This is a genomic window from Methylobacterium sp. 13MFTsu3.1M2 (genome assembly GCF_900112625.1).
GTDB lineage: Bacteria > Pseudomonadota > Alphaproteobacteria > Rhizobiales > Beijerinckiaceae > Methylobacterium.
Genome location: NZ_FOMM01000008.1, coordinates 1 through 112,670 on the forward strand (window position 1 = coordinate 1; position 112,670 = coordinate 112,670).

Consider the following 112,670-nt stretch of genomic DNA (forward strand, 5'->3'; position numbering starts at 1 on the left):
CACCGCCGGCACGAAAGCCGGCAGCGCCGCGGTCTGGCGCGCCTCGCGCCGCCACGTGAACAGCTGCTGCGGGGTCAACCCGTGGCGGCGGGCCACCACCGACACCACCGCGCCCGGAACGAACGTCTCCTCCAGGATCCGCGCCCGGTCGTCGGCGCTCCAGCGCCTGCGGCCGACCGCGCCGTCGATCACCTCGAAACGCCGGACCGTCCCCTCCGGCTCAAGTCTGCGGTCAAGTCCAGACACAAAACGATCCTCTCGTGCGGATCGTCAAACTGCCCGGTCAGGTTGCTCCACAAAAGATGGGGCCGGAACATCGCTTACGGTCGACGGGGCGACCGAGTGTACCGCCCGAGCTTACGACGAAGATGGCTTGCTCGTGATGCGGGCGCGGGCCAGCATCGACCTCACGGATCACTAGGGCGCTCAGATCACACTCTGGTGAGATCAACTGCCGCTTCCCCTTTGCAAATTTGGTAGGGCCGAGCGTGCAAAACCACCGGCGGCACTGAGCGAAGGCGGCTTAGCCTTCAGGACTCCCATATGTCATCACGACAGGCTTCCCGCCGAACACGACGCTTATACGATCCGATTAATCTCTCGGCACAATACATCGAATTGCCCTAAGCCTCAGGCCGCCTTGTCAACGGGCGCAAGCTTTTGTTGCATCGATCATTTTGGCGTTGACTGCTCTCCGCACCAGTCTCTTTCGGCCATTTTTGACGCTGTAACCAATCGCGCTGCAGCGCATTGCACACGATGCACAGTCGCGCCGGTTCGGCCTCGCCTATGCTCAGGAGGCACAATGAGCCGGTATTTCTTCGATATCCACGCCGGCAGTCTGTCTGATTGGGATGGGGAGGGACGGGAGGCGCCGGATGTGAACGCGGCTATCGCGCACGCTCAGTACGTGCTTGAGGTCGTCATCGGCGAAATCACTCGCCGAGGCGGGAGCCAGCGCGCCATCATATCCATTCGCGACATTGGCGGTCTCTCGATCGCGACTGTGTTGGTTCCCAATGCGGATGCCCAACGGCGCGCCGAGCCTAAGGCGACCCAGTGAGAGAGTACCGCCGTGGTTCACTTGGTGGCGAGCTCGGACGCCTCCCCGCCCGGTGAGCAGCTTGGGGCGGGGCCGACTCTCACTGGATCAACCCCGCTCCGCACGCCAGCCGGCAGCCTTCGCCTCGTCCTCGCTGCAGAACATGCGCTCGCCAGAGCCCGTCGTGATGACGGTCCGGTCGTAGTCACGGCTTCCGGGCAGGTGGTAGATCTTGTCGCCCTTGCGAGAGATGTTGCCCTTGATCGCGCAAGCGGTCTGTGTGGGCGCCGGAGCAGGTTCCGGATGCTTCTCCATCTCCGGCCGGGTCTCGATGCCGCTGGCGCGCTTGGCGCGCCTCCAGTCCGACGGCGGATCGAAGGTGCCGGCCCAGAGCCCGCGCTTCAGCGCCCTCGCGGTGGTCTCGGCCCCGACGTAGTCGCGCGAGTAGCGCTGGTAGGCTGTGGCGTAGCCCTGGTTGACCATCCAGGCGTTCAGGTCCTCCTCGCCCTTTCGGCACACGGCGACGGTGCGGCCGTACCGGTCAGTGTCACGCGGTTCGCACGAGACGTTCGCCTCGCCGATCCGGTCAGCCAAAGCGAGCGCCGCGACCTGCCCGCAGCGATAGGACTTGCCGGCGGCGTCCTGGCAGAGCTGCGCGCTCTCCGGTGCGTCGATGCCGTGCAGGCGGATCCGGGTCCCACGGATCACGACCGTGTCGCCGTCCGTGACCGAGGCGCGGCCCACGATCGGCTCGGCGGCCAGGGCTCGGCCGGCGAGTAGCAGGAGGACGCCGAGGGCTGTGCGCATCTCGCCAGGATACAGGCGCTGCCGGCGCCGGCAACCAGAGGCTTCACCGACGCCGCGGAGCGCTCATATCGATCTCGGGCGTGTTGATGATCGTCACGCCGTCCTAGAAGCCCGAGCCGGTCGGAACGAACGTCACGTCGAAGGTGCAGGTCGGCTTGGCCAGCGCCGCGAGCCCGTTGCACGGGCCGATCAGCTTCTCGGCAATCGCTGCCGTTGTCCCGCCGAGCCCGGAAGCGTCCACTCACAGCTGCCGACCGCCCACCGCAGCCTCGCAGATGAACCCGCCAGGCCCTGGATCGACGCACCGGATCCCACGGACGATGACCGTTTCGCCGCGGTGCCCTTTCGGTTCAGCGAGCAGCTGGCTCACGGTCAGAGTCACCTCGCCTGCCGCTTGCGTAGCCGCACAACCGGCCCCTCGCCGCTCTCGTCGATAAAGATGACGCCAGCGGGCTCTAGACGCCGGCTGCTCCGAGATGGTGGGCCCGGCAGGCCTCGAACCTACAACCAAACCGTTATGAGCGGTCGGCTCTAACCGTTGAGCTACATGCCCCTGGGCTCGAATATCCCTAGCCGCTGTGTAGGAGCAACCTGCTGCACCAGCGCAGCGACGTCGGGTCAGGCGAGCTTACTCGGCTGCCTCAGCCTTTTCGCCACCATCCCGATCATCCTCGGCGGGAGCGTCCTCATCGTCAGAAGCGTCGTTCGGCTCACCAGGCGCCGGAGCGCCGGTACGGTATCTGTCGCCGTCCCGCTCCAACTCGCCGCTGTTGGCCATCACACTGAGGTACGTGTTCAGGGTGTTGGCGGCCACGTCCGTGAGGCGCTCGCTGAGCTCGGCGTGCGTCAAGCCTTCAGAGCCAGCCTCCTCAAGGAGCGCCTTCAGCCGCCCCTTGGCCGAGTTGGCGCGCGGTCCCCGGGGGCCACGGCTACCACGAGGCCGATCCTCGCCAGCCGGAGCGCGACGGTGTGTCGGCAAATCGTCGGCAGGCTCGTCCAGCGGCGTGCCCTCCACGATCGATGCGAGCGACCGCTCGGCAAGGCGGAGTTTCGTCAGCTCGGCGCCGACCCGTTCAAAATCAGCCTCAAGGGTCGCGCGCTGCTGCCTCACGTTGGCAAGCGCCTTCGCGAGAGTGTCGTCATTTGCCATCGGCGAATCGTCTTCCTTGTTCTCGGGGCCAGCGCCTTGGGGCGCAGTCGAAAAACGTATCATCGCCCCCCACTGGATCCGCGCGATACCGAACGCAGCCTTGGCAGGAGTGTTTCATGCCTCCTAGCGCGCGACCGCGTCGTCGCGGAAGCCGCGGGCATCGAAGATCCGCCGGACGACGCCGGTGCGCTTCGCCCCATCGAGCCACGCCGTGACGCGGGCGAGGGCGGCAGGTCGGCCCTTCGGAATGGCGACGGCGACTTGCGTCTGCTGGAAGCCGCCCGCGACGATCCGGGAGCCAGGGACCTGCGGGACCACCGGCCGCAGCGTGTCGCGCGAGAGGGCGAAGGCGTCCGCCTGACCGGCGCGCATGCGCGCGACCGCCTCGGCCACGGACGGGACGGCAACCGGCTGCGTGTGCGTCAGCGTGCGGGCGGAGGCGCGCAACGTCGTGGTGCCGTCGATCGCCAGGACCCGGAGGCCCGGCCTGTCCACCTGCGCCACGTTAGTGATGCCCGCCCCGGCGCTGACCAAATATGTGCTCTCCAGATCGTAGTAGCCGGGACCGAAATCGATTACCTGCCGGCGGGTCGCGTCGACCGGCATGAAGCTGACATCGATCGCCGCGGCCTAGAGGGCGGCCGCCGCGGCAACGGAATTCGGGAACAGTGCGACGGCCAGCGGCAGGCCGACCTGGCGGGCGAGATCCGCGCTCAGATCGGCAGTCACACCATTGAGCTCTCCATCGGCAGCACGGCAGACGAAGATCAGGCTAGCGAACGGCGCCTCGACGAGACCGACCCGGAGCGCCGGTCGGGGCGAGTTCGGCCGTCGTGGCCGCGTCCTGAGTGTGGCTGGAAAGCGTCATGCTGGCGGAAACGGCAGCCGCGGAGAGGAGGGGCTGAACGAGCATTTCGAGCCGTTCGCTTCTGCAGTGCTTCCGCAGCAATCTCTCAACTGCAGGGCTTAGCCCCCTGAGTCATTGAGAAGATTCGCGCGCCAGTCTGAACAAAAATACGAACACTTATGTCATTGAGGTGGCACGATAATTTTTGAGGCTCTGCTGCTGCCCGTCACGCTGCTATCAGCGGTGGACCCTCTCCAAGCCGCAACGCAACTTCACAAACCGGACGTTCCGCAAGGCGCCCAACGCAGTCACTCATGCACGGCTGCCCAGATCCCGAAAGCAGACACATGTTTCGATGCTACCAGAAGGGCGATGCGCCTTTGGTCACCGCCTAGCAGGGCCCGACGGTATTCCAGAGGCAGATGGCAAAGAAGACACCTTTGCGAAGGCGCAATGGCCGATTTGCAGCTCAAACGGTAGGCACGTTTCAAGGCTTGATGAGCTCGACTTGAGCCTTTGGGAGCGAGCGCCACCACGCGTCGGGTGCCTGAAAGGCTTCGTAGGCCAACCGCAGGACGGTCTCCGGCTGACGATGTGACGGGTCGACCCCGCCGCGGGCCTCGTTGCGGGCGAGGAGCGTCTCCCAGGAAAGGTCGAACACCTTCCACTCGACCGAGAGACCGTATCGCTCGACGACCTCAAGCTCGGCCTCGAAGACCTCGCGGGTCAGGTGGGTGTCGGCCATCACAACGCTGAACTCCGCCGCCAGGGCCGTATCCAGGGCAGCGACCTTCACGCCGTGGAGCAATTGACGCGCCCTCTCGTCCCAGTCCGTCCGGCGCACCTGCCAGTAGACCTGACGGTCCGGCGGCCAGAATGTCTGACGCAGGTCGTCCAGGGTGAGGTGCACCCAGCCCTGCAGCGGGTCGTACCGGCGCGCGTAGGTCGTCTTGCCCGCGCCGGGGCACCCGATCAGCCCCACCACCCTCTGTCGGCGCGGGGGTGCCTCAACGTCCATGGAGCGCTGGGTCAGGCATGGTTGGCGGCGTCCTCGTCCTCGTCGAGTTCGGGGTCGGCCTCGACGGTCTCGCCGCGCAGGTAGCGCGCCTGGACCTCGGAGACACGGCGGGCAGCCTGCGCGTGGCGGTTCGAGACGAGGCTGTCTGGGCCGAGGTCATCGCCGCGCTTGGCCGCGAGCAAGTCAGGATCACCCCACCGGTCGAGGAGGGTCTGGAAGGCGTCGTGCCGGGCGACATCGAAGGCGATGCGCTGACCCATCATGTCCTTGTAGGGGTGAGCCGGATGGATGCCGGCACAGGGGACCCAGCCCGCCGGGATCGGCGTGGTCGCCGCGTGCGTACGGCCTCCGCGCAGGAGCTTTGGCAGGACATGAGTGTGAGGGCCCTCCGGGCTGGTACCCCCGGGCCCCGGGATCGGGGCGTAGACCTCGATGCGGCCGATCCGGGCGAGGAACACCCTGTGGGGGCTCAGCGCGACGAGTTGGCGGCCGATGGGGCTCGCAGGGTCAAACAGGGGAAGCCCGACGCCGGACCGAAGGCAGGCGATGGCCTCCGGGTCGCTCGTGCGCACGCAGGCATCGACCGCCAGGAGGCCGAGGCCCAGATCGAACAGGATGGCGTCGCGGTCCCGTTCGCGGGCGGCGTCCCGGTCCGGGCCGAGCTCCGTCACCGCGCCGCGCCGGTTCATCGCGCAGCTCGCCTCAGGCAGGCACAGGGCGACGGCGTGGTTCCAGCCGGTCGCGACGGCGGTCTCGTAGGCCACCGGGCGCAGGTCGGGACCGGGAGCGAGCGCTATGGCGCCCCGCTCCGTCGCCAGGCCCATTCGCCCGTCCGGCAGCGGCGACGTAGCCTCCTCGGGATCGCGCATGAACTCGGCGATGGCCCCGAAGCTGCCGAGGCTCCAGGCGGTGCCGGGATCAGCCAGTGCTTCCCGCAGCAGGGTCGTGACCGCGTCAGCCCGTGGTGGTGACGTCATCGCGTTCCTCCGTCTGAGCCCCGGACCGCGCCCAGGGCAGAATGTATCGTGTTCCGTCCGAAGCCCAGCCCCGCTCGGCCGTGACGCCGAACGCCTCGGTCAGAAGGACGTCGGTAAGGGCCTCCTCCGGGGTTCCGTCCGCGACGAGGCGGCCACCGGCCAGCACGACGATGCGGTCGCAGAACCTAGCCGCGAGCGTCAGGTCATGCAGCACGGCGACGACGCCGGTGCCGTCCCGGGAGACGCTCCTCAGAAGCGCCATCGCGTCGAGTTGGTGCGCTGGGTCGAGGGCCGTGACCGGCTCGTCGACGAGAAGCCACGGCGCCTCGACCGCGAGCGCCCGGGCGAGCAGCGCCCGCATGCGCTCGCCCGAGGAAAGGGTCGGCTCGGCTCGGGCTGCGAGGTGGAGGATGTCGGTGCGCGCCATCGCCCGCGCGACCGCGGCATCGTCGACTTCGGTGGGAGATGCGAAGGCCCGGCGGTGCGGAAGCCGGCCGAGCGCCACGATCTCGCGAACCGTCATCGGCCAGCCGACCCCCGCACCCTGGAACAGGGCGGCGATGCGGCGGGCACGCTGCTCGCGGGCCAAGCCGGACAACGGACGGCCGTCGAGGGTGACCTGACCCTGCGTCGGGACAATGAGCCCCGCCAAGGCACGAAGGAGCGTGGTCTTGCCGGCTCCGTTCGGGCCGACCAGCCCGACGAAGCGGCCGGGCTCCAGGGTGAGACCGATGTCCGAGAGGATGGTCCGGCCACCCAGCGTCACCAGCGCGTCGTGAAGGTCAAGGCTCATGCCCGCCTCCCACGGCTGCGCAGGAGCAGCACGATCAGGAATGGCGCCCCGACCAGCGCCGTCACGACGCCGAGCTTGAGTTCCGGCCGGGTGGCGAGCAGGCGCACGCCGATATCCGCCGCAAGGACCAGGACCGCTCCCGCGAGGCCGCTCGGCAGCAGGCAGGCGCCGGGGCGAGACCCGACCAGCGGCCGCATCAGGTGCGGCACGACGAGGCCGACGAAACCGATGGCTCCGGACACCGCGACCCCGCTGCCGACGGCCAAGGCCGCACCGGTGACGAGACGCAGGCGCACGGAGACCAGGCCTACCCCGAGGCTCGTGGCGGTGTCCACGCCGAGCGTCAGGGCGTCGAGGGCGGAACTGGTCGACAGCATCAGGGCCCAGCCGACAGCCATCAGCGGCAGGCAGAGGAGCACGTGGTCGAGGCTGCGGTCGCTGAGCGAGCCCATCAGCCAGAACACGATTTCCAGCGCCGCGTAGGGGTTCGGCGACAGGTTCAACGCCAGGGCGGTCAAAGCCCCGGCCAGGCTCGACAGGCCAACCCCCGCGAGTATCAGCCCGAGGGTGCTGCTGCCGCGGGCGGCGAGAGCGTTCAGGAGGAGCGCGGCGACGCCGGCGCCCGCGATGCCGCCTAGCGGCAGGGCAAGGCTCATGGTGGCGGCGAAACCGCCGTAGAACACGATGACCGCGCCCAGCGCCGCCGCCGAAGAGATGCCGAGGATGCCCGGGTCCGCGAGCGGGTTGCGCAGGTAGCCCTGCATGGCCGCGCCGGTCAGGCCGAGGCTGAAGCCGACCAGGGCTCCCAGCAGAGCCCGCGGAATACGAAGCTCCCAGAGGACCAGGGCCGGCAGCGTCGTGCGCCCGGCGACGAGGTCTGCGAAGGCGGTGGGCACGTCGAAGGGCGCGTAGCCGATGGCGATTGAGGCGAGCGTCAGCGCGACGACGGCGATGCCGAGGATAGCGATGACGGCGCGCCGGCCCCGCGGCGTGCCGAGGCGCCGGGATGCCACGGGGCTGAGCGCGGTGATGGGGGCGTTCATGGTCCGGGCGCCCGTGCATTCGCAGCCTCGGCGAGCCGCGCAACGACCTCCGCGACCTGCGGCCCCGGACAGGTCCAGAAGCGATTCGGGATGTCGACCGTCCGATGCGCTCGTGCGAGGGCCTGGAACACGGGATGGTGCAGGAGGGTGTCGGCCAAAGAAGGCCAGCCCGGCTCGCCCCCGTCGACGACGATCAGGTCCGGGTTCGCCAGCGCCGCCGCTTCGAGGGGCACCTGCCCGAAGCGGTCACGCCCGATCTCGGCCCAGACGTTGACGAGGCCGGCGGCGCGGATCAGCGCGTCCCCGAGCCCGCCGGGCGCGACCGTGAAGGCGTTCGGACGCATTACCAGGGCGCGAAGAGGCTGCTTGGCCGGCACGATGGCGGCAAGACGCGCATCGAGCGCCGCCACCATCGCCTCGCCCCGTTCGGGATGACCGAGCGCCGCCGCGACCTGCCGGATCTGGGCGCGGACGCCGTCCAGGTCGGTCGGCACGCCGAGTTCGAGCACGGGGGCGCCGACGCGTTTGAGCATGCCCACCGTCGTGCGCGTCGTGAAGGCACCGGCGATGACCAGGTCGGGCTTCAACGCGACGACCTCCTCGGTGAGCCCCCGGGTCACCGGCAGCCCGACCGCCTCGCTCGCGACGGTCGACCCGCGCGGATCTCGGGCGAGGTAGGTGACCGCCAGCACTTGATCGCGGTCGGCCAGCAGCAGGACGAGTTCGTCGGCACAGAGGTTCATCGAGACCACACGCACGGGTGCCGCCGCCGCGACCAAAGGCACGGCGGACAGGATGGCCACGAGGGCGAGGCGCAACGGCATCGACGACCTCAAAACGACGTCACGCGGACACCGCCATAGACGGCGAGCCCCGGACCCTGGAAGCCGGTCGGGTTTTGGTAGCGCTGGTCGAACAGGTTATCGATCCGCCCGAACACCGTGAGCGTCTCGCTCCAGGCGTAGTTGACCGACAGGTTCACCAGCGTGAAGCCGGGAGCTCTCAGGCGCGGCACGGAGAAGTCCCGGTTGCCGTCCACGAACGACCCCAACACGATGAGCGTGCCGGTCATGGTCAGGCCCGGCATCAGGTTCCAGATCGCGGTCGCACTGACCTTATTGCGTGGCCGGCGCAGCAGTTCCTGGTGGGCGATCTCGTCCTTCGTCACCGTGGTGGTCCAGTCCAGGCGCCCGCTCCAGAACTCGTTGAAGCGCAGGGCGACGAAGCTCTCGGTGCCGTAGGCGGTCGCCCGGCCGACGTTCACGTTGGTGGAGAAGGTCGGGAGGAACGTCGTCTGGATGAGGTTCTTGAAGTCGGTCTCGTAGTAGGTCGCCCCCACCGTCATGAACCCGTCGAACAGCGGCTGTTCGAAGCCCCCGTCGAAGCCGAAGCTCTCCTCCGGCCGCAGGTTCGGGTTCCCGAAGAAGCGGAAGCCCGGGTAGTCCTGGTAGAGCTGGCTTAGGGTCGGCGGCTTGAAACCGGTGCCGACGCTGCCCTTCAGGCGGGTCCCGGTGCCGGGCACGATATAGCTCGGCGCCACCCGGTAGGTGCTCGCGCCGCCGAACTGATCGTTCGCGTCGTGGCGGATGTTGGCGACAAGCGAGGCACCCGCGAAGGGGGTGGTCTGAAACTCGGCGAAGCCGGCGGTGTTGCCGTTGGACCGGTCGATGCCGGTCGTCTCGAAGCGCTCGTCCTCGCGCTGGGCCCCGAAAAGGACGAGGTTGCCGGGAGAGACCTGCCAGTCACCGCGGTAGTCGAACCGGGTCCGCTCGCCGAGGTAGGTCGTCGGCGTCGGCGCCGCGAGGGGATCCAGCGGGCCGGCGAACAGGCGATCAAACTTCGAATAATTCGCCCCGAGGACGTTGTGGAAGCCCGGCACCGGCGTCCACTCGGCCTCGCCCCTCATGATCAGCTGCTGCTGGTCGTTGAGGTTTCGGTACGGCAGCGGCACGTACGGGAAGCCTCCGTCGGCCTGGTCGAGATAGGCGCTGTCGGAGAAGCGAAGGACGTAGTTGAGCCGGAACTCGTCGGTGAGTTGCGCCCCAAGCTTGGTCGAGACCGTCTTGATGTCGGTGAAAGCGGTCCGCAGCGGCACGCCGCGGGGCAGCAGCTCGAACGGGGTGACCTGGACGGCGGATTGCCGGATGTGGCCGACCGACACCGAGTAGTCGAAGATCCCCTCCGAACCCGAGATGTTGCCGAACTGGTTGAACGTGCCGAACGAGCCGCCCTCGACGGTCGCCGTCGCCCGGGCCGGACCCTCGCCGCGCTTGGTCACGACGGAGACCACGCCGCCGATGGCGTCGGCTCCGTAGAGGCCGCTCTGGGGCCCGCGGAGCACCTCGATCCGCGAGAGGTCGTAGGTCTGCAACTGGCTGAAGTCGAAGGCACGGTTCGGGGTAGAGGGGTCGTTGACGTCGATGCCGTCGATCTGGACCTTCACGTGGTTCGAGTTGGTGCCGCGGATGAACACCGAGGTCTGACCGCCCGCGCCGCCGGTCTGCACGACGTTGAGGCCGGGCACCTGCTGGAGGGCATCCGGCACCGTCCGGCGCTGCTGCTCCTGAAGCAGGCGGTCGGTGAGCACGGTGACACTCGATCCCGTGTTGGCAATCGGCGTCGGCACGCCGGTGGCCGAGACCGAGATCTCGGACAGGGAGACCGCGGCCTGTGCGCCTCCCTGGGCATCGGCGAACGGCGCAGCGACCTGCTGCGCGAAGGCGGGAACGGACACGAGCAGCGCGGACGCGGCGCAGGACAGCGCCAGCGTGCGCCGGAGCGCGGAGGAGACGGAACAGGACACGGGACGGCCTCGGGGGACGGCTGTGGCACGTCACCGCGAACGAGGCCTCGGCGGCCGCTTCCTCAAGGGAACCACGGCGCCGCGACACCTCCCAGGACACCCCGCCCGGCAAGCTCCGCGTGTGACCACGGCTGACGGCAGGTCTCCTGGCTCGCGGGTCGTCGCCCTCTCATCGTCTTCCCGGGCGAGGCCGCCCAGTGACGTCGTGATGAAGGACTCGCCGCTTACAGTTGCGGGGGCAGCCGCGGCATCGGCCGAGCCCTCACGGGCGTGGCCTCACCGCGTTCCCTTTTGATCCCCGAGGGGAACCGTCATGCTCAAGCTAGGATGCGATGTATCTATTCGTCAACGCGCGGAAACACGTTGTTCAGATGTGTGGCATCCTGGACGGGTCGGTCGTTGTCCTGACAGGTGCCCGTGGGTGGTCAGGGAGCATCTGCAGGTCTTACGTCGATACGGTCGAACCCACCGAGGCGGTAGACGAGGAACGACAGGAGCCAAGCCGCCGCGAACAGGCCGACGATGCCGAAGCCAAGCACACCGAAATGGTCGTTGATCGCGGCTACCCGTTGCCAGAACCAGCCCTGGAGGTTGAGCTTGTCCGCCAGGAGGTTCAGCGCCTCCAGCGTGCCGACCACCAGCGCGACAGCCACCGACACGAGGGTGATGGTGAGGTTGTAGAACAGCTTGCGCATGGGCTGGACATAGGCCCAGCTGTAGGCGCCGAGCATCAGCACGCCGTCGGTCGCGTCGACCAACGTCATCCCAGCGGTGAACAGCGCCGGGAAGACAAGGATCGTCCAGAGATCCATACCCTGGCTCGCCTGGGCGGCCGAGAGTCCGAACAGGCTCACCTCCGTGGCGGTGTCGAAGCCGAGCGCGAAGAGCAGGCCCAGCGGGTACATGTGCCAGGAGCGCGTCACGAGGCGGAAGAGCGGCCGCAGTATCCGGGCGAGCACGCCCTGGTTGGCGAGCAGCATGTCGAGGTCGGCCTCGACGTAGCGGCCGGTGCGCCGCACCTGCCGGAACGCGCGCCAGACCCCCGCGAGGACGACGAGATTGACGAGGCCGATGAGGATCAGGAAGGCGGCCGAAACGCCTGTGCCGATCAGGCCGCCTAGCTCCCGGTAGCCTTCCGAGGCCGTGATCAGGCTGGTGGCGGCCAGCGCCACCGCAGCCGCGGCCACCACCACGACGGTGGAATGGCCGAGGGCGAACCAGAAGCCGACCGAGACCGGCCGCTGGCCCGCCTGCATCAGCTTGCGCGTGACGTTGTCGATGGCGGCGATGTGGTCGGGATCGACCGCGTGGCGCAGCCCGAAGACGTAGGCCAGCAACGCGGTCGAGAGCAGGGCCGGCTGGCCTGCGAACAGGCTGTAGGCCCAGGACCAGGCGGCGACGTTGGCCGCGATCAGGACGAGGTAAAGCAGCGCGACCCTGCTTCTAATCGAGCGAGGCCTCGCTTCTCGATTGCGAATGGTACCGACCATCACTTCGCTTCAGATGACCGCATCATCGTCCCTCAGCCACAGGCGCGACTTGCCGACAATGGAAGGGGCCTTCAAAAGGTCGCCACCGAGGCTCCCCTTGCTCGCACCAGATGATGCCGACGAATTCTGCCTTGGACGCGGTCCGTCAACGATGGTCGAACGAGCGCCCTTTTGCCGGGCACACCAACGAAAGCCTGCAACGAAAAATGGCCTGCGGTGCGCTTCGCCCTGACATTCGGGAGCAAGTCGAACGCGAGTTGCACTGGCGTACGCGTCATGAACTCGGCTGATGCGCTCGCTCAAGATCTGGACGTTCGTGAAGGCGCCAGCGCCTTAGACTTTCGGCATCAGAACCGCCCGGCGATGGTGAGGCGCACCGCCGTGGGCTCGACGGGATGGAACACGCGGTCGATCAGCCCCTCGGCCGGCTCGCCGGGTAAGCGCGAGACGTATGCGTAGGTGATTTGGTCGGACTTGCTGTTCGTCAGGTTCAGCACGTCCAGGGAGACGCTGACGCCGTTCTCGAAGGCGTACCCGATCCGTCCGTTGAAGAGCGCGGTGGGGCGGGAGCGGATGGAGTTGTCCTCGATCAGCGGGCGCGGACCGAAGTAGCGGAAGCGGAGCGACCCGAACCAGCCGAGCGGCTCGCCGAACGTGATGCCCGCAGAGGCGATGGTGGTGGGAGCTTCCGGGACCCGGTTGCCCACCGGGTCGTAGTCCGAGAAGCGGGCATTGGTGATTGTGAGGTCGCCCTCCAGCGACAGCCAAGGGGTGACCGCGTAGCGGTTTGTCCACTCTACGCCGAACCGCCGGGTCGGGCGGCTGGGCTCCGTGGTGCCGGTGTCGCCCTGGAACAGGTTCTCCGACGCGAAATCGAGCCGGAACAAGGCGAGGCTCGTCGTGAGCCCTGCGATGGAGCGGTTGCGCAGGCCGATCTCGTAGCCGGTTGACGGGACGAGGAAGGGCGAGCGGGTTGTGTTGAACAGCGAGCTCGTTGGATCGACGGTGGCGGTCACGCCGCGCACGTCGTTCGAGTGGAAGCCGCCGCCGTAGTTCACGTAGAGTTCGGTGTCGAACCACGGGCCCAGGACGAGGCAGAGCTTCGGGTTGACGATGGCATCCCGCGCCTTCCCGGAATTGGCAGGCGTGTCCGAGACGACGCTCGCGTAGTAGCCATCGGCCCGGAAGCCGAGGCTGGTGCGCAGCCAGTCGGTCCAGCGCACCCGGTTGTCGAAGTAGAAGGCCCCGCTCGTCTCCAGCACCCGGTCGTCGAGCACGCCAGAGCGAAACTGCCGGTTCGTCGTGTTGAACAGGCCGACCCGGATCGAGTCCGTGCGGGTCTGAACGCCGATCTCGTTTTCCATGGGCAGGCCGAAGAGGTCGCCCTGGAAGATGTGCAGGGCCTCACCGCCGCCGATGATGCGCTGGTCGAGCTGGTGGAATTGGTCGCCGTTGACGGGGTCGTTCAGGAAATAGGTGAAGTCGTTGAACAGGTTGAGCTGGGAGCGAATGACGTAGGCCGAGGCCCGCGTCACGCCGGTGTCGTCCGTCGCGCTGAACCGTCCCGACAGGGAGAACCGTGAGGTGTCGCCACCATCGGTCGGGTTGATCGTGCCGTAGCGGCCGATCAGCCCCTCGGAAACCGCCCGCTCCGGGATCTGGTTGGTGGCCGTCCAGCGGGACGCGTAGGCCATGCCGGTGACGGAGAAGCCGTCGAGCGCGGTACCCTGGCTGTAGCGGGCGACTGTGCTGATCTTGCGGAGCTTGTCGGGCACGACCCACGGCCCGTCGTAGACCTGCGCGTCGGCGGCGACCAGGAGGTTGCCCTCGGCGAGCGGCACCGAGGCGATGGACAGGGCGCGCTTGTAGCCGAACGAGCCGATGGAGGTCAGCGCGAGGTTCTTCGGCATGCTGTCGAGGTAGTCGATGCGCACCGAGCCGGCGGAGGCGAAGTCGCCGTCGCGGACGAAGTACGGGCCCTTGTGGAACTCCACTGCGCCGACGAGTTCGGGTATGAGAAAGTTGATGTCGGCGTAGCCCTGCCCGTGGGCATGGGTGCGCATGTTGAGCGGCATGCCGTCCAGGAACAGGGCGATGTCGGTGCCGTGGTCGAGGTTGAAGCCGCGCAGGAAGAACTGGTTGGCTTTGCCCTCGCCCGAGTGCTGCGTGACGATGAGCCCCGGGACGGCCTCCAGCACCTCGCCGGGGCGTGTGACGGGCCGGTTGTTGACCTGCGCCCCGGTCAGGATCCCGGCGCTGGCCGAGTCTACGCTTAGTAACGAGCCACCGATGCCGGTGACACCGCCGACATATCCGGCGCTGGCGGCAGGTGCGGTTTGCGGCTTCGCGGCTACCGTTTCCGAGGTGACCGAGATCTCCTCCAATGTCGTCTCCGAGGTCGAAGCGGCCTGGGCAGGACGATCCTGGGCATGGGATGCGGTCGACAGCACGGCGAGGCTGCAACCTGAAAGCGCGAGCAGGGCGCGAAGAGAACGACGGGACACGGAAGCCTCGACGGCGGCAGTGGCACGTCACCGCGAATGACGTCGCCGCGCCTGACCGAAGTCCAGCGCTTTGACACCCGTCAGGACACCCCGCCCGACGCGTTTCGCGTGTGACCACGACTGACGGCAGGTCTCCTGGCTCGCGGGTCGTCGCCATCGCACCGTCTTCCCGGATGACACTCATCCAGTGACGCGGTGGTGCTGGGCTCGCCGCCTACAGTTGCGGGGGCAGCCGTGGCTTCGGGGTGAGCCCCCACCACGTTCCCTTTTGATCCCCAAGGGGAACCGTCGAGCGAAGCTTAGCATTCGGGCTCTGCCGACCGTCAAGGCTCAACCGCCGATTTACGTTTGAGTGACGACCTTCATCCCGAGTGTGTGTCGGAACGGCGACGCAGGCATGCCCTCTGCGGTCATCGGCCAGAGCCTGCATGATCGTCAAAGATGGGTGGAAAGCGGGCTGTCCGCTCAGGAGGTCAGCGACGCTCTTCCGGACATCGCGTCAATCTCTGCTTCGACCACGGCGACCGCCTCGTCCGGCGCGAGAAGCGCCGTATCCACCACCAGCCTGAGCGAGCTCCACGGCACGTAATCGCGTCCCATGACCGACGACCATGAGGGAAGCTTGAACCCGACTATGTCCGCGGTCCTGGTCTCGACGCGGCGTCGATGCTCCGCCTCGTCGCTACAGATGACCTCGATCTCGATGAGGCGCACGGCTTCCCTGTGCGCCACGTCCCGCCAACCCTCTCGGCTCTCCGGGACCGGGTTGACGCTGTCGGCGATCACGAGATTGCCGAGCCTGAGGTTCGACGCCGCGACGGCGAAGGCCACGATGTAGCCCGCCGCGCCGATGTCGGGGCCGAGCTTCGCGCGGCGGGTCAGCGCATGCTCGATCTCGTCCACGCGAACGTAGGCGGCGGAACGCTTGACCGCGAGGGCCTTCCCGAGGGTCGTCTTGCCCGCGCCGGGCAGTCCGCCGAGGACGACGAGCATGCGGCCTCCAGCGCTCTGCTGCGTCTGCTTATAGGGACGGCAGCATCGATCGTGAACGACCAACTGGGGTCGCCAGCAGACGGTCCCATAACCGGACGAATGGGTCTGACCCTAGAGGTACTTGAGCCAGGCGATGTCACGTCGCGACGCCTTGAGGCGAGAGAACCAGGCGGTCGGGTAGTAGAGGGGCGCGATCAGCCCAGCGTACCACACCAGAACCCATGCGTAGTCTGAAACAGCGAACACGGTACCCTGCGTCGGGCCCCAGAGCGCGAGAGCACCGTGGTAGAGCAGCCGCAGAACCGTCAGGTGAAGCAGGTAGAAGAAGAGCGGCGCGCCGCCGAACACCGCAACCGCTGCGACCACCGGGCGGTCGCCCATGCGTTCCAGGGCGACGAGCAATAGCGCCCCGATCCCGAGCGTGAGGAGCAGGAACAGCAGCGAGGACGGGTACTTCGTCAGCGCGAAGAAGCTCATCGCCTTTCGCAGGGCGCTGTCGTCGACGACGAACCAGGGTTTGTCCCCGTAGCCGTTCGCCAGACGCAGCACCGCGAAGGCGACCAGCATTGTGACGCCGACGGCGGCGAAACGGCGCTCGCGCGTCCGTGGGGCGACGCCGGGCAAGAACCACGGGCCGATGGCGTAGCCGAGCGCGATGACCCCGATCCAGGGGAGCACGGGGTAGGTCGTCTTGGCCACCAGACCGAATGGGAGCGCGATGACGTCGCGCTGGTGCAGCATGGCCCAGACGGCGAAGAAGGGGTCATCGGGCCGGAGTTGGATCGGATCGAGGAGATTGTGCCCGCAAACGAGCAGCATTCCGACAGCGATGAGAACCGACCGCGGCAGGCCGATCATCGCCGCCAGGACGATCATGCACACGCCGATGCACCAGATCACCTGAAGCCACAGCGTCGGGCTAGCGACGCCCCAGTAGAGCTCCGAGAGGTAGAAGACCTCCAACGCCATCAGGACGAGGCCGCGCTTCACGAGGTAGGCGCTGGTTTCCGCCAGGGTGTGCCGGGTGCTGAACAGGTACGCGGCCACCCCCGTCAGCACGACGAAGATGGGCGCGCACAGGCTGACCGCGAGGCGGGCGAGATACAGGGCCGGCATGGCGGTCCTGGCATCCATCGGGTCGGCGACGGGCACGTGCAGGAACCAGGTCTCGCGCAGGTGGTCGAGGAGCATCAGCACCATCACCAGCCCGCGCAGGGCGTCGATGGAGGCGATGCGTCCGGTCCTGGCCGATTCCTCTGCCGTCGCCTCCAGAATGCCCGGATGCACGCCCATCAGAACCGCGCCGTCATGCTCACGGTCACCCGCCGGGGCTCGCCGACGCCGACCCAGAAGGCGTTGTAGGAGCGCTCGTAGTAGGTCTCGTCGAAGATGTTATCGACGTTCAGCCCGAAGCGCAGGTTCTCGTAGCGGTAGTAGGCCAGGGCATCGGTGAGCACGTAGCCCGGGAGCCGGAACCGCTCGTTGCCGCTGTCCCCGAGACGCGAGCCGACGGCCCGGACGCCGCCCCCGAACCCAAAACCCTTCCAGTCGCCGGCCTGGACCTCGTAGACGCCGAGCAGGCTGCCCGAGTGGCGCGGGATGTTGAGGAGCGGCGAGCCAACCCGCAGGACCTCGTCGCGGGTCACGGCGGCGTCGATGAAGGCGTAGCCGCCGATCACCCGGAACTCGGGCGTCACCTGTCCGACGAAGCTCAGGTCGAAGCCTTGGCTGCGCACGGCCCCGGCGGCGATCTGGAAGAAGAAGTCCCGCGGGTCCGTCGTGAGGACGTTCTCCTTCTCGATGTGGAAGGCCGCGCCGGTCACGCTCAGGCCGGTGAAGAGGTCGAGCTTGACGCCCGCCTCGTAGCCGAAGCCGGTCTCCGGGGCGAAGGGACGGGTCGCGATGTCGAAGCCGGTGTTGGGGCGGAACGAGGCCGCCACGTTGCCGTAGAACGAGAGGAAGGACAGCGGCTGGTAGACGAGGCCCGCACGCGGCGAGAAGCCGGTCCGATCCTGCTCCGTGCGCTCGTTGCCGACCTTGTCGCGGAAGGTCTGGTTGTAGAAGTCGGTCCGGTTGCCGAGGAGGAGCTTCCACTCCGGGCTTAGCGCGATCTGATCCTGCGCGTAGACGGCGGTATTCCCGACGTTCTCGCTCGCGCTGTAGCGCCGCGTGAAGGGCGGCTTGGGCTGGCCGTAGACCGGGTTGAACAGGTCGATGGCGAAGGGGTCGATCCGCGGCGTCGAGCGCAGCAGGTTCTCGGTGCTGTTGTAGCGCTCGTGCTCAAGGCCAAGCAGCACGGTGTGGGCGAACGGCCCGGTGTCGAAGTGCCCGACGAGCTCGGCCTGCCCGATGGCCACGCCCCAGGTGAAGTCGTGCCGACGGAACTCGCGCAACAGGGTGCGGCCGTCGTCGAGGAGGCCGGTCGCGCCGGTCTGCAGGCCGGTCAGGCTGCCGGTATTGAAGTGTCCGGCGACCCGCAGCTGCCAATCGGCGTTGAAGGCATGATCGAGGCGGATCTGCAGGATCCCGGCCTCCGACACGGAATCGTCGCCCGGCTCGCCGAAGAAGCGGGAGCGCGGGACGAGGCCGAGGCGGTTGTTCACCGCGACGGTGCCACGGTCGAAGGTCTGGCGGTTGCGCAGGTACTGCGCCTCGACGGTGAGCTTGGTGTCCGGGCTGATCAGCCAGCTTACCACGGGCGCGGCCAGGACGCGGTCGCCGTCGACGAAATCGCGGAAGCTGTCCTGCCGAGCGAGGGCGCCGTTGAAGCGGTAGAGGACGGTGCCTTCCTCGTTCAGCGGCCCGCCGGCATCGACGGTGGTGCGCGCCGTGCCGAAGCTCCCGACGAGCGTACCCATCTCGACGAAGGGCAGCGCTACGGGCTGCTTGGTCAGGATGTTGACGGTGCCGCCCGGGTCGCTGCGTCCATAGAGTGCCCCGCTCGGACCTTTGAGCACCTCGATGGACTGCACGTTCTGTGTGTCCGGCGCGCCGTTGTAGCCGCGGGCGATGTTGAAGCCGTTGAAGAAGATGTCTTGGGTAGCGAAGCCGCGCACCGAGTAGAGCGCGAGGTTCTGGGCGCCGAAATCATTCTGCTTGTTGACGCCCGGGACGTAGTCGAGCGCTCGTTCGACCCGGGTGGCGGCGGTGTCCCGGAGGACCTCCTGGGGCACGACGTCAACCTGCTGGGGCAGCGAGAGCCGCGGCGTCACCGTCTTGGTGCCGCTGTAGAGGTCCTTGACCTGGTAGGTGGGGGCGGCGGTGTAGCTGCCCTCGACCGAGAGCGGGTCGAGTACGACCGAGGCCGGAGCCGGGTCAGCTCGTAGGCCCTGGGCGGTCGCTGGGGCCAACCCAAGGGAGACGAGCGCGAGCGATGCGACGGATGCGCGAAGCCGCCATTGCGGAGCGGGACGGGACACGGGCCTGGGACCTCGGGACGGCAGTGGCACGTCACCGCGAACGAGGCCTGGGCCACCGCCTCACGAGGCAGCGCTTCGACACCCGCCAGGACACCCCGCCCGACGCGTTTCGCGTGTGACCACGGCTGACGGCAGGTCTCCTGGCTCGCGGGTCATCGCCCTCGCACCGTCTTCCCGGGGTGACCCAGTGACATGGTGGTGAAGGGCTCGCCGCTTACAGTTGCGGGGGCAGCCACGGCATCGGGCTGTCACCCTCACCGCGTTCTCTTTTGATCCCCGAAGGGAACCGTCACGGCCCAGCTACAGCCTCACGAACCCGTGAGTCAACGACGGCGTCCAAATAGCTCTGCCGTCACGCCGGCTGTCTAGCTTGGCCATTTTAGCGAGTGTCGAACGTCCGCTATTCAAGTTTGACGCTCCAAAGCTGACTGGCCGGAAACCTGAAGAGTTTCGGTCGCCGCGAGGCGTACGAAAGTCTTGGATGAACGAACCCGCGGGATGGCGGGCGGGCCTATGGGGATTTGGGCTGGGCGTCGCCCCCAGCGGCGGAGCGACGGCGGGCAAACCTCGCCAGTGGCGTGCTTGGAAGTCCCCGGATTGGCAAGGCCTCAGCGCTTGGCGAAGCGAACCGGGGTTCGGCGATCGCGGGGGCACGGTTCATCCTGAGGTTCGGCACAGGGTGAGGCATGCCCCGAGGCGCGGTTCCTCGGGTGGTTGGCGGCGTCAGGTCATGCCGGGTCATGGCGAACCTGCCCGGTGCGACGTGGAGCGGAACGGCGGCCCACGGGGCTGATGCCAGCCCGCGAAGGACCCGACGATCGTCATGGGACCGCCGCAGCAGGGGCAAGGTGGCCGGGCCTGGCCGGGGCTGTCTTGCGGATCGGGTGCGTCGGCGCTGGGCCGCGGCGGGGCCGCGACGCCGAGGACCGCGCGGATGCGGTCCAGGCCTGCCGTCCGGTTCGAGCCCGTGAGAAAGCCGTAGTGCCGGATGCGGTGGAAGCCGCGCGGCAGGACATGGAGCAGGAAGCGTCGGATGAACTCCGCGGCCGACAGGGTCATGACCCGCGGCCGCCCGGCCTCGTCGCGCCGGTAGTCCTTGACGCGGAAGCTGACGCTCGCCCCGTCGAAGGCGAGGATGCGGCGGCTGGAGATGGCGACGCGGTGGGTGTAGCGCGCCAGATAGGCGAGCACGGCCTTCGGTCCGGCAAAGGGCGGCTTGGCGTAGACCACCCAGCGCTTCCGGCGCACCGGGGCGAGCGCGCGGGCGAAGGCCCTGGGATCCGAGAGTGGGGCCAGGGGGCCGAAGAAGGCGAGCGCCCCGGCCGCGTGGAGCGCGGCGAGCCGTTCGAGGAACAGGCGGCGGAACAGCAGGCCCAGCACCCGCACCGGCAGGAGGAAGCCGGCGCGCGCGGCGATCCAGCGGGTCCCGTCCGGGGAGAGGCCGCCGCCGGGGACGATCATGTGGACATGGGGATGGTGGGTCATGGCCGAGCCCCAGGTGTGGAGCACGGCGGTCAGCCCGACGCGGGCCCCGAGGTGCCTTGGGTCGGCGGCGATCCGCATCATGGTGGTGCTCGCCGCCCGGAACAGCAGGTCGTAGACGGCGGCCTTGTTGTGGAAGGCGATGGCGGCGATCTCGGCCGGCAGGGTGAAGACGACGTGGAAGTAGCCGACCGGCAGGAGGTCGGCCTCGCGCGCGGCGAGCCAGTCGCGGGCGGCCGCGCCCTGGCACCGGGGGCAATGCCGGTTGCGACAGGAGTTGTAGGCGACGCGCAGGTGGCCGCATGCGTCGCAGCCCTCGACATGGCCGCCGAGGCTGGCGGTGCGGCAGCGCTCGATCGCCGCCATCACCTTCAGCGTATCCAGGCTCAGATGCCCGGCCTGCTCGGCGCGATAGGCCGGACCGGCGGCGCGGAAGACGTCGGCCAACTCGATCGCGGCGGGCATCGTCTCAGTCCGGCGCTGCCCCCTGTCTATGGAACAGGGCGAGCCTGTCGAGGGGGCTGGTCACGGCCCGCACCGTCCGGGTTGCGACCTTGGCGTAGAGGGCGGTGGTGTCGAGCCGGCTGTGCCCGAGCAGGACCTGGATGACGCGGATGTCGACGCCGTCCTCCAGGAGATGGGTGGCGAAGGAGTGGCGCAGGGTATGGGGACCGACCCGCTTGGGGATCCCGGCCGCGCGCGCCGCCTCGACGACGACGCGGTGAAGCTGGCGTGTGCTGATCGGCCGTGCCCAGTCCTGGCCGGGGAACAGCCAGCCCTGGCGCTGCAGGACACCCTGCCGGTGGCCCTCGCTCCACCAGCGCCGCAGCAGGTCCAGGAGATCGGCCGACAGCATGGCATTGCGGTCGCGGCCGCCCTTGCCGCGTTCGATCCGCAGGATCATGCGGGTCGAGTCGATACCGCCGATCCTGAGCGCGGCGACCTCGGCCACGCGCAGGCCCGCGCCGTAGGCGAGCGACAGGGCGGCGAGATGCTTCAGGCAGACCGTGGCATCGAGCAGACGCCCGACCTCGTCGGCGCTCAGCACGTCGGGCAGGGTGCGGGGATGGTTGAGGCGGACCAGCCTGCGGGCGAGATCAGGGCGGCTGAGCGTGTGGACGAAGAAGAAGCGCAGGGCGGAGACGATGGCGTTCATCGTCGGCACGCCGAGGCCGAGTTCCTGCTGGGCGATCTGGAAGCGGCGCAGGTCGTCACCGGTCGCGGTATCGGGCGATCGCCGCAGGAAGGCGGCCAGCCGCCCGACGTCGCGGATGTAGTTGCGCTGCGTCGCCCGGGAGAACCGGCGCAGGGTCATGTCGTCGATCAGGCGCTGACGCAGCGAGCCGCCGGCAGCGGCGGGAACGGCAAGGACGGTCATGGGATGGCTCCGCTCGAAGGGAGCCGGGATCGTCCGCCCGGGCCGGGCGACGCTCAATCGGCGCAGGGCCTTCGGCTCAACCCGCCGACGTCGACGCTGCCACCCCTCCCGCGCGAGCGGGTTCGTTCAACCACCCAACCCAGTCGTTCGAGGGCGCCCGCTCACGCGGCTGGAACTGGCCGTAAGCGGAATGGCTGCTTTGGAAGAGGTTTGCCGGAAAAGCGGACGGCCTCCTAACGATCCAATCCAGTCATTGCTGTGAGGAAGCAGAGCTCCATAAAGCAGCCGTCCGGTGCGTGCATCAGCACCGAACGGCTGCTGGTCTGGAAAAGCGATGTTAGGTCGACCGGCTTTGAACGCCGGGGCTCGCCTATGCCGAAGCCGACGTGAGACGGCTTCAGGCGCTGCGGGCTTGGTCCGGATGACGCCCTTCCGCGAACTCCTCGACGATCTTGGCGCAGAACGCCGGCAGGTCCTTCGGGTTGCGGCTGGTGACGAGGCCCTTGTCGACCACCACCTCCGCGTCGACCCATTCCCCGCCCGCGTTGCGGATGTCGGTCTTCACGGTCGGGAACGACGTCAGCTTGCGCCCCTTCACGACGTCGGCCTCCACCAACGTCCAGGGCCCGTGGCAGATGACGCCGACCGGCTTGCCCTGCTGGAAGAAGTCCCGGACGAAGCCGACCACGGCCTCGCTGCCCCGGAGCTTGTCGGCCCCGACGCTGCCGCCGGGGATGACGAGACCGTCGAAGTCCGAGGCGGACACGCCGTCGATGACCTTGTCGACCGGATACTTTCCAGCCGGGTCGAGGTCGTTGTTGACCGTCTCGGCCTCGTCCGCCTCAAGCCCGACCACCGTTACCGTCGCGCCGGCCGCGAGCAGCGCGTCGCGGGGCTTTGTGAACTCCGGCTCCTCCGTTCCCCGGGGGGCGATCAGGATTGCGATGGTCTTGCCCTGAAGCGACATGGGTCGTTCCTCTCTGCGTGATGTGGGAAGGATTTGGCTCAAGCCGGGATGCTCTCGGGCGAGGCAGTGTTCTCGGCGGTCACGCCGTTCTCCCGGTGGCGGAAGTCGCTGAGCGCCCGGTAGACCTGAAGACGCGCCCGCATCACCGAACCCAGCGGCTGGTGCGCCGCGAGGCTGTGCGCGGGGCGGAAGGTCATCACCTCGTCGAAGTAGCGAACCCGCTCGGGGGAGTAGGCGTCCTGACGGGGCAGGCGGATCGTCGCCACCGTGCGGTACGGGCTGACCGCGACCGGCCAATCGACCGAGGCATCCTCAATGGGCTGGCGCTCGGCGTCGGCCCAGAGCTGCGCCTTTAGGTCGTAGACCACCTCGTTGTCGCGGAAGAAGGCTGCCGCCGCGTGGCGGAAACCATCCTCGTCCCCGTGCGGATCAAGCCGCCATTCGGCGAGGTCCCGTTGCGCAGGCGAAGCCGGGACCGCCCCGAGCTTGGCGACGTAGTCGCCAAACCGCATCGGGGCCTGACTGAAGTAGCTGTCAGCGAGCGGGTGGCTGTAGGGATGGCCGAGGAAATCGGCCATGGCGCTCTCGGTGCCGAACGCGTGCAGTACTCGGTTGAGGTTGCGCGCCGTAGCCGCGACGGCACTCTTCACGCCCTCCGGAAGGCCCGTCGATTTCCCGATGACCGTGCCGTCGCGCAGGAAGCCCGCCGCGGTGCCCGACGGGAAGGTCGTGCCCGTGGCGAGCACGAAGTCCTGAGTGTCGACGTCGTGCCCGGGGAGCTTCTCGCCCGGCACTCCGAAGACCTTGATCGACATGCCGCGGTGCGTGGACACCCGGTCACCGAGGGTCTCGCCGGGGCCCTGCGCGAAGCGCACGGCCATCTTGTACGTTCCAGGCTTGGCGAACAGGCCCTGCGCGAGTTCCGGGGGCAGGTTCTCCGGAACGACCAGATCCCCGACGACGCAGGCGGAGCTCTTGGCGTGGCTCGCGCGTACCGCGTGGTGCTCGCGCTTCTCCACCACCTGCGACTGCTGCGTCATCCCCTGGATGATGCCGTCGATGGACTTCTGCTCGTCCGGGGCGGGCGTCTCGACGTCGGGCGCGTAGCGAAGGAATGTCATTGGCGTATCCTCGACGTGTCGTCCGCCTGCAGGATGGTTTGACGAAGGCTGGGATCGGGACGCGGGGTCCGAAGGCCGCCGGATCGCGGCCGTGCCTGGGCGGAGAGAAAGACCGCACTGTCGACAAGCCGCGCCGGCCTCCTGCCGTTCCACACCTCGTTCATGGGCGATTGAATGTCGCACAACCCGGAACGTGGCCGGGGGAGCGGGTGTTCTGTCCTGGCCGCCAGCGGGAGACAGACCTTGCGATCACCGGTGCGATACGCTCCTGACGTCGAGGCGGTGACGCCGGACGAAGGGCAGACCATCAAGCAGTTCAACCAGACCTTCGATAAGATCCTGAACCGGGTCGCGGCGGATTCCGGGCACGCCGTGCGCTCGGTTCACGCCAAGTCCCACGGCATCCTCGAAGGGGTGCTCACCATCGATGCCGGCCTGTCCCCGGAACTGGCCCAGGGCCTGTTCGCCGAGCCAGGCCAGCACAAGGTCTATATGCGGTTGTCGACCAACGCCGGCGACATCCTCCCCGATGCGGTCTCCCTGCCCAGAGGCCTCGCCCTCAAGGTGCTGGACGTCGAGGGCGAGCGCCTGCCGGATGCGGAGGGGACGACCCAGAACTTCATCATGGTCAACGGCAAGGTGTTCCAAGCGCCGAACGCCGAAAAGTTCCTGGGCAGCCTCAAGCTGCTGGCCGGCACCACGGACCGCGCCGAGGGGCTGAAGGTCGCCGCCTCCACGGTCCTGCGCGGCGTCAACAAGGCCCTGCACGCGGTGGGCATCGACAGCCCCACCATCGGCTCTCTCGGCGGAGCGCCCAATGTCGATCCGCTCGGCGAGACCTACTACAGCCTGACCCCGTTCCGGTACGGCGATTACATCGCCAAGTTCTCGCTGGCCCCCGTCGCGCCAGCTCTGACCGCCCGCACCGGCGCTGAGATCGATGCCTCCGGCCACCCGAACGCAATCCGTGAGACGGTGCAGTCCGAGATGATCGGCATCGCCGGCGAGTGGGAATTCCGCGTGCAACTCTGCCGTGACCTCGAACGGCAGCCGGTCGAGGACCCGACGGTGGAGTGGAAGGAGGACGAGGCACCGTTCCAGCGGGTCGGGATTGTCCGGGTTCAGCCGCAGGACAGTTGGGATCCTGCACGGGTCCAGGCAGTGGACGAGGAGATGCGCTTCAGCGTGTGGACCGGCCTCGCAGCGCATCGACCTCTCGGCAACATCAACCGGGCCCGCCACGCCCCCTATCGGCATTCGGCCGAGTTCCGCGAGCGGTTCAACCGCTGCCCGATCCACGAGCCGGGTGCGGTGCGCTGAAGCGACATCCTGAAGTAGCAAATGCTGCAGGTCTCAGATCGAGCGCAACGGCGATGTCTGCTTCATCGCTAAACTGCTCGAAAGCGAACAGGCAGAAATTCACTCATCTGAGATATTCAGGCGGGCGCTTCGTGGTGGCAGTTGCTGGCTGAAAGCTGGTCCGCTCCAGAGGAGGCACGCCGCGAAAGCAGACCAGATCCATCCGGCCGTAAGCCGAATACCGAACGGCACCCCCATCGTGGCCATTAGGTTCACGGGCGCGCCCGCGCCCCGCGGGCCGGCGCGGCCGAAGAATTGGCTGCGGCGTTGGCCGCCGCGACCCATAGGCAGTCTGATCCGCCCGGCTGCCCACGCTAGCCCCTCTCCACCATGACGACGATGTACACACAGGGCACAGACCCCTCATTGCACAAACGGTAAGGGGTCTCGATCGCGAAGGAGAGGGTGTCTCCGGATGAGATTTTGTATTCTCGGCCATCAATCTGGGCGGTCAATTCACCGTTCTGCACCAGAATATGTTTCTCAATCGCGGTCGCGTAGACTGAGAGGAGCCCGGAAGATTGTCCAGGCGGAATGCAGTGCTTGACGATCTCGGCCTTCCCGCCCTCGCGCAGAGGCGACAGCACCGTTCGCTCGAAGCCGCTTTGCGGGTCTTGGAACGTGATTTGGTCGGCACTCCGATTCAAAGCCACCCCAGATGCTGCCGGCTCTACGCCGAGCAGGGCCGACATCGAAACGTTCAGCCCCCGTGCGATGCGCACGATGATCGGCAGCGTCGGCGACTTCTCGCTCCGCTCGATCGCGGACAGGAACGCACGGCTTACCTGAGAACGTCCCGACAAGGCGTTGAGCGTCAAGCCACGCCGCTTGCGCAGGTCGCGGATACGTCCACCGAGGTTTGCCGAAAGCGTCGCGCTTACACCCTCCTGCGACTCAGTGGCCCGATGTCGGTCAACTCTCTCGCCGCCGGGCGGCGGGGAGCCGATATTACCTACCGAAGCGCGGTCGGGGTCGGGCGAGGACTTCATCAGAGGCGGGTCACATGACGGGATGCCGACGGCATGGCCGCCATACAGGGCTTTGTCTCTGCGATCCAACGGACCCTAGACCGCCACGTCCGACTGTCCCAGCCGTACGCTCTATCAATCCGCGAAATTCTTCTATAGAAGAAAAGTGTGATCGCGAATCACGGCTTCCGGCTGCGGAAATGCGGGCGGGGTGAACAAGGCCGAGACGGCCGTTTGGGTAGGGAACGCTGAAAATGCCCCTGAGCTTGGGATCCTAGGATCCCGACTCTGTGTGCACTGCGTGGATCCGCGCCCCGATTGGTGTCTCACGCCTCTACACGCCCCCCGATCCTGCCCCGGAAACTGATCGCTCGAGGGCCGGACCTCTGTGTTCGACTGTCGAAATTCAGAACAGGACGGGCGGTCTCACCGTACGGTCCTCAGCGTCCGGGGGGATGTGGGATGGCGACAGCCGGTGTGTTGGGTCGTGCCGCGAGCATGACAGCCAAGGAGAAGCGCGTCATCGTGGCCGCGTCACTCGGCACGGTGTTCGAGTTCTACGATTTTTTCCTCATCGGGCTGCTGGCCTCCGAGATCGCCAAGGCCTTCTTCTCCGGGGTGAACCCGACGGCGGGTTTCATCTTCACGCTTCTGGGTTTCGCCGCGGGCTTCCTGCTGCGCCCGTTCGGCGCCGTCGTGTTCGGCCGCCTCGGCGACCTCGTCGGCCGGAAGTACACCTTCCTCGTCACCATCCTGCTGATGGGCCTCTCGACCTTCGTGGTCGGCCTCGTGCCGACCTACGCGACCATCGGTATCACGGCGCCGATCGCCTTCATCACCCTGCGCATGATCCAGGGGCTCGCCCTCGGCGGCGAGTTCGGCGGCGCCATCATCTATGTGGCCGAGCACGCCCCGGCCGACCGTCGTGCGGCCTGGAACGGCTACGTGGTCCTGACCGCGGCACTCGGCTTCCTGCTGGCCGTCGGGGTGATCATCCCGCTTCGCCTGGGCCTCGGGACAGGCCCGTTCACGGATTGGGGCTGGCGCATCCCGTTCCTGGTCTCGGTGATCCTGCTGGCCATCTCTGTCTGGATCCGGCTGATGCTCGACGAGAGCCCGGAGTTCCGGCGCATGAAGGCGGAGGGCAAGGGCTCGAAGGCCCCCGTGGCCGAGGCCTTCGGTCAGTGGCGCAACCTGCGCCTGATCCTCATCGCGGCCCTGTGCATCGTCCCCGGCCAAGCTGTGGTCTGGTACACGGGCCAGTTCTACTCGTTCTTCTTCCTGACCAAGGTCCTCAAGGTCGAGGGGCTGACGGCCAACCTGCTTCTGATCATCGCCACCACGCTCTCGGCGCCGCTCTACGTGGTGTTCGGCGCCCTGGCCGACCGGATCGGGCGCAAACCGGTCTTCCTGATGGGCTTCGTGCTGGCCGCCGTACTCACCCTGCCGATCTTCCACGCCCTGACCACCTACGCGAACCCGGCGCTGGCGCGGGCGCAGCAGACGTCGCCGATCACTGTGGTGGCCGATCCCGCCGAGTGCGCGGTGCAGTTCAACCCGGTCGGGACCGCCACGTTCACGTCATCCTGCGACGTGGTGACGGACGCGGTCGCCAAGCTCGGCCTCAGCTACGACCGGCGCAGCGGCACGGGACCGGCGACGGTGCAGGTCGGCTCGGCGAGCGTCGCCGGATACGCCGGCGACGTGGCCGACGCGGCCGCCCAGAAGGCGCGGTTCGAGCGCGAGCTGAAGGCCGCGCTGGCCGCTGCCGGCTACCCGCTCGGCGACGCGGACCCGAACGCCATCAACAAGCCGATGATTGTGCTGCTGCTGTTCGTCCTCCTGAGCTTCGGCACCATGACCTTTTCAGCCTCCACCACCGCGCTGCTGGAGATGTTCCCGTCGCGCATCCGCTACACGGCGATGTCGTTCCCCTACAATCTCAGCTCGGCGTGGTTCGGGGGGTTCCTGCCGGCCACCGCCTTCTCGATCGTGGCAGCCACCGGCAACGTCTACTCCGGCCTCTACTACCCGATCGGCGTCGCCGTGGCCGCGGCGATCCTCAGCCTCCTGTTCGCGCGCGAGACGCGCGGGACGGATATCTCCCGGGCCTGACCCGGTCCGCGTCCTGACGCTGGATGCCACAGCGGAGCGAGCCATGAGCCTGACCTATTTCATGCCGACCCGGATCGTCTGGGGTTCCGGTTCCCTCGACGGCGTCGGGCCGGCAACCCACGGCCTGGGCTGCCGCAGGGTTCTGGTCGTCACCGATCCGGTGATCGGCAGGCAGGCCTTCTTCGCCCGCGTCCTCGACAGCCTGAGAGCGGCGGGGCTCGAGACCGCGCTGTTCGACGCCTGCGGGATCGACGCGCGGCTCGCGCATATCGACGAGCAGGCGGCCCGCTGCCGCGCGGAGCGGATCGACGGCATCGTCTGCGTCGGCGGCGGCTCGGTGATGTGCACCGGCAAGGGTGTGGCGATCGTCGCGGCCAACGGCACCACCCTGCGCGATCACCTGGGCGCCGGAAATTTCGACCGGCCGGCGCTGCCGATGGTCATGGTGCCGACCACGGCGGGTTCGGGGTCGGAGGTCTCGCAGTTCACCATCGTCAAGGACGAGGAACGGCACCTGAAGCTCCTCGCCGGTGGGCCGCTGAGCTTCCCGGCGGTCGCCGTCCTCGATCCCGCGGTGCTGGCGACGCTGCCGCGGATCGCGGCGGTCCTGCCCGCGGTCGACGCGCTGACGCATGCGATCGAGGCCTACCTGTCGGATCTCGCTTCGCCGCTCACCGACGCGCTGGCGTTGGAATCGGCCCGGTTGCAGGCCGCCTCGATGCGCGCCTCGATCCTCGACGGCGACGAGGCCGCGCGGGCCGACAACCTGCTCGCCTCGGCCATGTCCAACATCGCCTGTGGCAACGCCCGGCTCAGCCACGCGCACGCCCTGTCGCTGCCCCTCGAAGGCCATCTCGACCTCGCGCACCCGCTCGGCGTCGGGACGCTCGTGCCATGGACCATGGCCCACAACGCCGCGGCGGCGCCCGCCAAGGGCCGACGGCTCGCCGAGGCCCTCGGGGCCGACATCGCAGGTCTCAGCGATGCGGAGGCCGTCGAGGCTGGCGTCGAGGCTTTGTTCCGCCTCTACGACGACATCGGCTTCGCCCGCCACCTGACGCCGGATCACTTGCCGCCGGAGCGCTGCGCCGAGATGGCCGGCCTCGCGGTGCCGGGCCTGTACGCGCCGCAGACGCCGCCGCGCATCGACGCGGACACCCTTATCGTCGCGCCGGCGGCCCGGCCGATGACGGTCGCGCAGGCGACGCGGATCTACGAGCGCTGCCTCGGCCGCTGAGGCCCGGGGGACGCGCGGGAACCAGAGACAGATCAGGAGATCAGGGATGGACGAGTCCTCGACCCAAGGCCGGGCGGAGTCGGGCGTCGCGCCGGAGTGCGGCCCGGACACCGGCGTGCGCGACCTCGAGATGTACGTCGATGGCGGCTGGCGTGCCTCGGCCACCGGGCGCTGGATCGAGACCAAGGATCCCTACACCAACCGTGTCTGGGCGCGGATCCCCGAGGCCAGCGCCGAGGATGTCGATGCGGCCGTCCGCGCGGCGCACGCCGCCTTCTCCGACGGTCCATGGGCGCGCATGACAGCCAGCGATCGCGGATTGTTGCTTCACCGCCTTGGCGACGTGATCGCCGCGAACGCGCAGGAGCTCGCCGATCTGGAGGTCCGCGACAACGGCAAGCTCATGGTCGAGATGCTCGGCCAGATGAAGTACCTGCCGCGCTGGTTCCAGTACTACGGCGGTCTCGCCGACAAGATCGAGGGATCGGTGCCGCCGACCGACAAGGTCGGCATGTTCAACTACGTCGTGCACGAGCCGATCGGCGTGGTTGGGGCGATCACGCCCTGGAACTCACCCCTGCTCTTGACAGTGTGGAAGCTCGCGCCGGCGCTGGCGGCGGGCAACACCGTGGTCGTCAAGCCGTCCGAGTTCGCGTCGGCTTCCATGCTCGGGCTGGCGCGGCTGTTCGAGGAAGCGGGCTTCCCGAAGGGCGTCCTCAACGTGGTCACTGGCTACGGGGCCGAAGCCGGCCGCGCGCTGGTCGAGCACCCGCTGGTGGAGCGCATCGCCTTCACGGGCTCCGACCTCGGCGGGGCCAAAATCTCGGAGGCAGCGGGCCGCCAGTTCAAGCGCGTGTCGCTGGAGCTCGGGGGCAAGTCCCCGCACATCGTGTTCGCGGACGCCGACATCGACGCGGCGGTCAAGGGCGTCATCTCCGGCATCTTCGCCGCCGCCGGCCAGACCTGCATGGCGGGATCGCGGCTGCTGCTGCACGCCTCGATCCACGACGCCTTCGTCGAGAAGCTCGTGGCGCGCATGCGGGAGGCCCGGCTCGGCGATCCCCGCGCGGCCGACACCGATGTCGGCCCGATCGCCACCGAGCCGCAGCTCGCCAAGGTCCTGGACTACATCGCGATCGCCAAGGCCGAGGGCGCCCGCTGCGTGCTCGGCGGCCAGCGGGCGAGCGATCCCCGGCTCGGCGAGGGCTGGTTCGTCGAGCCGACGATCTTCACGGGCGTGACCAACCAGATGCGGATCGCCCGCGAGGAGGTGTTCGGCCCGCTGCTGTCGATCATGACGTTCGAGACCGACGACGAAGCCGTGGCGATCGCCAACGACACGCCCTACGGCCTCGCCGCCGGGTTCTGGACGACGGATCTCGGGCGGGCCCTGAGCCTGCCCAGGCGCCTCCGTGCGGGCACCGTCTGGGTGAACGCCTACCGGGTGGTCAGCTACCTTGCGCCGTTCGGCGGGTTCAAGAACTCCGGCATCGGCCGGGAGAACGGACTCGCGGCGATCCACGAGTACCTTGAGACAAAGAGCGTCTTTATCAATCCAAAATCGTCCATCACGAACCCGTTCACTCTGCAATAAGGTAACTAGAGGTACGGCGAGCCGGTCCAGGCTAGGCAATACTATTGGACTTGGGCGCTCGGACACGACGGCAAGACGGGGAGCCTGGGTCCGCGCCCGGCGCCCCGCGACACGGATCACGAGGGAGGCCCCCGATGGCGTTGAACCTGACGCAGAAGCTCGTTCAGTCCCACCTCGCCGAGGGCGATCTCACGCCGGGCGGCGAGATCGCTCTCAGGATCGACCAGACCCTCCTGCAGGACGTGCTCGGCGGACTCGTCATGCTCGAGCTGGAGGCGATGGGCGTCGAGCGCGTCAAGGTCGGGCTCGCGGCGCAGTATATCGACCACAACCTCGTCCAGAACGATCAGCTCAACGCCGACGAGCACATGTTCCTGCGCTCGGCCTGCCGCCGCTTCGGCGTGTGGTACTCGCGACCCGGCAACGGCATCAGCCACCCCGTCCACATGCAGAGCTTCGGCAAGCCCGGCCAGACGCTGGTCGGCTCCGACAGCCACACCCCCGCGGCCGGCTCGCTCGGCATGCTGGCCTTCGGGGCCGGCGGCGTCGAGGTGGCGCTCGCCATGGCGGGCGAGCCGCTGCAGCTGCGCATGCCCCGGGTCTGGGGCGTGAAGCTGACCGGCGCGCTGCCCGACTGGGTCAGCGCCAAGGACGTGATCCTGACGCTGCTCGGCCGCCACGGGGTCGAGGGCGGGTTCGGCCGCATCATCGAGTATTACGGCCCGGGCCTGGATGGCCTGACCGCCATGGACCGGCACGTCATCGCCAACATGGGCGCCGAGATGGGCGCCACTACGAGCGTGTTCCCCTCTGACGCGTCGACGAAGGCCTTCCTCGACGGCGTCGGGCGCGGCGGCGACTGGATGCCGCTGGCGGCGGACGAAGGCTGCACCTACGACGATCACGAGGAGGTCGACCTGTCCTCCCTCGTGCCGATGATCGCCAAGCCGTCGAGCCCCGGCAACGTCGTGCCCGTCTCGGAGGTCGCCGGCACCGAGATCTACCAGGCTTACATCGGCTCCTCGGCCAACCCGGGGTTCCGTGACTTCGCCGTAGCGGCCGCGATCGTGAAGGGTCGCACCGCCCACGACCGGGTGTCCTTCGACATCAACCCCTCGACCCGGGTCGTGCTGGAGACGCTGATCCGGGACGGCCAGCTCTCCGACCTGATCCACGCCGGCGCCCGGGTCCATCAGGCCGGCTGCAACGGCTGCATCGGCATGGGCCAAGCCCCCGCCTCGGGGCGCAACTCCCTGCGGACGGTGCCGCGCAACTTCCCCGGCCGCTCCGGCACCCGGGAGGACAGCGTGTTCCTATGCTCCCCGGAGACGGCCGCGGCCTCGGCGCTCACCGGCGTGATCACCGATCCGCGCACGCTCGACATGCCCTATCCGCGGATCGTGCCGCCCGCGATGGTGCCGGGCAACACCACGATGCTGGTGGCGCCCCTGGCCGAGGCTGAGGCCCGCGCGGTGCGGCTGGAGAAGTCCGAGAACATCACGACGCTGCCCGAGCTCGGCAAGCTCGGCGCCGACATCCGCGTGCCGGTGATGCTCAAGACCGGCGACGACATCTCGACCGACGACATCATGCCGGCGGGCGCCCGGGTGATGCCCTACTGGTCGAACATCCCGAAGACCAGCGAGTTCACCTTCGAGCCGATCGACGACACCTATCCGAAACGGGCGAAGCAGGGCGGCAAGGAGCGCGCCGGCCACGCCATCGTCGGCGGCCTGAACTACGGCCAGGGCTCGAGCCGCGAGAACGCCGCGCTCGCCCCGCGCTACCTCGGGCTGGAGGTCGTGCTGGCCAAGAGCTTCGCCCGGATCCACTGGCAGAACCTCGTGAATTTCGGCGTCCTGCCGCTGACCTTCCAGGACCCGTCGGATTACGACCGGCTGGAACTCGGCGACACGGTGGAGATCGCCGGCGTCGCCGACGCGCTGGCGGCGGGCCGGGAGATCACCGCGACGGTCCGCGGCGGCCAGGCGACGATCCGGATGCGGCACGACCTGTCGCCGCGCCAGATCGAGGTCCTGCTCGCGGGCGGGGTGATCAACTGGCTGCGCGGGCGCATCCAGGCCGAGCCCGCCCGCACCGTCGCCTGAGATCCGTCGGCCAGGCCACAGACGTTGGCACCCGGCCGGGGTCTGGTTCCGCCGCCCGGTCGTCATCCCAGAACCCGAGATCGAATACGCCTGTCGATGACAGGCCTCACCGTCGCGGGACGATGGAGGATTCAGCATGATCGTCACACGCCGCAACCTGCTCGGATCGGCGGCGCTCGGCGCCGGTCTGATAACAAGCCCGACCGTGCTGCGGACACAGGCGCCGAAGGTGCTGCGCATCTCGCACCAGTTCCCCGGCGGCACCCTGGAGCAGGGTGACGCCCGCGACCGCATCTGCCGCCGCTTCGGACAGGAGCTGGAGAAGCGCACCGGCGGCAGCCTGACGGTGCAGGTCTATCCGGGTTCCTCACTGGTGAAGACGCTCGCGCAGTTCAGCGCGGTGCGCAAAGGGGCCGTCGACATGAGCCTCGTGCCGCTCTCCTACGCGGGCGGCGAGCTGCCGGAGGCCAACATCGCCCTCATGCCGGCCCTGGTGACGAACTACGATCAGGCCGCCCAGTGGCGCACCGCCCCGGTCGGAGAGCGGCTCGCCAAGACGCTCAACGACAAGGGCGTGATGATCGTGACCTGGGTCTGGCAGTCGGGCGCGGTCGCCTCGCGCGTCCACCCGATCCTCGTGCCCTCCGACGTGAAGGGCGTGAAGATCCGCGGCGGCGGCCGCGAGATGGATCTCGTGTTCCAGGCCTCCGGCGCCATCGTCTCGACCATGCCGTCGAGCGAGATGTATATCGGCATGCAGACCGGCGCGCTGGAAGCGGCGGTGAGCGCCTCCACCAGCCTGATCTCGTTCCGTCTCGACGAGCTGACCAAGAACCTCACCGCCGGCCGGGGGCGCTCGTTCTGGTTCATCCTGGAGCCGCTGATCATCTCCAAGGCAACGTTCGAGGCCCTGACGCCGGAGCAGCAGAGGGCTGTTCAGGAGATCGGCCAGGAGCTGGAGGCGTTCTCCTTCGCGGCCGCCAAGCGGGATGACGAGGAGATTACCAAGATCTACGCCGCGCGCGGCGCCAAGATCCACGATCTCACGGCCGATCACATCCAGACATGGCGGGTGGCGGCCCGCGACACGGCCTGGAAGGATTTCGCCGGCAAGAACGCCTCCTGCGCCGAGCTGCTCAGGCTCGCGGAGCAGGTGCAATGAGGTGCGCTCGGATGCCTCGCCGCTTCCTGCGGCGGAGCATGAGCGATGTCCGGCGCTCGCCCCTTCGTCGGCCGGGCTCTGAGAGCGCGGCAACGTCCCCCTGAATGCCGACGTGCGTCGAGACCGAAGGGATATCGCCGAAGCCCTCCGCGGCGGCCTGCAGCGCGGTCGTCAAGCCGCATGTCCGCTCAAGCCATAGGTCTGCTTTCGAGATGTCCGCGCTTCGACCCAGATGACCGGCCTGGGTCGATAGGAGGCCGTCTGCTTCTCCGGCAGGTCTGCTCCGAAGCGGACCGGCGGCTTTCGGCCAGGAGTTGCCAAAGCTGCCAACTGGAATGCCGAAAAGCGGACCTTGCGACCTTCTGCTTAGGGTCAACTGGAGCCACTGAGCCAGATCGAGTTGAACGTCCGCTTGCCCATTGCCAAGCCTCGAAGCGGACGAGCTGTTGTTGCTACCATAAGAACGGACAGGGTCTCCTAGGTTGATCCAGTGATGAACTTGAGCGGGGAGCGGTAGCAGACCCGAGCTTACCGCAGTGGCAGCGGCAGCACGGTGCCAGCCCAACTTGTGGACAAGAGCCGGCACCGGTATCGGCCGTTCTATTTATGTTCTACAAACAAGTGTCGCCTACGAAGTGGGCGATCTCCTAAAGCGATGCCTGCCGAGCGCCTCGACCCGTCGAGCCAGCCGCGTCGCCGCACCATTCCAGCATCAAAGCTGACGGTCGGCGCCGACCCACGCCCGACCGTGGGAGATCTCGTATGCAATTCCCAACAAATGCATCCGCAGGTTCGATCCTGCTCGCCGCGATGGACCAAGCCTCCGATCGCCTCGCGCGCGCCTTTCTGCAGCAACTCGTCCACGAAGAGCGTAAGCGGCTCAAGATTGGCCAACGCTCCAACTCGTATGCCTATGAGGACGAGGTCGCGCTCGACAACGATGCCGTCGAGCAGATCGTTGCGCAGGACGAAGCAGACCGACCCGAGACCGCTCATGTACCGATCCCGGCCGATTTGGCTGCCGTGGCCGTAATGCTCGCTCGCGCCGTCGCCGCCGAGACCGGCCTCGTCCGTCGGTTGCGTCGGGAAGCGCCCGTGGTTTCACTCGCGACGAACGTCTCGGATCTCGTCGAGCCGGTGCGGATCGTTGCCGAGAAGTGCCTGTTCCAACCCCAGGCCAAAATCGTCGATCTCGCCGTCGGGCGAGCGGGGCGTGAACTGACCCGCCGGCATGCCGCGCTGTTCGTCTGCGACGGGATCGGGAGCGAGGCGAGGCCGGATAAGGGCAACGAGGCGATCCGCGCGGCCCTTCATGTTCGGATTCCCATCGTCGGCATCGCGCCCGATCCGATGCGACAGTTGCCGCGTGACCTGACACGCTCCTCCGAGCACCGGATTGCTTTGACGAATCTGGACCAAGCCGGTCTCGCGCTCGTGATCGAGGCCGTCGTCGGCGGTACGCCATCGCGGAAGATCGATCCCGATCTGCTTCGCATGATCGACATCGCCGATCTGCCCGTCGCATTTCGAAGAACGGGAACGCCCGATGCCTGCATCGAGGCGCTCGAGCGAATCGTCGCCGCCAAAGCCGAATTTCTCGGGGACGGACCACCCCTGGAGGTGTTGGACGGCTATGGCGAAGCCAAGATCTGGGGATTGGCCGCCGCTGCGGACCTGCAGGCCTACAGGGCTGGACGGCTCGGATGGGAGGAAATCGACCACCGCGGGTTACTGCTGTCCGGGCCGCCCGGGGTCGGAAAGACGAGCTTTGCTAAAGCCTTGGCCAAAAGCGCCCGGGTACCGCTGGTGGTGACTTCTGTCGCCGAATGGAACGCATCCAGCTATCTTTCAGGAACACTGCAGGCCATTCGGAAGGTCTTTGCCCGGGCTCGATCTCAGGCACCCTGCATCCTATTCATCGACGAGCTCGACGGCATTTCCGATCGCGCCCAGATCCATGGCGATTACGTCCAGTATTGGACTCAGATCGTGAACCTTTTCCTCGAATTGCTGGCGGGGGTCGACGAGCGTCCAGGGGTTGTGGTCGTCGCCGCAACCAATCATCCGCAGAGGATCGACCCTGCTGTGAAGCGGGCGGGCCGTCTGGATCGCGAGATCGAAGTCGGGAAGCCGGATACGACCGCACTCGCCAGCATCTTCCGTCACCATCTCGGCGGCGAGATCCTGGCTAATATACCGACGCTCCCGTTGGCTCTGGCTGCGCGTGGCATGACCGGAGCAGACGTCGAGGCATTCGTCCGACGGGCCAAAGGGACGGCCCGCCGTGCCGGTCGAGAGGTCTCAATGGACGATCTTCTCGACGAAATCCGCCAGGGACGTCGTTCGCTCCCGTCGTCGGTCCGGCGTCGCGTGGCCATCCATGAGGCCGGCCACGCCATCGTGGCGCATGCACTGCAATTCGGCGAAGTCGCGCATCTCTCAATGTACGACGATGGCGGAGAGGCCTGCCTCGAGTTCGTCACCGACGGTGGAGCGACGTTGCCCCGGGTGGAGGCGGCATTGTCTTGCATTCTGGCGGGTCGAATTGCCGAAGAAATCGAATTCGGGGCCGGATCGATTGGTTCGGGGAATGGACCGACTTCCGACCTCGCCAAAGCGACGCAACTCGCACGAGACATCGAATTGCGTTTCGGCCTGGGGCATCTGGGCAATATCCACCTGGAGCCGACGGCCGGCGAATTGATCACGATCCCCGGCCTACTGCCGGCAATGAGAGATCGCTTGTATCGAGCCGGTGAACTGGCACGTCGCATCATAACGGATCATAGGCTGGCCCTGCAGGCGATCGCGCGGGAACTCGACGAAAACGGCTACCTGTCCCGTCAAGAGATCGAGGCGGCCTTATCCGGTATCACATCGGTTTCAGACGCCGGGATGGCCGAATGCAAGCTCCATTTGGTGGAGGAGCAGTAATGTTCATGTTGCCCCCTTCCGAACCAGACATCGGCGACCTGCAGACGCTCTCGGATGCAATCGATACGCTATGTAACGTCGTCGACTGTGATCGGGAAACCTTCATCGAAGGTTTGACCGAGATCGTGAGAAGACGTGCCGAATTCGAGGATCTCAAGATGGATCTGGATCGACGGCGACACAAATAAAACAGATCGCGGGCCATGGCGGCTATCAACTGAAAAGATATCCCGTCGCAGCGAGAACTTTTCTCTGTCGCGGCGGGATTAACGTGTGATCTCAGTCAATGAGGTCCTGCTCGCTCAACCGTCCGGTCGATTGCCAACATTCACTCCGAGGTTGGTTTGGTGTGGTACGGCTGCTTGACGGAAGACAATCGCGGAGATGGCGGTTGGATATGCTCGGCCGAATCTGTCGTGATCTGAATCGATCTGTTCCTCTGAACGACTTCCAGCGAGGTCTTCTTGAACGAGGTGGTCGGGGCAGCTGCCTCAGGCTTCCTGGCGCGCGATTTCCTGACCTCGACCTTGACCGTCCTGCGTCGGAGATGAGAAGGCAGGATCGCCGCCTCCTCTTCGGCCTGACGCTGCGCCTCGGCCTCATCGGCTGCGGGATCTCTCTTGAAGCCCATGTGTTCGCATCCGTTCGGATATCTCTGTGGATCCGGCGAACGCTTCTAAGTTGCCACAGCTATACGATGCGTTACCGTTCCTTCCGTCTTCGATGCCGTTCGAAGAAGCGACGAAGGAACGGCATGGACCATGGATCGCCGGCGCGGAGCCTGCGTCCGTACCGCGATGTTCGGCTTGAGAGATCGGCATGACGGGGGATGAATTCAAAGACGCCCTGCGCCGTCTTGGCCGAACTCAGATCGGATTCGCGCAGGAGATCGGGGTTTCCCGCCGAACCGTGCACCTATGGGCGGAGAGAGGGCCGCCCGCCTACGCCATCTACCTCATCGGCTTGCTGGAGCGGTGTGCCGTACCGACCGAACACGTAGCTACCATCGAGCAACCGCTTCCGGATCCGGCGGAGGCGCTGGCCTCCATGTACTCGGTTGCGGTGGCCGGCGGCGCGTGCCGAGAGTTCATAGGCGCAGTTCGGCGTTGGCTAGATAGTCAGCGGTGATACCGACATCGTCCACCGTTCGCGCACGGGGCCAATGCCCCTTTCGAATGGCAACACCACAGGCGCGGAACCTACATAGATGCGTCGATGGTGACCATAGCTAGCGGAACTCAGTGGCGGTCGCGGAAGAACATGCACCGTGTCGGCGGCGCGCTGCTCGGGAACATCTCATCAGTGACGCGCACCCGTCGCGTCCCTCTTGCCTGCCCCTGGGATCGTTGCTGAACGCAAGGAGGCCCGCGTTGAAGACAGGGCATACTGGCACCGCCGCAGATTGACCGCTGGCGTCACAGATACCTCTTGGAGCGATGGGCATGAGCGATGCGGATGCACGTAAGCGTGAGCCATCTACCCATCATTTCACGGCAATGCTTCGCCAGACGAAGCTACCGGCAGAATGGACCGGACGCCGGGGACGTCCTTCTCGCTGTAACGAAGCGGTTCTGCGGCGCAAGACAGCGGTGATTCTAGGCCTCCCTGCCGTACCGGAACGTGCCGACGCCGTCCCGAGAGGGCGATGATAGCTGTGGCGAGCGGGGCAGGTAGCGTGCATAGGGAGGTTATATGACCACCGGAGAACCGCATCCGTGCGCCATCAGTTCGAGCTGTTTGCTGTGGCGATGGCCCGTTTCCTGTTCCACGCATTCAGAACATACTTCGAGCTGCTTGAGGCAGCCGCAAGACTGCTCGTCCCTGGTTACAGACGTCCGCCAATCATCGAGAGGATTATATCCGGCGAGGCCGAAGGCTCGGTCGACGACCGCATACGGAAGATTGATGCCGCGCGGGACAACCTCTCCGACGCAATCGCGGCCATCGACGAGTTGCGCTCTCAAGCAGATGACAACAAGCGTGATCTACAGGATGCTCTCGATCGGATTGCGGAGGCCGAGAGGCGCAGGGAGAGCCTTGCAGTCGAGCTCGCTGCCCTTCGGCAGATTGCGCAGGCCGACACCCAAGCATTCCGCCGGGTCGTCGGCCTGCCGACCCAGGCGGACGTCTGGCGCGAGCGGCTGCTGGGATTCGGCAGCGGCATCTTGGCCTCGGTCATCGCGTCGGTGATCTACGCGGCGGCATCCGGCCTGCTGGCCATAACTAAGTAGCCGAATGCGCCCATGCCCGCGTGCGTTGAAGAACCGCCAGGCCCTTCGATGGTCCGCACAGTGGCCGAAGGCAAAGGTCTTCAGGCTACCGTCATCACGGAAACGGTGCGTTGCTGACGCGTTCAGTATGCCGAGAACATCCTTTGCACGGTCGCTGCGTCCTGGGTCTTCCTGAGTGCCAGCATCAGCAACACCTGGCCCTTCTGTGGGTTCAGGCTATCGGACGTCACCGTGCCAAGAGCGTCGTCGTCGTGTTCCCCGTCGCGCTCGACCAAGCCTCCGTTCACGCGCGAGGAGCGAACAACGATCACGCCCTTGCCTATCGCGGCGGTGACTGCCGGCTGCACGGACTTCGGGATGCTGCCGTTGCCCGTGCCCGCGTAAACCACGCCCTTAACCTCGTCCACGACGGCGGCGTTCAGGGCCCCGGGGCCGACGTCCACGTAGGGGTAGACGATGGACACCCGCGGCAGTTCCTTCACGTCCGAGATGTCGAACTCGGTGGCCGTTGTGTGCCGGCGCGTCGCGGTGCGATAGGAGTGCGGCTTGCGACCCTGCATGACGCCGAGCGCCCCAAAATCAGGGGACTTGAATGCGTCGAGGGCGGTCGCATTCGTCTCGGTCACGTGGCGGGCGGCAAAAATCTGGTCGTTCAGGGTGACCAGCACGCCGGCCCCCTTGGCCGCTGGATCGGCGGCGATGGCCACCGCGTTGGCAAGGTTGGCTGGCCCGTCCGCGCTGACGGCCCCAGAGCCGCGCATCGAGCCGACGACCACGACGGGCTTGTCGCTCTTCACCACCAGGTCGAGGAAATAGGCGGTCTCCCCCATGGTATCCGTGCCGTGGGTGACAACTACGCCGTCCGCGGCGCCGGAGGATAAGGACTCGTTCACCCGGCGCGCGAGGCGCAGCCAGATCTCGGAGGTGACGTCGGGGCTGGACACCTGCGCGACCTGCTCGGCGCTGACGTCGGCCGAGGCGTCGAGGCCCGGCACCGCCGCGACCAGTGCGGAGCCCGTCAGGACGGAGTCCTTGCCCGTCGTCTGGGCGATGGTGCCGCCCGTGGCCAGGACGAGCACCTTCGGTTTCCTGCCCGCCCCCGCGGCGGGGGCGGCGTTGCAACCGAGGGCGGGATAGGGGCCGCATCAAGGAGATGAACGGCGCGACGGTCTCCGTGACCGCGGCGGTCAAACAGCAAGGAGCCCTCACGCAGAAAATCGCATGCAATGTCTCCCAGGCCGCCCTCGGGACTGCACAAGACCCGCCGGCGGCCCGTCTGCCGATCGGAATGTGCTCCACTAGCCGCGAGTGGATCCGTTGTGGAAAAATTCGCTTTTCGGCGAAGTATCTGTAACCAACTGATGCTGAACGAAAAACGCCTCGCGATACTGCGACGTTTGCTCCTCGCCAAGCGACTTGTCCCCGTTGCCGATGCCCGGGCGAACGGGGCGAAACATTGAACAGGGGGCAGATTTAGCCCCTTATGATTTTATCCGGCGAATAGATCGCTTGGTTGTTCCCCTGGGTTCGCGAGTCGGGCCGAGCTGGAAGTCGCATATGGCGGTGCAGACGAGCGTGCCGACGATGGTGGCGTTAGGCTTCCATGTCCGCGCGACTTACCTTGCGGCAGAACTCAGATGTTGCAGATTGCTAAGGTAGTAGACCCTCATCGAGACGGGCGAAGGCCAGAGACGGCATATCCAGGATTCTACGGAGGTATATGCCGGCGCCCGATCCGCTATCGACATCGCTGGCATCGGGACTTGTTGATACAAGCGGCGCTTGATCCGACAATCGATCTGATAGAACGTTCGCAGATGGACGTTCCTGATTGCCTCGCTTTCGAGGTTGGAAAGGCCGGCTATCGCGTGCTGGTGCTAGGCGTTCATGACGCCGCCCCGCGACCGAAGATCGAGAGCAATCTCGATATCGTACTCGTGACGAGATCAACCGTCCTCAACGAGCCGGTCCTCAGCGCTGCACGTGCAATCTGGGCCACACGACATCATTCCATCGCAGCTGGCGACCGCATCAGGATCTTGACCGCGCTGGAGCAGGAAGAGACGCAAAGCTTGAACAACTTGGCGAGCGTGGTCCGAGAGCCTGCCGAAGCTGTCGAAACGATCCTGAGCATGATCTGTTCGGGGGAACTCGTGACTGCTATTCGCGCAGGCATACGCCCGGATATGACAATATGGCGACGCAGCTCGATCGCACTCGGCGCACCGCCGCTCGAGTTGCTGGCGCCACACCATTCCTTCGGTTGTCCACAGGAAGCTCGCAGGCCGTAAGGAATCGGCTCGCCGCTGCCTTGCCCCGGGAACGTATGCCTGGTTTGTTCGCCAGCGCGGTCGTTCGTGTTGCTCCCATACGTGGGAGCTGTCCTCAAAGGGCGCGGGCGATAGCCGGGGATTGCCAACCCTCGGCGCCATGCAGTCGCACTCGCCCTAGCGCGATGCGACTTGGGACTGCGGAACCTGCGTAGCTGTCTGGCTGCGCCGCGCATCCCTCGAAGGGCTCGAAAATCTCAATCGAAATTGGCCTGTCAGGCCGTCGTACCCGTTCGGATACGACGACCCGACGTCTATGGGCGACCGCCCGAAACGGAGAAGGACCATGAGCCGAACAAGAAACGGGCGCGACGTCGCAGTCGCGCCCGATTGAAAATGAGCTGCCGCCGCACGGCCTAGGAACCTAGCGGCAGCTTCACCTGCAGGATCCCTCGAGATCCGATGGCTACACCGACCCGATCCCACGCAGGATCCGGAAGGCGGAGTCGTGCCTAGCGGCACGATCAATAGGTGCCATCGTCCAAGGCGGCCTGCAAGCACTGCTTCAGACCCCTCGCGCAGCTGTCCACAGCTCGCGCGCGGATTTGCGACCTATTGCAGATCGGAACCGTCATGTACTGTATTTCCCCGAAGATCCGGATTGATCTTGATCAGCCCAACAAGCTGTTTGAACGCCTCTCGCTCGGCGAGGGCTCAGCCGATCGCTTCGAATGCGCTTCCAGCGCGGAAGGTTTGTCCGCTCGCGCGCTCGACCAGATTCCAAGCGACGGCGGTTTGATCTGCAGCCCGATCGTGGATGCAGTCTTTGATGAAGACGGCACGATCCGCGAGTTTCGGATCGGCAGTCCGAGGCCCATCCAATAGTCCGAGCATTGAACGAATATCGTTCACGCTCCGAATTGTCCCGTAGTAGCGACCGTCAGACCTAAGATTACAAGGTCGTCGTTCGCTTCGGATGACTCGGTGGCCGGAGCAGCTCCGCGAATACCGGCCAGTTGATCCGGACAAATGCAGCCGCATAGCTCGGCGAGGACGGCAGCGACCTTTGAGCTGCGACTTTGCCTGCAACGACAAGCAAGCGCCTCGCCAATCCAAGGCGGGGCTTTGGACGCGCCGCAGGGCGCCCGATCACGGAGAGCTGTGTTGCAGATCTTGCCTGCCTCTTCGCCGACGAACGACACCGCTCGCGTATCGGATTCGACATCCTCGCTCGACCGATACGAGCTGGAGCCTGATGCATGCGAAAGCGATCTCGATAGCTCGGCACACCGCTGGCGAGAGCCGATGCGCTCGAACGCGTCCCGCAAGCCGTCCGAGGCCCCTCGCAACGCCGCGCGACCGACCATCGTCGCAGCCAGGGATCGTAGAGTGATCCTGTGCGAAAGCGGTCTTGAAGGCAAGGCAGCGCTGGTTCTCATGGCTCGATCAGACTGCGCGACGATCTACGAGCAGCCACCAGCAGTGCGCTATGTCGACCACCTCGGCAAAGCGCGCAGGCACCATTTCGACTTTCTGATGCTCTTGAATTCGGGACGACGGATCGCGGTCGCTGTCAAACCGCACTCTATCGCAACGAAGCATAATTTGGAGTGCCTACTTAAACTGATCGCGCGGCAGATGGACACCTCCTTTGCCGACGGAGTCTGCCTTCTGACCGACGCCAAGATGCCGCCCTTCTTGGTAGCCAACGCGGAACTCATCCATGATGCACGCCGAATCTCTGATCATCGGACAGATGGCTGCATAAGAAAAGTAGCCGCGGCTCTCCACGGCGCAGCCACGCTCGATTGGATTATCGGGGCGGCCGGCATTGAAGGCGATGATCAAGCCTTCTATGCGGCGGCTCGCGCGATCGGCGACGGCATTCTGGTGCCGACCAGACGCGGTGTTATTGACCGTGGCATGACCGTCCGAAGCGCGAACGCGGCGGAGCGGACGCCGTGAATTCGATGGAGCGAAATGCCGATCGAATTGAGTACGGCGAAGATGATCTCATCCGCATCGACGAAATCGAATATAGGCATTTCGGGTCGAGCGACCAAGGTCACAGGCTTCAACGTGCCGACGATTACCGCCTGTTCGTCGAGTACTCGCATACCGAGATGGCGGAGCTGGAGGGTTCCGAGAGGTACCGTCGCCATCCGGCTTGGTTCAGCACTGGGAATGCTCGAGCCCGAGAGCGCAGTGCTGTGACGTGTCTGGCGGAAATCCCGACACGCGAGCACCCCAAGATCCTCTGGAAGAACGAGTACGTCGCCCGGTTTCTCGAATTGCAGAAGAGAGGTGAGGTCAGCAGTTCAAACAGAGGAATGGAGGCCGCCATTGCGAAGATCGCGGAGGAAGTCAACAAACTTCCATGTGCCGCGATTTCTCCCAATATAAAAGGAAAGCAGCGAAAACTCAGATCCGGGACAATGACGTCGACGCGCGAGCCGCCATCATATCGGACTTTACAGCGCTGGCTGAGAACTTTCAAGGAATGCGCGAAAACACCTTACGCGTTGCGTGATAATTACCGCAACTGCGGCAGCCATGTTGCTCCCCTCGAACCGGAAGCCGAGAAGCTGATGATCGAGGTAGCGGAGGAATACGCCACGCAAGGCAAACCGAGTCAGGACGGCCTCTACCTGAAACTGGCGGCCGAGATCGACGCGCTAAACAAAGATCGACCCTCGGACGCCGCACTCACGCTTCCGAGCAAGCGTCAGTTCATTATCCGCATCCGATCGCTCGACAAATTCTGGGTCTACGCACGCCGATATACATTGGAAGCCGCAGAACGAAAATTTGCCGCCGTCGAGTATGGCTTGGACGTCTCGCGCATCGGCCAGCGGATCGAGATCGATGAATGGACTGTCGATCTTCAGACTCTGCTCGTCCGTACCGGCGTATGGAACGTGCTGAGCAGCGAGTCCAGGAAGGACGTGCGGCGCGTGCGAATGTGCCTCTACGTCGCAATCGATTGTGCAAGCCGTTGCGTGCTGGCCATGCGGTTGGCGCCAAACGCGTGCGCCGCCGAAGCAGTCGCGACGATTCGTATGATCATCAGCGACAAGAGCCATCTCTCCGCAGGAGCCAACACCATCGGGCCGTGGTTCATGTCAACCGGCATCGGAAAACTCGTTACCGATTGGGGTAGTGGCTACCGCTCCGAGGAATGCCGCCGCGTCGTACGATCGATGGGGGCTACCTTCGAGCATCCACCGGCGGGCCGGCCTCATCTACGCGGTCGTGTCGAGAGGATGTTTTCGACCATAAAATCGCAGTTCCTCGGTTACTTCACAGGCCGGACATCTTCGAATGTGGTCGAGAAGGGACTTTACGATCCTGGCACGGGGGCGAGCATTCCCGTCGACGATCTGGCACGCAACCTCGTTCGCTATGTCGTGGACGACTATCACAACCGGCCGCATGACGGTTTGGGCGGGGAGACGCCCCGCAATGCATGGATCCGACTGAGAAGGGAAAATGGTCGCCTCCCGGTGCCGGATCGACATACCCAACGGGCAATCTTCGGCATCAAAACCGAATGCGTGCTCGACAACTCCGGGGTAGAGATACTCGGTCTCCGCTATCAAAGCCGCGAGCTCCACGATTGGTTCACGCGCAAAGGTATTCATGATGTCGCCATCCGGCTCGACCCGGAGGATGTTGGTCATGCGTCGGTTCTGCTTGGCGACGATTGGCTCACCGTACCTTGTCTCTCGAAGGAGGTCCGGGGTCTTCCGCTAAAGGTCTGGCAGGAGTCGTCTCTCGATCTTAGCAAAAGATATGCGGACGAAGCAAAATTGAGCCGTCCAATCCTATTGGCGACAGTCCGCGATCTCTCCGCCATAGGTCTTCAGAGGAAACTGGAAGCCGGCATAGCCGAGGAACTCGACACGCCGGAAACCCTGGAACAAGCTCGTAAGGCGCTTACCTTTGGATTCTCCTTGCCTAACTGGGATGAGGATGACCGGGAACAGCAGCCGACCGATCTTCTCGACAATATCATTCCGGTCCCTGCCTCCATACCGGGCGAGGCTGCCCAACCCGACCAGTCGCAGACCCCATCGACGGTACCCGCATGGCGGATGGGCGGGCTCAGCGAGGACGTTCCATGATCGAGGCAGTCCCCGTGGGTATCGAGGCTCTACAGGACCTTCTCTCCATCATGTCCCCGGAGGAGCGCGAGCGACTGGAGATCATGGAGCGCGTCAAGGGCCGCATCCTGCGGACCGCCGATCGAGATACAAAAATAGCCGAACTCTTCCGCAAGCTGTTGGCGGATCTCGTTACCCGGATAGATCCCGCTCGGCCGCTGGGACCCGGCAACAGAAGTCAGACGCGAGCTCTAGTCGTAACGGGCATGACTGGCGCGGGGAAGAGCTCGATCTTGGCTCGCGTCATTGGAAGCCATCCTGGCTTCCCGGGCTACGGCGTGCCACGCTCGGATTGTCGGGCCGTCTCTGTACTCACACCATCGCCGTGCAACCCAAAGGCACTCGGTCTCGAGATCCTGCGCGTCCTCAATTATCCGATGGCATCCGAACGTTCAGTCCAAGCTGTTTGGGCCAAAGTTCGAGAACGACTGGAGTTCCTTGGCAAGCTCGTATTGCATCTAGACGAAATCCACAACGTGCTGGAAACAGCCAACAAACGGGAACTCGTGCAAATTCGAACGCTCCTGAAGACGTTTCTCGTAACGCAGACATGGCCGGTTGTCCTGATCCTCTCCGGATTGCCTGAAGTGGTCTCGTTCTTCGAGGGGTTGAACGATCCCGATGATGACGGCGCCCCTACCGCGGACACCAAGAGTGAAGTGCGCCGCCGCGCCGTATTCATGCATCTCCGTTCATTGGATCTACCCGCAGACATTCCGATGGTGTCGGCAGCCATAGAGGACACTGCGCAGGCGGCATCAATGATCGTGGACAAGGAAAGTCTCGCGATCATTGCGCCGCGGCTCATCCACGCGAGCCTCCACGAGCTCGGAACGACGATGCAGTTGGTGCACGAGGCCATTGGCCAAGGCCTGGACGCAAGACCCCGTGCCACTCGGTTGGGCGTGGAGCAGTTCAAACTCGCTTATCGGGAGCGGACGGGTTGCGCGGACGCCGTCAATCCATTCTTCGCCGCAGATTGGCGCAAAATCGACTGCCGGCTCGTCTTGAAGCAAAGCCGCGACGCGGCTGAAGCAGGACGTCTAGGAAGGCCGTCGTAATGAGGCTGCATCCCACCATCACCCACTTGCCCGGCGAGGAGCTCATGAGCTTCGTAGCACGCTTGGCACATCGCAACGGAATCGCGACCGTTCGGGAGTTCTGCTTCGATCTTGGCCTATCGATGCGGCGACTAGCCGACGGTGATGTGGCTCAGGTCACTCGACTTGCCGAGATTGCCGGCACTGATGTCGAGGCTTTATTGCGCGAGAGCCGCAAAAGAGAGGGTACGATTTACCGCATTCGCGGCCAGATTCTGACAAATGCAAGCTTGATGCGACCGCATTTTCGAGCTTGCCCTGTGTGTATGGCAGAAGATATTCGAAAGTCCAGCGGTTTGCGCGGACACCCTTTGATACACTACCGGACGATATGGTCAATACTGCATATACGAACCTGTGTAGAACACGCTGCCGGTCTTATCAATATATACTCCGAAGGGCGTGAAAACGTTCACGATTTTCCGCAGAGCTTTATCAGATGCCTTGATAAAGACAGTCAGAAGCTATCTCGCCGCACAGATCGATTCGCGACCTCCTTTGAAAGATATCTTATTCGAAGACTCAACGCGCCCGAAGAAAATTTGTGGCTGGATCAGATGCCGTTCTATGCAGCGGCAAAAACTTGTGAGGTTCTAGGCATAGTCAAAGCATTCGGTCGAGATCAGAACTCCAGATATCTAACGAACACAGAATGGACGCACGCTGGAGAACAAGGATTTGAGATCGCAAGCGGTGGAGCAGACGGAATACACCAGTTTCTGATTGGATTGTGGCGAGATTTTCCCGGACCTAGAGGTACGCCAGCCGGACCGAAGGCTTGGTTTGGTCGGCTGTATCACTGGTTGGAGTATGAAACCAAAGACCCAGCCTACGATCCTGTTCGGGCCGTGATTGTCGAAGCCATCGCGAACGAGATACCGTTCCACCCAAACGAAATACTCTTTGGGAAAAATCTTCCATATCGAAAAATACATTCGGTCGGAACGGCGTCTCATGAAACGAGAATTTCCGAAGGTCGACTGCGGATTGCGCTGGAGCGCGCAGGGCATATTGGTCCAGAGCATGTCAAACATGTTGCACACGACATACATTTCGATGCTGTCGCTGCTGCTCCCCTTCTCGATCGATTGTCGTCTGCTTTATCAGCGAAGGCTACCTCAGATATCTTGGGTATCAAGGGCGATACGTTGCGACTGTTAGTCGGAGCAGGATTTCTGAGCCCGATCGACAAGTATCAGAGCGCGACTGTCGCGTCAGTCTTTAGTGCGGATGATGTTGCCGCTTTTATGGGCATGTTACGCGACCGAGCCGAGCCAATCCAGGAAATGCCAAAGACAGCCGCAGATATTGTATCCGCTGTCAGCAGAACACATAGTTCGCTCGTCGACATTGTGGGTCTTATACTCTCAGGCAAACTCAGCTGGATAGGATGCAGGTCGGATGTTCAAGGTATTCGGTCGATCATTGTCGATGTCGCTGAACTCCGAGAGCGCCTGCGACGCGGATTTTTCCGTGGCCTGACGCGCAGACAAGTTGCCTGCGAGCTCAAAATAAGCACGTCGTGTGCAAGGAAACTGGTTGAAAAGGAAATTCTACCTTCAATTAGACAGAGACATCCTACAACCCGTCATCACCTTGCTGTTGTGGACTCACGGCATTGCCGCGAATTCAATTTGATGTATATTAAAATATATGACGCTGCGAAATTACTTCGTACTTCTCTGGCAAAAACAAGGCATACGCTTGCAGTCGATGGAATCACACCAAAACTCGTCAAAGCCGAGTATGGAATGGACTTCTATCTCAGGGCAGAAGTGAGTGAATTTGCGGAAAAATGATTTAGTTGATGTTCTGCCAAGTCTGATATTATGGGCAGTCGATTATGTCCTGGAATCTGATTTTTTGGCAGCACCGACTTCTCGAATCATTGCGTCATTCGAGTCACTTATCGATAATATTGAGTCTTGAAGACTGATATTTAGGATCGCATGGGCACAAGCACTTCCGCTTGCAATCCTGCAGTCGAAGACTGATGCGTCGCATATTGCCCCTCACACTACGTTGATCGCTCGCGAAGGTCACTGACGGCAGCTAGCTGTCAGCCATTAATCTATGCGATTGTAAACTATTAAGTCTAACAATTTTCAATTTCGCAATAATATCAACGTCGAATTGGCCCACTATAAGGTCCGGCGAAATTGATATCGTTAACAGCAGATTTGTTTTTCATGACAAACTCACTATGATGCCCATCTCTTAAATGAGAGAGATATATTTTGGTTGCTGTTGTTGCCGACATACTCAGTGAACAGCATTTAAGATATATCTAGAAGTGATAGGTACTTAGCTTTGGCTGTTGCCGACAAACATCCTGCACCCGCACACAGGCTGAACCCGTCGCCGGCGGCGACCGGCCGGGGCGGCACCGTCCAGAGCTCGATCAGCGGCCCGAGCTGGAGGCGCACGTCCGCCGCGAGCCCGGCATTGGCGCCCGTCGTCCAGGTCAGGCGCCCGCCGGTGAACAGGCCGTCCGCGAAGGACCCGGCGAGCGCCGCCGCGAGCGTGGCCGGCTCCGGGACGCCGCTCACCCGGCCGGCCGTCGTCCACGCGGCGCGGTCCACCCGGCATCGGGCATCGCCGAGATCGGCGCCGCAGGTCGCCCGGTAGGTGCGGCCCCGCTCGGCGCCGAGCCGGTGCGCGAGGCCGCGCAGCTCCGCCACGAAGGCGTCGCCGTCCCGGCGCACCTCGCCGATCGTGGCGAGGTCGAGGAGGAGCCGGGTCTCGGGGCTGCTCCAGTCGACCAGCCAAGTCTCCACGGCGGCGCCGTCGTAGAGGCCGCCGGCGATGTCCGCCTCGGTGAGCCCGAGGCCGCTGAGCGCTCCCGCCACGTCGCCGCCCGAGACCGCGAAGCCGAGCTCGGCACTGGCCTCGGCCGCCTCCAGCCCGGTGCGGGCGGCGTGGACGAGGCCCGCGACGGTCAGGTCGCGGTCGTGGTCAGTGAAGCCGAGGGCGAGCCCGTCCCGCCGCCGCAGGGACCAGCAGCGGCACAGGGTGGTCACGCCCCCCGCGAGATGGGCCGCGAAGGCCTCCGGGATGTCGCGCATGGCGTCACGCCTCCTCAGGGCACGATCTCGACGAGCGGCACCTTCGGGATCTCCCCGGCCGTGAAGGCAGCGAGGTCGATGGTCAGCGCGTCGGTGTCGAACCGGACCGGCACGTCGAAGGCGAAGCCCGCCGTCACGGCGGCGCCGGGCGGCGGGACGCGGCCCGCCGCGAAGGTGACGAGGCCGGTCGTCGGGTCGCACGCGAAGGCGCCGGGCTCGACCTCCCGGCTCGCCACCGCCACACGGACGCTGCCGGCCACCGGCTTGGCGATCCGGCGGCGATAGGGCGCGAAGCCGGACCCGTAGGTTTTGACCAGCGGGAAGGACGCGGTGGCGCCGTCGCCGGTGCCCAGCGGCTGGTCGAGGGGACCCGTCGGCCGGCCGGGCGGCCCGGAGCGGTCGTCGACCCGGTCGCGGAACCGGAATCCGTAGAGCCGTCCGCGCCGCTCCTCGAAGAAGGCCAGCACGGCGTGCAGGGCGTCGAGGCCGCGCATCCCGAAGCCGGCCTCGTAGCGGCGGCGGGAATCGGCCCAACGGCCGTTCCGGTGCTCCCGGCCCGAGGCCAGGGTCACGATCTCGGTCAGCCGCTGCGGCCCCCCGCCGGCGCGCAGCGAGACGTCGAGAGGGAACAGCACCTCGTGGAAATCGTCGGCCATGGCGGGCCTCTCCGGTTAGGGTGGCGACAGGGCCGCGCCGGTCTTCCGGGGCGTCACCGCCATCGCGAGCGCAGCGACGCGACCCAGGGCAGCGCGACATCCGTGACCGTGGCGCTCCGGGATCGCTTCGCTCCGCCCGCGAGGACGGAGGCCGGGCCGCAGATCCCGCGCGGCGCCCGGGGAACGGTATCGCTGCCGGATCGGAGCAGCTGAAAAAAGTCTTCCGAGAGGCGCCGGAAAATCAAAAGCGCCGTTCATCGACACGGGACGGCAGTTGATCGAAGATCGCCGCACCGAAGCGGATGTTCTCCGAAGTCCTCTCAATCCGCACATCTCGGTTCACCGCGCGATCCGCACGACGCGGCGCCGTTCTGCCAGGGAAACCTTCCGATGAGCGCCATCCCCCAGCCCCTGCACGCATCCGCCCCCGCTCTCGACATCCGCCGCGTCGCCGGCCGCATCGGCGCGGAGATCCGCGGCGTCACCCTCTCGGGTGACTTGGACGACGGGACGGTCGCGGCGATCCGGCAGGCGCTGAACACCCACAAGGTGGTGTTCTTCCGCGACCAGGACCTCGACGAGGCCGGGCAGGAGGCGTTCGGCCGGCGCCTCGGCGACCTCGTCCCGCATCCGACCGTGCCCTCCCTCGCCGGCACGGCGGGAATCCTCGACATCGACGGCAGCCGGGGCGAGCGGGCGAGTTCCTGGCACACCGACGTGACCTTCGTGCCGGCCTACCCGGCGCTCTCGATCCTGCGGGCCGTGACGCTGCCGCCCCACGGCGGCGACACGCTCTGGGCCAACACGGCGGCGGCCTACGCGGACCTGCCCGAGCCCCTGCGCGACCTCGCCGACAAGCTCTGGGCGCTGCACTCGAACGTCTACGACTATGTCGGCGGCCGGGTGAACGTGTCGGAGGCCGGGCGGCGGCGCTACGACGAGGTGTTCACCAGGACCGTGTTCGAGACCGAGCACCCGCTGGTCCACGTCCACCCGGAGACCGGGGAACGCTCGCTGATCGTCGGCCACTTCATCCAGCGGATCCTGGGCCTGACCACCGCGGATTCGCAGCACCTGCTGGCGATCTTCCACGACCACGCGACCCGGCCCGAGAACACCGTGCGCTGGTCGTGGCGGACGGGCGACGTGGCGATCTGGGACAACCGCGCCACGGCCCACCGGGCGGTGGACGATTACGGCGAGGCGCCCCGCGTGGTCCGCCGCGTGACGATCCAGGGCGTCGCGCCGGTGAGCGTCGACGGCCGCACCAGCCGGGCGCGGGAGACGGAGGCGCGCAGGGCGGCGTGAGCTGTGGCCGCGCGCGCCTCAGGTCGCTCGCTGGCCGCGCGCCACCGCCCGGGCGAGGCTCGCGGTCACCTGCGCCTCGGAGCGGCGAAACGCCCCCGGATCGGGGGTCGCGATGTTGACCGTCACGGAGACCGGCCGCGCCGCGGCGCCGCCCGCGGCCACGCCGAGGCGACCGTCCGGCCCGCGGCCGAGGGGGAGGATCGCCTCGGGGCCGGCCTCGCCCATCAGGCCGGCGCCGCCCGCCATGGGGAAGTAGGTCGGCGCGGCCACGACGCCGCCGGCGGCGAAGGGCTGGACGCGGCCGCCCCGGAACACGCCCCCGCGGGCGAAGCCCGTCTCCGCGCCGGAGCCCAGCATCGCGCCGATGAGGCCCGTGAGGCCCGACTGGATCGGCCCGGCCGCCGCCCGCGTCGCCACGCCGGCGAGGCGCGCCCCGATGGTGCCGAGCACGCCGTCGAGGCTGCGGCCGGACGCGGCCCCGCGGGTCAGGGCGGTGTCGAGGCTGCGGCCGAAGCTCTGCGCCAGCCGGTCCAGGGTCTCGAGCTGCCGGATCCGGTCGTCGGACGGCGGGTCGGCCTGCGGGTCGGTCTCGGCCATGGCGGTGCCTCACGGTGGGTCGGGATGGGCGGCGAGGAGCCGCGCGAAGGCGGCGCGGGACAGCGGCTCCGGGCCGGCGCGCCGGCCGAGCGCCGCGGCGAACTCCCGCGGCGTCGCCGACCAGAAGTCCCGGGGCCGCCAACCCAGCGCGCCGAGGCCGAGGGAGAGGGCGTCGTCCCAGGGGAAGCGGCCCGGGGCCGGACGCGGCGGCGGGGCCGCGTCCGGCCCTAGGGAGGGTTTGCCGGGCCCGGCGCCTCCCCACCCGCCGCCTCCCCGCCCGGCGCTTCCCCGAAGGCCGCCGCCAGGACGTCGCCCAGGGCGGCCGAGACGGCGTCGAGCCCGCCCGCCAGCGGCAGCCGCGCCACCGCCGCGTCGTCGAGGTCGTGGCCGCCGCCCCGCAGGGCGACGCCCAGGAGGGCGATCAGGTCGCGGGCCGAGACGCGCCCGCCGGCGAAGCGCGCGGCGAGGCCCGCGAGGTCGCCGGCCTGGAGCGCGGTCTCCAGCTCGGCGAGCGCGCCGAGGGTGAGGCAGAGCGTGTAGCGCCGCCCGCCGAGGGTGAGCGGCACCTCGCCGCGGATCCGGTTGGCCACGGCGCTCAGACCGCCGCGAAGGCGAGCGCGCCGCCGGATTCGAGGCTCATGTCGAAGGTGACCTCACCGGCATGGTCGCCCCGGTACTCCAGGCTCGCGATCTGGAACGGCCCCTCCAGGATCCCGAAGGCCGGGATCACGATCTGGAACACCTCGACCGCGCCCTCGAAGAACAGCAGGCGCAGGCGCGCGTCCGAGGCTTGGTCGCGGAACACGCCCGAGCCGGCGATCGCGGCCCGCCGCACCCCGGCCCCGGCGAGCAGCTCGCGCCAGCGCCCGGCGGAATCGGCGTTGGTGACGTCGACGGTCTCGGCGTTGAGGGTGATCTGGCGGCTGCGCAGGCCCGCCACCGCCGCGAAGCCGCCCGCACCGTCGCCGGCCCGGATCAGCAGGTCCTTGCCCTTCTGCGCGCCCATCGGCACCCTCCTCACAGGTTCTCGGTGACGGCCTCGACCGTCAGGGTCGCCCTGGCCTCGCCGGTCTGGGCGTCGCGCCGGGCGCGGACGGCCCGCACCCGGAGGGTCACGAGCCGGCAGCCGGCCAGCGGCAGGACGAGGGGCGTCGGGGCGTCCCGGAGGAGCGCCGCCATGCGCGAAGCGGCGTCGAGGGCGGTGCGCACCGAGCCCGCCTGGGCGATCACCGCGATCGCGTGGCTGTGCCGGTGGCGCTCGGCGCCGTCGACGGATTCGTCCGCGATCTCGGCGTCGCCGAACAGCGCGTAGACCGGGAGCGTGCCCCGCGGCGGCTCGTCGTAGAGCCGGACGCGGCCGCCCAGCAGCGCGGCCAGGGCGGCGTCGGCGGCGAAGCGGGCGATCAGGCCGGCGCGGAGCGCCAGGAGCGGGCCCGGATCGCTCACGACCGCCCCTCCCCGGGCAGCTCCTCGACGTGGCAGATCAGGTCGCGGCCCCGCGCGTCGGGCTCGGCGACGGCGCGGATCGCGAAGCGGCGCGGCCCGGCGGCGAGCCGCATGGTCGGGTCGAGCGCGGCTCGGCCCCGCAGGGTGACGCGGTAGGCGGGCCGCGTGTCGGTGCGGCCGCCGGCCGGTCGGTCGGCGAGTCCCGCCGGGGCGATCGCGCCCCACAGGACCGGGCCGGCCACGTAACGGCGCAGCACGCCCCCGAACCCGTCGGGCTCCTCCAGGGGCCGCTCGAGCACGAAGCGGCGCCGCCGCGCGCCGAGGGGCGGGCGTTGGAACGAGGTCGCCATCGGGGAAGCTCCGGGTGCGAGGATCACAGCCGCAGGCGCCGGAACGGCGCGCCGAGCGCGGCGGCGTCGGTGCGGGCGGCGTCGGGCTCGTCGCCGCGACGCTCGTAGCGGGCGGCGGCGAGGCGCAGGATCGCGAGGCGCAGAGGCTCGGGGAGCGGCGGCCCGTCGCCGCCGTACCCGGCCGCGACCTCGATCAGGATGGTGCGGCCGGCGGGATCCGGCGCGGCCGGATCCACCTGCAGGGACGGCGCCCCGTCCGGGTCGGGGCCGAGGCGCACCAGCCCGGCGTCGAGGTCGGTGACGCCTCCGGACGGGTCCGCGAGGCCGGCGCGGAGGATCGCGACCAGCGGGCTCAGGGGCAGCGGCACCTGCCCGTCCGGCGGCCAGGCCGTCAGGGCGATCCGGTACCGACCCGGGACCAGGATCCGCCGGGTCTCGATCTCCAGGCTCGCGCGGGCCGCCGCGATCAGGGCCTGGAGCAGGCCGTCCTCGTCGGCGCCCGCGTCGGAGTCGACGCGCAGGTAGGCGCGCAGGTCGGGCACGCTCACCGGCTCGACGGCGGCGGCGGCGATGCGTAACGGGATCATCGCGCGTCTCTCTGCAGGTGGTCCGATGCCGATCTCGAAGCGCCGCCCGGCGGCCCGCGCCGCGCGGGTAGCGACCGTCACGGCGATCCTGATGGCGATCCCGGCGCTCGCGGCCGTCCCGGCGCGGGCGATCGTCGGCGGCACCGAGGCGCCGGCCGGCGGGGCCGTGATGGTCCTGTCGTCGAAGGGCGGTGTCTGCACCGGCGTGGTGCTCGCCCCCGACACGGTGCTGACCGCCGGCCACTGCCTCGCCGACGCCAAGGAGCACCGCGTCCATTTCCGCGACGCCGCCGGGGCGCCGGTGCTCGTCGACGTCACCGCCCAGGCGGTCCATCCGGGCTACGACGCCGGCGCGGCCGCTTCCCGGCGGCGCTCCGTCGATCTCGCGCTGCTGCGCACCGAGACGCCGCTGCCGCCGCGCTTCGCGCCCGTGACCCTGAGCGCCGCCCCGGCGCGGGCGGGCGAGACCCTGACCCTGTCGGGCTACGGCGCGGCCAAGCCCGGCGACCCGCGCTCCACCGGCACCTACCGCAGCCTCGGCCTGCCGGTGATCGAGCCCTACGGGCCGAGCCGCATCCTGGTCTGGCTGAAGGGCGCGGGCGGCGGCGCCTGCCAGGGCGATTCCGGCGGCCCGATCGCGGGACCGGACGGGGCGGTGCTCGCCCTGTCGGCCTGGATCGGGGGCGCCTGCGGCGGTCTCACCCAGGGCGTCCTGGTGGGGCCGCAGCGGGGCTGGATCGACCGCGTGCTCGACGGCTGGGACCGGACGGCGCGCTGGGCGCAGTAGCGGCGCGGCGCCGCGTGCGCAGGGAACCTCAGCTTGGCCGGGCTATTGCCTTGCTCTAGGCTCACTCGATCTGGGGCCCCTCGCCCCAGGCTCCCTCGGCGCCGCCTCCGGCGTCCCCCACCCGCGCCCGCGCGCGCCCGGAGTTCCCGATGTCCCCTCGCCCGATCCGGAAGGCCGGCCCCCGCGAGCGCAGCCTGCGCGGCGGCCTGTGGGGCGGGTTCCTGGGCCTGTCGCTGCTCGGCGCCCTCGGCGGCCTGCTGCCCACGCCCGCCGCGGCGGTGATCAACGGCACGACGACGCGGGACCCGAACGGGGCGCGCAGCTTCGTGGTGCGGATCGAGAGCACCGAGGGCGAGATCTGCTCGGGCACCCTGATCGCCCCGGACCTCGTGCTGAGCGCGGCCCACTGCGTGATGCGGCCGGCCGGCTACACGGTGATCAGCGTCGACCGGAACTTCCGCCAGCACCGGACCGCGGTGATCACCGCCTCCATGCACCCGGACTTCGTGCCCGGGACGACCCCCGAGGACCAGCCCGGCGTCGACCTGGCGCTGCTCAAGCTCGAGCGCCCGCTCGGCGACGACTACGCGCCCCTCGATCCCCGGGGCGCGGGCTCGATCACCGACGGGCAGCCCGTGGACATCGCGGGCTTCGGCGTGGTGGCCGAGAACCGGCGGAACTCGGCGCGGATCCTGCGGCTCGCCCACCTCGTGTCGATCGGCTCGCTCCAGGTCGCCAACCGGGTGACCGTCGTCACCGACCGGCGGCGCATGGCCGAGACCTCGGGCGCCGGCGCCTGCCTCGGCGATTCGGGCGGCCCGATCCTGACCGGCGGCCCCGGCGGCTACCGGATCGTCGGCGTGGTGAGCTGGTCGAGCGGCGCCCTGCAGCAGGGCGCGCGCCGGACCGCCTGCGGCGGCTTCACCGCCGTGACCCCGGTGGCCGAGCATGCCGGCTGGATCGCCGCGCGCACGGCGGAGCTGTCGCGCATCCAGGTCGGCGACGCCCTGCCCCGCGGCAACCGGTCCGACTGGATGGCCCGCCCGGGCCGCCGCCGCTGAGGGGCTTGACCGCGGCCCGACCGCGGCAAAGCCGCTGCCCGCCCCCGGATCCTTCGCGCCTGCGGGAACCCGGGGGCCGATCGGCACTTTTCGCATCCGAACCTTCCCGGCTCACGGAGCGAGAGCATGGCCGACACCGGCACCAGCAACACCCCGCGGACGCACAAGACCCGCAACAACACCGACTCGAACGCCAAGAAGGTCTCGATCGAGGCGCTCAACGCCCGGCTCGCGGACGGAATCGACCTCGCGCTGGCGATCAAGCAGGCCCACTGGAACCTCAAGGGCCCGCAGTTCATCGGCGTCCACGAGATGCTCGACGGGTTCCGCACCCAGCTCGACGAGCTGAACGACAGCGTCGCCGAGCGCGCGGTCCAGCTCGGCGCCACGGCCTTCGGCTCGACCCAGGCGGTCGCCGAGCGCACCAAGCTGCCGGCCTACCCGACCGGCATCTACGCCATCGCCGACCACATCGCCGCGCTGATCGACAGCTACGCCGCCTACGCCAACGCGGTCCGGCAGAACATCGACGAGACCGACGAGGCGGGCGACCCCGACACGGCCGACCTGTTCACCGAGATCTCGCGGGCGGTCGACAAGCACCTCTGGTTCCTCGAGGCGCACGTGCAGGAGCCGACCGGCACCCTGCGCGACGGCAACGCGGGCCGCTGAGCGCGGCGCCCCGCCTTCGGGCGGGGCGCGACCCGACGCGATCGGGGATACGAAAATGCCCGGCCGCGAGGCCGGGCTCAGTGGGGTCCCTTTGCACGGGGACATCAGGACCGGGAAGCTTTGGAGAGCGAACCGGTCCCGATCGGGGATCAGAAGTCGCGCTGGACGCGGAAGCGGAAGGTGGACACGCTGTCCGCCGTCGTGGTCCGCGGCACGAAGGTGCCGTTGTTGATGCCGGCGACGTTCGCGTAGGCCGTCGGGCTCTTGTCGCGGTCGATCACGCGGCCGTTCTTGACGCCGATCTGGGTGTAGAAGCCCTCGACGCCGATATCGAGGTCCTTGACCGGCGACCAGATGATGCTGCCGCCCGCCACGAACTGGTAGGTGTCGCGCAGCGCCTCGCTAAGCTGGAAGAACCGGGTGCCCGGCACGCCGACGGCGTTCACGCCGAAGGAGTTGGCACCGGCCGGATTGGACAGCGCGAAGGCCGCGCCCTGGGCCAGACGAGCGCCGCTGCCGTAGCTCATCTCACCGTACGACCCGAAGAAGGCCGAGCGCCACTCCGGCGTCCAGTAGTGGAGGTACGAGGCCGTCGCGGTGAAGCTCGTCGACTGCTCCATCTGGCCCGTGAAAGGGTTCACCGTGGCGTCGTTGAAGTACTGCGCGAACTTCTGGCCCTGGATGGTCGTCGGGTTCTGCGAGTAGCAGCCGCTGAACGCGCAGTAGCCGGTGTACATCTGCGAGCCGGAGCCGTAGGCGCCCTGCAGGTAGAGGGCGTCGCCCGGCGCGATGAACGGCGTGTTGATCTTCAGGCCGCCCTGCACCGCCCAGCCGTACGAGTTGCTGGCGTGCGGGATGCTGATGTTCGAGCCGGTGCCGGTGCCGGCGCCGTTGGCCACGTTGCCGACGTTCAGCTCGTGGACGGCGGCCGACACCTGAGCCGAACCCCAGGCCTGGTCGAGGCGCAGGGCGCCGACGAAGTCGGGCATGCGCGAGCGCTGGATCACGTCGACGAAGCTGTACCGGGTCGGCACGCCGCCGGTGTAGCCAATGAACACCTCGGCCGGAGACTGAGACTGAGCGAAATTGACGAGGTTGGAGTTGACCGTCACGCCGCCCGGATTGTTGGTCTGCGAGAAGATCACGCTGCGGCGGAAGACCGGGTCTTCGGCCGAGATCGTGGCGGACAGGCCGTTGCCGAGCGTGGCCGTGTAGGCGAGCAGGTTGGTCGAGGCGATGTCGGAGCCGAGCGTGGCGCCGGCGAACTCGAAGTCGTGGGCGTAGAAGTCGAAGAACGACGAGGCGCGACCGGCGGTCATGCCGGCGAACTGGATGAAGGCCTTGTCGACGTTCACGAACTGCGAGGCGCGACCGAACTGGTCGATGCCGAGAGCCGGGAAGGCCTGGCCGATGCGCTGCTGGGTGCCCGACTGGCCGACGCCGGAATAGCCGGTGCGGGATCCGGCATCGAGGCGCACGAAGGCGCGCAGGGTGCCGTAGGCGGTCTGGGTGCGGGCATCGAGGTTGATGCGCATCCGGCCCTGGTAGCCCGACGTATCACCGACGTTCGAGCCGTTCTGCCGCGAGTAGCTGGTCATGTAGCCGCCCTCGAACCGGGCGCGGCCGGAGAGACGTAGGCAAGTGTCGGTGCCGGGGATGTAGAAGAAGCCGGCGCCGTACGCGCCGCAGACGCGGACGTACTCGATCGGGACAGCCTTCTTGACCGGCAGATCAGCCGCCTGCGCTGCGCTCGCCGCGGACAGAGCCGCGGCGGAACAGAGGAGCGTGTGCTTCAAGATCCTCATCGATTTCCCCAAAACGTCGAGACCCATATTGGAGACAGCATTCAGCCACGCAGGCCGCGCTGCTATTATTTGTTTCGGCCGAATTGATTCGTCTTGCCGATGAGCTCTGGTTCTTTCGAGCTCTTGTTCGAATAAGTTCCCGCAAATGGCCGCAGCCATCAATCCCAAATCGGAACGGCCACCCGTGCCGATGTATTCGGTGGCCACTCGGCCACATAAAAATGATCTTGTTTGTCCGACGGAAACAGACACAGCACGAGCGTTTCGGCTGGAAAGCGTACTAACAGACCATGTTTCTAGCAGAAACACTGTACTTCCCTGACAGATCGTATTGATCTACCGGAAACGAAGGGGTATTCGGCCGTCGAGCCCTCACGGGCCGGCTCGGACGCGGATCCGATCGCCCTGCAGGATGGCGCCGCGCCGGGCGGTGCGCGGGCCCCGCAGCGACGGACGTCTGCCGACGGGACCGGACCCGGACGGCTCGGTATCGAGAGGCGGCGCCGGGGTCCCGGCCCCCTCTCACCCCATCGGGTCGACCGGCACGGCCGATCGGCCCTAGGCGAGCCGCCCATGCGCAGCGCTTCGTTTCATCCCGTCCCACGCCCGAGTCGTCCGCGTACCGTTTCAGCGTTTCCATGATTTCCGCGCGTCCGCCCGAGCGGATCCGCGTCATGCAGCCCTTGAAATTGTGAGACGTCAGTGGAAATCGATCTTGAGACATATTATCAGGCGGCCAGAACCGGCAGTCTGGCCTGTATTCGCTCGCTCGACCCGATCTACGGCGAGCGCTTCTTCTTCCTGCGCGTCCGCGAGGTGCGGAACGGCCGCATCGCCACCGCGCGCGGGATCTTCTGGGCGGTCAACGGCGAGAAATGCGATCCGGGCTGGGGCGGGGACGCGCACGCGCTGGTCGTCCCGACCCTGGCGCTCCTCGAGATGATCGAGCCGAACCTGGAGCGGATGGCGCAGTTCGGCGTCGACCGGCGGTTCGAGATCGCCGTGGCGCGGGCCGTGCTGGAGGGCCGCCTCACCGAGATGCCCGAGATGCCGCAGCCGCCGGTTCCGACCCTCAAGGAGGCGCAGGCCGAGCTGCAGGCCGCGATGGCCTACTGGGAGGCCGTGGACGTCCGCGAGGCGAAGCCCGGCACCTCGGTGCGGATCCGCCGGGAGGCCAGCGAGCGGCTGGTCACCGCCCGCACCAATCTCGAGCGGGCCAAGCAGCAGGCCGGGCGGCTCGCGAGCTGCGGCGACCGCGCGGGCTGCCCCGGCTAGGGTCGCCGCCGCGCGTCAGGAGAACTTCAGGAGCTTGAGCGCGTCGAAATCCTGCACCCCGCCGCCGACGCGCTTGGTGGTGTAGAACAGCACGTAGGGCTTGGCCGAGTACGGGTCGCGCAGCACCCGCATCCCCGTCCGGTCGACCACGAGGTAGCCCCGGCGGAAGTCGCCGAAGGCCACCGACAGGCTGTCCTTGGCGAGGTCCGGCATCGCCTCGGCCTCGGTGACCGGGAAGCCGACCAGCGTCGCGGACCGGCCGGCGGCGAGGGGCGGCTGCCAGAGATAGTTGCCCTCCGAATCCTTGAACTTGCGGATCGTGCTCTGGGTGCGCCGGTTCATGACGAAGCCGGCATTCTGCCGGTAGGCCGCCCGCAGCCCGTAGATCAGGTCGAACAGCACGTCCCCCGGGCTCGCCGACGGGAACGCACCCGCCGTCCCGGTGGCGACCGTGCCGATCTTGCCCGGCACCCAGGCGGCGTTGGCGACCGTGTCGTAGCTCAGGAAGCCCCGCGGGCGGCTCGCGCCGTTGCCGGACACGAAGGCGACGCCCTCCTGCTCGGCGAAGGCCGTCTCCACCTCGGCCGAGAGCCACGCGTCGAGATCGACCACGGAATCGTCGAGGAGCGTCTGGGTGGCGGCCGGCATCGCGTAGAGCTCCATCGCGGGGAACGCGATCTCCGACAGGGCCGGCGCGGCGGTCTCGGGGCGCGGCGCGGTCTCGGCGGCCCAGCCGGTGACCGGCGCGCCCACCGAGACGGCGCGCTTGTACTGGGCGCCCGAGATCGGCTGCACGCTGGCGATCGACCGGATCGGCGAGACCTGGCCGAGGCGCGCGAGCACGGTCCGCTCGATCGTGTCGGGGACGAGGTAGCCGCCGTCCGGCCCGGAGCCGGCCGAGAGCGCCTTGGCCTCCAGGCGCTTGAGCCCGGCGCTCTCGCCCGCCCGGACGTAGAGGTCGAAGGCGGCCTTGTGCTCGTGCGCGGCCCCCGTCTCCCGGACGTCCGGCTGCCCGAGGGGCGGCCGGGCCCGCTCCAGGGCGATGCGGTCGAGCCGGGTGCGGGCGGCGTCGAGGGCCGCGTCGATCCGGGCGAGCTTCTCCTCGGTGAGCACGTCGACGCCGAGGCGGCCCTCGATCCGGTCGATCCGCGCGTCGTTCGTCTCCTTGAAGGCCGCGAAGGCGGCGGCGAGCTCGTCCAGGGCGGAGCGGACCGGGCCGCCGTCGGAATGGGCGGCCTTGTTCTCCAGCGGCGGCAGGCCGCCCGGCGGGGCGGGATCGGCGATCGGGGTCTGGGCGTCCATGGCGGTCCTCGTCGAGGGTGGAAGTCAGGAGCGCGCGGCCGGCAGCGGCCGAGCGGTTGGTCTGGCGGCAGGTCTCGCGGCGGGTCCGAGGGCGCCCGGCGGCGCGATCAGGCCGGCGAGGCCGCGGATCGCGTCGGCCTCCGGGTCCGGAGCCAGGATCGACGCGGGGCTCGCCCTGGCCCCCGGCTGCAGCGGGAAGGTCACGAGCGAGATCTCCCAGAGGTCAACCTGCTGGAGCCGGCGCTCGCCGCCGGCGCCCTTCCGGGCGCGCAGCGTGCGGAAGCCGATCGAGAGCCCGTCGAGGCCGCCGCCGCGCATCAGGGCGTCGACCTCGCGGGCGCGCTGCACCGCGAGGTTGAGCGCGCCCTCCGCGAACAGGCCGCGGCCGTCCTCGCGCAGGGCGAGCCAGCGGCCGATCGGCTCGGCGGGGTCGTGCTGGAACAGGAGCCGCACGCCCGCGGCCCCGCGGCGGGCGAGGCTCGCCGCGAAGGCGCCCGGCACCACCACGTCGCGGCCGAGATCGGGCACGCCGAACAGGCTGGCATAGCCGGAGAAGTGGCCGTCCATGGGGGGATCCTCGGATGGGACAGTGAGGGCGCGCCCCGCGCCTCAGGGTGTGCCCGGCGCCCCCGGCATCGCGGGCGGGTAGCCCACGGCCTCCCGCTTCTCCGCCACCGACAGGAAGTCCGCGGCCTGGACCCGGCGCCACAGGGATTCCCGCTCGCCGGCCAGCGCCTCGATCCGGTCGAGGTCGGGCTCCAGGTCGATCGCCCCGAAGGCGGGTTCCAGCCAGCCGGCCAGCGCCCGGGCGGTGCGGGCCGCGAGGGGGATCAGGGTCTGGCGGTAGAGGGCGCGGTTGGCCTCGGCGTAGTTGGCGTGGGTGTTGTCGCCGGGGAGGCCGAGCAGCAGCGGCGGCACGCCGAAGGCCAGGGCGATCTCCCGGGCGGCCGCGTCCTTGGCCGCCACGAAATCCATGTCGCGCGGCGAGAGCGCGAGCGGCTTCCAGTCGAGGCCGCCCTCCAGCAGCAGCGGCCGGCCGGCATTGGCGGCGCCCTGGTAGTTCGCCTCCAGCTCCGCCTTCAGCCGGTCGAATTGCGGCTCGGACAGCGTCGCCCCGGCGAAGACCAAGGCGCCGGACGGCCGGGCGGCGTTGTCGAGCAGCGCCTTGTTCCAGGCGCTCGCGGCGTTGTGGATGTCGAGGGCGGCGGCGGCGGCCGCGATCGGGGCGAGCCCGCCGGTCTCGTCCTCCGGGTGGAACAGCGTCAGCGCCAGGATCGGCGCCACGGCGATCCCCGGCTCGGGCAGGTCGAACCGGCGGCTGCGCCCGCCCGCCGTGTAGAGATAGGCCGCCGGCCAGCCGTCCGGGCCCGGCAGCACCCGCATCCGTCCGGGACGCAGGGCCTGGAGCGCGGCGACCTGCCCGTCGAGGCTCACCGCCTCCAGGTAGGCCGTGCCGGTGAGGAGGAGGTCGGCGTAGAGCGTTTCCAGGAGGTGCGGCCCGCTCTCCCGGGGGTTTGGCCGCGCCAGCAGGGCGAGCAGGTCGCCCGCGCGCTCGGCGCCGGGGCCGGTGGCGATCAGCGGCAGGCCGGCGGCGCTCTCGGCGACGAGCCGCACCGCCCGGTGGACGACCGGGTTGGCCTGGTAGCCGGCCCGGGCGAGCGCCGCCGGATCGCGGGGCGTCCAGCTGGCCCGTCCCTCGGCGTAGAGGGCGAAGGCCGGGGCCGCGGCGGCCTTGGTGGCGAGGGCCGGGCCGCCGGCGGCGCGGCGCGCGACCCGCGCCAGGCGTTCGAGGAGGGTCGACATGCCGGTCCGTTCCTGAGCTATGGTCACGCGATGCAGCCCCGGATCCCCACACGGCCCCAGGCGCGGCCCCAGGCGCGGTTCGGGGGACGGGTCCGGGGACGGGTCCGGGCGGAGACCCGCGTCGCGGCGCGGGTCGCGGCTCTGGTCCCAGCGCTCGTCGTCGGGCCTCTGGCCGGGCCTCTGGCCGGGCCCCTGGCCGGGCCACTGGCCGCGCCCCCGGCCGCGCCGGCCCGGGCCGCGGATGCGCCCGCACCCGCGCCCCTGTGGCCGGAGCCCGACGGGACCCTGATCCTGGCGCGCCCCTTCGGCCGGTCCGAGATCAGCCTGCGCCTGTCCCGGCGGGTCGCCGGGGCGGTGGACACGCTGACCTGGGACGGCGTCACCTTCCTCGCCGACACCGAGCCCGGCGACGCCCTGCAGGCGCGGGCGGAGATCGGCTCCGGCGCCGCCTGCCGCCGGGCGAGCGAGGCCGGCACCCCGCAGGACGGGTCCGGCGCGCCCGCGGCCCGCCGGCTCCGCGCCCTGCGCGCCGGCCGGAGCTGGGCCGAGACCGAGACCCGCATGGCCTGGGACGGCCCCGCCGACCCGGCCGACGAGCCGCCCGCGGACTGCCCGACCGCCTCCGCGAGCCCCGCGATCCCGGCCCCGGCCCCGCTCCTGCGCAAGCGGGTCGCCCTCGGCCTGCCGGGCCTCGGCAACGCCGTGGAGGTGCAGGCGAGCTTCAACCTGACCGAGCCTGCGGCGGCGCTGCGTCTCGAACCCCTCGCCGCCGCGGTGCCGGCGGAGTTCTCCGCGGCCTGGCGCTTCGACCCGTCGACCGGCGGGCTCGCGCCCCTCGGCCCCGGAGCGGGGGAGCGGCCGGACCCGGTGATCCTGGCGACGCCGGAGGGCTCGCACGCCCTCGCGGTCTGGGCCCCGGGTCCGCCGGAGCAGGAGCCCGACGCGCCGCGGCCCGGCTTCGCGGTCGCGCCCGAGGCCGGGGCGAACCGCCTGAGCTGCCGCTTCCGGCTGGCGAACGCCGCCGCCGGCGCGCACGATTTCGCCTGCTACGCCCTGGTCGGCACCCTCGCCGACGTCCGGGCCGCCCTTCGGAGCCTGACCACGCCGCCCTGACCGGCCCGGCGCCGACCTGTGCTAGACTGTCCGGACCGACGAACCGATGGAGGTTCCGATGGACAGGAAGCAGGCCCTCGAACTCGCGATCTTCGTTATCGCGCTCGTCCCCTTCCTCCGCTGCCTCATGCCCTCCGCGACGCGCTCCCGGGGGCCCCGCCGCTCCGGCTCCCTCAGCTACGATTCGGGCTCCGGCGGCGACGGCGGCGCGATCTTCGGCGATGGCGGCTGCCACGGCAGCGACGGCGGCAGCTGCGGCGACGGCGGCGGCGGCGGCGGTGATGGCGGTGGCGGCGGCGATTGAGCGACCGCTCGGGCGTCCAGGAGCCCGGCACGCCCAGGAACCCGGCACGCCCAGGAACCCGGCATGCCGATGTGCCGGGGTCGGGCAGCGACGACGGTTCGGGAATCGGAGCCGGGCCGCGGCGCCCGGGAAGGACGGCGGGGATCAACCCGACAGATGCGCCGCTCAATCCGCCCGCCGTCGCCGCGCAATACGGAGAATTACGGTGGGGATTCCCAGCTCAGGACCGCGTGCCGTGGCCTGATCGCTACAGATTTGGCGCACGACATTGTGTATACAGCATGCAGTTCGTTCCAGAGACCACGAACCGACTCCGGCGCGCTTCACCCGAAGCGCGCCGAATTGTTTCCGGCGACCGCTGTCACAACCGCCGGATCCGGGGCTCGGCCCGGGGCTCCAGCATCAGGTGCGTGAGCGCCCAGACCAGGGCGTCGAGACGGTCGGGCGAGGTCCCGCCGGACAGGCCGTCCGGGCCGAAATCGCACAGCTCGTCCTCCAGCGCCGGGAAGGCGCCGACGTGGTGGACCAGCCCGCGGGCGTAGAGCAGCGAGACCGGCTCGGCGCGCAGGTACTTGCCCCGCGTGGCGTGGACCCGGGTCACCGGCACGGCGGGGTCGCACTGGCCCAGCACGGCGGCGGCCATCTCGCCGCCCTGGTTGACCTCGACCACGAGGGCGTCGGCCCGGAGCCGGTGGTAGAGCGCCAGCGCCGCGGCCGCCCAGGCCTGCGGGGTGGCGCGGGCGAGGCTCGCGTCGGCCAGCACGTAGGCGTGCCCGCCCGCGCGCCCGGCCGCCACGATCCCGCAGGCGTCCGAGCGCGCGCCCGAGGCGGCGGGGGGATCCACCGCCACGACGATCCGCCCGAGATCGGGCGCCGCGGCGAGGCGGCCGACCTCCAGGGCCGCGCGCGTCCACAGGCCGTCGTCCCGGTCGGCGATGAGCTCGCCGTCGAGTTCCTGCCGGCCGAGCCGCGTGCCGGCGTAGCGCCCGACCACCTGCTGGAGGAAGTCGGGCGCGAGATGCGCGGCGTTGTCGTGGGTCCGGGCACGGCTCACCACCGTGCGCGGGTCGGCGAGCAGGCGGCGGATCAGCGGCACCGGCCGGGGCGTCGTCGTCACGAGGTTGCGCGGCCGGGCGCCGAGGCGCAGGCCGAACTGCAGCATGTCGAAGGCCGCCTCGGGCCGGCGCCACTTGGCGGCCTCGTCGCACCACGCGGCGCCGAATTGCGGGCCGCGCAGCGCGTCGGGCTCCTCCGCCGAGAAGGCGAGCGCGACGGCGCCGTTGCTCCACTCCACTCGGCGGCGGCTCGGCGACCAGGCGGGCCGGGCCCGTCCCCGCGCCGGCAGGCCGAGGAGGCCGGAGGGCCCCTCGACCATCACGTCGCGCACGTCGAGATGGGTCTCGCCCACCAGGGCGATCCGCCCGACCGGCGCGCCCGCGAAGGCCGGGTCGCCGCGCGCGAGGGCGTCGACCCACTCGGCCCCGGTGCGGGTCTTGCCGCTGCCGCGGCCGCCGATCACCGCCCAGGTGGTCCAGGGCGCCGCGTCGGGCGGCGGCAGCTGGTCCGGCCGGGCCTGGTGCAGCCAGTCGTCCGCGAGCGCCCGGAGGAGGTCCGGCGGCAGCGTCTCGAGGAAGTCAGGCGGCCGCCCGGCCGCCGACAAAGCCAGCAACGCGTCGCGCGATCTCCGCGCGCAGGGCGGGCAGGTCAGGTTCGGTGTCGGGCTCGGTGCCGGGATCGGTGTCGCGTCCGGTGCCATCGCCCCCCTCCCCCGCGGCGCCGCGCGCGCCCTCCGCATCCACCGTGTCGAGGAGCCGCTTGAGGCCGCCGAGGTCGCGCAGGACTCGGGCGGAGTCGCCCGCGCCCGCCCCCACCCCGCTCAGAGCCGCGTCGAAGGCGGCGATCTGCCGGGCGATGTGGGCGCGCAGACGCGCCCGCAGGGTCGCCGGGTCGGCCGCGGGGTCGCCGCGCCCGGTGACCGCCGGCGGCAGGTCAGCCCCGAAGGCCGTGGCCATCATCGCCGGGTCGAGCCGGCCGAGACCGAGGATCTCGGTGACGTCGCCGGGATCGGCGCCAGGCGTGCACAGCAGGCGGATCAGGGCGGCCCGACGCGCCGCCGGCCAGCGCCCCGTCAGGAGCCGCGGCCGGTGCTGCCGCGGCCTCGGCCAGCCGGCCCGGGCGTTCCAGGTGTGCACGGTCTTCGGGTGCACGCCGAGACGGGCCGCGATCGCGTCGCACGTCAGGTCGGTCTCGCGCAGGAGCGTCAGGGCCTCGGCGCGGCTGTCCGCCCCGCTGGGAGTGGGTGGCCACATCGGGGGCTCTCCGCACACGTCTCGACCGTGCCTGGTTGATATCCCAGCAGCGCGCCGGTGTCAAGCGTAAATTCCTATTTCACAGCAGATATAGGACTTAAGGCATCGTTCGGTCTCAGCCCTCCCAGTGCGCCACGCCGCCGTGACCCGAGCAGGTGCCTCGACGGGTGTGGCTGAAGCTCCACGTGCCGTCCCGGCACTTGGCCGTGGCGCCCGCGGGCTTCCTGCCGTCGAGGCTCTTGGCCGGCCGGTGGACGTCGGACCCGTCCCGGCTGCGGTAGTGGCCGTGGCGGTCGAGGTTCCGGTCGTCGGGCTCCGAGAACGGCCGGGCGACGGCGCCGCCCGACAGGCCGAGGAGGACGAGGCCGGCGAGCACCGGCCAGCGGGCGGCGTTCGTCGCGGTCGGGACAGGCAGCACGGCACCCTCAAGGTTGTATCATCTGCCAAGAGACACAACCGGGTCGGGGCGTCACGAACTATCTGTGGTTATCCAGAAGCCAGCTACAGGTTGTGCGCGCGGGTCACGGGCTGCGCGCGGGCCGGACCTCGGCCGGGGTCGCCCGACCGGCTCTCCGCCGCGTCCGCGCGCCCGGTGCGGCCCCGCACGTCGGCGGGATGCTGAACGGGCTCGAAAGGTATTGCCGCTAATGTCCCGGTGAATGGCGGATCTGAACGCGGTTCAGGACCGGAACGGCCGTCCGGTCGACACGTTGACCGGCGCCATCCGCACGCAGGCGTCGCCTTTCACGCAGTTCGTCAGAGTGAATCGGGTACAGAATGGTCGGTGAGCCACCAGGGTCCGGCGCGGAAGACCCGCTGGGCAACGTCCCCGCGGGGGATCCTGGTCGGGGCCCGGCGCAGGGCACCGCGGAAGCCGCCGCCCTCAGCGACAGCTTCAGGCGATTCGCCGACGTGGTGCCGCTGATGATGTGGCGCTCGGACGAGGCCGGTCAGGCGATCCACCACAACGAGTGCTGGCTGGAATTCACCGGGCGCCCCCTGGAGGCGGAGCTCGGCCTGGGCTGGCGCAGCGGGCTGCATCCCGAGGATTTCGAGCGGCACGCCCGGATCGTCGCCGAGGCGTTCGAGGCGCGGGCGCCCTTCACCGTCGAGTTCCGCCTCCGGCGGCACGACGGCGAGTACCGCTGGCTGCTCGACACCGCCCGCCCCCTCGTGGAGGACGGCCGGTTCCAGGGCTATCTCGGCTCCTGCTTCGACATCACCGACCGCAAGCACGCGGAGGAGCACATCGAGCACGCGCTGGCCGAGAAGGAGGCGCTGCTGGCCGAGGTCTACCACCGGGTCCGCAACAACCTCCAGGTGATGGTCAGCCTGATCGGCCTCTACGGGCGGGCGGCCCCCGACCCCTGCCGCGGCAGCTTCGAGGCGCTGGGCCAGCGGGTCCGGGCGATCGCGCTGGTGCAGCAGCACCTGCACGAGGCGCCGCACATCGCGTCGATCGACCTCAAGGACTACCTGCACCGCCTCGCCTCCGGGCTCGGGCAGCTCCGGCGGGCCGGGCGGATCGGCGTCCAGGTCGGCGGCTCGGGGAACGGTCTCGTGGAGCCGCGCACCGCCAACGCCCTGGGCATGATCGTCGCGGAGATCGTGGCCGAGTGCCTGGACGCCACCGCCGAGCACGTCGCCTGCGCCATCGCCATCGACATCGAGGCCGCCGCGCCGCTGCGCCTCTCGATCGTCTCGAAGGTGAGCGACACGGCCGAGTCGGGCCGACCGAACGTCCCGAAGCTCGGCCCCCGCCTCATCGCCGCCTACGCGGCCCAGGCGGAGATCAGCGTCGCGGGCGATGCCAGCCCGGGCGATCCCCTGTGGCTGACCCTGCCGGCGGCGCGCCCCGGCCCGCAATGAGGGCCCGCGGCGCCGGACCCCGTCGCCACAACGGCGCGGCCGGCCTATAGCGGCCCAGACCTTTCCGGACCCGGCCGAGCATGCTCCCTCCCATCGACACCATCATCGAGAATTTCGAGATCGTCGAAGACGACGACATGCGGCTCGAGTACCTGATCGAGCTCGGCCGTGCCCTGCCGCCGATGCCCGAATCGGAGCGGACCGAGGCGAACCGCGTCCACGGCTGCGAGAGCCAGGTCTGGATCGACACGCGGGCGGAGCCGGCGGACGGCACGCCGCGCCTCGTCCTGCACGGCTTCAGCGACTCGTTCATCGTCCGCGGCTTCGTGGCGCTGATGATCGCGCTCTACACCGGCAAGACGCCCCAGGAGGCCGCCGAGACCGACGGCCTCGACCTGTTCCGGCAGCTCCGCTTCGGCGCCCACGTCACGTCGAAGCGCTCCAACGGCGTCCGGGCGATGGCGGAGCGCATCCACCGCGACGCGGTCCGGCTCGCCGCCGAGGCCTGAGCGGCCTCACCCGCGCCAGAGGCGCAGGCGGGCCCGGTCCGGACCGGTCGCCTCCCGTTCCAGCCCGTAATGCTCGGCGAGTCGCCCCAGGGCGATGCGGGCCACGACCTTGGCGGAGCGGGCCGGCCAGCGGCGCTCGGCCTCGATCCGCTCCAGGCCCTTCAGGAAACCGCAGAGGTCGATCAGCAGGCCCGAGAGGTCGCTCCCGACCGCGTCGAGGGCGCCGCGCACCCGCTGCCGGGCCGCGATCACGTGGTCGGCCGCGGAGGCCGGGTCGCGCGGGCCGCCGCCGTCGATCCGGGGCGCCCCGAGATCCGCGCCCATCCGCGGCAGCAGGGCGGCGGTGGTCATGTCCCGCCGCAGCCGCTCCCCGGCCTCGAAGGCGGCCGCGTCGATGAGCGGCGCGCCGTCCCGGTCGCGCCGGCGCACCATCCAGGCCAGGGGGTTCTCGGCGGCGTTGCGCAGGGTCGGCCCGGCGCCGCCCTCCACGACGGCGAGATCGCGGTGCTGGTTCGCGAAGGCGAGGTCGCCCGGCCGGGCCTCCCGGCGCAGGCGCGCCCGCCCGGCCTCGCTGATCGTCAGGCGTGTGCCGGCCGCGTTCCACGTCGCCAGATCGGCCGCCGCCAGGGCGCGCCCGGAGGTGGCCGCGAAGCGGCCGCTCCCCACCGAGATCCCGTCGCCGCCGCGCCGGGCGACCAGCGCGTCCTCGACCAGGGGGTCGGGCCGCGCGTAGGCGCCGGGCTCCCCGAGCCGCGCCAGCAGGCGCCCCGCCTCCGCCGGGAGATCCCCCGGAGCGCCTCCGCGGCGACGCGTCCCCGCGGAGGCGGAACGGCCGCCCTTCACTCGCATGTTCATGTTTTGTTCCGTGTGTGCTACGACGGACGTGCGAAGCCTCTAGTGTCTCAGGAAAAATCAGAAGGTCAAGGCTTTTTTACCTACAACCCACAGCTATCTAGCGACAGCCGCGCGCGTCGGCGGCCGGTGCAGGATGTCGGCGATCTCGCCCTCCGACTTTCCGCGGACTTCGTAGCCCATCGCCTCGAACCGGTCGATCAGCGCGGCGCTCTCGGTGGCGGAGCGCGCCGCCCAGGCGGCGAGGATGTCGTTCACCCGCTCCAGGTCCGCGGCGGGGTGATCGTCCTGCGGATCCGGCTGCGGATCGGGGATCGCGTCCATGTCGGCACCTCGGGATCGAACCGGCGACCGTGGTCGACGCCACGGCCCGCGGTTCAACGCCCCAGGCCGGAACCGGCTCCCGGCCGAGCCGGCATCGCCGCCAGCCCTCTTGGATCACCCCGGATCCGCAGCCGCCCTCAGAAGTCCCGCTGCACGCGCGCGCGCACCTGGATGACGTCGACGTGGCGGGCGGTCGAGACCGGGTTGGCGAGGTTGTTGACGTAGGCCGCGTTCTGGTTGGGATACCGGCCCAGGTCGAGGATGCGGCCGCTCTGCGGCCCGTAGCGCGTGTAGATCGCCTCAACGCCGATATCGAACTCCTTCACCGGCGACCAGATCAGGTTGCCGCCGACCACGAAGCGGTAGCTGTCCCGCAGGATCTGGCTCAGGTCGAAGAACCGCGTGCCGGGGGTGCCCGGCCCGGTCCCGGTCACGCCGAAATAGGCGCCCTGCGCCGCGCGGGCGCCGCGGGCGAAGCTCAGTGCGCCGTAGGAGCCGAAGAAGGCGGAGCGGACCGCGGGCGTCCAGTAGTGCAGCATCGCCGCCGTGAACGAGTAGCTCGTCGACAGCTCCAGGCGCTGGGTGAAGGGGTTGATCACGCCGTCGCTGAAGAACTGGGAGAAGGCCGCCCCCTGCACCGCGGTGGCCGATTGCGCCCAGGGGCCGTTATAGGCCGGCAGGCCGGTATACAGGGCGGTGCCCTCCCCGTAGGCGCCCTGCAGGTAGAGCGTGTCGCCGGTCGCTATCGCTGGCAGGTTGATCTTCACGCCCCCCTGAACGGCCCAGCCGAGGGCGGAGGCCGCGCCGCCCGGGGTGCGGTTGTTGCCCACCGAGACGGGCGCCCCCAGGTTGGTGCCGGCGAACGAGACGCTGCTGAGCAGGCCGTGGTTGACCTCGTGCACGGCCCCCGAGAGCTGCGCGGAGCCCCAGGACTGGTCGGAGCGCAGGACGCCGACGATGTCGGGCATGCGGCTGCGCTGGACCGTGTCCACGAAGCCCACCCCGGTCGGGCGGCCGGCGGCGTCGTAGCCGACGAAGACCGGGGCGACGGGGTTCCCGGGCGAGAGGATCGCGCCGGGATTCGGGAACGCCGAGGCCGCGGCGTTCTGGGACGCGTAGACCGGCGTGCGGCGGAATACCGGGTCCTCCATCGACAGCGATGCGGACAGGCCCTTGCCCAGCGTCGCCGTGTAGGCGGCGAGGTTGGTCGAGGGATTGTCCGAGCCGATGGAGGCGACGATGAACTCGAAGTCGTGAGCGTAGAAATCGAAGAACGAGGAGGCGCGGCCGGCGGTGATGCCGGCGAACTGGATGAAGGCCTTGTCGACGTTGAACTGCTGCTGGGCCCGCCCGAACTGATCGACGCCCAGGGCCGGGAAGGCGCCGCCGATCCGGTTCAGCGCGCCGGCATGCATGGTGGCGAAACCGGTCCGGCTCCCGGCGTCGAGGCGGAGGAAGGCGCGCAGGGTGCCGTAGGACGTCTGGGACCGGGCGTCGAGGTTGATCCGGAGGCGGCCCTGGTAGCCGCTGTAATCCCCCGGGGTGGCGGTCGCGCTCCCCGAACGGCTGTAGGAAGGCTGGTAGGCGTACTCGTAGCGCGCGCGGCCGGAGAGGCGCAGGCAGGTATCGGTGCCGGGGATGAAGAAGAAGGCCTGGCCGTAGGCCGAGCAGATCCGCACGTGCTCGATGAGCTGCGATTTTCGCCGATCGGGAAGTTCCGCCGCCTCCACCGGCAGACTCAGCAACCCCGCAACACCCGCCAGTACGCCCGTTGTCCCCCGCTTCGCACGATGTTTCCGGTACTCCGCACACAAAACATGCATCGAATCGGCCATTCCACCATCCGCAAGTCCCCCTTCATGTCGGACGGATCGCGGAGCCGGATAATCCCAGAGCGATTTTCTCGGGCCTGTGCTCGGCTCGACTTGTCAGGATCTGTGGCGCACCCGCGGCGTTCCGGTGCCGCGTTGAGGCCGAAATCGGCCGCTGCGCCAAGTCCCTGGCGGGTTCGGGGCCTTCGCCGAGTCCGCACGATCGGGCCGCCCCGGCGCGGCTCCAGACGCCGCTCCGGCGCGGGACCGCGCCGGCGGATCGCGTCGTCGGCCGGACCGTTTCCCGCGCCACCGATGCCGGAAAGCAACGGATCGGCCCCGGTCCCGCGACCGCGCCGTCCCGGCCGGCGATACGCGCCGCCCGCCCCGGCCGCGCCCCCGGACGCCTTGCATCCGCGCGCCCGGCGGGACACATCCCCTCACCCGGACGCGACACCCGCGCGCGACGGGACCCGACGGGAGAGACGATGACGGAGATCGGCCACGGCTTGCTCGCTCACAGGACCGGCGCGCCGGTGGCCGAGGCCCGGCCGCGACGCTTCAGCGTCCACGGGCAGGAGATCACCGACGACTACGCGTGGCTGAAGGCCGAGAACTGGCAGACGGTCCTGAAGGACCCGGCCGCGCTGCCGAAGGACATCGCCGCCTACCTGAACGCCGAGAACGCCTTCGCCGAGGCGGCGCTCGCCGGGAGCGCGGAGCTCCGGCGGCAGCTCGTCGCCGAGATGCGCGGGCGGATCCAGGAGGACGAGAGCGGCGTCCCCGAGCCGGACGGGCCCTTCGCCTACTACACCCGCCACCGCGAGGGCGGGCAGCACCCGCTGATCTGCCGGCGGCCGGCCACATCACCCGACGTGCCCGAGTCGGGCTTGGACCCGGACGAGACGATCCTCATCGACGGCGACCGCGAGGGTGAGGGCCTGCCGTTCTTCGAGATCGCCGCCGCGGTGCATTCCGACGACCACGCCCGGCTCGCCTGGAGCGCCGACACCAAGGGCTCGGAACTCTACACGATCCGGGTGCGCGACGTCGCCACCGGCCTCGATCTCGACGACCGGGTCGAGGCGACCTCCGGCGAGGCGGTCTGGGCCGCGGACGGCGCGAGCTTCTGGTACGTGGCGGTGGACGCCAACCACCGCCCCGCCAAGGTGATGCGCCACCGCGTCGGCACAGGGCAGAGCGAGGACGAGACCGTCTACACGGAGGCCGATGCCGGCTACTTCGTCCACATCGGCAAGACGCAGTCCGGCGCCTTCCTCGACGTGACGGTGAGCGACCACGAGACCTCCGAGGTCCGGCTGCTCGACCGCCACGCGGAGGACGCCCCCCTGCGCCTCGTCGAGCCGCGCACGCCGCTGCTGATCTACGGCGTCGAGCACCGCGGCGACCGCCTGTTCATCCGCACCAACGCGGACGGCGCCGAGGACTTCAAGATCGTCACCGCGCCGCTCGACGATCCGGGCCGCGCCAACTGGACCGACCTCGTGCCGCACCGGCCCGGGGTGATGATCCGCCACCTGCACCTGCTGGCCGGCCACCTGGTCCGGCTGGAGATCGAGAACGCCAAGCCGCGGATCGTGGTGCGCGACCTCGCCGACGGCACCGAGCACGTCGTCGCCTTCGCCGAGGAGGCCTACTCCCTCGGACTGCGGGCCGGGCTCGCCTTCGACACGGCCACGATCCGCTTCGTCTACTCGTCGATGACGACCCCGTCGGAGACCTGGGACTACGACTGCGCGACCCGAACCCGGCTCCTGCGCAAGCGGCAGGCGGTGCCGAGCGGCCACGACCCGGCCGCCTACGTGACCCGGCGGCTCTTCGCCACCGCGCCGGACGGCGAGCAGGTGCCGATCTCGCTGCTGCACCGCCGGGACCTCGCCCTCGACGGCGGCGCGCCGCTGCTGCTCTACGGCTACGGCTCCTACGGCACGCTGATGCCGGCGGCGTTCCGCACGAACCTCCTGAGCCTCGTCGACCGCGGCTTCGTCTACGCGATCGCCCATATCCGCGGCGGCACCGAGAAGGGCTGGCGCTGGTACCTCGACGGCAAGCGCGAGAAGAAGCCCAACACCTTCACGGACTTCATCGCCTGCGCCCGCGCTCTGATCGACGCGCGCTACACGTCCGAGAAGCGCATCGTCGCCCATGGCGGGTCGGCGGGCGGGATGCTGATGGGGGCGGTGGCCAACCTCGCCCCGGAACTGTTCGCCGGCATCGTCGCCGACGTGCCCTTCGTCGACGTGCTCAACACCATGCTGGACGCGGAGCTGCCGCTGACCCCGCCGGAATGGCCCGAATGGGGCAACCCGGGCGAGAGCGAGGCCGCCTTCCGGACGATCCTGTCGTACTCGCCCTACGACAACGTCGCCGCCAAGGACTACCCGGCGATCCTGGCCCTCGGCGGCCTCACCGACCCGCGGGTGACCTACTGGGAGCCGGCCAAGTGGGTCGCGCGGCTGCGCGCCACCATGACGGGCGGCGGGCCGGTGCTCCTGCGGATCAACATGGAGGCCGGCCACGGCGGCGCCGCCGGCCGGTTCGACCGGCTGGAGGAGGTGGCGCTGATCTACGCCTTCGCGCTGATGGCGGTGGGGAAGGCGTAGAGCCGCCGCCCGTGCGGGCGCGGCGCTCCACGGGGTGCTGCGCCTGAGGCCGTCACGCTGGCCAGCCCCACCCCCGCCCTCAGGACGCGGCCGGCCTCACGGCCGGGCCTCGGCCGGCGCCGGTGGCTGGGCAGCACCCTCCTCCGGGTTGCGCGGCCGCCTCGCCGCCTCCTCGGCGGCCTTGTCGGCGGCAGTCCTGTCCGCCGCGGCCTTGAGGGCCGCCGCGCGGGCCCGATCCATCTCGATCCGGGCGCGGCGGCGCTGCCGCTCCACCTGGTCGGCCTCGGTCAGCTCGATCGTCTCCAGCTCGCGCTGCAGCACGAAGGCCGCGAGGCCGTTCGACAGGGTGCCGACGTCGAGCACCCGCTCGGGCGCGCCGAGCGGTCCGGTCAGGCCGAACTGGACCGCGGGCGGCCCGGCATTCCAGCCGCGGGGCACCGGGCCGCCCGCGAGCGTGCCGCGGGCGTCGAGGCGCCCGGCGCGCAGGTCGTAGCCGACGGTGCCGACCCAGCGGGCCGGCCCGAGATCGAGGTCGAACGGCCCGGCCCGCAGCACGCCCCCCACGATCGTGGCGGCGGCCCGGGCGGATCCGCGCGCCTGCGCGCCGCCCCGGGCGAGTTCCTCGGTGACGAGCGCCTGGAGCCGACCCTCGCGGAGCGGGTCGTCCATCTCGGCCGCGCGGGCGAGAGCGCGGCCGAGCGCCGCGGGATCGGCCGCGGGCAGGCTCAGGTCCGTCAGGGTGAGCGCGCCGCTGCCCGAGAGGCTGTCGGCGAGGCCCGGCAGGGTCTCGGCCGTGGCGGCGAAGCGCAGGTCGGCGCTCAGGCGGCCGCCGAACGGGCCGCCGGCCAGGGTGGGGAGCGCCGCGCCGTCGAGGCTGCCCGAGCCCGAGACCGATGCGCCGGCCCCGAGCCGGGCGATCGTCACCGAGCCCGCGAGCCGGCCGCCGGCGAGCTTGCCGGTCAGGTCGCGCACGGTGAGGCCCGCGTCGGCGAGGCCGAGGGCGGCGGTCGCGTCGGTGGCGACGAGGCCGCGGCCGAGATCCAGGCTGGCGATCCGGGCGTCGAGCGACAGGGCCGGGTGGGCGGCCGGCGGGCCGAACGCGCCGTTCGCCGCCGGCGGGATCACCAGGGCGGCCGCGAGCTGCGGGATCGACAGCCGGTCGAGGGCGAGGCGGCCGTGCAGGGCGCCGCCCGCCGACCGCAGCAGCGTCCCGTTCACCCCCGCGCCGGCGACGGTGCCGGCGAGCGCGGCGGCGGCCTCGCCCTGCTGCCGCGACAGCGTGACGGTGAGGTCGGCCGGCCACGCCCCCGGTGCCAGGGTCGCGGCGCCGGCCAGCGTCAGGAACGGCGCCAGGTCGGCCGTGTCGGCGCGAAGCGTGCCGCCGGTCGGGACGAAGTCGGGACCGACCAGGATCGGGCGGCCCGTGGCGAGGCGCAGGCCCGCGACCGTGCCTTTCGCCGTCAGGGCGAGGGTCTGGCCCTCCGGCCGCTCGGCTGTCAGGCGCAGCTCGGCAGGTTGCTGCAGGCCGGCGAGGTCGGTGCGGCCGAACCACGCCCCCGCCCGCGGCGCCGTGAGGGTGGCGGTGCCGCCCTCGATCCGCGCGCCGCGGCTCGCGAGCGTCAGGTCGAGGGTGCCGCCGCCGGCACTGCCCCGGGCCTGGGTCCGCAGGGCCGCGGCAGCGCCGCCCTCCCGGTCGAGGGTGACGGCGAGGTCGAGGGGCGCGTCCCGCAGGAAGGCGGGCAGCAGGCGGATCTCGCCCACCCAGACCCGCTCGAGCAGACCGAGCAGCGGCGCCGCCGCCGGCGCCTTGAGGCGCCCGGAGACGCGGCCGGTCCCGTCCGCGCCGATCTGCCCGGATAGCCGGGCGCTGGCGCCGGCGAGGTCTGTGACGTCGAGGCTGTCGACCGTCAGGCCGGCGCCGTCCGACTGGATCCGCGCCGCGATCGTGCCGGTGCCGGAGCCCGCGGTGCCGAACCGGACGTCCTTCGCCTCGAGCGTCAGGGCGAGGTCGGTGTCGCGCAGGGTGCCGAGGGCCGTCCCAAGGGGCGGCAGGCCGGCGATGTCGAGGCCGGTGGCGCGGATCTGGGCCTCGAACCGGCCGCGCTCGGCGCCCTCGGCGGCGGTGTAGCGGGCGTTCCCGGTGATCCGCGCCGGCCCGAGGCCGAGGCGCATGTTGCGCAGGGACAGGCCGGTCCCGGCGGCCGACAGGTCGGCGGCGGCCTCGATCTTCCGCCCGTCGAGCAGCGCGACGAGTGGCCCCTCGGCGCCGAGGCGGCGCAGGTAGCGGCCGAGCGCCTCCGAGTCGGGGGCGGCGAGCGCCACCGGGCCGGAGAAGCGCAGCGGCGCTGTCTCGACCTGCCCGCTCGCCGTGACGGTGGACTCGGCCGGGCCGGTCACCGCGAAGCGGCGCAGCAGCAGGCCGCCGGCCCGCTCCAGGGTGCCGGTGAGGGCGAGGTTCGACCATTCCTCGCCGCCCAGCACGGCGCTGCCCACCGTGAGGTCGAGGTCGAGCATCGCCGGCAGGCTGCCCGTCGAGCGCGGCAGGCCGCGGGCGATCAGGCTCTGCCCCTCCGCCGAGGCCAGGAAGGCGTCGAGGTCGAGGCGGCGGGCGTCCAGGGTCAGGCCGGCGCGCCACTGGCGCAGGTCGAGCCGTCCGGTGCCGCCGAGCCGCAGGGACCGGCCGCCGGGGTCGATGGCGAGGTCGACGGCCTCGAAGCGCACCTGCGTGCCCCGGGCCTTGAAGGTGCCGGCCAGCGAGAACGGCAGGTAGGCGCCGGCCGCCTGGGTCGGCGGCCCGACGACGAGGCGGGCGGAGCCCTCGGCCTCGACCTGGGCGCCGCCGGATTCGGCGGGGACGAGGCCGAACCGCGCGTCCGCCTCGAAGCGCGGCGTCGCGTCGCCGCCGCCGGAGATCTTGGCGGCGAGGCGCCCGTCCGGTCCCGGCGTGCCGCTGACCGCCCGGAACGGGACGCCGCCGCTCGTCCCCTCGATCCGCCAGGGCCCGACCAGGGCCGGCGCCTGCAGGCGCAGATCCTGGACGTAGAGCTGGTCGGTCCGCCCGGTGGCGGGGACCTGCGTGGTGACGAGGAACTGCTGGATGTGCAGGTTCTCGATAGCGAGGTCGCGGTCGCGCAGGGCCCCGCCGAAATCGGGCGGCAGCTTCAGCGTGTCCGGGCCGGCGACCGGGAGCTTGATCTCGGCCCGGCCGATCCGGGTCTCGGTGAAGCGGAACTCGCCCTTGAGGAGCGGCGCCAGGGCGATCTCGGCCTTGACGAACCGGGCATCGAGGCTGGGGCGGTCCGGATCGGCGCCGAGATGGAGGCGGTCGACGCGCAGCCGCGGCGACGGCAGCAGGCGGACCTCGATCCGGCCGTCGGTCCGGACCGGAACGCCCAGGGATCGGGCGAGCGCCCGCTCGACGAGCCCGCGATGGGCCTGCCAGTCGACGAAGGGCGGGACCGCGAGCGCCGCCACGAGAACCAGGATGACGGCGCACGCCAGCGCGGTCAGAAGATCACGCAATGGTCCCGTTCCGCACCATCTCTGCGCGAGGCCGCGACCTCACCGGGCCGCCGTGCCCCGCGTGCCCCCGCGAGTCAGTCGCCACGGCCATAGCACGATAAGCCGCCGGGGGCGCCAGCGGCGATGCCACGGTCCCGAGCGGCGGTCGGGGCACGCGCGAGGTTCCTCGGGCATCCCGGGCCCGCGGCCTCCGGATCTCGCGATCGGCCGCGGAGCGCGACGAGCCCGAAGGGCGCGGATCACCCCGGCGCGGACAGCCGCGCTTCATGGCTCCGCGCCCCCACCGCGGCGCGAACGGCCTCGACGCCGTTCGCGATTTGGTCCAGGGAAGCGGGATGCAGAACCGCCCGCATCCGCAACCCGCCGGGGACGGCGCGCCCGCCACGTCCATCGCTGCCCGCGCCATGGGCGCCCTCCGGCGCGACGCGGCCGCCTACCTCGAGGGCCTCAACCCCGAGCAGCGCCGCGCCGTCGAGACCACGGAGGGCCCGGTCCTGGTGCTGGCCGGGGCCGGCACCGGCAAGACCCGGGTGCTGACCACCCGCATCGCCCACCTGATCGCCACCAACCGGGCCCGCCCCTTCGACATCCTGGCGGTGACCTTCACCAACAAGGCCGCCCGGGAGATGAAGCACCGGATCGGCGCGCTGATCGGGCCGGCCGGCGAGGGCATGCCGTGGCTGGGCACCTTCCACGCCATCGGCACCAAGATCCTGCGCCGCCACGCCGAGCTGGTCGGGCTGAAATCCGACTTCACCATCCTCGGCACCGACGACCAGCTCCGGCTGATGAAGCAGGTCATCGCCGACCAGAACGTCGACGAGAAGCGCTGGCCGGCCCGCGCCCTGTCCCACGCCATCGACGGCTGGAAGAACCGCGGCCTCGGCCCCGAGCAGGTGCCCCCGGGCGAGGCCTCGGCCTTCGCGTTCGGCAAGGGCGGCGCCCTCTACACCGCCTACCAGGCCCGGCTGGCGACGCTGAACGCCGTCGATTTCGGCGATCTCCTGCTGCTCTGCCTCAAGCTCTGGCGGGAGAACCCCGACGTCCTGGCCAATTACCAGGACAGGTTCCGCTACATCCTGGTCGACGAGTACCAGGACACCAACGTCGCTCAGTACCTGTGGCTGCGCCTCCTGGCGCAATCCCGCAAGAACATCGCCTGCGTCGGCGACGACGACCAGTCGATCTACGGCTGGCGCGGGGCCGAGGTCGACAACATCCTGCGCTTCGAGCACGACTTCCCGGGCGCGGTGGTGGTGCGCCTGGAGCGCAACTACCGCTCCACGGGCCACATCCTTGCCGCCGCCTCCGGGCTGATCGCCAGGAACGAGAGCCGCCTCGGCAAGACCCTGCGCACCGACGACGAGCCGGGCGAGCGCGTCACCGTGACGGGCGCGTGGGATTCGGAAGAGGAGGCGCGGATGCTCGCCGAGTCGATCGAGTCCCTCCAGTCCAAGCAGCATCCCCTCTCGGAGATCGCCGTGCTGGTGCGGATCTCGGCGCAGATGCGCGAGATCGAGGACCGGTTCGTCCAGCTCGGGCTGCCCTACCGGGTCATCGGCGGCCCGCGCTTCTACGAGCGCGCCGAGATCCGCGACGCGCTGGCCTACCTGCGCGCCACCGTGAACGTCAGCGACGACCTCGCCTTCGAGCGGGTCGTGAACACGCCCAAGCGCGGCCTGGGCGACGCCACTCTGCAGCAGCTCCACACCTACGGCCGCGCCAACCGGCTGCCTCTGCGCATCGCCGCCGCGCGCCTGTGCGAGACCGACGAGCTGAAGCCCCGGGTCCGCTCGACCCTGCGGGCGCTGACCGAGAGTTTCTCGCGATGGGCGCGGCTCGCGGAGACGCAGCCGCACAGCGAGGTCGCGCAGACCATCCTGGAGGAATCCGGCTACACCGAGATGTGGCAGAAGGACCGCTCCGCCGACGCCGCCGGCCGGCTGGAGAACCTGAAGGAATTCGTCCGCTCCATGGAGGAGTTCCCCGACCTCGCGGCCTTCCTGGAGCACGTCTCCCTGGTGATGGAGGCCTCGGAGGCGGAGGGCGCCGAGCGGGTCTCGCTGATGACGCTCCACGCCGCCAAGGGTCTCGAGTTCGACACCGTGTTCCTCCCCGGCTGGGAAGACGGCCTGTTCCCGAACCAGCGGGCGCTCGACGAGAGCGGCCGGGCGGGCCTGGAGGAGGAGCGGCGCCTCGCCCATGTCGGGCTGACCCGGGCGCGCAAGCGCGCGAAGCTGTCCTTCGCGGTCAACCGGCGCATCCACGGGCTCTGGTCCTCGACCATCCCGTCCCGGTTCATCGACGAGTTGCCCGAGACGGCGGTCGACGTGGTCGAAGCCCCGGCGCACTTCTCCGCCGGCGCCTCGCGGTTCGACCGCAACCCGACGCCGTTCGGATCGAGCTACGGCACGCCGGGCTGGCAGCGCGCGCAGGCCAACACCGCGCCGGGCGGCCGGTCCGGGTTCGGATCGGGGTCCGGAGGCGGCTTCCGCTCGGCGGGCCCTGGGGGCCGGTCCGGGGGCCAGTCCGGCGGTCCCCGCCAGATCGAGGGCGAGCTGATCGCCAAGTCGACGGGCGCGCCCTCGGCCTTCCAGGGCGGCCAGCGGGTCTTCCACACCAAGTTCGGCCCCGGAACGGTCGCGGCGGTCGACGGCAACAAGCTGACCGTTGACTTCGACAAGGCCGGCCGGAAGATGGTCCTCGACAGCTTCGTCCAGGCCGGATCGAGCTAGTCCCGCCGACCAAGCCCGGACGTGTCAGGGCGGCAGGGTCGGCCGGCTTCGCCCGCGCGGGCGGGGAGGATCGCGACCGTGCCGGATGCCGCGTTACCGCGACACCACCGTCCCGAACCTGATGCATCCGTGCCAGCCGCGCGGCTTTTTCGAAGCCCCTTCACCGACCGTCACCCCTTAGTCACACCCGGCGCGCAATCGTCGGGCGCGAATCGCACTGGTGCGCCAGTTGCATCGCGTATTCGGCCGCGCACGGAACGTCGTGACGCTCTCCACAGGCGGACGAGCGCGGGGCGGAACCTTCGGCCTTGGGCCGGTATTAAGTTCCGCAAGCGAGTAGAACCGGGAGCAAGCAGGTAAACGGCAGTTCAGAGACAGATCCAGGTTGGCAAGTCCCGTTGGAGTGTACATCCATGAAGAGACGCCGCGCACGACTTGAACTGGTTGAAGACCGCACGTCCCGCATTCATCGCACACGCTTCGACGAAGAACGCAATCTCGCTCCCATCCAGCCGCTCACCGAACGCCAAGCCGAGTACCTCGACGCCCTCGCCCGCTCGCCGCAGGTCATCGTCCTGGGGCCCGCCGGCACCGGCAAGACCTTCATCGCCGGCACCCGCGCGGCGGACCAGCTCCGCCAGCGCCGCATCGCCAAGGTGGTCATCACCCGACCGAACGTGCCCTCGGGCCGGTCGCTGGGCTACTTCCCCGGCACCCTGGAAGAGAAGATCGCCCCCTGGGTCGCCCCGCTCACCGAAGCCATGAAGGAGCGCATGGGCGCCGCCGCCTTCGAGATCGCCCTGAAGACCGGCGACATCGAGATCGTCCCCTTCGAGGTGATGCGCGGCCGAACCTTCAAGAACTGCCTCGTGATCCTCGACGAGGCGCAGAACACGACGATCAACGAGATCAAGATGTTCCTGACCCGGATCGGCGACGATTGCCAGGTCATCATCAACGGCGACGTCTCGCAGACGGATCTCCGCGAGACCTCGGGCCTGCGGACCGTCATGCACATGGTCAAGAGCCGGATGATGCCGATCCCGGTGGTGGAGTTCACGCGCAACGACATCGTCCGCTCGGGCATCTGCGCCGAGTGGGTGAAGGCGTTCGAGGAAACGAATCTCTAAATCGGAAGTTGATGGCGGCGGGTCCTCGCAGACCCGCCGTGCCGTCCCCCGGCACGAGACGACTCTCCGCACCTCCCATTCGGGAGGATGAACCGGGCGCCGAGCCCGGCCTTCAGAGAACTGGAGTCTCCTCGTGAGGAAACTGACCTTCGCCTTCGCCGTGCTGGCCTCGCTCGGCGGCGCCGCCCTCGTCCAGCCGGCCTCGGCCGCGCCCGCGATGCCCGGCGCCGTGTCGGCGCCCGACGCGGTGACGCATGTCCGGATGACTCCCATGGAGCGGCGCATGATGCATCGCCGCATGGAGCGGCGCATGATGCACCGCCGCATGGAGCGCCGGATGATGCATCACCGCATGCACCGCCGCATGCACCGCATGTGATTGGACGGCGGAGTGGGGTCTTCCGGCCCCGCTCCGCTCGCCCGGCCGGAACCGGGCGTTGCTCCCCGTTCCGAAGATTCCTATCTCGTCGTCTCGAATCGTGCCGTCAGGCGGCCGCCGCGGCAGCCGGCCGATCCGGGAGACCCCGATGCCCCCCTCCAATCGACTGTTCGACGACCTCGCCCGCCTCATGACGGACGCCGCCGGCGCCGCCCAGGGCGTCCGCCGCGAGGCCGAGACCGTGGTCCGGGCGCAGCTCGAGCGCGTCGTCCGCGACCTCGACATCGCCTCCCGCGAAGAGCTCGACGTGCTCCGCGACCTCGTGACCCAGCTCCAGGCGCAGAACGAGGCCCTGACGGCCCGCGTGGCGGCCCTGGAGGCGCGATCCGGGAGCGCCGGAGCGGGCGCCGCGGGCCTGAGCGAGGTGGTCTGAGTCTCCGCGGCAACGCCGCGGGCTTTTACACAGGAAGCGGCGTCGACGATCCGGTTTCCTGTTCACTGAATGTGACCTGCACTTTGTGTCGCGAGTCACGGCCGGTCTATAGTCGGGCATAGGGTGATTCGGGGGCTGCGGGGCGATGTCCGCAGAGCTTCGACAGTCGATCGCGTCACCGCCGGCCTAGATCTGCCGGTCGTTCCAGTTCTCGGAGTGTTCTCGCGCTCCGGTTTCGCGTCACCGCCACGTCGGGCCGGATCTCGTCCGGGTCGTCCTTTTGGATCGTCATGCCGCTTCTCAACGTCGACTTCCACGACCCGGACCGGAACGAGCATCCGCTCGACGTCGTCGAGCGGCTGGCCTCCCTGCGCGACTGGATCTTCGACCGGGCCGAGACCGACGAGATGTCGGTCACGAGCCCCGGTCGCTGGACCGACTACAACGTCGCCTTCACGTGGATCGAGGACGTCGAGGCGCTCCACGTCGCCTGCGCCTTCGACCTCAAGGTGCCGGAGCGGCAGCGCACCGAGGTGATGCGCCTGATCGCGCTGATCAACGAGCAGCTCTGGGTCGGCCATTTCGATCTCTGGACGACCGACAGCGTGGTGATGTTCCGGCACGCGCTCCTGCTGACCGGCGGCGCCGTCCCGACCCACCCGCAATGCGCCACGATGATGAAGACGGCGGTCGACGCCTGCGAGCGATACTTCCAGGCGTTCCAGTTCGTCCTCTGGGCCGGCAAGAGCGCCCGCGAGGCCCTCGACGCCGTCCTGTTCGAGACCGAAGGCGAGGCGTGACCGCCCCGGGCGCCCCCACGGCGCGGATGCCTGCCTCCCTGGTCCTGGCCGGGGCCGGCAAGATGGGCGGCGCGATGCTGGCGGGCTGGCTGGAGGCGGGCCTCGATCCCCGCCGCACCACCATCATCGACCCGGTGCCCGTGCGCCCGATCGTGGATCTCTGCGCCGAGCGGGGCATCGCCCTGAACCCGTCCGATCCCGAGCCCGGCGACGTTCTGGTCCTCGGGATCAAGCCTCAGGGCCTGGACACGGCGGCCCCCGGGCTCGATCGGCTCATCGGCCGCGACACGCTCCTCGTCTCGATCCTGGCGGGCAAGACCGTCGCGGATCTCCGCGGACGGCTGCCGCGGGCGCGGGCGATCGTCAGGGCGATGCCCAACCTGCCGGCGAGCATCGGCCGGGGCGCCACCGGTGCCTGTGCGAGCTCGGAGGTCACCCCCGCGCAGCGGGCGGCCGCCGAGGCCCTGTTCGCGGCCAACGGCGCCGTGGCGTGGCTCGCCGACGAGGCGCAGATCGACGCCGTGACAGCGGTCTCGGGCTCCGGACCGGCCTACGTCTTCCTCCTGGCCGAGACGCTGGCGGAGGCCGGCATCGCGGCCGGTCTGGAGCCCGACGTCGCCCGCCGCCTCGCCCGGGCGACCGTGGTGGGAGCCGGCGCGCTCCTCGATGCCAGCCCGGCCGAGGCGGCGGAGTTGCGCCGCAACGTCACGTCGCCCGGCGGCACCACCGCGGCGGCCCTGGACGTGCTGATGCGGGAGGACGGCCTCGGCGCGCTGATGCGCGAGGCCGTGGCCGCGGCCCGTCGGCGGGCGGGGGAACTGTCCGGCTGACATCGGGCGTTGGCATCGGGGACTGACATCGGGCGGCGCCCGTGCGGCATGGCCGCGCGACGGACCTGCCCTTCGCGGCCCGCCCGCCTACATGAGGCGACACGACCGATCAGACCGGGCGACCGATCCATGACCGACAGCAAAGCCCCCTCGAAGCGGCCCCGCAAGGCCTCGAGCCCCGCCAAGGCGGGCGACGCGCAGGAAGGCGCTGCCCGAGAGGGCGCTGCCCACGCGAGCGTCGCGCAGGAGAGCGGGGCGCGGGGGAGCGGCCAGACCGGGACAGCCGATTCGGGGGAGCAGGGCGGCGCGCCGAAGCTGTCGCCCCGGGAGGCCGCCGTCGAGGCCCTGATGCGCCTCGCCGCCGAGCAGCCCTGGAACGACATCGAGGTCAGCGACATCGCCCGGGAGGCGGGCCTGACGCTCGCCGAGCTGCGCGACCTGTTCCCGTCGAAGGGGGCGGTTCTCGGCGGGCTGACACGCATCATCGATCGCAAGGTTCTGGAGGGTGATCTCACGGGTCTCGAGGAGGAGCCGACCCGCGAGCGGCTGTTCGACGTGCTGATGCGCCGCCTCGACGCCATGGAGCCCTACAAGCCGGCGCTGCGCCGGATCGCCTACGCGCTCCGGGGCGAGCCGCTCTCGATGCTGGCGCTGAACGGCGTGATGCTGAACTCGCACCGCTACATGCTGGCGGCGGCCGGGATCGACACCGAGGGGTCGCTCGGGCAACTCAAACTGCAGGGCGTGGTCATCGCCTTCGCCCGCGTGACCCAGGTCTGGCTGGACGACGACGATCCGGCGCTCGCACGGACGATGGCGCGGCTCGATAAGGAGATCCGCAACGGCGAGCGCATCATGGAGCGGGCCGAGGACGTTCGCCGCCTGACGGCGCCCCTGCGCGCCATCGGCCGCTCGTTCCTGGACCGGCGGCCGCGCGACCGGCGGAGCCGCGACGGCGACGGTGACGAGAGCGACCCCGCTGCCGCCATCTAGACCGGTCGCTCAAGCGGCCTGGATGTCGCTGAGGAAGCTGTCGACCTCGCGCTTGACCGTCAGGGACTGCGTCGCCAGTTCGGCCGCCGCGCTCTGAACCTGCGCGGCGGCGCTCCCGGCCTCCCGGGCGGCGGCCAGCACGCGCGCCACGTTGGCCGAGACGCCCTCCGTCCCCCGCGCCGCCTCGCCGGCATTGCGCGAGATCTCGCCGGTGGCCGCCGTCTGCTGCACCACCGTCGCCGCGATGGCGCCGCTGATCTCGTTCACGGAGGCGATCGTGCGGGCGATCTGCGCCATCGCCTCCGCGGCCTGCCCGGAGGCCGCCTGGATCGCGGCGATCTGGCCGCCGATCTCCTCGGTCGCCCGCGCCGTCTGGGCGGCGAGTTCCTTCACTTCGGAGGCCACGACGGCGAAGCCGCGTCCCGCCTCGCCGGCCCGTGCCGCCTCGATGGTGGCGTTGAGGGCGAGCAGGTTGGTCTGGTTCGCGATGCCGGAGATCATCATCACGGCGGCCCCGATCTGCTCGGCGGCGGCGTGCAGGCTCGCCATGGCGGCGTTGGTCGCCTCGGCCTCGTGGGCGGCGTGACCGGCCACCGCGTTCGAGCGCACGACCTGCCGCTCGATCTCCTGGAGCGAGGAGACCATCTCCTCGGCGGCGGCCGCGACGGTCTGGACGTTGGCCGAGGTCTGGGCAGCGGCCGAGCTCGACGTCACGGCCTGGCTGTTGGTGTTGTCGGCCACCCGGGTCATCGCCTGCGCGGTCGCGTCGAGTTCGCTGGTCGCCGCCGTGACGATGTCGAGCGAGGCGGCGATCTTCGCCTGGAAGGCGTGGACGCGCTGCTCGACCCGCTCGGCCCGGCGCAGGCGGGCCTCCCGCTCGGCGGCCTGCGCCGCCTCGAGCTCCGCCCGCGCGACCGCGTTCTGGCGGAAGACGTCGACGGCCTTGGCCATCGCGCCCATCTCGTCGGTCGCCGCGCGGTACGGCACCGCGACGTGAAGATCGCCCTCGGCCAGCCGCGTCATCGCCTCCGTCATGCCGGCGACCGGTCGGATGACGCTGCGGGCCAGCACGAAGGCCAGGATACCCCCGAGGAGCAGGGCCGCGGCGACCAGGCCGATCAGGATGTACCGAGCCCGCCTCGCCGCCAGGGCGGTCTCCCGGGAAATCGTCTCGCCGGCGGCCACGATCCGGTCGCGCAGCGCGATGCCGAGCCGGTCGATCGCGTCGGCGTGGGGCTTGATCCCGGTCTCGAACGTCGCCTTCGCCGACGCCACCGCCCGATCGTACGTGCGGAAGCCGGCCGCGGCGGCGATCAGCGCGTCGCGGACGGACCTGACCTGCTGCCCGAAGACCGCGCCGCCCTGCGCGTCCTTGAACGCGTCCAGGGCCGCAAGAGCCTGCTCGACCCGCTGCTCGAAGGCGTCGCGGTCATGGGCGTCCAGGCCGATCACGAAGCGGGCCGACGCGATGCGGGACCGCAGGACGGCGTTCTCGACGTGCTCGACCCGCGCGAGCATCGCCTCGCCGGCCCGGGCGCGCACGTCCGCGAGCAGGCTCGCGAGAAGGGTGGTGAGCGCGTTGCCGGTCTCGTAGAGCTTCGTCCTGGCCTCGCGCAGGCTCGCCCCCGACGCCGCGAGGCGTTCCAGCTCCGGCTTCATGGCGCGGGCGGCCTCCCGCACGTCGTCGTAGAGCTTCCGCCCCCCGTCCGTCATGGCCAGCGAGAAGTACCGGTCGCAGGTCTGCTCGATCGCCTGCCGGGCCTGCTCCATCGCGGCGATCAGGTCGGGATCCGGCTGGAGCCGGTACCGTTCGGCCGTCCCGACGAGGCGTGCGGCGTGACCGTCGATCATCAGGACCGATTGCGCCCCCCGCTCCACGCGCTCCTGAAGCGCGTGGTCCGCGCCGATGACAGCCTGCTGGTAGATCGCGAATGCGCCGATGATGCCCATGATCATGACGAGCATCGCAAATCCCGCGTAGAGACGAGTGCGTATCCCAGTTTTCACAGACGTATCTTCCACAGAAGAGGCCAGACTTTCGGCCTTACGATAGACGATACGATCATGACAACATCGTGTCGCGCGATCAAGTTCAACTTGTATTATAGATGATAGACGACAATACTTAGAGCCAGACCCGATATCTCGGGCGCTCGAGGTGACCAAACCTGCCGGGCTGCGCGCGCAAACGGCAATCGGTGCGTTCTCGTCGCGATGGATCAGTTCTGACGGCGCCTCCCGGTCCGCCCGGAAGCTTCGCCCTGCGCGTGTCCGCTGCCGAGCGGCGTCGAGACTTCGCGCGGTACACGCTCGCGCTGGATCACGCGGGCGATGCACTTGCATTGCGGCACGGTCCGGCCCGCGTTGCTGACATCGGGCAGGAAGACCCGCGCTACAGTCCCGACCTTCGGGGAGACATGGCGACGGCCTGAAGCGCGTCGGCCGCGATTCGATCGACGGGTCGCGCAGACCCTCGGCTCGCGGGCCGTCCGGGTCGATCAGGCCTCGCGCCGGAGTTCAGGCGGCGCGGCTCGCCAGCGCCTCGCGCATGGTCGTGGCGATCATCCCGTTCTGGAACTGGTCGCGCGGGACCAGCAGCGCGTCGGGCACGCGGACCGACGCCTCCGGCCCCATGGCGTCGACCGGGTCGCTGGCGAGGATGATGCGCAGGGCCGGGCGCAGGGCCCGGGCCTCGACGGCCAGCTGCGCGCAGCACAGGCCGCCCTGGAGCGCGGTATCGACCACCAGCACGTCCACCGGCAGGCCCAGGGCCAGCACCGTCATGGCGTCGACGCCGCGGTCGCAGGCGGTGACCTGGTAGCCCAGCATCCGGACCTGGGCCGAGACCTCGTCGCGCCAGCGCTTGTGGCGGCCGACGACCAGAACCTGGATCCGGTAGCAGCTGCCCTGGGGAAGGCTGCTCGAGGCAGTCTCGTCGTCGGCTGGGGGCATTCCGCACTCGACTTCGCGCTGGCTTTGCGATGCAGCATGCTAAGCTGGGATGCAATCCACACGCAAGCCCGGCGCCGTCATCGCGCCGCATTCGGCGCCGCCGTTGCACAATGGCGAAGCACTCCGGCGGCCTGATCATAGGCTGGGCACGGAGTTGACGCCGGCGGGGTCGCGCGGGCAACACCGGGCCGCCGCGGGACCTGAGCCGCGCGCTGCCGGAGCCCGAGCCGATGTCGTCCGCGAAAGCCCCTCCCGTCTCCCCGCTGGCGCCCACCGCGATGCCCGATCTGCCGCCCCTGCCGGGCGTGCGAATCGCGACCGCCCAGGCGGGGATCCGCTACAGCGGCCGCACCGACGTGCTCTACGTGGCTTTGGAGGCCGGGACCCGGGCCGCCGGGGTGTTCACCCGGTCGAAGTGTCCCTCGGCGCCGGTGGATTGGTGCCGCGACGCCCTGGCCGACGGGTCGGCGCGGGCGCTCGTGGTCAATTCCGGCAATGCCAACGCCTTCACGGGCCGGCTCGGGCGCGACGCGGTGGCGCGCACCGTCGAGATCACCGCGGAGGCGGCGGGCTGCGGCGCGCGCGAGGTCTACGTCGCCTCGACCGGCGTGATCGGCGAGCCGCTCCCGGCGGAGAGGTTCGCGGGCGTGCTGGCGGACTGCGCGGCCCGCGCCGAGGACGGGCCGGCCGCCTGGACCGAGGCGGCCCGGGCGATCATGACCACCGACACCTTCCCGAAGCTCGCGACGCGCACGGCCGAGATCGACGGCGTGCGCGTGACGATCAACGGCATCGCCAAGGGCGCCGGCATGATCGCCCCCGACATGGCGACGATGCTGTCCTTCGTCTTCACCGACGCGGCCCTGCCGCAGGACGTGCTGCAGGCGCTCCTCTCGGCCGGGACGAAGACGAGCTTCAACTGCGTGACCGTGGACGGCGACACCTCCACCTCCGACACGCTGATGCTGTTCGCCACCGCCAGGGCCGGCAACCCGGCGGTCACCGATCCCGCCGACCCGCGCCTCGCCGGCTTCCGGGAGGCGCTCGACGGCCTGCTGGTGGAGCTGGCCCAGCTCGTCGCCAAGGACGGCGAGGGCGCGCGCAAGTTCGTCACCGTGCGGGTCACCGGCGCCGAGAGCGACGCCTCCGCGCACCGCATCGCGATGTCGATCGCCAACTCGCCGCTGGTGAAGACCGCGGTGGCCGGCGAGGACGCCAACTGGGGCCGCGTGGTGATGGCCGTGGGCAAGGCCGGCGAGCCCGCCGACCGCGACCGGCTCGCGATCTGGTTCGGCGACGTGCGGGTGGCGGTCCAGGGCGCCCGCGACCCCGATTACAGCGAGGCGGCGGCGAGCGCCGTGATGCGCGAGCCGGAGATCACGGTCCGGGTCGATCTCGGCCTGGGCGGCGGCACGGCCCGCGTCTGGACCTGCGACCTGACCAAGGCCTACGTCGAGATCAACGGGGATTACCGCTCGTGAGGGCGGTCCTGTCCGGCGCCCTCCTCGTCCTGAGCCTGGCGACCGCGGCGCGGGCCGACGACGCGGCGTGCAAGCGCCACATCAGCGTCGTCGGGCGCGCGTCGGAGACGCGGGCGCCGGACTTCGCCGAGGTGACGATCGGCATCGAGGCGCGCGGCGCGAGTGCGGCGGCGGCCCTCGACGCGGCCTCGAAGGCGGTGGCCGGGGTCTCGGCGCAGGCCCGCGCCCTCGGGGTCCCGCCCGCCGATCTCGGCACGGCCGCCGTCACCCTGCAGACCGCGACCCGCACCGTCGCCCGGCCGATGGGCGCCGTCACCGAGGAGCCCGACGGCTACCGCGCCAGCAACCTCGTCACCGTCCGGCTCGCCGACATGGACCGCCTCGGCGACCTGCTCCGGCAGGCCCTCGACTCCGGCGCCAACCGCATCGACGGCGTGAGCTTCGGGCTGCGCGACCCGGACAAGAGCGAGGCGGCCCTCCAGGTGGCGGCGACCCGGGACGCGCGGATCCGCGCCGAGGCCCTCGCGGAGGCGGTCGGCGCCAAGCTCGGCCCGCTCTGCACGCTGAGCACAGCCGCGGCCGGCACGCCGTACCGCCCGGTGCTGGAGATGGCCCGGGCGGCGCCGATGGCGGCCAAAGGACGGCGGGTGCCGCTGGAGGCGGGCACGATCCCGATGTCCTCCGAGGTCTCGGCCACCTTCGCGGTGGCGCAGTGAGCGCCCCCGGAAGCACCCCCGATGGCCTCCCCCTGCGCCTGCTCCTCGTGGTCGCCGTCGCCCTCGTCGACGTCGACGGCCGCGTCCTGGTGAGCGAGCGCCCGGCGGGCAAGCAGCTCGCCGGCCTGTGGGAGTTCCCCGGCGGCAAGGTCGAGCCCGGCGAGCGCCCCGAGCAGACGCTGATCCGCGAGCTGGCGGAGGAGCTCGGCATCCAGGTCGAGGAGCCGTGCCTCGCGCCGCTGACCTTCGCGAGCCACGCCTACCTGGACTTCCACCTGCTGATGCCGCTCTACATCTGCCGGCGCTGGACGGGGACGCCGCGCCCGATGGAGGGGCAGGCGCTCAAGTGGGTGCGCCCCAAGACCCTGCGCGACCTCGCGATGCCGCCCGCCGACGCGCCGCTGATCCCGTTCCTGATCGACCTGCTGGATTCCTGACCCCGTCGCGGGCCGCCCTCACAGGGTCAGGATCGCCTCGACGACCTCCTGCACGTCGAGCGCCTCCGCGAAGGTGGCGAGGTGGTGGGGCTCGCCGCGCGCCATGCGGACGACGCCCTCGAGCTGGCGCCGGAGCGTGATCGGCCGCAGCTTCTCGTTCGGGATCGCGTCGGGCTCCGGCTCGAAGCGCCCGTCGGCGCCCCGTCGCTCGGCGATGGCCCAGTCGCGCAGCCGGACGGCGCCCGCGTCGCCCTCCAGCGTCCACGTGTTGTGGTCGTCGGCCGCGACGCCCCCGACCCGGCCTGTCAGGGTGACGGGGATCCCGCCCGCCGTGAGCGTCACGTCGATCGCGCGCTCGGACCGGCCCGGTTCCGGGAAGTCGATCCGTCCGGCGAGCCCGGCGAGCGGGCCGAGCTGGCGGCGGGCCAGGAACAGGAAGTGCGAGACCACCTCGCGGGTGAAGCCGCCCTCGCCCCGCGCGTCGAGCCAGCGGGCGGCGTCGGCCTGCCAGGGCCGGGGCCAGCGGGCGAACGCCACCGCGACGGTGAGCGCCCGTGGCGTGCCGACCGCGCCGGCCGCGATCCAGCGCTCGATCGTCGCCACGCCCGGCGACGAGGCGAACGGGAAATTGACCGCGCCCGCGCCCCTCGCCTCCGCCACGAAGGCGCGGGCATCGGCGCGATCGATGGCCAGCGGCTTCTCGCAGAAGACGCTCCGGCCGGCCGCCAGGGCGGCGCGGGCGTAGCCGAGATGCGAGGCGGGCGGCGAGGCGACGTAGACGCAGTCGCTCGCCGCCACGACGGCGGCGGAATCGGCCACCCGCGGCACCGCCGGGAAGGCCGCGCCGATCCGGTCCAGGGCCGCCGGGGCCGGATCCCAGATCGCCGCGACCCGCACGGGCGAGTCCGTCGCCCCGTGGATCGCGCCGAGCAGGCGCTCGGCCATGATTCCCGCGCCGATGATCCCGATGGTGAGCGGTGCGTCGGAGGTCGGCATGCGGGGATCCGTGCGGCTTCTGGCGTCTGACGGGCCGCGGGGCGCGGCCCGTCGCAGGCTTTAGGAGCCCGAACCGGCGTGGGGAAGGCCGCCGGTCAACGCGACCCGGGATCTCAGCCGTGGATGAAGGCGAGCAGGTCGGCGTTGAGCCGGTCCTTGTGGGTGGCGGCCAGCCCGTGCGGGGCGCCCGGATACTCCTTCAGCACGGCGCCCGGCACGAGCTTGACGGCGGCGCGCGCGGCGGCGTCGATCGGCACGATCTGGTCGTCGTCGCCGTGCACGAGCAGGGTCGGCACGTCGATGCGCTTCAGGTCCTCGGTGAAGTCGGTCTCCGAGAAGGCCGCCACGCAGGCGTGCACGTTCCGCAGGCCCGCCATCATGCCCTGCATCCAGAACGTGTCCCGCAGGCCTTCGCTGATCGCGACGCCGGGGCGGTTGGCGCCGTAGAACGGGCCGCTCAGGTCCTTGAAGAACTGGGACCGGTCGCGCAGGACCGAGTCCCGGATGCCGTCGAACACGTCCCGGGGCAGGCCGCCCGGGTTCGCGTCGGTCCGGACCATCTGGGGCGTCACGGCCCCGACCAAGACCGCCTTGGCGATGCGCGCCGTCCCGTGCCGCCCGATGGTGCGGGCGACCTCGCCGCCACCGGTGGAGTGGCCGACCAGCACCGCGTCGCGCAGGTCGAGATGGGCGATCAGCCCGGCGAGGTCGTCCGCGAAGGTGTCCATGTCGTTGCCCGACCAGGGCTGCCCGGAGCGGCCGTGCCCGCGCCGGTCATGGGCGATGACCCTGAACCCGCGCTCCGCGAGGAACAGCATCTGGTCCTCCCAGGCGTCGCCGTTGAGCGGCCAGCCGTGGCTGAAGACCACCGGCTGCCCGGCGCCCCAGTCCTTGTAGTAGATCTGGGTGCCGTCCTGCGCGGTGAAGTAGGGCATCGTGGTCTCCCGAGGGTCGAGAAGGCAGAGGTCGAGAAGCAGGGGTCGCGCGGACCGACGGACCGGTCAGGCTCGGCCCTGCCGCGCGTCGAGGCTGAGCGGGCCGGCCCCGAAGGCCGCGACCTGAAGCAAGCCGCCGGCCATGGCGAGGTTCTTCAGGAAGTGGAACATCTGGTTCTGGTCGCCGAGGGCCGCGTGGAAGGTCACCGCGGTGGCCACCGCGAAGAGCGCGAGGGCCAGGGCGACCAGCCGCGTGCGATAGCCGGCAACGAGCAGCAGCCCGCCGACGACCTCCACGGAGGTCGCCGCCGCGTAGGCGAGCGGCGGCAGCGGCAGTTGGGCGGCCTCGATGGTGGCGAGCGTCGCGGCCGGGGCCGCGAGCTTGCCGGCGCCGCTCACGAGGAAGATCGCGCTCATCAGGACCCGGCCGGTCACCGGCAGCAGGGCGGTCGCGCTGGAAGAATAGATCGGGGGCATCGTCGAACGCTCCGTCCTGTCGTGCGCGGCCGGCTCAGGCCGCTTCGGGAAGTGCGAGGCCGCGAAGCCAGTTCAGCGCCAGGCCGATATCGGCCTGCGACAGGCCGTGGCCCGTCGGCAGGATCCGGTGCTCGACGCGGGCTCCGGCCGCGGTGAGCTGCTGCGCGAGGCGCCGCGCGTTCTCGGCGGGCACGATCGGGTCCATCGCCCCGGAGAGGATCAGGACCGGCCGGCCGGCGAGATCCGCGGCCGGGGGCTCGGCGAACGGCACCATCGGGCGGATCAGGACCGCGCCCGCCAGGGTCTCCGGCCGGAGCAGCAGCAGCGACGCGGCGATGTTGGCGCCGTTCGAGAAGCCCAGCGCCACCGGCGCCCCGAGCCCGTACCGCGTCCGGGCGGCCGCCACGAAGGCCGCGAGGTCGCCGGTGCGGCGGCGCAGGTCCGCCTCGTCGAAGACGCCCTCCGCCAGGCGCCGGAAGAAGCGCGGCATGCCGTTCTCGCTGACGGCGCCGCGGGGCGCCAGCAGGGCGGCCTCCGGCGCGACCGTGCGGCCGAGGGGCAGGAGGTCGGTCTCGTCGCCGCCGGTCCCGTGCAGGAGCAGCAGCGGACGCGCGGTGTCGGGACCGGGCTCGAAGCGGTGGATGAAGCCGGCGGTGTCCTGGGTCATGATGGCCTCAGGGGTGACGGGGAGAGGTCCCGCCCCGCGCGGGCGCGGGGCGGGCATGGTGGTGTCGCGGCTCAGGCGACTGCGGGCAGGACGGCCTCGATCTCGGCCCGGTGCGGCTCGAGGCCGGCGGGGAGCTTGAGGGCCTGGCCGAGGGCCTCGATCGGCTCGTCCACCGCGAAGCCGGGCGCGTCGGTGGCGATCTCGAACAGCACGCCGCCGGGCTCGCGGAAGTAGATCGAGCGGAAGTACTGGCGGTCGCGCTGCTCGGTGACGTGGAGCCCCCGCGCCGCGAGCGCCCGGCCCATCGCGGCCTGCGCGGCGTCGTCCGCCGCCCGGAACGCGATGTGGTGGACCGAGCCCGCCCCCGGGCGGCCTGGCAGGAACCCGCCGACGGCCCGCAGGGTGACGAGACCGCCGAGCTCGGCGCTGCCCGCGAAGCGGATCAGGTTGCCCTCGCGGCCGACCTCCTCCAGCCCGAGCACCTCCGTGAGGATCGCGGCGGTCGCCTCGGCCCTGTCGAGGAGGAGCGTGACGCCGTGCAGGCCGCGGATCGCGTGCTCGGCCGGCACCTCGCTCGACGCCCAGCCCTCCGCGTCGCCGACATCGACGCCCACCAGCGCGAGCATCATGCCGTCCGGGTCGCGGAAGCGCAGCGTCGGCGCGCCGAAGACCTGGACCAGCGGCTCGTGGGCCACGCCCTTCTCGATGAGCCGGTGGGTCCACCAGCCGATGGAGGCGCGGGGAACCCGGAAGGCCGTCTCCTGGGTCTCGCCGATCCCGACCCGGCCCGGCGCGGCGTGCTCGACGGGGAAGAAGGTCAGGATCGTGCCGGGCCGCCCGGCCGCGTCGCCGTAGTACAGGTGGTAGGTGCCCGGATCGTCGAAATTGACGGTCTTCTTCACCAGACGCAGCCCGAGGATTCGGGTGTGGAAGTCGAGGTTGCGCAGGGCCGGCCCGGAGAAGGCCGTGACGTGGTGGAGGCCGGTCTGAACCATGGCGATGTCTCCCGACGGAAGGCCGCGGCGGGCGGCCTGTTGCGATGACGGGAATGTGCCCCTTGCCATGGGCGGCGAAAATAGAAACGGTGGAAACCTATCGTTTCCGGATCTGATCGATGAGACTGCCCGATTTCGAGGCCTGGGCCGTGTTCGCCAAGGTGGTGGAGACCGGCTCCTTCGGCCGCGCCGCCGCGGAACTGGGCCTGTCGAAGGCCACGGTCTCGAAGGCGGTGAGCCGGCTCGAACTGCGGATCGGCGCCCGCCTGTTCAACCGCACGTCGCGGAAGCTCGCCCTCACCGAGGCCGGGCAGGCCGCCAAGGACGGTGCCGCGCGCATCCTCGCCGAGGGCGAGGCCGCGGAGGCGCTGGCGACGGCGGGCGCCGCGGAGCCGCGCGGGCTGGTGCGGCTCGCGGCGCCGATGACCTTCGGGGTGATGCACGTGGCCCCGATCCTGCCGGCCTTCCTCCGGGAGTACCCGGCCGTCTCGGTGGATCTCCACCTGTCGGACGCGGTCGTCGACCTCGTCGGCGGCGGGTTCGACATCGGGCTGCGCATCGCGGCCCTGCCGGATTCCTCCCTGCGCGCGCGCCGGCTCTGCGAGATCCGCCGCTCGCTGGTCGCCACGCCCGCCTATCTCGACCGGCACGGCCGGCCCGAGCACCCGGACGACCTCGTCCACCACACCTGCCTCGGCTACGCCTACCTGCCGACGCCGGACCGCTGGCGCTTCGTGGACGGGAGCGGCGCGGAGGCCGTCGTCGTGCCGGCGGGCCAGCTCCGGGCGAACAACGCCGAGGCGCTGGCGCCGGCGCTGCGGGCCGGCCTCGGACTCGCCCTGCAGCCCGACTTCATGATCTGGGACGACCTCGAAGCCGGGCGCCTCGAGCGGGTGCTGCCGGCCTGGTCGCCGCCGCCGATCGCCCTGCACCTCGTCACGCCGCCGGGCGATCCGCGGCCGGCGCGGGTGACGGCGCTGATCGCCCATCTCGCCCAGACCCTCGGCCAGGCGCCCTGGGCCGCGCCGCCGCCGCGAGGCCACGCGGCGGACCGGTGAGTCCCGCGCCGGCGCGCGCGATCCAGGCACGTCATTCACCTGGATCAATGCCGTCTACGCGAACGTGCGTTACCGGCGAGCACCGTGCCTCCGAAGACGGCCTGCTCCTTGCGGGTGCATCTGTCGGAGAACGGCCGAGACTTGCCGCTCGGCCGGGAATCTCGGCCAAGCAAACTTCAGGTTTATCCAGGACAATCTGGCATTGGACAGCGGCGTATTTTCCGGTCAGTAAGGCGCCTTGTATACATGTATACGATTCTGTTGAGGCGTCGATGTCCCCTTTGATTCCCGGACGCCCCGCACCCGACCGGTTGCGGCACAAGACTGTGGCGGCGGCCGTGGCGGACTCGCTCCGCGAGCAGATCCTGAACGGTGAACTGCCGCCGGGAGTGCAGCTCCGCCAGGACGCCCTGGCGGAGGAGTTCGGGATCAGCCGGATCCCGGTGCGCGAGGCCCTGCTGCAGCTGGAAGCCAGCAAGCTCGTGCGGATCGTGCCGCACCGCGGGGCGGTCGTGACGGGCCTCTCGCTGCAGGAGGTCGAGGACATCTTCCAGCTGCGCGTCCAGCTCGAGCCGGAACTGCTCCTGCTCTCGGCCCCGCACCTGACCCCCGACGACATCCGCGATCTCGACGCGCTCTCGAAGGAGTACGGCGCGGCGCTGGAGACCGGTCAGGTCCTCCGGTGGGGCGACCTGAACAGCCGCTTCCACCTCGACCTGATCCGGCACGCCGGCCGGCCGCGGTCGCTGGCGATCGTCTCCGCGCTGCTGCAGGATTGCGAGCGGCCGACGCGGCTGCAGATCGCGACCTCCGAGGACGCGACCCGCGCGGTCAGCGAGCACGCGCAGATCCTGGCCCTGTGCGAGGACCGCGCGTTCGAGGCGGCGGCCGCGTGCCTGCGGCGCCACATCGAGCATGTCGGCGCCTCGCTCATCGCCCTCTATCGGGGGGCGCTCGCCGAGGCCTGATCGGTCGCGAGGCGGCTCAGTCCGACTTGGCCGACCGGCCGCCGATCCGGCCCGGCAGGCGGGTCAGGCGATCCTTCATCTCCAAAACCTTCTGGACCTTCGAGCCGAGCGTCAGGAGCTGGACGAGGCGCTCGGTGTCGAGGCGGCGCACGTCGGCGTACCAGCCGGCGAACAGCTCGAAGAGGTCGTGCATCTCCCGCAGGCGCGCCTGGGCATGCCGCTCCTCCTCGGTCGCCGGCTCCTGCATCAGGAGCTCGCGCAGGAGGGTCAAGGTCGGGTCGACCTCGCGCTTCTTGCGCTCCTCGACCAGCGTGCGGACGATCTGCCAGATGTCCTCGGGCGTCGTGAAGTAGTCGCGCCGGTCGCCGGGCCGGTGCTGGAGCCGGACGAGGTTCCAGGCCTGGAGCTCCTTCAGGCCCATGCTGACGTTGGAGCGCGACACGCCGAGCCGCTCGACGATCTCGTCGGCGTTGAGCGGCCGCTCGGCCACGAACAGCAGGGCGTAGATCTGCCCCACGGTCCGGTTGATGCCCCAGCGCGAGCCCATCTCGCCGAAATGCAGCACGAAGGTCTGGACGAGCGGGGGCAGTTGCACGGCAGGGATCCGACGCGGGCGATAATCGGGCGGGCGCCGCCCCGGTCTATCAGCTCTTGAGCCAATACCGCAGGACCGTCGCGACGAAGCCGAGGCCGACGATGCTGGAGGCCCAGAGCCCCGCGAACCACGCGAGGCGCTTCCAGAGGGGCTGTGCTGCTGCGGGTGCCATCAGTGATATCCGTGCGCGTCGACCTTGCCGCGGAAGACCCAGTACGCGTACGCGGTGTAGGCCAGTATGATCGGGATCAAAACCGACGCGCCGGCCAGCAGGAAGATCTGGCTCGCCTCGGGGGCGGCCGCCTGCCAGATCGTGATCCGGCCCGGCACGATGTCGGGGAAGATGCTGATGCCGAGCCCCAGGAAGGTCAGGGCGAACAGCCCCAGCGCGATCAGGAAGGGCGCCCGCTCGGCGCCGCCCCGCAGGGTGCGCCACAGGGCGTAAGCCGCGAGCGCCACGAGCAGCGGCATCTGCGCGGTGACGAGCACGTTCGGCATCGCCAGCCAGCGCTCGTAGTAGCGGCCCTGGAGGAACGGCGTCACCGCGCTGACGAGGGCGATGGCCGCCACCGTCGCCGCGGTGAGGCGCAGGGCCAGGCGCCGGGCCCGCAGCTGGAGCAGGCCCTCGGTGCGCATCACCAGCCACGTCGCCCCGAGCAGCGCGTAGGCGACGACCAGGCTCGCGCCGACGAGGAGGCTGAAGGGCGTGAGCCAGTCCCACCAGCCGCCGGCATAGGCCCGCCCCTCGACCGTGATGCCCTGCAGGAGCGCGCCCAGGGTGATGCCCTGGGCGAGGGCCGCCACCAGCGAGCCGCCCGCGAAGGCCACGTCCCAGGCGGCGCGGTGGCGGGGGTCGCGCCAGCGGAACTCGAAGGCGACGCCGCGGAAGATCAGCCCGAGCAGCATCGCGATGATCGGCGCGTAGAGCGCCGGCAGGATCACCGCGTAGGCCAGCGGGAAGACGGCGAACAGGCCGCCGCCGCCCAGCACCAGCCAGGTCTCGTTGCCGTCCCAGACGGGGGCGACCGAGTTCATGGCGGTGTCGCGCTCCGTGCCCGGCCGCAGGACCGGAAACAGGAGGCCGATGCCGAGATCGAAGCCGTCCATGACGATGTAGGCGAAGACCGCGAAGGCGATCACGAGCGCCCAGACCACCGTGAGATCGACGCTGTAGGCCATGGGTCCCTCACTCGGCCGGCTGGAGGTGGCGATCGGGATCGATCGCCGGGGCGGGCGTGATGCCCGCCGTCCGGATCGGCGCGCCGGGCTCGATCCCGCTCTCGCCGGCATGCGGGGGCTGGCCCATCAGGCGCAGCATGTAGCCGGTGCCCATGGCGAAGACCGCGAAGTAGATCACCACGAAGGCGGTGAGCGAGGCCGCCACCGCCGGCGCGTGCAGCGGCGAGGCCGACTGCGCCGTGCGCAGCAGGCCGTAGACCGTGTAGGGCTGGCGCCCGACCTCGGTGGTGATCCAGCCGGCCAGCACCGCCACGAAGCCCGCCGGGCCCATGGCCACCGCGAAGCGGTGCAGGGGGCGCCACGCGTAGAGGGTGCCGCGCCAGCGGGCGAGGAGGCTGAGGGCGCCCAGGAGCAGCATCAGCATGCCGAGGCCGACCATGATGCGGAACGACCAGAACACGATCGGCACGGGCGGCCATTCCGACCGCGGCAGGCTGTCGAGCCCCTTCAGGGGCGCGTCGAGGGCGTGCTTCAGCACCAGCGACGACAGCTTCGGGATCTCGACCGCGTAGCGCACGGTGCCGGCCTCCTGGTCGGGCAGGCCGAACAGCACCAGCGGCGCGCCGTCCGGGTGACTCTGGAAGTGCCCCTCCATGGCCATGACCTTGGCGGGCTGGTGCTCCAGCGTGTTGAGGCCGTGCGCGTCGCCCGCGAGGATCTGGACCGGCGCGACCAGGGCGGCCATCCACATCGCCATCGAGAACATCGTCCGGGCGGCCGGGTTGGCCCGGTCGCGCAGCAGGTGCCACGCGCCGACCGCGCCCACCACCAGGGCCGTCGTCAGGTAGGCGGCCAGCACCATGTGCACGAGGCGGTACGGGAAGGACGGGTTGAACACGATCGCCCACCAGTCCAGCGGCACGAACTGGCCCTCGGCGTTCGTGCCGTAGCCCGCCGGCGTCTGCATCCACGAGTTCACCGCCAGGATCCAGAACGCCGAGAAGCAGGTCCCGACCGCCACCATCAGCGTCGCCGCGAAGTGCAGCCGCGGCCCGACCTTGCGCATCCCGAACAGCATCACGCCGAGAAAGCCCGCCTCCAGGAAGAAGGCCGAGAGCACCTCGTAGGCCATCATCGGGCCCAGCACCGGGCCGGTCTTGTCGGAGAAGACCGACCAGTTCGTGCCGAACTGGTAGGACATCACCAGCCCCGACACGACGCCCATCGCGAAGGCGATGGCGAAGATCTTCAGCCAGTACTTGAACAGGTCCAGGAAGACCTGGCGCCCGGTGGCGAGCCAGAGCCCCTCCAGGACGGCGAGGAAGCTCGCGAGGCCGATCGAGAAGGCCGGGAACACGATGTGGAAGGCCACCGTAAACCCGAACTGCATGCGGGCGAGGATGAGGGGATCGAGGTTGGCGAGCACGTCGTGCCTCCGGCTCTGTGCGCGACTCGGCGTATAGCAATTTCAGAAATTTCTGAAAAGTCAAAACATCCTGTGTCGCCGGTGCGGCGCCCCGGCCATGCGCCGGGGTCCGGGATCGATCCGGCCTCGGGGTCTGGACGTCCGCGCCCGAACGCGTCAGGGTCGCTGGATTCCTCACAGGTCGGGACCACGCGGGCCCCTGGACGCGCGCCGCGCGACGGGACGCCGCGTCCCGACGCACGGAGAGCACGCGCCGCCATGGCCGACACCCTCGTCTCCGCCGCGCCCGTCGATCTCGCCGCCGCGCTGTCGGCGCGCATCCGCGGCATCGGCACGAGCCAGATCGGCCTCGTGGCGGATCGCGGGCGGGACGACCCGGAGGTGGTGAAACTGTGGATCGGCGAGGGCGACCTGCCGACGCCGCCCTTCATCGTCGAGGCCGCGCACCGGGCGATGCTCGACGGGCACACCCGCTACACCACGTCGCTGGGGCTGCCGGCGCTGCGGGCGGCGCTCGGCGCCTACCACGCCCGCCACTGGGGCGTGGAGATCCCGCCGGACCGGTTCGGCGTCACGGCGGGCGGCATGAACGCGATCATGCAGGCGGCCCAGGTGCTGCTGGAGCCGGGCGACGAGATGATCATCCCCTCCCCGGCCTGGCCCAACCTCGGCGAGGCGGTCCGCATCGCCGGCGGCGTGCCCGTGACGGTGCCGTATCGCCGCCTGCCGGACGGGCGCTTCGCGCTGCCGCTCGCCGACATCGCGGCGGCGATCACACCGCGCACCCGGGTGATCATGGTGAACTCGCCCTCGAACCCGACGGGCTGGACCATGCCGCTCGCCGAGATGACGGCCCTGCGCGACCTCGCCCGGGAGCGCGGCCTCTGGATCCTCTCGGACGAGGTCTATGCCCACTTCACCTACGGCAACCGGATCGCGCCGTCCTTCCTGCAGATCTGCACGGAGGACGACCGGCTGATCGTGACCAACACCTTCTCGAAGAACTGGGCGATGACCGGCTGGCGGGCCGGCTGGGTGATCTATCCCCGCGGCCTCGCACCGACCTTCGCCAAGCTCGGGCAGTACAGCACCACCTCGATCCCGACCTTCGTCCAGCACGCCTGCATCGCGGCCCTCGAGGAGGGCGACGGCTTCATCCGCACGATGGTGGATCGCTGCGCCGAGGCCCGGGCGATCCTGGTGGAAGGGCTGTCGCGCCTGCCGGGCGTCACGGTCGCGCCGCCGGACGGGGCCTTCTACCTCATGGCCCGGATGGGCGGCGACGAGCCGAGCCTCGACTTGGCGCTGCGCCTGCTGCGGGAGGCCAAGGTCGGCGTGGCGCCCGGCACCGCCTTCGGACCCGAGGGCGAGGGCCTGGTGCGGATGTGCTTCGCCATCAGCCCGGACCTGGCGCGGGAGGCGGTGCGCCGGCTCGCGGGCGTGCTCGGGACCCGGGCGCCGGCCGCGGCGGCGCACTGAGTCGGGCGGAGGCGGCTCAGCGGCCCCAGCGTAGGACCAGCGCGTCGTTCCGCCGGGCGAGCTCGATCAGGCCGGCCCGCGTCGCCGGGTGCAGGGGCTGGATCGGCAGCCGCGCGGTCTCGCTCGCGATCACGCCGCCCTCGGCCATGAGCGCCTTGCAGGCGAGCAGGCCGCACTGCCGGTTCTCGTAGTTGATCAGCGGCAGCCAGCGCGCGTAGGCGTCCATCGCCTCCTCCCGGCGCCCGGCCGCGTAGGCGTCGGTGATCTGGCGGATGCCGTCCGGGTAGCCGCCGCCGGTCATCGCACCCGTCGCGCCGGCGTCGAGGTCGGCCATCAGGGTGATCGCCTCCTCGCCGTCCCAGGGGCCCACGACCGCGTCGCCGCCGAGCGCGATCAGCTCGCGGAGCTTGGCCGCGGCGCCCGCGGTCTCGATCTTGAAGTAGGCGACGTTCGCGATCTCCCGGGCCATGCGCGCCAGGAGCGGTGCCGACAGCGGCGTGCCGGCCACCGGCGCGTCCTGGATCATGATCGGGATCGCGATCGCGTCCGAGACCGCGCGGAAGAAGTCGACGATGCCGAGCTCCGGCACGCGGATCGTGGCGCCGTGATAGGGCGGCATGACCATCACCATCGCGGCGCCGGCCTCCTGGGCGCGGCGCGAGCGCTCGGCGCAGACCTGCGTGGCGAAGTGCGTCGTCGTCACGATCACCGGCACGCGGCCGGCCACGTGGTCCAGCACGGCGTCCATCACCCGCTCGCGCTCGTCGTCGGTGAGGACGAACTGCTCGGAGAAGTTCGCCAGGATGCACAGCCCCTGGCTGCCGGCGTCGATCATGAAGTCGACGGCCCGGCGCTGCCCGTCGAGGTCGAGGGCGCCCGACGCGTCGAAGACCGTGGGGGCGACCGGAAAGACGCCGCGATAGGCGGGGACGGACGAGGTCATGCGCGGTCCTTCTGCCGGGATCGCGCATCCCGGCGGACGACCGTGTCCGCGGGCGGGATCCGGCCGCCTCTTAGCACGCGGCCTCGATCCTGGCGCGGGCCGGAACCTGCGCGCCGCGCTGTCGACAAGCCCACCGGCTTTCCTGTACGGCCGAGATCTTCTTTGCTTTGTCCATCGACAGCCGAGATCGGGCGCGGCGGCCGCACGAGAACGGCGTTTTCTTTTCGGAGCTACTGTAATGCGATTCTTCTCTGCGAGCCGCGTCGCGGCGCTCGTCGCGGCGACGCTCCTCGGTGCAATCGCCGGCGCGCCCGCGCGGGCCGACGATCTCGACGCGATTCGCGCCGCCAAGACCCTGCGCATCGGCACCGAGGGCACCTACGCGCCCTTCACGTTCCACGACGCGTCCGGGCAGCTCGTCGGCTTCGACGTCGAGATCGGCCGCAAGGTCGCCGAGCAGCTGGGCGTCACGCCGCAATTCCTCGAGGGCAAGTGGGACGGGCTGATCGCCGGGCTCGACGGCAAGCGCTACGACGTGGTGATCAACCAGGTCGGCATCACCAAGGAGCGGCAGGCGAAGTTCGACTTCTCCGAGCCCTACATCCGCGCCCGGGCCGTGCTGATCACGCGGGCGGACCGGTCCGACATCAAGTCCTTCGCCGATCTCAAGGGCAGGAAGGCCGCCCAGAGCCTCTCCAGCAACTTCGCGCGCCTCGCCGAGCAGTCCGGCGCCGAGCTCGTCGGGACGGACGGCTTCGACCAGTCGATCCAGCTCGTCCTCACCGGCCGCGCCGACGCCACCGTCAACGACAGCCTGTCGTTCCTAGACTTCCACAAGCAGAAGCCGAACGCCCCCGTAAAGATCGCCGCCGAGCAGGCCGACGCGGACGCCTCCGGGATCATCATGCGCAAGAACAACCCGGCCCTTAAGGCGGCGATCGACAAGGCGCTGGAGGCGATCAAGGCCGACGGCAGCTACGCGGCGATCGCCCAGAAGTACTTCGGCGCCGACGTCTCCAAGTAGACCGTCCGCAGAGGGCCCGCCCGGACGGATCCCGCCCGGGCGCCGCCCCGTACAGCCCCACGCTTCGATCGCCCGGTAGGAGACGCCGCCCCGTGCCGCACTGGCTCGACCTCATGCTCCAGTCGCTGGGGCCGCTGCTCGCGGCCGGCCTGCGCTTCACCGTGCCGCTGACGCTCATCACCTTCGTGCTGGGCCTCGCGCTGGGGCTCGGGACCGCCCTCGTGCGCCTGTTCGCGCCCCGGCCCCTGGCGGCCTTGGCGTGGTTCTACGTGTGGATCTTCCGGGGCACGCCGCTCCTCGTGCAGCTGTTCGTGATCTTCTACGGCCTGCCGAGCGCCGGCATCCTGATCGACGCCTTCCCGGCCGCCGTGATCGGGTTCACCCTCAACGTCGGCGCCTACACGTCGGAGATCGTCCGCGCCGCCATCGCCTCCATCCCGAAGGGCCAGTGGGAGGCGGCCTACGCCACCGGCATGACGCCGGTCCAGGCCCTGCGCCGCACGATCCTGCCCCAGGCGGCGCGGGTGGCGGTGCCGTCGCTCGCCAACTCCTTCATCGCGCTGGTGAAGGACACCTCGCTCGCGGCCGCCATCACGGTGCCGGAGCTGTTCCAGGCGGCCCAGCGCATCGTCGCCGTCACCTACGAGCCGCTGATACTCTACATCGAGGTGGCGCTGATCTACCTCGTCCTGTCGACGCTCCTGTCCTGGCTCCAGACGCTGCTGGAGCGGCGCCTCGGGCGCTACGGCGGCTACCTGGAGGCCCGCGCGTGATCGCCCTGTCGGCCATCGAGAAGCGCTTCGGCGACAACCCGGTCCTGCGGGGCGTCGACCTCGCGGTGCCGGAGGGGCGGGTCACGGCGCTGATCGGCCCCTCGGGCTCGGGCAAGTCGACGCTCCTGCGCTGTGCGAACCTGCTGGAGGTCCCGCAGGCCGGGACGCTGACCCTCGGCGACATACGCCTCACCTTCCGGCCCGGCAGCCCGCCGGCGCGGCGGGACGTGCTCGCCGTGCGCCGGCAGACCGGCATGGTGTTCCAGAACTTCCAGCTCTTCCCCCACCGGACCGTGATGGAGAACGTCACCGAGGGGCTCGTCACCGTCGGCAAGTGGCCGCAGGACCGGGCGCGGGCGCGCGCCCTGGAATTGCTGGAGCGCGTCGGCCTCGCCCACAAGGCCGCGGACTGGCCCGCCAGCCTGTCGGGCGGCCAGCAGCAGCGGGTGGCGATCGCCCGGGCGCTGGCCCCCTCCCCGCGCCTGCTGCTCTGCGACGAGCCGACCTCGGCCCTCGACCCGGAACTCGCCGCCGAGGTGGTGGACGTGCTCGCCGGCCTCGCGAACGCGGGCACGACCATGCTGATGGCGACCCACGACCTGCGCCTCGCGCGGCGCGTCGCCGACACGGTGGTGTTCCTGGAAGGGGGGCATATCGTCGAGCAGGGCGCGGCCGCCGACGTCTTCGCCCGGCCGGCCGACCCGCGCACCCGCCGGTTCGTCCGGACGCTGCTCGGCGAGGCGGCCGAAGGGGCGTGAGAAGGGGCCTACGGAACGGGCCGGGACGCGGGATTCAGCGCGTCAGGCAGCGGAGCGTGAGAAGATCCTCGACGGTGAGCGTGGTCCCGAAGACCAGGGGCCGCCAGGCCGGCAGGGTGGCGAGGCTCAGGCCGGCCGCCAGGGCGAGCCAGGGCAGGACCGGGCTCAGGCCGGGACCGGCGGCCCTCACGCGGGATTCCGCGCCAGCGACGCCTCCTCGCCCTTGCCGACCACCACGAGGCCCAGACCCGCGGCCAGCATGGCGCCGCCCCAGAGCAGGAAGCCGATGTCCCAGTAGAGCCACTGCTCCGGCGGTGCCCGCTCGTTGACGTGGTGCACGCCGAGGATCTCGTGGTCGATCAGGCCCTCGACGAGGTTGAACAGGCCCCAGCCGACCAGGAGCGACCCGGCGAGCAGCTTGCTGGACCAGTAGAGGTGCGTGCGGTGCGCGGCGCGCCAGAGGAGGAACAGCCCGAGGACCACGAAGACGTAGGTCGCGCTGTGGAAGAGGCCGTCCCAGCGGGTGTTCAGCTCGAGGTTCGGGATCGTGTCGATCGGGTACCAGCTGCTCAGCATGTGGTGCCATTGCAAAATCTGGTGCAGCACGATCCCGTCGAAGAAGCCGCCGAGGCCGAGCCCGAACAGGATGCCGGCGCTCACGGGGAAGACGCGCTCCCGGGTGTCGGCCGCTCTCTCAACCGCCCTGTCAGCCGCTCTGTCAGCCGCTCTCATGCGCAACTCCGGCGTGGCGGAGGCCGCGGCCGCGCGGGCGACGGCGTCTTGCGGGGAACCCGCCCGGGGCGCCGGCGGATCCGTCACGCCCCCCGCGGGGCCGCTTCCAGTCGCGAGACCATCCGCAGGTAGACGACGAGCCCCGCCAGGAAGACCGCGAGGCCGAGCCCGGTGGCGTAGGGCGCGAAATCCTTGCCGGCCACGGCGATCGCCGAGCTGTGGCCCGCCAGGAGGTCGGTGCCGGCGAGAAGCACGCCCACGAAGCTCTCGCCGACGAGGAACCCGGACGCGAGGAGGACACCCCGGCGGCGGGCGGTGCCGACCGCCCTGTCGGCCTTCGCGTCGCCCTTCGCGCCGACCCGGGCGCGCAGCCGGCGCTCGGCGACCCAGCCGAGGATGCCGCCGATGGCGATCGTCATCTCCACCGAGAGCGGCAGGTACATGCCGATGCCGACCGTCAGGGCCGGGAAGGTGAGGTCACGCCGCTTCAGCCACGTCTCGGTCGCCACCAGGACCACCCCGAGCCCGGCGCCGATCAGCACCATGGTCCAGGGCAACTCACCGTGCGTGATGCCGTTGGCGATCTGGGTCATCAGGGCCGCCTGGGGCGCCGGCATGGCGCTCCCCGCGTCCTGCCCGTCTCGCGCCGGGGCACCGACGAAGCCGTAGGCCTCGTAGAGCAGCGACAGGAGCGGGGCGATCACCACGGCGCCGACCCCGACGCCGAGGATGAGCGCGACCTGCTGGTGCCAGGGCGTGGCGCCGAGCACCTGCCCGGTCTTCAGGTCCTGCAGGTTGTCGTTGGCGATCGACGAGGTGGTGATGATGACCGACGTCAGCAGCAGCGCCATGCCGGTGACGAACCGGTCTCCCTCGGGCCCGGCGGAATGCCCCAGGACCAGGGGCAGGAGCAGCGCGGTCGCCATCGTGGTCAGGATGCCGATCCCCGAGATCGGGCTCGACGAGGAGCCCAGCAGGCCCGCGAGGTAGCCGCAGGCCGCCGCCATCAGGAAGCCGAACAGGACGGTGAACAGGGTGGCGGCCACCACCAGCACGATCGTCAGGCCGCCGAGGTCGGCGGCCCCGGCGAAGGCCCAGAACAGCAGCGCGAGCGGCACGCACAGGCCCAGGGTCGCGGCGGCCACCCAGGTGATCGGCAGGTCGCGGTCCTCGCGCGGGTGATCCTTGCCGAGACCGCCGCTGCCCGACAGGGCGGCGCGGATGCTCCCGAGGATCGGGCGCGCCAGCGAGCCCACGGTCCAGAGCCCGCCCACCGCGATGATCCCGGCGCCCATGAGGCGCACTTGGCCCGACCAGACCGCCTCGGCGGCCGCGCCCGCCGACTTGGCGGGATCGGGCGACAGGGCGGTGAGGATCGGGACCGCGATCCCCCAGGCGATCAGGACGCCGGTCAGCAGCGCGAGGCAGGCGCCGATGCCCACGAGGTAGCCGACGCCGACCAGCGCCAGCGAGAAGCCGGTCCCGGTGCGGAACACCGCGCCGCCGAGGCTGACCGCGCCGTTGAGCCCCTCGCCCAGGACCTTCAGCCCCGTGGTGGCGAGCCCGATCGTCCCGGCGGCCGCGGCGGCCCCGAGCAGGTCCCGCAGGCCGTGGCCGCCCTGCTCCTCGTGGCCGGTCCTGAGCACCTCCGCGGCGGCGATGCCCTCGGGATAGGGGAGATCGCTGCCCGACACGAGCGCGCGGCGGAGCGGGATCGAGAAGGCGACGCCGAGCAGGCCACCCAGCAGGCAGACCGCCGTGGTCTGCCAGAACGGGAAGCCGTGCCAGTGGCCGACGAGGATGAGCCCGGGAAGCGCCAGGATGACGTTGCACAGGGTGCCGGCCGCCGAGGCCTGCGTCTGCACGATGTTGTTCTCGAGGATGCCGGCGCCGCCCATCAGCCGGAACGCGCCCATCGAGATCATCGCGGCCGGGATCGAGGACGAGAACGTCATCCCGGTCTTCAGGCCCATGTAGAGGTTGGCGGCCATGAACACGACCGTGATGGCCGCGCCGAGCGCGATCCCCCGCAGGGTGAGCTCGGCCTGACGGTCCTGCGTCGTCGGCGTGATCGTCGGGCTGCGGGCGTCCATCGTCCACTCGGGCTGCCACAGGCACAGCACGCGAGGGGCCGGAAACGTTCCCGCGCCGCGCCCGGCCCGCCCGGCCTCACCCTGACCCGCCCCGCCCCGCCCTGGGGCGATGTGTCCCGGCACCGACCAGGCCTGTGATGCAGTCACCCGGCGCGGCGGCGGGTTTGGCAGCAGACCGCCCCGTCCGGGTGCGATCCGCTCCTCGTCGGGAAGGCGCCGCCTTGTCCAAGTGGTATCTCTACGGCATCGCCCTCGTGGCCGGCGTCGCGAACGCCATCGAGCCGGGCCAGAACGCCACGCTGGCGAAGGTCACGGGGCAGCCGATGCTGGCCGGCCTGTTCTGCTTCGGCCTCGCGATCGCCTGCTTCCTCGCCGCGATGGCCGTCGCCTGGCTGCGCGGCCGCTCCCAGGCCGAAGCGGCCACGCCCGTGCCCTGGTGGGCTTGGCCGGGCGGCGTGCTCGGGGCGGCGGTCGTCCTGGCGCAGCTCTACATCTCCGAGAAAGTCGGCGCGGCGCCGTTCCTGGGCTGCGTGATCACCGCGGGCGTGGTCGGCTCGATCATCCTCGACCATCACGGCCTCGTGGGCTTCGCGCGCCACCGCGCCGGGCGCTGGCGCATCCTCGGCGGCGCGCTGATGGTCGCGGGCGTCACCCTCGTGGCGGCGTTCTGACGGGACAGTCAATCCGAACGCCTCGCACCCTCAGGATCCCAGCATGCTCTTCCTGTACGGCTTCGCGCTGCTCGCGGGCATCGCCACCGCGATCGAACCGGGCCAGAACGCGGGCCTCGCCAAGTCCCTCGCGCGGCCGCTGCTCGCCGGCGTGGTGAGCCTCGTCGTCAGCGTCGCGGCGATCTGCGTCGCCATGCTGGTGACGGGGCAGTACGGGTGGCCGACGCTGGACCGCCTCGCGCAGGTACCCTGGTGGGCGTGGCTCGGCGGCGTGATGAGCGCGGGCCTGACGATGGCGCAGCTCTCCGTCTCCGCGCGGATCGGGGCCGCCACCTTTCTCGGACTGATCGTGACGGCGGGCGTCGTCACGTCGATCCTGCTCGACCATTTCGGCCTCGTGGGCTTCAAGGTCCACGAGGCCGGCCTGTGGCGCATCCTCGGCGGCGCCCTGATGATCGGCGGCGTGGCGCTGGTCGCCCGGTTCTGAGGCCCGCCCCGGCGGATCAGATCGTCCAGCCGCCGTCGATCACGACGGCCTGGCCGGTCGTGTAGGTCGCGCCCGCGAGGTAGACGGCGAGGTCGGCGATCTCCTCGGGCGTGCCGAGCCGGCCGATCGGCTGGCGCGCGATGAAGGCCGCGCGGGTCTGCTCGTAGTCGCCCTGCTGGCGGATGCGCTCCTGCAGCGACGGGCTCTCCACCGTGCCGGGGCAGATGGCGTTGCAGCGGATGTTGTGGCCGACATAGTCGGCGGCCACCGCCTTGGTCAGGCCGATCACCGCCGCCTTCGTCACCCCGTAGGCGAAGCGGTTGGGCACGCCCTTCACCGAGGAGGCCACCGAGGCCATGTTGACGATGGCGCCGTCGCGGCGCTCCAGCATGCCGGGCAGGACCGCCCGGATCGTGCGGATCATCGCCTTGACGTTGAGGTCGAGGGCGAAGTCGAGCTCGTCGTCGCGCATCTCCAGGATGGTGCCGGCGTGCACGGTGCCGGCGCAGTTGAACAGGATGTCGACCGCGCCGATGCGCGCGACCAGGGCGCCGACCGCGTCCGCGTCCAGCACGTCGAGGGTCGCGGTGCTGAGGGTGTCGGCGCGCAGCTCGGCGAGGGCGCCCGCGTTGATGTCGGTGGCGTGGACCCGCGCCCCGGCGCGGGCGAAGGCGAGCGCGCTGGCGCGCCCGATCCCCTGACCCGCCGCCGTGACCAGGACCGTCTTTCCGGAAAGATCTGCCATTGCTCGCTCCAGCAGGCTGCGCGGCGCCGCGCGGGCGTCCGGACCGGGCCGCGCCCGGCGGGGCCGCCGATCAGGTCCGGTGGGCCCGGCCGAGCGGCCCAACCTTGTAGGTTCTGACCGCGCCGGGCTCCAGGCCCGATCGCGTCGGATCCGCGGCCGCTGTTCCGGCGTTCTCCCGGCGTCACCGTACCTAAGGAGGATCGCCGTGGGGCTCGCCGCCTTCGTCTTCTTCGTCGTCCCGTGGATGGCCGTCGCGATCTGGATGTCGATGCGGCCGTCCGGCGCGCGCCTCGGCACTCCGTCCGCCCCTTGGCGCCCGCTGACGGATTACCCGCCGCCGGCCCGGGACCAGCGGCAGGCCGGCGAGACGCGGAGCATGGAGTCGGGCTCCGCCCACGACGGCAAGCACGCGCCGATCGAGGCCGTCTAGAGCGCCCGCCGCCGGATCAACTACTAGCCCGGCGCGCGCGAGCGTGTCGGGAGAAGAGTTCCGCGCCGGGTCAGGCCTCCGCTTGCAGCAGGTGGAGGTTGAAATCTCCGCCCTCCCCCGTCCACAGGGCGCGGGGCTGCCAGCCGCTCTCGGCCGCGAGCGCCCGGAAGGCGTTCGCCGGGTACTTGTGCGACGTGTCGGTCCGAACGCTCTCCCCCGCCGCGAACGCGATGGTCCGGTCGCCCAGCCGGTAGCTCGCCGGCCGGGTCGCGACGAGGTGGGCCTCGACCCGCAGCGGGTCCGGGCAGATCCGCACGGCGTGCCGGAAATTGTCGCGGTCGAAATCGGCGCCGAGTTCCCGGTTCAGCCGCGTCAGGATGTTGCGGTGGAACGCGGCCATGAGGCCGTCGGCGCGCCCGTAGGCGCGCTGCAGGCGGTCCGGGTCGGCGGTGCCGTCCGCGCCGACGAGGAAGAGGCTCGGCCCGAGGGTGGCGCGCGCGCGCTCGAGGAACTGCCGGGCCCCACGCGGGTCGAAGTTGCCGATGCTCGTTCCCGGATAGAAGCCCAGGATGCCCCCCGGCCCGGCACCTCGCGGCAGCTGGACCGGCTGCGAGTAGTCGGCACAGACCGGGATCATCGGGATGCCGGGGTAATCGGCGGCCAGCCGCCGGATCGCGGCCTCCAGGTACGCCCCGGAGATGTCGATCGCCACGTAGGCCGCCGGTTCGGGCAGCGCGTCGAGGAGCGTGCGGATCTTGCGGCTCGCGCCGCTGCCGAACTCCACGACGGTCACCCCCGGCCGCACCCGGCGCGCCACGTCGGCGGCGACCTGCGGCAGGACGGTCATCTCCTGCGCGGTCGGGTAGTAGTCGGCGCTGTGGCAGATCCTGTCGAACAGGTCCGAGCCGGTCTCGTCCCAGAGATACTTTCCCGGCAGCGTCTTCGGCTCGGCGGAGAGGCCCGCGAGGGCGTCCCGGAGGAAGGTGTCGGTCGATCTGTCGGGCAGGCTGTCGGTCGAGCGGTCGGTCATGGCCGGGACACCGGGCGCGTGGCGGTCAGGACGACGAGGGCGAGCCGCTCGACCGCGTCGTAGGCGGGCGTCGCGAGTTCCTCGCCGTACGCGTCCGGGTCGAACTCGCGGTAGGTCCAGTCCAGCCCGGCCCGGTCGCAGAGGTCGGCCACGGCGTCGCGGAACGGGTCCGCCCCGTCGACGATGGCCGCGCCGGTGAACAGGACGAGGCTGCCGCCGGGCGCGAGCCGCCCGGCCGCCTGCTCGGCCACCGCGAGCGGCAGCCCGGCCCCGAGGGGGCCGCCGCCGTGCCGGTAG

General features: G+C 70.0%; 103 protein-coding genes, 1 tRNA gene, 2 pseudogenes and 3 riboswitches (1 of these 109 running past the window's edge). Of the genes and pseudogenes, 44 read left to right on the plus strand and 62 right to left on the minus strand.

The features are described from left to right. The coding region (locus BM314_RS08310) for a transposase (RefSeq protein WP_139237812.1) at nt 1–246 on the minus strand (246 nt) is incomplete at its 3' end. A gap of 559 nt (nt 247–805) precedes the next feature. Between BM314_RS08310 and BM314_RS08315 the strand changes: the two genes are divergently transcribed. Further along, nucleotides 806–1,063, plus strand: coding sequence for a DUF6894 family protein (locus BM314_RS08315; RefSeq protein ID WP_091928764.1), 258 nt, complete (start codon nt 806–808; stop codon nt 1,061–1,063). 87 nt (nt 1,064–1,150) lie between these two features. Here BM314_RS08315 and BM314_RS08320 read toward each other — a convergent pair whose 3' ends face one another. The 20 genes from BM314_RS08320 to BM314_RS08410 form a co-directional block, all read right to left on the minus strand. Continuing rightward, nucleotides 1,151–1,849, minus strand: coding sequence for a thermonuclease family protein (locus BM314_RS08320; RefSeq protein WP_091977822.1), 699 nt, complete (start codon nt 1,847–1,849; stop codon nt 1,151–1,153). Between the two features lie 103 nt (nt 1,850–1,952). Beyond that, nucleotides 1,953–2,090 carry a hypothetical protein gene (locus BM314_RS30535; RefSeq protein ID WP_170868064.1) on the minus strand — a complete coding sequence of 46 codons (138 nt, stop codon included), beginning with the start codon at nt 2,088–2,090 and terminating at the stop codon, nt 1,953–1,955. A 236-nt stretch (nt 2,091–2,326) separates the two neighbouring features. Further along, nucleotides 2,327–2,402: transfer RNA gene (locus tag BM314_RS08325), tRNA-Ile, on the minus strand. Nucleotides 2,403–2,477: 75 nt separating this feature from the next. After that, nucleotides 2,478–2,999 (minus strand): hypothetical protein, encoded by a 522-nt coding sequence (locus tag BM314_RS08330; protein ID WP_091977823.1) that lies wholly within the window; start codon nt 2,997–2,999, stop codon nt 2,478–2,480. 123 nt (nt 3,000–3,122) lie between these two features. After that, nucleotides 3,123–3,605 (minus strand): type 2 periplasmic-binding domain-containing protein, encoded by a 483-nt coding sequence (locus tag BM314_RS08335; protein ID WP_244539888.1) that lies wholly within the window; start codon nt 3,603–3,605, stop codon nt 3,123–3,125. 728 nt (nt 3,606–4,333) lie between these two features. Next, nucleotides 4,334–4,864, minus strand: coding sequence for an AAA family ATPase (locus BM314_RS08340; protein ID WP_091977824.1), 531 nt, complete (start codon nt 4,862–4,864; stop codon nt 4,334–4,336). An 11-nt stretch (nt 4,865–4,875) separates the two neighbouring features. Next, entirely contained in the window at nt 4,876–5,841 is a 966-nt protein-coding gene (locus BM314_RS08345; RefSeq protein ID WP_091977825.1) for a DUF6925 family protein, read from the minus strand. After that, nucleotides 5,819–6,634 (minus strand): ABC transporter ATP-binding protein, encoded by an 816-nt coding sequence (locus BM314_RS08350; protein ID WP_091977826.1) that lies wholly within the window; start codon nt 6,632–6,634, stop codon nt 5,819–5,821. The genes BM314_RS08345 and BM314_RS08350 overlap by 23 nt, the downstream gene beginning before the upstream one ends. After that, nucleotides 6,631–7,677, minus strand: coding sequence for a FecCD family ABC transporter permease (locus BM314_RS08355; protein WP_091977827.1), 1,047 nt, complete (start codon nt 7,675–7,677; stop codon nt 6,631–6,633). The genes BM314_RS08350 and BM314_RS08355 overlap by 4 nt, the downstream gene beginning before the upstream one ends. Then, nucleotides 7,674–8,501: an ABC transporter substrate-binding protein gene (locus BM314_RS08360; protein WP_091977828.1), complete on the minus strand. Its 828-nt coding sequence runs from the start codon at nt 8,499–8,501 to the stop codon at nt 7,674–7,676. Before BM314_RS08360 ends, BM314_RS08355 begins: the two co-directional genes overlap by 4 nt. An 8-nt stretch (nt 8,502–8,509) precedes the next feature. Continuing rightward, a complete protein-coding gene (locus BM314_RS08365; RefSeq protein ID WP_091977829.1) occupies nt 8,510–10,480 on the minus strand; it encodes a TonB-dependent receptor plug domain-containing protein in 1,971 nt (656 codons plus the stop codon). A gap of 118 nt (nt 10,481–10,598) precedes the next feature. Beyond that, a riboswitch (cobalamin riboswitch) is annotated at nt 10,599–10,808 on the minus strand. Nucleotides 10,809–10,905: 97 nt separating this feature from the next. Then, nucleotides 10,906–11,970, minus strand: coding sequence for a HoxN/HupN/NixA family nickel/cobalt transporter (locus BM314_RS08370; RefSeq protein ID WP_091977830.1), 1,065 nt, complete (start codon nt 11,968–11,970; stop codon nt 10,906–10,908). Between the two features lie 347 nt (nt 11,971–12,317). After that, on the minus strand, nt 12,318–14,354 hold the full coding sequence (locus tag BM314_RS08375) for a TonB-dependent receptor (RefSeq protein ID WP_244539889.1): 2,037 nt from the start codon (nt 14,352–14,354) through the stop codon (nt 12,318–12,320). A 227-nt stretch (nt 14,355–14,581) separates the two neighbouring features. After that, nucleotides 14,582–14,779, minus strand: a riboswitch (cobalamin riboswitch). 160 nt (nt 14,780–14,939) lie between these two features. Then, nucleotides 14,940–15,467 carry a P-loop nucleotide/nucleoside kinase family protein gene (locus tag BM314_RS08380; protein WP_091977831.1) on the minus strand — a complete coding sequence of 176 codons (528 nt, stop codon included), beginning with the start codon at nt 15,465–15,467 and terminating at the stop codon, nt 14,940–14,942. A gap of 111 nt (nt 15,468–15,578) precedes the next feature. Beyond that, on the minus strand, nt 15,579–16,760 hold the full coding sequence (locus tag BM314_RS08385) for an acetyltransferase domain-containing protein (RefSeq protein ID WP_091977832.1): 1,182 nt from the start codon (nt 16,758–16,760) through the stop codon (nt 15,579–15,581). Beyond that, nucleotides 16,760–18,817, minus strand: coding sequence for a TonB-dependent siderophore receptor (locus BM314_RS08390; protein ID WP_244539890.1), 2,058 nt, complete (start codon nt 18,815–18,817; stop codon nt 16,760–16,762). The genes BM314_RS08385 and BM314_RS08390 overlap by 1 nt, the downstream gene beginning before the upstream one ends. A 181-nt stretch (nt 18,818–18,998) precedes the next feature. Then, a riboswitch (cobalamin riboswitch) is annotated at nt 18,999–19,192 on the minus strand. Nucleotides 19,193–19,624: 432 nt separating this feature from the next. Beyond that, complete coding sequence (locus BM314_RS08395; RefSeq protein ID WP_091977833.1) at nt 19,625–20,833, minus strand: IS91 family transposase; 1,209 nt, start codon at nt 20,831–20,833, stop codon at nt 19,625–19,627. Nucleotides 20,834–20,837: 4 nt separating this feature from the next. Beyond that, nucleotides 20,838–21,746 carry a tyrosine-type recombinase/integrase gene (locus BM314_RS08400; RefSeq protein WP_091977834.1) on the minus strand — a complete coding sequence of 303 codons (909 nt, stop codon included), beginning with the start codon at nt 21,744–21,746 and terminating at the stop codon, nt 20,838–20,840. Nucleotides 21,747–22,143: 397 nt separating this feature from the next. Beyond that, nucleotides 22,144–22,713 carry a type 1 glutamine amidotransferase domain-containing protein gene (locus BM314_RS08405; RefSeq protein WP_091977835.1) on the minus strand — a complete coding sequence of 190 codons (570 nt, stop codon included), beginning with the start codon at nt 22,711–22,713 and terminating at the stop codon, nt 22,144–22,146. A 38-nt stretch (nt 22,714–22,751) separates the two neighbouring features. Next, a complete protein-coding gene (locus BM314_RS08410; RefSeq protein WP_091977836.1) occupies nt 22,752–23,834 on the minus strand; it encodes a catalase family protein in 1,083 nt (360 codons plus the stop codon). A 255-nt stretch (nt 23,835–24,089) separates the two neighbouring features. Here BM314_RS08410 and BM314_RS08415 point away from each other — a divergent pair, with 255 nt between their 5' ends. After that, complete coding sequence (locus tag BM314_RS08415; RefSeq protein ID WP_091977837.1) at nt 24,090–25,154, plus strand: catalase family protein; 1,065 nt, start codon at nt 24,090–24,092, stop codon at nt 25,152–25,154. Between the two features lie 353 nt (nt 25,155–25,507). Here BM314_RS08415 and BM314_RS08420 read toward each other — a convergent pair whose 3' ends face one another. Then, on the minus strand, nt 25,508–26,182 hold the full coding sequence (locus tag BM314_RS08420) for a helix-turn-helix domain-containing protein (RefSeq protein ID WP_091977838.1): 675 nt from the start codon (nt 26,180–26,182) through the stop codon (nt 25,508–25,510). A 477-nt stretch (nt 26,183–26,659) separates the two neighbouring features. Here BM314_RS08420 and BM314_RS08425 point away from each other — a divergent pair, with 477 nt between their 5' ends. From BM314_RS08425 to BM314_RS08450, 6 genes are all read left to right on the plus strand, one after another. Further along, a complete protein-coding gene (locus tag BM314_RS08425) occupies nt 26,660–28,276 on the plus strand; it encodes an MFS transporter (RefSeq protein WP_210187339.1) in 1,617 nt (538 codons plus the stop codon). Nucleotides 28,277–28,319: 43 nt separating this feature from the next. Further along, nucleotides 28,320–29,513 carry an iron-containing alcohol dehydrogenase gene (locus BM314_RS08430; protein ID WP_091977840.1) on the plus strand — a complete coding sequence of 398 codons (1,194 nt, stop codon included), beginning with the start codon at nt 28,320–28,322 and terminating at the stop codon, nt 29,511–29,513. A gap of 130 nt (nt 29,514–29,643) precedes the next feature. Further along, complete coding sequence (locus BM314_RS08435; protein WP_091977957.1) at nt 29,644–31,107, plus strand: aldehyde dehydrogenase; 1,464 nt, start codon at nt 29,644–29,646, stop codon at nt 31,105–31,107. Between the two features lie 134 nt (nt 31,108–31,241). Continuing rightward, on the plus strand, nt 31,242–33,215 hold the full coding sequence (locus BM314_RS08440; RefSeq protein WP_091977841.1) for an aconitate hydratase: 1,974 nt from the start codon (nt 31,242–31,244) through the stop codon (nt 33,213–33,215). A gap of 136 nt (nt 33,216–33,351) precedes the next feature. Then, nucleotides 33,352–34,377 carry a TRAP transporter substrate-binding protein DctP gene (gene dctP / locus BM314_RS08445; protein WP_091977842.1) on the plus strand — a complete coding sequence of 342 codons (1,026 nt, stop codon included), beginning with the start codon at nt 33,352–33,354 and terminating at the stop codon, nt 34,375–34,377. A gap of 762 nt (nt 34,378–35,139) precedes the next feature. Next, a complete protein-coding gene (locus BM314_RS08450; RefSeq protein ID WP_091977843.1) occupies nt 35,140–37,311 on the plus strand; it encodes an AAA family ATPase in 2,172 nt (723 codons plus the stop codon). Nucleotides 37,312–37,639: 328 nt separating this feature from the next. Here the strand turns inward: BM314_RS08450 and BM314_RS30115 are convergent, their stop codons facing one another. Further along, entirely contained in the window at nt 37,640–37,942 is a 303-nt protein-coding gene (locus BM314_RS30115; protein ID WP_139237813.1) for a hypothetical protein, read from the minus strand. A 1,084-nt stretch (nt 37,943–39,026) separates the two neighbouring features. On the opposite strand from BM314_RS30115, the gene BM314_RS08465 reads away from it, so the two are divergent. Then, a complete protein-coding gene (locus tag BM314_RS08465; RefSeq protein WP_091977846.1) occupies nt 39,027–39,542 on the plus strand; it encodes a hypothetical protein in 516 nt (171 codons plus the stop codon). 122 nt (nt 39,543–39,664) lie between these two features. On the opposite strand, the gene BM314_RS08470 is transcribed toward BM314_RS08465, so the two are convergent. Then, nucleotides 39,665–40,621, minus strand: coding sequence for an asparaginase (locus BM314_RS08470; protein ID WP_091977847.1), 957 nt, complete (start codon nt 40,619–40,621; stop codon nt 39,665–39,667). 738 nt (nt 40,622–41,359) lie between these two features. Between BM314_RS08470 and BM314_RS30120 the strand changes: the two genes are divergently transcribed. From BM314_RS30120 to BM314_RS08490, 6 genes are all read left to right on the plus strand, one after another. After that, the gene (locus BM314_RS30120; protein WP_139237814.1) at nt 41,360–41,833 is read left to right on the plus strand and encodes a hypothetical protein; all 474 of its coding nucleotides are present in this window, start codon (nt 41,360–41,362) and stop codon (nt 41,831–41,833) included. Nucleotides 41,834–42,427: 594 nt separating this feature from the next. After that, on the plus strand, nt 42,428–42,697 hold the full coding sequence (locus tag BM314_RS08475) for a hypothetical protein (protein ID WP_139237815.1): 270 nt from the start codon (nt 42,428–42,430) through the stop codon (nt 42,695–42,697). A 279-nt stretch (nt 42,698–42,976) separates the two neighbouring features. Then, a complete protein-coding gene (locus tag BM314_RS30125; protein WP_139237816.1) occupies nt 42,977–43,777 on the plus strand; it encodes a hypothetical protein in 801 nt (266 codons plus the stop codon). Between the two features lie 5 nt (nt 43,778–43,782). Beyond that, nucleotides 43,783–45,936, plus strand: coding sequence for a Mu transposase C-terminal domain-containing protein (locus tag BM314_RS08480; protein ID WP_091977849.1), 2,154 nt, complete (start codon nt 43,783–43,785; stop codon nt 45,934–45,936). Then, entirely contained in the window at nt 45,933–47,036 is a 1,104-nt protein-coding gene (locus BM314_RS08485) for a TniB family NTP-binding protein (RefSeq protein WP_170868066.1), read from the plus strand. Before BM314_RS08480 ends, BM314_RS08485 begins: the two co-directional genes overlap by 4 nt. Further along, complete coding sequence (locus tag BM314_RS08490; protein WP_091977958.1) at nt 47,036–48,874, plus strand: TniQ family protein; 1,839 nt, start codon at nt 47,036–47,038, stop codon at nt 48,872–48,874. Before BM314_RS08485 ends, BM314_RS08490 begins: the two co-directional genes overlap by 1 nt. Before the next feature lie 477 nt (nt 48,875–49,351). Here BM314_RS08490 and BM314_RS08495 read toward each other — a convergent pair whose 3' ends face one another. Continuing rightward, nucleotides 49,352–50,140 (minus strand): DUF2163 domain-containing protein, encoded by a 789-nt coding sequence (locus BM314_RS08495; RefSeq protein ID WP_244539891.1) that lies wholly within the window; start codon nt 50,138–50,140, stop codon nt 49,352–49,354. Nucleotides 50,141–50,154: 14 nt separating this feature from the next. Next, entirely contained in the window at nt 50,155–50,796 is a 642-nt protein-coding gene (locus BM314_RS08500; RefSeq protein ID WP_091977851.1) for a DUF2460 domain-containing protein, read from the minus strand. Nucleotides 50,797–51,186: 390 nt separating this feature from the next. On the opposite strand from BM314_RS08500, the gene BM314_RS08505 reads away from it, so the two are divergent. Beyond that, on the plus strand, nt 51,187–52,104 hold the full coding sequence (locus tag BM314_RS08505; protein ID WP_091977852.1) for a TauD/TfdA dioxygenase family protein: 918 nt from the start codon (nt 51,187–51,189) through the stop codon (nt 52,102–52,104). Between the two features lie 18 nt (nt 52,105–52,122). On the opposite strand, the gene BM314_RS08510 is transcribed toward BM314_RS08505, so the two are convergent. The 7 genes and pseudogenes from BM314_RS08510 to BM314_RS08540 form a co-directional block, all read right to left on the minus strand. Continuing rightward, on the minus strand, nt 52,123–52,701 hold the full coding sequence (locus BM314_RS08510; RefSeq protein WP_091977853.1) for a phage tail tape measure protein: 579 nt from the start codon (nt 52,699–52,701) through the stop codon (nt 52,123–52,125). Nucleotides 52,702–52,710: 9 nt separating this feature from the next. After that, a pseudogene (locus BM314_RS08515) lies at nt 52,711–52,887 on the minus strand (phage tail assembly chaperone); the annotation flags it as partial. A 41-nt stretch (nt 52,888–52,928) separates the two neighbouring features. Further along, on the minus strand, nt 52,929–53,291 hold the full coding sequence (locus BM314_RS08520) for a gene transfer agent family protein (protein ID WP_091977854.1): 363 nt from the start codon (nt 53,289–53,291) through the stop codon (nt 52,929–52,931). 5 nt (nt 53,292–53,296) lie between these two features. After that, complete coding sequence (locus BM314_RS08525) at nt 53,297–53,707, minus strand: phage major tail protein, TP901-1 family (RefSeq protein ID WP_056527565.1); 411 nt, start codon at nt 53,705–53,707, stop codon at nt 53,297–53,299. An 11-nt stretch (nt 53,708–53,718) separates the two neighbouring features. Further along, a complete protein-coding gene (locus tag BM314_RS08530; RefSeq protein WP_091977855.1) occupies nt 53,719–54,147 on the minus strand; it encodes a tail completion protein gp17 in 429 nt (142 codons plus the stop codon). Then, entirely contained in the window at nt 54,144–54,497 is a 354-nt protein-coding gene (locus tag BM314_RS08535; protein WP_091977856.1) for a head-tail adaptor protein, read from the minus strand. The genes BM314_RS08530 and BM314_RS08535 overlap by 4 nt, the downstream gene beginning before the upstream one ends. Before the next feature lie 23 nt (nt 54,498–54,520). Further along, entirely contained in the window at nt 54,521–55,084 is a 564-nt protein-coding gene (locus BM314_RS08540; RefSeq protein ID WP_091977959.1) for a head-tail connector protein, read from the minus strand. A 25-nt stretch (nt 55,085–55,109) separates the two neighbouring features. Here BM314_RS08540 and BM314_RS08545 point away from each other — a divergent pair, with 25 nt between their 5' ends. The 3 genes from BM314_RS08545 to dps all read left to right on the plus strand — a co-directional run bounded on the left by BM314_RS08545 (nt 55,110) and on the right by dps (nt 57,604). Next, nucleotides 55,110–55,871: a S1 family peptidase gene (locus tag BM314_RS08545; protein WP_091977857.1), complete on the plus strand. Its 762-nt coding sequence runs from the start codon at nt 55,110–55,112 to the stop codon at nt 55,869–55,871. A gap of 149 nt (nt 55,872–56,020) precedes the next feature. Beyond that, the gene (locus tag BM314_RS08550; RefSeq protein WP_091977858.1) at nt 56,021–56,932 is read left to right on the plus strand and encodes a S1 family peptidase; all 912 of its coding nucleotides are present in this window, start codon (nt 56,021–56,023) and stop codon (nt 56,930–56,932) included. A gap of 126 nt (nt 56,933–57,058) precedes the next feature. Beyond that, the gene (dps, locus tag BM314_RS08555) at nt 57,059–57,604 is read left to right on the plus strand and encodes a DNA starvation/stationary phase protection protein Dps (RefSeq protein ID WP_012321876.1); all 546 of its coding nucleotides are present in this window, start codon (nt 57,059–57,061) and stop codon (nt 57,602–57,604) included. 149 nt (nt 57,605–57,753) lie between these two features. Here the strand turns inward: dps and BM314_RS08560 are convergent, their stop codons facing one another. Then, on the minus strand, nt 57,754–59,409 hold the full coding sequence (locus BM314_RS08560) for a porin (RefSeq protein WP_091977859.1): 1,656 nt from the start codon (nt 59,407–59,409) through the stop codon (nt 57,754–57,756). 702 nt (nt 59,410–60,111) lie between these two features. Between BM314_RS08560 and BM314_RS08565 the strand changes: the two genes are divergently transcribed. Further along, a complete protein-coding gene (locus BM314_RS08565) occupies nt 60,112–60,684 on the plus strand; it encodes a hypothetical protein (RefSeq protein WP_056532261.1) in 573 nt (190 codons plus the stop codon). Between the two features lie 15 nt (nt 60,685–60,699). Here the strand turns inward: BM314_RS08565 and BM314_RS08570 are convergent, their stop codons facing one another. From BM314_RS08570 to BM314_RS08580, 3 genes and pseudogenes are all read right to left on the minus strand, one after another. Continuing rightward, nucleotides 60,700–61,986 carry a phage major capsid protein gene (locus tag BM314_RS08570; protein ID WP_091977860.1) on the minus strand — a complete coding sequence of 429 codons (1,287 nt, stop codon included), beginning with the start codon at nt 61,984–61,986 and terminating at the stop codon, nt 60,700–60,702. A 24-nt stretch (nt 61,987–62,010) separates the two neighbouring features. Continuing rightward, nucleotides 62,011–62,580 (minus strand): annotated as a pseudogene (locus BM314_RS08575) (HK97 family phage prohead protease); the annotation flags it as partial. Nucleotides 62,581–62,595: 15 nt separating this feature from the next. Then, the gene (locus tag BM314_RS08580; protein ID WP_091977862.1) at nt 62,596–63,789 is read right to left on the minus strand and encodes a phage portal protein; all 1,194 of its coding nucleotides are present in this window, start codon (nt 63,787–63,789) and stop codon (nt 62,596–62,598) included. Nucleotides 63,790–63,819: 30 nt separating this feature from the next. On the opposite strand from BM314_RS08580, the gene BM314_RS31260 reads away from it, so the two are divergent. Both BM314_RS31260 and BM314_RS29950 read left to right on the plus strand, forming a co-directional pair. After that, nucleotides 63,820–64,902, plus strand: coding sequence for a hypothetical protein (locus tag BM314_RS31260; protein ID WP_091977863.1), 1,083 nt, complete (start codon nt 63,820–63,822; stop codon nt 64,900–64,902). 58 nt (nt 64,903–64,960) lie between these two features. Beyond that, entirely contained in the window at nt 64,961–65,206 is a 246-nt protein-coding gene (locus tag BM314_RS29950) for a hypothetical protein (RefSeq protein WP_244492226.1), read from the plus strand. A gap of 361 nt (nt 65,207–65,567) precedes the next feature. Here the strand turns inward: BM314_RS29950 and BM314_RS08595 are convergent, their stop codons facing one another. The 3 genes from BM314_RS08595 to BM314_RS08605 form a co-directional block, all read right to left on the minus strand. Then, nucleotides 65,568–66,866 carry a DNA-packaging protein gene (locus tag BM314_RS08595; RefSeq protein ID WP_091977865.1) on the minus strand — a complete coding sequence of 433 codons (1,299 nt, stop codon included), beginning with the start codon at nt 66,864–66,866 and terminating at the stop codon, nt 65,568–65,570. After that, nucleotides 66,841–67,515, minus strand: coding sequence for a helix-turn-helix domain-containing protein (locus tag BM314_RS08600; RefSeq protein ID WP_091977866.1), 675 nt, complete (start codon nt 67,513–67,515; stop codon nt 66,841–66,843). The genes BM314_RS08595 and BM314_RS08600 overlap by 26 nt, the downstream gene beginning before the upstream one ends. A gap of 115 nt (nt 67,516–67,630) precedes the next feature. Further along, a complete protein-coding gene (locus BM314_RS08605; protein WP_020090931.1) occupies nt 67,631–67,933 on the minus strand; it encodes a DUF3761 domain-containing protein in 303 nt (100 codons plus the stop codon). Between the two features lie 359 nt (nt 67,934–68,292). Here BM314_RS08605 and BM314_RS08610 point away from each other — a divergent pair, with 359 nt between their 5' ends. Beyond that, complete coding sequence (locus BM314_RS08610) at nt 68,293–69,384, plus strand: sensor histidine kinase (RefSeq protein WP_170868067.1); 1,092 nt, start codon at nt 68,293–68,295, stop codon at nt 69,382–69,384. A gap of 80 nt (nt 69,385–69,464) precedes the next feature. Beyond that, complete coding sequence (locus BM314_RS08615) at nt 69,465–69,893, plus strand: SufE family protein (RefSeq protein ID WP_020090933.1); 429 nt, start codon at nt 69,465–69,467, stop codon at nt 69,891–69,893. 6 nt (nt 69,894–69,899) lie between these two features. Here BM314_RS08615 and BM314_RS08620 read toward each other — a convergent pair whose 3' ends face one another. From BM314_RS08620 to BM314_RS08630, 3 genes are all read right to left on the minus strand, one after another. Then, nucleotides 69,900–70,748 (minus strand): DUF6456 domain-containing protein, encoded by an 849-nt coding sequence (locus BM314_RS08620; protein WP_170868069.1) that lies wholly within the window; start codon nt 70,746–70,748, stop codon nt 69,900–69,902. Nucleotides 70,749–70,841: 93 nt separating this feature from the next. Further along, nucleotides 70,842–71,069 (minus strand): hypothetical protein, encoded by a 228-nt coding sequence (locus BM314_RS08625; RefSeq protein ID WP_020090935.1) that lies wholly within the window; start codon nt 71,067–71,069, stop codon nt 70,842–70,844. A 137-nt stretch (nt 71,070–71,206) separates the two neighbouring features. Further along, entirely contained in the window at nt 71,207–72,904 is a 1,698-nt protein-coding gene (locus BM314_RS08630; RefSeq protein WP_091977867.1) for a porin, read from the minus strand. A 464-nt stretch (nt 72,905–73,368) separates the two neighbouring features. On the opposite strand from BM314_RS08630, the gene BM314_RS08635 reads away from it, so the two are divergent. Beyond that, nucleotides 73,369–75,504: a S9 family peptidase gene (locus BM314_RS08635; RefSeq protein ID WP_091977868.1), complete on the plus strand. Its 2,136-nt coding sequence runs from the start codon at nt 73,369–73,371 to the stop codon at nt 75,502–75,504. Nucleotides 75,505–75,600: 96 nt separating this feature from the next. Here the strand turns inward: BM314_RS08635 and BM314_RS08640 are convergent, their stop codons facing one another. Next, entirely contained in the window at nt 75,601–79,026 is a 3,426-nt protein-coding gene (locus BM314_RS08640) for an AsmA family protein (protein ID WP_091977869.1), read from the minus strand. Between the two features lie 335 nt (nt 79,027–79,361). Between BM314_RS08640 and BM314_RS08645 the strand changes: the two genes are divergently transcribed. From BM314_RS08645 to BM314_RS08675, 7 genes are all read left to right on the plus strand, one after another. Beyond that, on the plus strand, nt 79,362–81,761 hold the full coding sequence (locus BM314_RS08645) for an ATP-dependent helicase (RefSeq protein ID WP_091977962.1): 2,400 nt from the start codon (nt 79,362–79,364) through the stop codon (nt 81,759–81,761). Between the two features lie 413 nt (nt 81,762–82,174). Next, nucleotides 82,175–82,891, plus strand: a complete 717-nt coding sequence (locus BM314_RS08650; RefSeq protein WP_012321860.1) for a PhoH family protein — start codon at nt 82,175–82,177, stop codon at nt 82,889–82,891. Between the two features lie 133 nt (nt 82,892–83,024). Further along, complete coding sequence (locus BM314_RS08655; protein WP_020090940.1) at nt 83,025–83,270, plus strand: hypothetical protein; 246 nt, start codon at nt 83,025–83,027, stop codon at nt 83,268–83,270. A gap of 148 nt (nt 83,271–83,418) precedes the next feature. Beyond that, the gene (locus BM314_RS08660; protein WP_020090941.1) at nt 83,419–83,703 is read left to right on the plus strand and encodes an accessory factor UbiK family protein; all 285 of its coding nucleotides are present in this window, start codon (nt 83,419–83,421) and stop codon (nt 83,701–83,703) included. A 290-nt stretch (nt 83,704–83,993) separates the two neighbouring features. Then, a complete protein-coding gene (locus BM314_RS08665) occupies nt 83,994–84,503 on the plus strand; it encodes a type III secretion system chaperone family protein (RefSeq protein WP_020090942.1) in 510 nt (169 codons plus the stop codon). Between the two features lie 26 nt (nt 84,504–84,529). Further along, nucleotides 84,530–85,333, plus strand: coding sequence for a pyrroline-5-carboxylate reductase (gene proC / locus BM314_RS08670; protein ID WP_091977963.1), 804 nt, complete (start codon nt 84,530–84,532; stop codon nt 85,331–85,333). A gap of 129 nt (nt 85,334–85,462) precedes the next feature. Continuing rightward, nucleotides 85,463–86,326 (plus strand): TetR/AcrR family transcriptional regulator, encoded by an 864-nt coding sequence (locus BM314_RS08675; RefSeq protein WP_170868070.1) that lies wholly within the window; start codon nt 85,463–85,465, stop codon nt 86,324–86,326. A gap of 9 nt (nt 86,327–86,335) precedes the next feature. Here the strand turns inward: BM314_RS08675 and BM314_RS08680 are convergent, their stop codons facing one another. Then, nucleotides 86,336–88,282, minus strand: a complete 1,947-nt coding sequence (locus BM314_RS08680; protein WP_091977964.1) for a methyl-accepting chemotaxis protein — start codon at nt 88,280–88,282, stop codon at nt 86,336–86,338. A 561-nt stretch (nt 88,283–88,843) separates the two neighbouring features. Beyond that, nucleotides 88,844–89,278: a response regulator gene (locus tag BM314_RS08685; RefSeq protein ID WP_020090945.1), complete on the minus strand. Its 435-nt coding sequence runs from the start codon at nt 89,276–89,278 to the stop codon at nt 88,844–88,846. A 230-nt stretch (nt 89,279–89,508) separates the two neighbouring features. Here BM314_RS08685 and argJ point away from each other — a divergent pair, with 230 nt between their 5' ends. From argJ to BM314_RS08700, 3 genes are read left to right on the plus strand one after another with little or no spacing between them, the layout of a single operon-like run. After that, nucleotides 89,509–90,759 carry a bifunctional glutamate N-acetyltransferase/amino-acid acetyltransferase ArgJ gene (gene argJ / locus BM314_RS08690; protein ID WP_091977870.1) on the plus strand — a complete coding sequence of 417 codons (1,251 nt, stop codon included), beginning with the start codon at nt 89,509–89,511 and terminating at the stop codon, nt 90,757–90,759. After that, nucleotides 90,756–91,475: an SIMPL domain-containing protein gene (locus tag BM314_RS08695; RefSeq protein ID WP_091977871.1), complete on the plus strand. Its 720-nt coding sequence runs from the start codon at nt 90,756–90,758 to the stop codon at nt 91,473–91,475. The genes argJ and BM314_RS08695 overlap by 4 nt, the downstream gene beginning before the upstream one ends. Further along, nucleotides 91,472–91,912 (plus strand): (deoxy)nucleoside triphosphate pyrophosphohydrolase, encoded by a 441-nt coding sequence (locus tag BM314_RS08700; protein WP_091977872.1) that lies wholly within the window; start codon nt 91,472–91,474, stop codon nt 91,910–91,912. Before BM314_RS08695 ends, BM314_RS08700 begins: the two co-directional genes overlap by 4 nt. Before the next feature lie 18 nt (nt 91,913–91,930). Here the strand turns inward: BM314_RS08700 and BM314_RS08705 are convergent, their stop codons facing one another. The 5 genes from BM314_RS08705 to BM314_RS08725 all read right to left on the minus strand — a co-directional run bounded on the left by BM314_RS08705 (nt 91,931) and on the right by BM314_RS08725 (nt 95,982). Beyond that, complete coding sequence (locus BM314_RS08705; RefSeq protein WP_091977873.1) at nt 91,931–92,908, minus strand: Gfo/Idh/MocA family protein; 978 nt, start codon at nt 92,906–92,908, stop codon at nt 91,931–91,933. Nucleotides 92,909–93,021: 113 nt separating this feature from the next. After that, nucleotides 93,022–93,843, minus strand: coding sequence for an alpha/beta fold hydrolase (locus BM314_RS08710; RefSeq protein ID WP_091977874.1), 822 nt, complete (start codon nt 93,841–93,843; stop codon nt 93,022–93,024). Nucleotides 93,844–93,909: 66 nt separating this feature from the next. After that, on the minus strand, nt 93,910–94,320 hold the full coding sequence (locus BM314_RS08715) for a DoxX family protein (RefSeq protein WP_091926440.1): 411 nt from the start codon (nt 94,318–94,320) through the stop codon (nt 93,910–93,912). Nucleotides 94,321–94,354: 34 nt separating this feature from the next. Then, nucleotides 94,355–94,987, minus strand: a complete 633-nt coding sequence (locus BM314_RS08720) for an alpha/beta hydrolase (RefSeq protein ID WP_091977875.1) — start codon at nt 94,985–94,987, stop codon at nt 94,355–94,357. Between the two features lie 71 nt (nt 94,988–95,058). Further along, nucleotides 95,059–95,982, minus strand: a complete 924-nt coding sequence (locus tag BM314_RS08725) for a ring-cleaving dioxygenase (RefSeq protein ID WP_091977876.1) — start codon at nt 95,980–95,982, stop codon at nt 95,059–95,061. Between the two features lie 119 nt (nt 95,983–96,101). Here BM314_RS08725 and BM314_RS08730 point away from each other — a divergent pair, with 119 nt between their 5' ends. Together BM314_RS08730 and BM314_RS08735 are read left to right on the plus strand one after the other, a co-directional pair. After that, the gene (locus tag BM314_RS08730; protein WP_091926437.1) at nt 96,102–97,040 is read left to right on the plus strand and encodes a LysR family transcriptional regulator; all 939 of its coding nucleotides are present in this window, start codon (nt 96,102–96,104) and stop codon (nt 97,038–97,040) included. Between the two features lie 272 nt (nt 97,041–97,312). Then, nucleotides 97,313–98,008, plus strand: a complete 696-nt coding sequence (locus BM314_RS08735; RefSeq protein ID WP_056522938.1) for a GntR family transcriptional regulator — start codon at nt 97,313–97,315, stop codon at nt 98,006–98,008. A 16-nt stretch (nt 98,009–98,024) separates the two neighbouring features. Here the strand turns inward: BM314_RS08735 and BM314_RS08740 are convergent, their stop codons facing one another. From BM314_RS08740 to BM314_RS08755, 4 genes are read right to left on the minus strand one after another with little or no spacing between them, the layout of a single operon-like run. Further along, a complete protein-coding gene (locus BM314_RS08740) occupies nt 98,025–98,603 on the minus strand; it encodes a GbsR/MarR family transcriptional regulator (protein WP_020090956.1) in 579 nt (192 codons plus the stop codon). A 49-nt stretch (nt 98,604–98,652) separates the two neighbouring features. Further along, a complete protein-coding gene (locus BM314_RS08745) occupies nt 98,653–98,775 on the minus strand; it encodes a DUF2474 family protein (RefSeq protein ID WP_012321840.1) in 123 nt (40 codons plus the stop codon). Continuing rightward, nucleotides 98,775–99,782: a cytochrome d ubiquinol oxidase subunit II gene (gene cydB, locus BM314_RS08750; RefSeq protein ID WP_091977877.1), complete on the minus strand. Its 1,008-nt coding sequence runs from the start codon at nt 99,780–99,782 to the stop codon at nt 98,775–98,777. The genes BM314_RS08745 and cydB overlap by 1 nt, the downstream gene beginning before the upstream one ends. Nucleotides 99,783–99,789: 7 nt before the next feature. Then, nucleotides 99,790–101,208 (minus strand): cytochrome ubiquinol oxidase subunit I, encoded by a 1,419-nt coding sequence (locus BM314_RS08755; RefSeq protein ID WP_091977878.1) that lies wholly within the window; start codon nt 101,206–101,208, stop codon nt 99,790–99,792. Between the two features lie 258 nt (nt 101,209–101,466). Between BM314_RS08755 and BM314_RS08760 the strand changes: the two genes are divergently transcribed. Further along, complete coding sequence (locus tag BM314_RS08760) at nt 101,467–102,687, plus strand: pyridoxal phosphate-dependent aminotransferase (RefSeq protein ID WP_091977879.1); 1,221 nt, start codon at nt 101,467–101,469, stop codon at nt 102,685–102,687. Between the two features lie 16 nt (nt 102,688–102,703). Here BM314_RS08760 and BM314_RS08765 read toward each other — a convergent pair whose 3' ends face one another. Beyond that, nucleotides 102,704–103,630, minus strand: coding sequence for a dihydrodipicolinate synthase family protein (locus tag BM314_RS08765; protein ID WP_091977880.1), 927 nt, complete (start codon nt 103,628–103,630; stop codon nt 102,704–102,706). Between the two features lie 238 nt (nt 103,631–103,868). Between BM314_RS08765 and BM314_RS08770 the strand changes: the two genes are divergently transcribed. From BM314_RS08770 to BM314_RS08780, 3 genes are all read left to right on the plus strand, one after another. Beyond that, the gene (locus BM314_RS08770) at nt 103,869–104,654 is read left to right on the plus strand and encodes an amino acid ABC transporter substrate-binding protein (RefSeq protein WP_091977881.1); all 786 of its coding nucleotides are present in this window, start codon (nt 103,869–103,871) and stop codon (nt 104,652–104,654) included. A 92-nt stretch (nt 104,655–104,746) separates the two neighbouring features. Then, entirely contained in the window at nt 104,747–105,427 is a 681-nt protein-coding gene (locus BM314_RS08775; RefSeq protein ID WP_091926432.1) for an amino acid ABC transporter permease, read from the plus strand. Continuing rightward, nucleotides 105,424–106,185, plus strand: a complete 762-nt coding sequence (locus tag BM314_RS08780; protein WP_091926431.1) for an amino acid ABC transporter ATP-binding protein — start codon at nt 105,424–105,426, stop codon at nt 106,183–106,185. The genes BM314_RS08775 and BM314_RS08780 overlap by 4 nt, the downstream gene beginning before the upstream one ends. A 34-nt stretch (nt 106,186–106,219) precedes the next feature. Here the strand turns inward: BM314_RS08780 and BM314_RS30540 are convergent, their stop codons facing one another. From BM314_RS30540 to BM314_RS08790, 3 genes are all read right to left on the minus strand, one after another. Then, nucleotides 106,220–106,375, minus strand: coding sequence for a hypothetical protein (locus tag BM314_RS30540; RefSeq protein ID WP_170868071.1), 156 nt, complete (start codon nt 106,373–106,375; stop codon nt 106,220–106,222). Further along, nucleotides 106,372–106,845, minus strand: a complete 474-nt coding sequence (locus BM314_RS08785) for a DUF2243 domain-containing protein (RefSeq protein ID WP_091926430.1) — start codon at nt 106,843–106,845, stop codon at nt 106,372–106,374. Before BM314_RS08785 ends, BM314_RS30540 begins: the two co-directional genes overlap by 4 nt. A 155-nt stretch (nt 106,846–107,000) precedes the next feature. Next, nucleotides 107,001–109,010: an OPT family oligopeptide transporter gene (locus BM314_RS08790; RefSeq protein ID WP_091926429.1), complete on the minus strand. Its 2,010-nt coding sequence runs from the start codon at nt 109,008–109,010 to the stop codon at nt 107,001–107,003. Nucleotides 109,011–109,231: 221 nt separating this feature from the next. Between BM314_RS08790 and BM314_RS08795 the strand changes: the two genes are divergently transcribed. Then, on the plus strand, nt 109,232–109,681 hold the full coding sequence (locus BM314_RS08795; RefSeq protein WP_091977882.1) for a DMT family transporter: 450 nt from the start codon (nt 109,232–109,234) through the stop codon (nt 109,679–109,681). A gap of 43 nt (nt 109,682–109,724) precedes the next feature. Then, nucleotides 109,725–110,168, plus strand: a complete 444-nt coding sequence (locus BM314_RS08800) for a DMT family transporter (RefSeq protein ID WP_020090969.1) — start codon at nt 109,725–109,727, stop codon at nt 110,166–110,168. Between the two features lie 16 nt (nt 110,169–110,184). Here the strand turns inward: BM314_RS08800 and BM314_RS08805 are convergent, their stop codons facing one another. Further along, the gene (locus BM314_RS08805; protein ID WP_091977883.1) at nt 110,185–110,913 is read right to left on the minus strand and encodes an SDR family oxidoreductase; all 729 of its coding nucleotides are present in this window, start codon (nt 110,911–110,913) and stop codon (nt 110,185–110,187) included. A gap of 205 nt (nt 110,914–111,118) precedes the next feature. Between BM314_RS08805 and BM314_RS08810 the strand changes: the two genes are divergently transcribed. After that, nucleotides 111,119–111,343, plus strand: coding sequence for a hypothetical protein (locus BM314_RS08810; protein ID WP_020090971.1), 225 nt, complete (start codon nt 111,119–111,121; stop codon nt 111,341–111,343). Nucleotides 111,344–111,413: 70 nt separating this feature from the next. Here BM314_RS08810 and egtD read toward each other — a convergent pair whose 3' ends face one another. Together egtD and BM314_RS08820 are read right to left on the minus strand one after the other, a co-directional pair. After that, complete coding sequence (gene egtD, locus BM314_RS08815) at nt 111,414–112,373, minus strand: L-histidine N(alpha)-methyltransferase (RefSeq protein WP_091977884.1); 960 nt, start codon at nt 112,371–112,373, stop codon at nt 111,414–111,416. Next, nucleotides 112,370–112,670 carry the end of a methyltransferase gene (locus tag BM314_RS08820; RefSeq protein ID WP_091977885.1) on the minus strand. Its footprint extends 674 nt past the window's final position, so the window shows 301 of its 975 coding nt (coding positions 675–975); the start codon falls outside the window, past its right edge; its stop codon occupies nt 112,370–112,372. Before BM314_RS08820 ends, egtD begins: the two co-directional genes overlap by 4 nt.

Excerpts from the sequence above, each read along its gene's own strand:
- BM314_RS08745 (WP_012321840.1), bottom strand. The coding sequence starts at position 98,775 with ATGGCACCCGCAGCAGCACAGCCCCTCTGGAAGCGCCTCGCGTGGTTC.
- BM314_RS08645 (WP_091977962.1), top strand. The coding sequence starts at position 79,362 with ATGCAGAACCGCCCGCATCCGCAACCCGCCGGGGACGGCGCGCCCGCC.
- BM314_RS08380 (WP_091977831.1), bottom strand. The coding sequence starts at position 15,467 with ATGCTCGTCGTCCTCGGCGGACTGCCCGGCGCGGGCAAGACGACCCTC.
- BM314_RS08505 (WP_091977852.1), top strand. The coding sequence starts at position 51,187 with ATGAGCGCCATCCCCCAGCCCCTGCACGCATCCGCCCCCGCTCTCGAC.
- BM314_RS08625 (WP_020090935.1), bottom strand. The coding sequence starts at position 71,069 with ATGGACGCGATCCCCGATCCGCAGCCGGATCCGCAGGACGATCACCCC.
- BM314_RS08680 (WP_091977964.1), bottom strand. The coding sequence starts at position 88,282 with ATGATCATGGGCATCATCGGCGCATTCGCGATCTACCAGCAGGCTGTC.
- BM314_RS08525 (WP_056527565.1), bottom strand. The coding sequence starts at position 53,707 with ATGGGCGCGCAGAAGGGCAAGGACCTGCTGATCCGGGCCGGCGACGGT.
- BM314_RS08705 (WP_091977873.1), bottom strand. The coding sequence starts at position 92,908 with ATGCCGACCTCCGACGCACCGCTCACCATCGGGATCATCGGCGCGGGA.
- BM314_RS08480 (WP_091977849.1), top strand. The coding sequence starts at position 43,783 with ATGGAGCGAAATGCCGATCGAATTGAGTACGGCGAAGATGATCTCATC.
- BM314_RS08330 (WP_091977823.1), bottom strand. The coding sequence starts at position 2,999 with ATGGCAAATGACGACACTCTCGCGAAGGCGCTTGCCAACGTGAGGCAG.
- BM314_RS08675 (WP_170868070.1), top strand. The coding sequence starts at position 85,463 with ATGACCGACAGCAAAGCCCCCTCGAAGCGGCCCCGCAAGGCCTCGAGC.
- BM314_RS08385 (WP_091977832.1), bottom strand. The coding sequence starts at position 16,760 with ATGGGCGTGCATCCGGGCATTCTGGAGGCGACGGCAGAGGAATCGGCC.
- BM314_RS08770 (WP_091977881.1), top strand. The coding sequence starts at position 103,869 with ATGCGATTCTTCTCTGCGAGCCGCGTCGCGGCGCTCGTCGCGGCGACG.
- BM314_RS08540 (WP_091977959.1), bottom strand. The coding sequence starts at position 55,084 with ATGATCCCGTTACGCATCGCCGCCGCCGCCGTCGAGCCGGTGAGCGTG.
- BM314_RS08435 (WP_091977957.1), top strand. The coding sequence starts at position 29,644 with ATGTACGTCGATGGCGGCTGGCGTGCCTCGGCCACCGGGCGCTGGATC.
- BM314_RS08405 (WP_091977835.1), bottom strand. The coding sequence starts at position 22,713 with ATGTCGCTTCAGGGCAAGACCATCGCAATCCTGATCGCCCCCCGGGGA.
- dps (WP_012321876.1), top strand. The coding sequence starts at position 57,059 with ATGGCCGACACCGGCACCAGCAACACCCCGCGGACGCACAAGACCCGC.
- BM314_RS08395 (WP_091977833.1), bottom strand. The coding sequence starts at position 20,833 with ATGCCCGCCGCGATCGAGTTGGCCGACGTCTTCCGCGCCGCCGGTCCG.
- BM314_RS08570 (WP_091977860.1), bottom strand. The coding sequence starts at position 61,986 with ATGGACGCCCAGACCCCGATCGCCGATCCCGCCCCGCCGGGCGGCCTG.
- BM314_RS08615 (WP_020090933.1), top strand. The coding sequence starts at position 69,465 with ATGCTCCCTCCCATCGACACCATCATCGAGAATTTCGAGATCGTCGAA.
- BM314_RS08545 (WP_091977857.1), top strand. The coding sequence starts at position 55,110 with ATGCCGATCTCGAAGCGCCGCCCGGCGGCCCGCGCCGCGCGGGTAGCG.
- BM314_RS08735 (WP_056522938.1), top strand. The coding sequence starts at position 97,313 with ATGTCCCCTTTGATTCCCGGACGCCCCGCACCCGACCGGTTGCGGCAC.
- BM314_RS08425 (WP_210187339.1), top strand. The coding sequence starts at position 26,660 with ATGACAGCCAAGGAGAAGCGCGTCATCGTGGCCGCGTCACTCGGCACG.
- BM314_RS08560 (WP_091977859.1), bottom strand. The coding sequence starts at position 59,409 with ATGAGGATCTTGAAGCACACGCTCCTCTGTTCCGCCGCGGCTCTGTCC.
- BM314_RS08320 (WP_091977822.1), bottom strand. The coding sequence starts at position 1,849 with ATGCGCACAGCCCTCGGCGTCCTCCTGCTACTCGCCGGCCGAGCCCTG.
- BM314_RS08765 (WP_091977880.1), bottom strand. The coding sequence starts at position 103,630 with ATGACCTCGTCCGTCCCCGCCTATCGCGGCGTCTTTCCGGTCGCCCCC.
- BM314_RS30120 (WP_139237814.1), top strand. The coding sequence starts at position 41,360 with ATGGACGTTCCTGATTGCCTCGCTTTCGAGGTTGGAAAGGCCGGCTAT.
- BM314_RS08760 (WP_091977879.1), top strand. The coding sequence starts at position 101,467 with ATGGCCGACACCCTCGTCTCCGCCGCGCCCGTCGATCTCGCCGCCGCG.
- BM314_RS08340 (WP_091977824.1), bottom strand. The coding sequence starts at position 4,864 with ATGGACGTTGAGGCACCCCCGCGCCGACAGAGGGTGGTGGGGCTGATC.
- BM314_RS08440 (WP_091977841.1), top strand. The coding sequence starts at position 31,242 with ATGGCGTTGAACCTGACGCAGAAGCTCGTTCAGTCCCACCTCGCCGAG.
- BM314_RS08430 (WP_091977840.1), top strand. The coding sequence starts at position 28,320 with ATGAGCCTGACCTATTTCATGCCGACCCGGATCGTCTGGGGTTCCGGT.
- BM314_RS08355 (WP_091977827.1), bottom strand. The coding sequence starts at position 7,677 with ATGAACGCCCCCATCACCGCGCTCAGCCCCGTGGCATCCCGGCGCCTC.
- BM314_RS29950 (WP_244492226.1), top strand. The coding sequence starts at position 64,961 with ATGGACAGGAAGCAGGCCCTCGAACTCGCGATCTTCGTTATCGCGCTC.
- BM314_RS08635 (WP_091977868.1), top strand. The coding sequence starts at position 73,369 with ATGACGGAGATCGGCCACGGCTTGCTCGCTCACAGGACCGGCGCGCCG.
- BM314_RS08535 (WP_091977856.1), bottom strand. The coding sequence starts at position 54,497 with ATGGCGACCTCGTTCCAACGCCCGCCCCTCGGCGCGCGGCGGCGCCGC.
- BM314_RS08370 (WP_091977830.1), bottom strand. The coding sequence starts at position 11,970 with ATGGTCGGTACCATTCGCAATCGAGAAGCGAGGCCTCGCTCGATTAGA.
- BM314_RS08495 (WP_244539891.1), bottom strand. The coding sequence starts at position 50,140 with ATGCGCGACATCCCGGAGGCCTTCGCGGCCCATCTCGCGGGGGGCGTG.
- BM314_RS08335 (WP_244539888.1), bottom strand. The coding sequence starts at position 3,605 with ATGCCGGTCGACGCGACCCGCCGGCAGGTAATCGATTTCGGTCCCGGC.
- BM314_RS08650 (WP_012321860.1), top strand. The coding sequence starts at position 82,175 with ATGAAGAGACGCCGCGCACGACTTGAACTGGTTGAAGACCGCACGTCC.
- BM314_RS08400 (WP_091977834.1), bottom strand. The coding sequence starts at position 21,746 with ATGACCGTCCTTGCCGTTCCCGCCGCTGCCGGCGGCTCGCTGCGTCAG.
- BM314_RS08730 (WP_091926437.1), top strand. The coding sequence starts at position 96,102 with ATGAGACTGCCCGATTTCGAGGCCTGGGCCGTGTTCGCCAAGGTGGTG.
- BM314_RS08510 (WP_091977853.1), bottom strand. The coding sequence starts at position 52,701 with ATGGCCGAGACCGACCCGCAGGCCGACCCGCCGTCCGACGACCGGATC.
- BM314_RS08420 (WP_091977838.1), bottom strand. The coding sequence starts at position 26,182 with ATGAAGTCCTCGCCCGACCCCGACCGCGCTTCGGTAGGTAATATCGGC.
- proC (WP_091977963.1), top strand. The coding sequence starts at position 84,530 with ATGCCTGCCTCCCTGGTCCTGGCCGGGGCCGGCAAGATGGGCGGCGCG.
- BM314_RS08620 (WP_170868069.1), bottom strand. The coding sequence starts at position 70,748 with ATGAACATGCGAGTGAAGGGCGGCCGTTCCGCCTCCGCGGGGACGCGT.
- BM314_RS08485 (WP_170868066.1), top strand. The coding sequence starts at position 45,933 with ATGATCGAGGCAGTCCCCGTGGGTATCGAGGCTCTACAGGACCTTCTC.
- BM314_RS08685 (WP_020090945.1), bottom strand. The coding sequence starts at position 89,278 with ATGCCCCCAGCCGACGACGAGACTGCCTCGAGCAGCCTTCCCCAGGGC.
- BM314_RS08725 (WP_091977876.1), bottom strand. The coding sequence starts at position 95,982 with ATGGTTCAGACCGGCCTCCACCACGTCACGGCCTTCTCCGGGCCGGCC.
- BM314_RS31260 (WP_091977863.1), top strand. The coding sequence starts at position 63,820 with ATGCAGCCCCGGATCCCCACACGGCCCCAGGCGCGGCCCCAGGCGCGG.
- BM314_RS30115 (WP_139237813.1), bottom strand. The coding sequence starts at position 37,942 with ATGGGCTTCAAGAGAGATCCCGCAGCCGATGAGGCCGAGGCGCAGCGT.
- BM314_RS08600 (WP_091977866.1), bottom strand. The coding sequence starts at position 67,515 with ATGTGGCCACCCACTCCCAGCGGGGCGGACAGCCGCGCCGAGGCCCTG.
- BM314_RS08800 (WP_020090969.1), top strand. The coding sequence starts at position 109,725 with ATGCTCTTCCTGTACGGCTTCGCGCTGCTCGCGGGCATCGCCACCGCG.
- BM314_RS08315 (WP_091928764.1), top strand. The coding sequence starts at position 806 with ATGAGCCGGTATTTCTTCGATATCCACGCCGGCAGTCTGTCTGATTGG.
- BM314_RS08790 (WP_091926429.1), bottom strand. The coding sequence starts at position 109,010 with ATGGACGCCCGCAGCCCGACGATCACGCCGACGACGCAGGACCGTCAG.
- argJ (WP_091977870.1), top strand. The coding sequence starts at position 89,509 with ATGTCGTCCGCGAAAGCCCCTCCCGTCTCCCCGCTGGCGCCCACCGCG.
- BM314_RS08360 (WP_091977828.1), bottom strand. The coding sequence starts at position 8,501 with ATGCCGTTGCGCCTCGCCCTCGTGGCCATCCTGTCCGCCGTGCCTTTG.
- BM314_RS08500 (WP_091977851.1), bottom strand. The coding sequence starts at position 50,796 with ATGGCCGACGATTTCCACGAGGTGCTGTTCCCTCTCGACGTCTCGCTG.
- cydB (WP_091977877.1), bottom strand. The coding sequence starts at position 99,782 with ATGGCCTACAGCGTCGATCTCACGGTGGTCTGGGCGCTCGTGATCGCC.
- dctP (WP_091977842.1), top strand. The coding sequence starts at position 33,352 with ATGATCGTCACACGCCGCAACCTGCTCGGATCGGCGGCGCTCGGCGCC.
- BM314_RS08550 (WP_091977858.1), top strand. The coding sequence starts at position 56,021 with ATGTCCCCTCGCCCGATCCGGAAGGCCGGCCCCCGCGAGCGCAGCCTG.
- BM314_RS08450 (WP_091977843.1), top strand. The coding sequence starts at position 35,140 with ATGCAATTCCCAACAAATGCATCCGCAGGTTCGATCCTGCTCGCCGCG.
- BM314_RS08805 (WP_091977883.1), bottom strand. The coding sequence starts at position 110,913 with ATGGCAGATCTTTCCGGAAAGACGGTCCTGGTCACGGCGGCGGGTCAG.
- BM314_RS08715 (WP_091926440.1), bottom strand. The coding sequence starts at position 94,320 with ATGCCCCCGATCTATTCTTCCAGCGCGACCGCCCTGCTGCCGGTGACC.
- BM314_RS08710 (WP_091977874.1), bottom strand. The coding sequence starts at position 93,843 with ATGCCCTACTTCACCGCGCAGGACGGCACCCAGATCTACTACAAGGAC.
- BM314_RS08660 (WP_020090941.1), top strand. The coding sequence starts at position 83,419 with ATGCCCCCCTCCAATCGACTGTTCGACGACCTCGCCCGCCTCATGACG.
- BM314_RS08630 (WP_091977867.1), bottom strand. The coding sequence starts at position 72,904 with ATGGCCGATTCGATGCATGTTTTGTGTGCGGAGTACCGGAAACATCGT.
- BM314_RS08580 (WP_091977862.1), bottom strand. The coding sequence starts at position 63,789 with ATGTCGACCCTCCTCGAACGCCTGGCGCGGGTCGCGCGCCGCGCCGCC.
- BM314_RS08345 (WP_091977825.1), bottom strand. The coding sequence starts at position 5,841 with ATGACGTCACCACCACGGGCTGACGCGGTCACGACCCTGCTGCGGGAA.
- BM314_RS08610 (WP_170868067.1), top strand. The coding sequence starts at position 68,293 with ATGGTCGGTGAGCCACCAGGGTCCGGCGCGGAAGACCCGCTGGGCAAC.
- egtD (WP_091977884.1), bottom strand. The coding sequence starts at position 112,373 with ATGACCGACCGCTCGACCGACAGCCTGCCCGACAGATCGACCGACACC.
- BM314_RS08350 (WP_091977826.1), bottom strand. The coding sequence starts at position 6,634 with ATGAGCCTTGACCTTCACGACGCGCTGGTGACGCTGGGTGGCCGGACC.
- BM314_RS08410 (WP_091977836.1), bottom strand. The coding sequence starts at position 23,834 with ATGACATTCCTTCGCTACGCGCCCGACGTCGAGACGCCCGCCCCGGAC.
- BM314_RS08720 (WP_091977875.1), bottom strand. The coding sequence starts at position 94,987 with ATGACCCAGGACACCGCCGGCTTCATCCACCGCTTCGAGCCCGGTCCC.
- BM314_RS08490 (WP_091977958.1), top strand. The coding sequence starts at position 47,036 with ATGAGGCTGCATCCCACCATCACCCACTTGCCCGGCGAGGAGCTCATG.
- BM314_RS08665 (WP_020090942.1), top strand. The coding sequence starts at position 83,994 with ATGCCGCTTCTCAACGTCGACTTCCACGACCCGGACCGGAACGAGCAT.